The sequence below is a fragment of the Schlesneria sphaerica genome, assembly GCF_044336245.1.
Classification (GTDB): Bacteria; Planctomycetota; Planctomycetia; order Planctomycetales; family Planctomycetaceae; genus Schlesneria; species Schlesneria sphaerica.
This window is the reverse complement of the sequence record NZ_CP172346.1, coordinates 5,617,055-5,732,397: the sequence shown is the minus strand read 5'-3', so window position 1 is coordinate 5,732,397 and position 115,343 is coordinate 5,617,055. Positions and strand designations below refer to the sequence as shown.

Below are 115,343 nucleotides of genomic sequence, written 5' to 3'. Positions count from 1 at the left end.
TGCCTATTTGGGGTTTATCAGTCTTGGGCTTCCGGACACGGTGGCGGGAGTCGCCTGGCCGTCTGTCCGTAATTCATTCTCTCTGCCGCAAGATCACTTCGGGCTGGTGTTCATCGCTTTGGGATGCGGGTACTGCACTTCCAGCTTTCTCGGTGGAGGCTTGATGTCACGATGGGGAGTGGGAACACTTCTCACCGGAAGCAGCCTGCTCGTCTGCGTCGCCATGTTCGGTTTTGCTTCGGCTCCTGTCTGGTCTTTGTTCGTTGCATGTGCGGTGATCTGGGGGCTGGGTTCCGGAGGAATCGACAGTGCTCTGAACAGCTATGCCTCGACCTACTTCTCAACGCGCCACGTCAACTGGTTGCACGCGTGTTACAGCGTCGGGGCAACGGTCGGTCCGTTGCTGATGACGGCCATGATCGTCAATCGGGGATCGTGGCGAACGGGCTACGTGCTGGTGGCGGTGGTCCTGCTGCTGATGAGTTGTCTTTTTCTTGCGACGCGCCAGTGGTGGCAACAGCCCGCCACGACAGATAGCGACCCTACAGCGAAACCCGTGGGACTGCTGGGAACACTCCGCGACCCGCTCGTCCAACTGAGTATCGTGGTGTTCTTCCTGTATACCGGCCTGGAATTCACCGTCGGTCAGTGGTGCTACACGATCCTCACAGAATCAAGAAATGTGCCTGCGAAGACAGCGGGAATGTTCGCAGGGGCGTACTTCGGTGCGATTGGCGTGGGACGAGTCGTGCTGGGAATGGTCGCCGATCGAATCGGGTTGGACCGGATGGTGCGGTGCTCGCTCCTCACAGCGTTCTGCGGAACTTTGATGCTGACCGTCAGGTCTCCTGTCGGTGTCGGGCTGGCTGGTGTCCTGCTCACGGGACTGGGCCTTGCCTGCGTCTTTCCCTGCCTGATGGCAAGGACCCCTCAGCGTCTCGGCGCGACCAAGGCAGCACATGCCATCGGATTTCAGGTCAGTGCAGCCATGCTGGGGGTTGCTCTCTTTCCCGGAGCTGCGGGAATCGCGGCGAGGCAATCAGGGTTGGAAACGATTCCACTCATTGCCATTGCGCTGTCGTCGTTACTGTTCCTGATGCACGAATGGCTGATTCGGCGTGGTCTTCGTTCCACTCGGCCCGCAGCAACGGTGAGTTAAGAAGTCGCTGCACCTCATTCCCTTTTGTCTCTACATCGGGAGGTCACTCCGATCAGCAGATCGGGATTGAGTTAACCGAACGTAAAACGAGGCGCGGTGGGAACAGTCCCGCCGCGCCTCGTTTTTGTTGTCATTAGTGAGCCGGAAGTAAACTCAGACGCCTGGCAAAGCTTTCTCCGTTGGACAGTCGCGGAGGACCTTGTTCAACGCCTTCAGATAAGCCAGAGCACTGGCTTCAATGACGTCTGTACTGACTGCCTTGCCGTGATAACGGCGACCGTGATAAACGATCGCGACGGAAGCTTCCCCCTGGGCGTCTTCGCCCCCGGAGACTGCTCGCACCTGATAGTCTTTCAATTCCGCGTTGATGCCGACGATTCGTTCCATGGCTTTGCAGACGGCGTCCACAGGCCCGTCACCGATCGAGGCATCCTTGTGGGTCTTGGGTGTCGTAGTCGATTCGTCGCCTCCATCGAGACCCGCTGGTTTGGTCGACGCCAGATCTCGTAATTCGACGGTCGCCGTGGGAATCGTTCCCGTCCCGGCGGCGATGTGAAAGCGAACGAGTTCCCAGCGATCCGTCGTGACGGTCAACCTGTTATCGATCAGTGCCACGATATCCGCGTCATAGATGTCCTTTTTCTTGTCAGCCAGGGCGATGAAGTCTTTGTAGACGGTCTCGATCTGAGCTTCGTCGAGCTGGTAGCCCAGTTCAATCACGCGTGAGCGGATCGCGGCCCGGCCACTGTGCTTGCCGAGAACAAGGTTCGCGCCGACATAGCCGACATCCTCTGCCCGCATGATCTCGTACGTGCTGCGTTCTTTCAGGATGCCGTCCTGATGGATCCCGGCTTCATGTGCAAAGGCGTTCTGGCCCACGATCGCCTTGTTTCGTTGAACGAGCATCCCGGTGATGCTCGAAACCAGGCGGCTGGCACCACACAGCTTTGGTGTGTTAATACGCGTTTCGACTCCGTAATAGTCTTTGCGCGTTTTCAAGGCCATGACGATTTCCTCAAGCGCGGCATTCCCTGCCCGCTCGCCCAAGCCGTTGATCGTGCATTCCACCTGCCGGGCCCCTGCTTCGACTGCGGCGAGGCTATTGGCGACAGCCAGTCCCAGATCGTTATGGCAGTGAGTGCTGATCACTGCTTTGTCGATGTTGGAGACATGCTGCTTCAGATGCGAAATGACTTTGAAGTAGTGTGTTGGCGTCGCGTATCCAACGGTGTCGGGAATGTTCACCGTGGTCGCTCCCGCCTCGATCGCCTTTTCGACGACTTCGGCCAGGAAATCGAGTTCTGTCCGAGCGGCATCCTCGGGCGAGAATTCGATGTCCTCGAAGAACGACTTTGCCAGCTTCACGTGTTCGACCGCGGTCTTGACGATCTCACGCTCGGCCATCTTCAACTTGAATTCGCGATGGATGGGACTTGTCGCGAGAAAGACGTGAATGCGCGGCTTCGCGATTCCCTTCAATGCTTCTGCAGCCCGCTCGATATCCAGGCGTCGACAGCGAGCCAACCCGCAGATCGTGGCACGGTCGCCGAACTTCTGTCCGATAGCACGAACGGATTCGAAGTCGCCCGGGGAAGTGATGGGGAACCCTGCCTCGATGACATCGACACCCAGTTCCACGAGTGCTTCTGCCACCTTGAGTTTCTCAGGGGGCGTCATGCTGCAACCGGGGGATTGCTCGCCATCGCGAAGGGTCGTGTCAAAGATGATTACATGATCAGGCATGATGTGTTTCACAATGAAAAGTGAAAGGTGACAACATCAATCGGATGATTGATGCTCGATCGTTGTTCCGTGTCGGTTCGAGGTTATTCAGGACCCGGGCATTCGTCGGGATAAATGTCAGTTGATCACTCCACCCTGTGACGATCCAGCGTGAAGCGGGGTTGTAAAAACAAAAAACCCTGAGACCAGGAGGTCTCAGGGTGAACATGTGCATATCGTGCGACCAGACGTTCCCTGAACCTCGCATCTCAGCGAGCTAGCAGGCCCAGTAGCAGGAACGAAAATGGTGTCATGGTACAGTGCAGACAATGAAGACGGAAAATGGTTCGCCGTTATTATCAGTGACCTTTGAAATCGTATCAGTTCTGGTCCCCTCGGTCAACGACGTACGACCTCCGCCGGCGAGTCATGGGCATGGTGCAGATTGGTATTTGCACATTTCGGGAAGTGGAACGGTTCGGGCACTCGCGATACCATTCCACGCAAATATCTGTGCAAGGTTCCCCCCAGATAAAGATACTTCAACTCATGCCCACGACGATCACGCGACTGACGGCATCTGACATCCGCTTTCCGACATCTCGAATGCTCGATGGATCGGACGCGATGAATCCCGATCCAGACTACTCGGCCGCTTATGTCGTGCTGGAGACGGATCGGGCCGACCATGCCGCAGGGCATGGTATGACCTTTACGATTGGTCGGGGGAATGAACTTTGTGTCGCTGCGATTGAGGCGCTGGCGCCGCTCGTTGTGGGCCGGACTCTGGAATCGTTTACGTCAGACATGGCGGGCTTCTGGCGTCATATCACCGGAGACAGCCAGTTGAGGTGGGTCGGTCCGGACAAGGGGGTCATCCATCTGGCGACAGCGGCCGTGGTCAACGCCGTCTGGGATCTCTGGGCCAAGACGGAAGGCAAACCGTTGTGGCAACTGGTCGCCGATCTGACGCCTGAGCAGTTCGTCGCGTGCATCGATTTCCGATATCTCACCGACGTGCTCAGTCCCGCCGAGGCCCTTCAGATTCTCTCGCGGATCGCACCCACCAAGTCGGCGCGAATTGCGCAACTGCAGCGGGAAGGGTATCCCGCCTATACTACCTCGGCAGGATGGCTGGGGTATGACGATGACAAGCTGCGCCGTTTGTGCCGCGACTGCCTCGCTCAAGGGTGGAACGTCTTTAAAATCAAGGTGGGACGCGACCTGAACGACGACATCCGCCGATGCCGGATTATTCGCGAAGAGATTGGTTGGGAACGCCGACTGATGGTTGATGCGAATCAGGTCTGGGAGGTGCCCCAAGCGATTGAATGGATGAAGTCGCTGGCCGAGTTCAAACCATGGTTCATCGAAGAGCCGACCAGTCCTGATGACGTTCTGGGCCATCTAACGATCGCCAAAGCGGTGGCTCCGATTCAGGTCGCGACCGGCGAACACTGTGCGAACCGGATTCTCTTCAAGCAGTTCCTCCAGTCCGGCGCCATCGGAGTTTGCCAGATCGATAGTTGCCGGCTTGGTGGAGTCAACGAGGTGCTCGCCGTTCTGCTGCTCGCGGCCAAGTTTAACGTTCCTGTCTGTCCCCATGCTGGCGGTGTAGGGCTCTGTGAATACGTTCAGCACCTGGCGATGATCGACTACATCTGCGTCAGTGGTTCGCTCGAGAACCGTCTCTGTGAATTTGCTGGACACTTGCACGAGCATTTCGTGGATCCTGTCGAGATGCGGAACGGCCACTATGTCCCTCCCAAAGCAGCCGGTTACAGCATCACGATGAAACCAGAGTCGATTGCAGAGTTTTCCTTTCCGGATGGTGCCGCCTGGACCACCCCCTGAAATCAAAGTGGGCCGAGCCTCAAATGAGGCTCGGCCCACTCCGTATCGTTGTGACATCCGCATGCAGCCGATTCCGCTCACCTCACCGTGGTGAATGGTTGAATCCCCTGCCCCTGAGTTGGACTGGGTACCGTGTGAGTCCTACGTCTGACTGGTGACGCAGATACGATGGAGGCGGTCCCAGGTAAAAAGCCCTGAGCCATGCTGGTCGCTCCAGACGACTTTCAGTGCATAGTTGCCTGAAAAACCCAGTTCGATGGGGTGAATATCATCGGGGATCGATTCCGGACGCAAAAGTCTGACGCCGGTGATTTCGTCGACACATTGAGCACAGGGGCATTCGAAACGGACTAGCTTGAATGGTGGGCGATAGACCCGACCGTCCGCCCAGGTAATTTCAAATACGCCTGCATCCTTCAACGCACGAAGTGATTGCGGCGGACCAATGTCAGTCACGGTTGTTCTTTCAGGGTGAGATCAGTTCGTCCGCCAGGTGTTGGTTTCGATGGCGAACCCCGCTCTTAGGTCTCTGTGCGAGAAGTTCATGAGCGGGCGAGTGTGACTACGTGGAACGGTGTGATGCTGGTTCTGGAAAGTCTAGTCTTTGAAGGGGTGTTTGACCTGGTCCCAGTACTCGTCAAACCGCTCAGGGGTAAACTTGGGGCTGTTGTCGGGGTCATGACATTCGATACACATCGTTTTTCTGGCCTCAGCGAGCGTACGACGAACAAATTGACGGCCAGCGGCCAACTCGTCCATCGACGCGGATCCTTCTTCCAGTCGAACATGCTCACTCCCCGGACCGTGGCAGTTTTCGCATTGTTGTCCCAGCAGGTGTGATGACAACTTCTCTGAGACATAGCCGCTTTCGTAACGCAGCATCTCTTGCGGGTGCCAACCGGTCACGTGGCAGGAGAGACATTCCGGATCGAACTGCCGTTTGATCCAGCCAATTTTCTCTGCGGCGCGATCTTCGTGCCAGGGGCCTTCAACGATTGTCTGAAAGGCAAGCGCGTGGCCGGTCTCCTTCCAGTGTTCGAACGCCTTGGTATGACAGTCGCCGCATTTTTCAGCGCCCACATAGCTGAACCCGGATGGGTGTCGTAGCAGAAGCTCTTCCGATGTCGAGATCCCTTCGTCTTCCAGTTGCTGCTGATAATGCTGCATCATGGTGCGCATCTCTGGGTCATTCTTGAAGCGATCCTTATCCAGTTGAATCAGCTCAAAGCGGAACGGCTGTGCTTTGTTGTCGGGATAGAAGCCGAGCACGCCGACGCGTTTTCCCTTGCTTCCGACATGGAGCACCCATGAGTCCCCGACGGGAATCGGCTTGCCATCGGGTTCCTCAAATCCACCCGCTGCCAGAACGATGCGAAACTGGGGATAAGCTTTGGCGAGCTGCATCGATTCGGCTTCATTGCCGTGGCACAGCAGAACCATGAGATCAGGTTTTGCCTCTTCCAGTGCCTGAATGACAGGTGGCAGTGCGGTTTCAGGTTCCACAATGGTGATATTGGTACTCACTCCCGCCGGGGCGACGCGGTCCCGCAAACTGGGACCAAAGACCGAGGTGACTCCGATCTTCACGCCGTTCTTTTCCACGAGTCGGTAGGGAATTGGCCAACCCAGCTCCGGCTGGTCGAACAAGACCACATTGGCCGAGACGAGTGCTGTCGCCTTCGCCAGTTCGTCCGGATCCCCCGGCATCCGGGTTAGGATAAAATCCGCCCCCAGTCGCAGTTCTTCGAGGCCGACACCGACGGCGGCATAGTGCAGTTTCTGAAACGACTCGAAGAGCTTCTCGAACTTAATCTGATCCTGACGTCGAGAGCGTTTGAGGAGTCCTCCTACGTCCAGACCGACGAGGTCCCAGCCTTTTTCTTCGGTGAGGATCCGAACCAGGTCGGCGCGGCGGGCCATGCCCCCCGACTGAGTTTCCGAGCAGCCACACGGCTCCAGATACCCATGTTGCTCTCCTGTCAGCAGGAAAGCGACAGCAGGTTTATCCCAGCCGTTCAGATAAGGCTCGACGGCAAGGTCTTTCGTCGAATTGGCTGCGATTGTGTCGGAGTTCGAGGTCCCAGACTTGGGGGGCTTTACCGCCGGTTCGTGCTTTGGAGAAGCGGTGACGGCCTCGCTCTGCTCTTTCGTCGGGGTGTCCGCTTTCGGTGCTTCCGATGTCGGTGTGGGACTCGACTGCTCTGGTCCCGAGTTCGGGGGCTGGCATCCTGCAAACAGGACGCTCAACGACATCATCATTGTCCATACGCAAGAACGACAATGTCGTCTGGCCATTGTTTGCATCACATTCCCTCCTGGAACCCGTGGTCAATCACGTGGCGTGATAATCGATAGTAAGATTGAAGTCAGGTGCTTCGGGGTGATTGAACTTCAGTTTGAAGGATTTGGCATCGTTGTCACGATGCTTCCCTGGAGGACCCGGCAAAATTTCCACGTCCGCCTGATAGCTCTTGGATTTCCCGAAGACCTTTCCTTTTTCCGGAAACGTAAACTTGATTCTGGAATCGGAGGGCTCAACGGCCTGCAGCACCAGTTCTTCATCAAAGTTCTTCACGAAGAAGGTTACTTTAGCTTTCTTTCCACTGGAAGCCGGGAATTCCCCGAAGTGCAGGCGGTTGTAGTCAACATTGAAATTGGCACCGTTCACCCCACGAATTTCGATGGGGCCCCCTCGCCGCCCGATCACGCCAAAATTGACGAACAGATCGTCGTTTGCCTGGCTGCTGTCAGTTGGAATAATTTGCAGGCGAATCGTTTCCCGGAAGCGTCCAATGGGAACATCAGGACCTGCTTCCACCTTGATCTTGTATCCACTTTTCGCCTGATGAGGAGCGAGTGTCTCTTCGTCTGCCGGTTCCCACGTAATTTTTGCCCGAGCGTTATCGCGGGGCATTTCCTGGATTGTGAAGCCGGTCAGGCTCTTGGAACCGATATATCCTTCGGCCGTTGAGGGCTCGGTCAACGACATATCGCCAAAGTCCCATTGCCCTTCCGGGAAAATGCGGACCGCCTGGTCAACCATGCCGGTGATTGCCAGTTCGATTTTTCGCTGGTCCGGGTCATCCGTCATGACGGGGACCGTCTGGCGGAATTTCTCCATCTGGTTCTTCATGACCCACTTGACCAGGATGCTGATTGACTCACCCGGAGCAAGCTCGCCCTTCTTCTCAACTGCTTCACCGTTCTTGGTGATCTCGCCCAAAGTACATTGGCAGGTCGGTTTGCCCATTTCGAAGCGAAGCACCCCTTCTCCCACGTTCTTGATGGAAAAGACATGCTCATCAGTGTCGCCGACATTCTTCACACCAAAGTTGAATTCTGACTCAGTCACCTCGGCTTTGCCGAAAGGGCCCGATTTGGGCAAAGGAATTTCTTCTGCCGGTTTCGCCTCGCTGGGGTTCGTTTCCGGCGATGTCGAAGTTGAAACGGGAAGTGCACCACCAAAACGTCCGACCCAGACGATCAGGGCGAGTGCACCCAATCCCAGAACAAGGGACAATACAATCGAAAACGGTTTCACAGATGGGACCTCTTTGATTTTTCGCAGGGCGACTATCTGTCGTGTGCCGCGCGCCTTCAGCGTCGCAATGCGAAGTATAAACGAAAAAGCTCGCGCTGCAATTCGGCGAGTCTCAGGGTGATGCCTTATAGGACTTTACGATGCGGTCTCCCCGATCAGGGATTCGAGCTCACGTTTTCTGGATTCTTCCAGGTACCTGTCCACATGCCCCCACTCGCGGTTGATGGCCTCCTGCCGCAGAGCCTTTTCGGCGACCTCTCTTGCTTGAGCCAGCTTCCCCGCCCGTTGACAGGCAATTGCCAGCTCGGACATCAAAATCGCATTGGTAGGGTAACGATCCCATGCTCGTTCCAAAGCGGCCACCGCCTGAGCGGCATCTTTACTGTTTTGCGACGCCCTCCATCGTTCCATCCACCATTCCGCTAGTCGAACGTCATCTCGAAAATACGTCGGATTTCGCCGTTTGGCGTCATTCAACAGTTGTACGGCGTTCAGAAATGATTCGTTGGACCGGAAATGGTCTGCCGCCGCTTGGCGATATGAGAGTTCCGCACGCCGCCGCGTCGATTCGCTCGACCAGCCATCAGCCTGCTCCCCCTTCCGGTATTCCAGCTCGGCGGCACTCAACTGGCCTTTGGTGACCAGACGATCTCCGCTCATCAGTGCTGCCTGCGTGATACTTATCGGGCGAATTCCCGTCGTTATCAGCCCACACAGGAGAAGCAGGCTGAAAGCGCTCAACGGCAGCCAGCGGATGTCGACTTTCCCCCGCATCGAATTCTGTAAACCGGGACGGTGAACCGTGCCACAATCAATTAACGTCAGCAGCAGCAGGCTGATGGCTGGCATTCCAATCCCCCCCGCCCCGCAGAGATGGCACATCAGCGTAAACGCCGCTGCGTGCCAGCCGGCTCGCAGCAGTGAGGTTTCCGCCTGAATTCCGTCGAGTACACGGCACAGGCCCCAAAACAGACCCATTGCGACAGGCAATACGACCAGCAAACGGTCGTCCGCACCGCTGAGCAATAGCAGCAACCAGGCCACGGCGGCTATTGAGGCGAGGAGGATTCCCCACTGCGGATTAGCGCCGGAGACAGGAGCTTCCGTTTCTGGTTCCGTTCCCAAATCCTTAAACAGGACGACGCCAATCAGCACCAGACCGAGGAACGACGCAATTCCGCCGCTGGCGAAAACGTCCAGAAACAGATTGTGGGGATCGGCGATCTCTTCGCTTGCTTCCGGCAACTTATAGCGGAGGTAGTGACTGCGAAACTGTCCGGGGCCAACACCAAAAAGCAGCTGATCGGCGATCATCCGGGTGGTCGCCTGCCAATACTGCAAACGGTACTGCAGTGACTTGGGAGCTTCGGTGAGCACCTGTCGGTCAAGCCCTCCGAACATCGTCAGTCCCCATCCGAAAAACAGCAGAAACGCTCCGACACCAACGCAATACTGCAGGCCCCGAACGGTCAGGAGGGTGCGGCCGGAAAGCAGCATCAGCAACACCAGGCCAGCCCCCGTGCCCAACCACGCCGTGCGGCTTTTCGTCAGCAGCAGCGCCCAGCCGAGCACAAGGAAGACCACGATCCAGAGAGTAAGTTGCTTTCCGCTCCAGCGATTGCCGGCTCGAATTCGGGACGCGACGACACTCACCGCCAGGATCAGGCTAACGGCGAGGAATCCGCCGAATGAGTTTGCCAGAGCGAAGAAACCGAGTGGTTCTCGGCTGTCCCTCAGCCGTTTCTCGAACAGGATCAGTGCGGGGCCGTCGGTCGGAATATTCTCCGAAGCCAATTCCTTACGAATACTTGCCGCTTTATTTGGATCTGCCTGCTTGAGTCTGTCAAATAAGGGGGCGTACTTTGCTGCCATCTGCGGAAAGTCGACATAGTGCTGGTACAGGCCCAGCCCCGCCGAGGTAACTCCTGTGGCGAGCAGGGCTGCCAGCAGTTCGCGACGGAATTGAAAACTTCCGCAGTGCTGGTGCAGGATGAACCAGGCAATCACGACCCCCAGAGCTTCCCAAGCGAGATTAATGGCCGTTCGCTGATCGCCGGACCCCAGGACGATCTGGAGGGTGGAAATGGCCTCGCCACCGAATAACAGAGCGACACCAACTCCCAGCCAGCCGAGTTGGAACTGTGTGGAGGGCCAGATCCACGATAGCAGGGACCACCCCAGTGCGGCGGTTATCCAGCCCGCAACGATCCACAGGGTGTCTCCCTGATCGGCGGATTCAGCGACGTAGAAAAAGCGACTTAGAAAGAGAACCAGCACCCACCCCGCGAATAGCCAGCGGATTGTCTTTTCCAGGCGAGTCGTTCCCGGGTGTCGTGCTGCCCCCCCCGTTGCGGATCCCGCCGTTCGAACTGCTCGACTGTCTGCCATTCCCATTCCCATGTCCGTTAGGGCTGATCACGTGGTGCCGCTTCCAGAATGGCAATTAATAGCAGGATGCAACCGACACAGGCCACCACAATCACAGCTGCATTCCACGTCGAAACAGCATAGAGAGTCAGCCCCAGCAGTGACGTGATGATCGTCGTCAGATGTACTGTCAAGACGGCTTGCTCTTTGGTAAGTCCCAATGCAACAAGACGATGTGAAAAGTGCTTTTTGTCGGGCTGAAACGGGCTGCGGCCCTCTTTCAAACGAATGAGGACTACCGAAGAGATATCGTACAAAGGAACGGCGAGAACGCAGAGTGGCGCCAGAATCACGTGTTGACTCTCGTCTGCGGGAGTGTAGAAGGTCCCCAGCAGGGTCATGCAGGCGATGCTGAAGCCGATAAAGTAACTGCCGGCGTCTCCCATAAAAATGCGGGCCGGCGACCAGTTATGGCAGAGAAATCCCATCAGTGATCCCGCCACGATCAGAAAAAATCCGCCGACGAACCAGTGAGGGTCCCCCGGTTTCGTCAGCATCATGACCGCCAGAGTTGTGCTGGTGATCAGCCCGATCCCACCCGAAAGACCATCCATGTTGTCAAGGAAATTGAATGAGTTCACCAGGACGACCATCCACATGATCGACAACAAGATCCCCATCCAGGGATAGATCAGGAAAATCGATGCGCGTACGCCTGACATGACGACGGCGGCCGACACTCCGAACTGCAGTGCGATTCGCAGCTTCCACGAGAGAGGGCGAAAGTCGTCGATGAGCCCTGTGATGGAAAGAATTGTTGCTGCTGCAACGACTCCCCATAGCTCGGTAGCGCGATAGGCTGCTCCGCTGAGGTGCTCAGCTAATTCCAGGGGGAGCCATTTAGGTGGTTCATGCAGCCAAAGCTGAATCAAGACTTGTGCCGCAACGAGTGGGATGACAACTCCACACCAGATTCCGACGCCTCCCCCGAGAGGCGTCGGAATGACATGGACTTTCCGACTTGCTGGCTTATCAATCAGGCCGATCCGTGGAGCAACCCAACGCATCAAGCCCGTTATGAGGAAAGAGACCGCAAAGGCGGATATCAGGCAACCAGCAATCAACGGCCACATGTGTCAGGTCGTTCCGTAGGCAATAAAAACGGTCGAAGCTCGTTCATTTACGCTGCGTTAAAGTAAATGTTTGAAAGAATTTATTCGCCTTTCAATTTCTGCACGAGGACCAATCACTTGCGCGAGACCGAGAGGTGACGAAGTTGGCCGAAAGCGAGTTCTCGGGCAATTCGTCCGATGGGATCACGCGCTCTTTTTCTTTGTCGAAAATTCAGCGTATTTGAAGGGACTGATCCTTGCGGCACCGCCGTTCGGTGGTCGTCTGAGCAACGCACGGTTAGCATCAATCGGCGTTTGAATATGCTGTTCACGCGTCGGCAGGGAATTGACCGTTCGGATGGTTACAGACTATGGAAACGATACTACCACCCGAAGTGAAACTGGGGCCTCGCATCGCGGTTCTGGTTGTGCTGCTGTTGCCCATCGTATTTGTTCCCCACATGGTCTGGTGGCTTCGACTCGTGGCTTGCATCCTGCCGATGGCGCTCACCGGGACCTACCGGGTGTCGTCGATCAACGGCGACCGATTTCAGACGCAGCTCTATTTTGCCTACTTCCCTTTGAAACCGCAGAAATGCAATCTGCCGGGCGTGGTCTATGTCGAAACGAAATACAGTTCAATCGGTTCCGGGATCTGGACGTTCCTGCTGCTCGGTCCGCTTCAGTACGTTTTTGGTTTCATCTTTGACATGTTGATTCCGGCACTCGGCGGTGCCTACGAGATCTGGCTGATCACGGCAAAAGGTCGCGAGATTCCCGCGTGGCAAGGTTTCAACCAGGAACAATTCGAAGCCAACTTTGCCCTCCTGCAAGCCAGGACAGGTGCCGAGATTCGTGGCCGGTCCCGGTGATTGGCCACCGTTGTTCGAGAATTCGATGAGGGGACTGCCCCGTCGGCAGGCATCGAAAGCCGGAAAAGGCGTGTTGCATGTCGACTTTGTGATGGGACACACGGTGCTTGGCTCAGGAGACCTGCCGTTTCGTGCAAGCCGAGATCGCCAAACGTGCTGTCTTGTGGCTCTCGCAGTTCGTTGGCGTCGGCGAAAACCGTGACGGGGACTCGCCCGTCACGGCCTATCTGGTTCCAGCCTTGTTCTCGAACAGTTTCTGAGCCGACAACTTCCTGGCACTTAACCCACGATGCGACGGGGGAAAAATTTAGCGTCGGCCGAAGACCATAATGGTGATGTCGTCGTTCTGGGGGCGGCTGTTGGCGAACTTGCGAACGTCTCCCAGGATGACTTTGCCCAGAGCGTCGGCGTGGCCCCCTGTACTGGCTTTCATCAATTCCCGCAGTCGGTCTACTCCGTAAAGTTCGTTCTCAGGGTTCATCGCTTCGCTGACCCCGTCGGTATAAATGACGCAGGTTTCGCCCGGTTCGATCGTGCGAGTCAGCACGTCGTAGGGGAAATCTTCCATTACGCCAAGCGGCACTCCGATGGCTTCTTCCCCAAATTCAATGATTGTTCCGTCGGTCTTGCGGATCATGATGGGCATGTGTCCGGCGATGGCAATCGTCATTTCGCCCGAGGTCAGGTCGATGACGCACAATACAAACGTGACAAAGCGTCCCTCTACGGCGCGCGTGCACATCTGATGGTTGATTCGGTGGATCGCCTCGCGAACGTCCCCGACGAAGGTCATGACGTTAGTGACCACAGTCGCGATGCGAGACATCACCAGCGAGGCGGGGACCCCCTTCCCTGCGACATCGCCAAAGGCGAGGCAGACTTTCTTGCCGTCTTCCACAAAAAAGGCGTCGTAGTAGTCGCCGCCGACAGCCTGAGCCGTGTCATACGAGGCGAAAAACTCCCAGCCATCTGCTGCTGGCAACGCCGTGGGGAGCAGCGATCGCTGCACCCCCATGGCGATATCCATTTCCTTGTCCTGTTTCTGCTTCTCGATCGCCGTTACCAGTAGTTTTGCCTGTTCGTAGGACATCGCGGCCTGACCGGCGACCGCCATCAGCAGGTCAAGGTCCTCTTCACGAAACTGGTTGAATGGGTTCTGGGTGTCGATGTTGATCACACCCATCGGTTCGCCCGAGAGACTCAACATCGGAACGCACATCATCGACCGGATCGTCAGGTTGGCAATGGACTCGCTTGCTTCGAAACGCGAGTCATTCGTTGCATCGGACGAAAGGATCCCGGATTTCTCTTCCAGAACTTTGCTGAGAATGGTCCGGCTGAGTTTCACTGTTTCGTCATCACCCGCCCGACGATGCTTCATCGCGCGGGGAATCATCTTTGATTGAGTGTCATCGCGGAGCAGAATGCAGCCCCGATCCGCGTGCGGAAAAATGTTAAACAGTGTGTCCAGAATCTTCGGCAGCAGCGAATCGAGGTCCGAGGTTCCTGCTAAGGCACGGCTGATCTCCAGAACACCTTTCAGCTTGGCTTCCGGCTTCACATCCAGCTTGCCGAAGCCGCTGGCCTTACCCGTCATCAGCGATGATTCATCGTCGTCGTTGAGTTCGACAGTAAATGTTGTTGCCGTGCCGCTCGGATTGCCTGCTCCTGCGCTCGGCATGCGGCTGTTCGCCGGACGCGCAGGCCCGGTTAGAGGTGAAACCGACGCGCCGGAGGGATTTTCGAACCGCAGCAGGACCGGCCCAAGTTTAATGCGGTCTCCATGCTTAATGGCTTTTGGACCGACAAGCTTATTCCCGTTGACGTAGGTGCCGTTCCCGCTGCCCATATCCTCAACGATGTACTCTCCGTCTTGTTTCAGGACACGCGCATGTCGCCGCGAAACCATCCCCGACTTGATTTCCAGTGTGCACTTGGGATCTCGGCCGAGCATCGTTTCGTCAGAGGTGAGTTCCAGCGTTGTCGCTTCACCGTCGAGGAGGAGGATTAATTGTGCCATGTTCCGGCCTTGAAACGTTTTGAGACGGTAGCCTGTTAACGGAATCTCGAGCGGTGAGGATTCTACGTTCGATGCATCGGTAGCGAAAGCAGCGCTCGTTGATTAGGTCCCTTAGACGTTGAAAATTGATTCGACGTTACCGCGAAGAAGCTGTTTTCCGAGCAAAATTGCTTCGTTCTCGCTCCATTTTCGTGCAATTACGAAATCCTGAGCGAGAACTCGTGAGAGGCATTGCCGGTACATCGAGAATTTCGGCCACGCGAATTCCAGCTTGTACATGTCGCTGTAGTAACCAACCTGCTTGTTGCGCGGGACGGCCTGCAGTCGAGCTCGGGTGTCGAGTTCGATGTATGCCGGAATGTTGGAATACCACCAGTGAGCGTTGGTGACCACGTTTGGAAAGATCCAGCTATAGCTGACAAGTTCCTGGTTGCTGGCCTGAGCCAGGACTGAGACAGGGAATGTGACTTGCGGGAAGGCGTTGAAGAGCTCTCTATACTGAATTAACGAGACTCGCTGGTCGAACAGATCCTGCCCCTGATACACCCCCGACGGGTAGACGCGCCTGTTGACCCCGATCATGAGATCAAAAGGAAGTCGATACTCCGCACAGAACTCGGCAATCGTCCAAAAGACGAAGTTTTGACCGACGTCTTTGGTCGTCGAGTCGGGATCCAGGAACGAGGTTAGGAAGTTGGTTTCAGACAAGTCGCCGCGCGAAGGCTGGCGAGGGGCAAAGCTGGGTGGGAGGCTGATTGCGCACGCTTTTGCCCCATGCCGAACGAAGTGTTCGAACAGCTTACCGATGGCCTGTCGGATTCGTTCGGGGTTCGTCGTTTCGATCCCCGTTGCTTTCGTCAGACGTTCTCTCACAGCCGGGTTGGTGAAGTGGAACACAAGATCGTCGGTCCGCAGGCATGGGATGTAGCGAGCTGTGTCAAAGCCGGTCAGAGGATCGTCGAACTCGTTCGTCAGAAAGACCCGCTCGATTCCCGACTGTTTCAGGCACTGGTCCTCCCAGTCAGGCTGTGCCATCACGGTCGCGGCTTTGTCGTAAAGCGATTCCCAGTTTGCGGGAGTAATACGGTTGTCCTGGAAACCGAAAAACTTGCGACAAAGCTCGACCAACCAACTGACTTGGACTGTATTGTCCAGATGATGCAATGATTCCACCAGGCGGCCCACCTTGGTCTTGGGGTCCAGGCCGGGTTCTTCGATCAGAGCTTTGGGCATTCCCGAGGAATGAGCCAGTTCGGTGTAGTAATGATAGCCCATGATGTCCGCGAGCGTCGTGGACGCAGGGGCATGTGGGTTGATGTGCGTGTGAGGGTCGACCAGCACGATCTTTGTCAATTCGGCACAGATCCGACCAACCAGTTCCTCTGACATTTTCACGTTCCAATCACGGCACAAATTTTCAGGCTCCGATGTGCGAACCAGTGTGGCGAGTGCAATCTCAGGATGCAATCACCGCCAGAGACAGACTTTGCCAAGAGCGCAATCCCCGGCAATGTCCAGGTGTCCAGATTGAGTCGCGACCGCATATCAATTCTTGGGGTAAGCGGTTAACTCTAATTGTCCCCTTCCGGCAGGCCGTCTGTGAGTGGCTGTGGAGCAGGATTCTTCGTTCGCGCTCCGTCCTCCGCGTGCCTGGGTCTGTGCCGCGAGTGCGAACGCGGATTGTGGGAACCTGCTCGCGGTCCCAATGGTCAAGGGCTCGAAGAATGGACGTGCCAATTACCCGGCTGATGTTGTCCGTTAAACGTTTTGAACGATTCTCTTCGCTGCCGGTGCGAGTCATGGAGCCTGCTTCTGCGGGTCAGAAGAAGCCGGGATGATGTGTCGATTCCAGGGGCTGGTCTGAATTACTGCGTCCCCTGCACTGTTCCCGATTCTCGAGGCGTTCGCGGGGCCAGGATGTAGCCCAGCGCCACAGATCTGTCGCTTCGTCGCGCGGTTGTGTTTCTGCAGTTTTAGTCTCTGTAAGATGTTTTTTTGTAAAAGTTTATGTGTTTTGGCAAGGCGTTCTCCGCAATTCAGCTTCGACTGAGTTCCGCAGCATAACGGGCATTCCCCGATCGCCATCGGGAATGGTGTTCGGAAGGCCGTAGGGCTGGAGATTGGATGGTAATGCCAAAAACGTTAGATTCGACCTGTTATGATCGCCAAATGTCTAATTCGCACAACCTGAACAGCTTGACAAACAAATCACGGTCGATATGTTGGGTTGTTGACACTCCGCTTGACCGGCCCGCCTTTAATTCCACGACGACGACGCCTTCCTTGCAGTCTGGATCGACACGAAAAACTTGATCGAAACAGGCTGAAAACCGCATCCCTTCCGGGAAAGACCTCATGAGAATGCCATCCACTGTTTGTTGCCGCTGGCTTGCAGGTTCTCTGGCTCTTTGTGCCTTGCTGCTTGCGCCGGGACTCTCTAATGCCGCTCCTCCCAAAGGTCTGGGAGATCCCGGGCAGTTAATCAAACTGCAGCTTGAACCCAACGTGGACTCGAAAGGGATCTTGCTGCGAGGTCGCGACGGGCGGCAGCAGTTGATCACCACCGGAATCTACTCCAGTGGCCAGATGCGCGACTACACCCGTAAAGTGGATTACAAGATCGAACCTGAAGGAATCGTTCAAGTCGATTCGGTCGGGCATATGACTCCACTCAAGGACGGCAAGGCGATCGTCAAGGCGATCGGCTCGGGTCTCACGGCAGAATTGGCTGTCGAAGTAACCGGGCTTGCTAACGATATCCCTGTCAACTTCCCCAACCAGATCACCCCGATCTTCACGAAATTGAACTGCAACAGCGGGGGGTGTCACGGTAAAGCCAGTGGACAGAATGGTTTTAAGCTCTCTCTCCTCGGGTTCTACCCCGAAGACGACCATGAATTCCTGGTCAAGGAAGGCCGCGGCCGCCGAATCTTCCCCTCCTCACCCGGACAAAGCCTGCTGCTCACCAAGCCCGTTGGGAAATCTCCGCACGGCGGCGGCAAGCGGATGGAAGTCGACGGATACGAGTACCGACTGATCTCCCGCTGGATCGAGCAAGGGATGCCGTACGGCAATCCTACCGACCCATTTGTGGTTGGCATTAAGTGTATTCCCGAAAGCCGCGTGATGGATCGCAGCTCCGAGCAGCAGATCACCGTCATGGCTGTCTACAGCGACGGGTCGACCGAAGACGTCACTCGTATGGCGCTGTATGAACCAAATGATCCCGAAATGGCAGAAGTCAACGTCACGGGGTTGGTCAAGACTCTGGATCTGGCGGGTGAAGTCGCCATTATGGCGCGCTACCAGGGACAGGTTGCTGTCTTCCGCTCGACGATTCCTCTCGGTGCCGAAATCGCCGAGAAGCCGCCCGTGAAAAACTTCATCGACGCCGCTGTTGTGGCCAAATTGGACGTGCTCGGCATCCCTGCATCCCCCGTCAGCGACGATGGGACCTTCCTGCGTCGCGTCTACATCGACATCACGGGTACGCTGCCCACGGAATCGGAAGTCTCGGCCTTCCTGGCGAGTACCGATCTTGACAAGCGTGCGAATATCATTGATCAGCTGCTCGATTCGCCAGCCTACGCAGACTACTTCACAAACAAATGGAACCTCGTTCTGCGAAACAAACGACGGGCTAATGACGATCTGGCTCCAACATACGGATTCCACAAGTGGATCTGGTCCAGTCTCTATGAGAATAAGCCGTATGATCAATTCGTACGAGAAATTCTGACCGCTTCCGGCAGTGCGGATGATAGTCCCCCGGTTGCCTGGTATCGCGAAGTCGATCAACCGAATGAACAAGTGGAAGACGTTTCTCAGCTGTTCCTGGGTCTCAGAATTCAATGCGCTCGCTGCCACCATCATCCCTTTGAGAAATGGAGCCAGGACGACTACTACGGTATGGCCGCTTTCTTCAGCCGTATCGGACGGAAAAACATCATCGGTGGCAACAATACGTTGCGCGACAAGCGAATCTTCACCATCGATAACCAGGGACCTGCCCAGGCTCGTAACGAACGAACGGGCAAAATGCTCCCTCCAACCGGTCTTGGTAGCAAGCCGTACAACGTCAGTCCCGAAGACGACCCACGAGCCCTGCTGGCTGACTGGATGGCCGATCCACAGAATCCGTTCTTCGCCAAATCCCTGGTGAATCGCTATTGGAAGCACTTCTTCAGCCGCGGCATCGTCGAGCCTGAAGATGATATGCGTGAAACCAATCCCCCGGCGAACCCGGAACTGCTCAATAACCTTGCTCAGAGCTTCATCGCCAGTAAGTTTGATATTAAGCAACTGGTACGAACGATCTGCAACTCATCCACATACCAGCTGAGCTCTTTACCAAACGAGTACAACCTGAAGGATAAGCAGAACTTCTCTCGGTACTATCCAAAGCGATTGACCGCGGAAGTTCTTTACGATGCCTTCCATCAGGTCACTTCAACGAACCAGGCCTATAACGGACTTCCTTCCGGAACCCGGGCTATCCAACTGCCGGACGCGAGCATTGGACCCTACTTCCTGAAGGTATTCGGACAGCCACAAGCAGACACGGCATGTGAGTGCGAACGGTCGCAAGAAGCGAACCTGGCTCAAAGCCTGCACCTGCTGAACAGCAGCGAAGTTCAGAACAAGATCGCCGACGGGAATGGCCGGGCATCGAAGTTTGCGAACGATAAAGATCTTCCAGCAGAAGCGAAGATCAAAGAACTGTATCGCTGGGTCTACAGCCGCGAGCCTGATCAGGAAGAGATGCAGATCGCACTGGCTCACCTGGAAAAACACAAGGAAAACCCCAAGGTGGCGTTCGAAGACATCGTTTGGGCTTTGATTAACTCGAAGGAATTCCTGTTCAATCACTGATCCCTGATGTCGGCAATGACGGACGGCCGAAGTTGGCGGCCGTCCCGAATCGAACTGCCTCTGTTTATACGAAAGGCGAGATGTGAAAGTCGTCGCCCGGTTTCCTATGCAACGAGTCATCCTCACGTTGATTTGCTTCGTGATTCCCACGACGATCGTCAACGCTCAGCTTCCCTCTACCCGGCTTTCAGCACTGTTCCCTCCCGGAGGTCAGGCTGGCACGGTAACCGATGTCACGCTGACCAGCGGCGTTGATCTGGAAGAAATTACGACTCTCGTCTTCAATCACCCCGGCATCACCGTGGCCCCGAAGACGCACGATGTCGGAGGTAAGCAAGTACCGATCCCGAACCTGTTCCAGGTTTCTGTCGCTGCCGATGTTCCCCCGGGGAAGTATGAAGTCCGGACCGTCGGATTCTTCGGGATCAGCAATCCGAGGACATTCATCGTCGGTGCCTTGAAGGAACTCATCGAGACCGAGCCCAACAACGCACGCGAGCAAGCAATTGCGATTGAAGTGAACCAGACAGTGAATGCTCGTATCACAGGGGCGACCGACATTGACTGGTATAAGTTTCCTGCAAAAGCGGGACAGCGATTGCTGATGGACTGCGTCTCCCGCAGGCTGGATTCCCGTTTGGATGCCGCCCTGGAAATCTATAGCGCTAGCGGAAAGCGACTTGGGTTCGCCCGGAAAAATCTCGTCAGTCAGGACGCACTGATTGATCTAACCGTCCCCGTAGACGGAGAGTATTTTCTGAAAGTCTACGACTTCACTTATGCAGGTGGCGAAGACTTTCCCTATCGATTGACGATCTCAACCGGTCCCTATATCGACTTCGTGATTCCTGCCGCAGGCGTTCCTGGAACGACGAGTCCGTTTACGCTGTACGGGCGAAACTTGCCCGGAGGACAACCCGCCGGTCTTGATCCACAGGGCCGAGCACTGGAAAAGGTGGTCGTCAATATTGCGGTCCCCTCCACTCCTGATGTTCTTGATCCCAAGACCATTCTGGAACCCTTTTCCGCAGGAATTGATGCTTTCCCTTATTCGATCTCCTCTGCAACGGGGCCATCGAATGTGGTCATGATTCAGTTCAGCAACACGGTTCCCACGATAGAAGTCGAGCCGAATGATAATGGATCGATCGCTCAGAAGATTGTCGTCCCCGGTGAAATCTCGGGTCAGTATCAGAAGCGAGGCGACGTCGACTGTTACCAGTTTGATGCGAAGGCCAAAGACGCATTCTGGATCGAAGTGATTGCTCACCGGGCCGGTGCGGCAGTTGATCCTGTGCTGGTCATCGATCAGGTCAAGGTTAACGAAAAAGGTGAAGAGTCGCTCACGCGCATCAGCGCTCTGGACGACGATCCGAACAATCCCCTTGCCAATCTTTTCGACACGCTGAATGATGACAACGTGGTGAAGTTCCTGGCACCTGCCGACGGACAGTACCGCATTACATTGCGAGAGAGATACGGGAATTCCAAGCAAGACATGGGCGTCTATCGGTTGATCCTTCGCAAGGACGCTCCTGATTTCCGTGTTGCGGCAGTTGCAACGACGTTGATTCCTCCAGGTCCTCGTCAGGCTGCTCCGTCAGGGATCAATCTGCGACGCGGAGACAACTTCCCGATTCACGTGATTGCGCTTCGTCGCGATGGTTTTGCTGGTCCGATTACTGTGTCCGCAGAGGGCTTGCCTCCCGGCGTGACATGTCCCGACATCAGTATCGGAGTCGCACCTGCCAGTGGAATTCTGGTCTTCAAATCGGCAGAAGACACACCCGCATGGGCGGGTACCATTCGTCTGGTCGCAAAGGCGACACTCGAAGACTCGGCTGCGGTCGAAGCATTCACCGTTGCTCAGAACGCTGCCAAGCTGGCCGTGGATGAACTTGGTGCGGCGGGCAAGGCATTCGCTAAGCCAGCAGAAGACTTGGCAAAAGCCAATCAGGCGCTCACGGCCGCCAAAGCTGAACTGGCCCAGCAGCCTGACGACGAAGGGCTGAAGAAGAAGGTCGCAGACGCAGAAGGTGTCGTGGCAACGGCAGCCGCGGCAGTTAAGCCATTGGCTGACGCTCAAGCCGCCGCAGAGGCGAAGGTCGCGGTAACAAATGCAGCGTTGGCGAAAGCCGAAGCTGCGAAAGTCGCCGCAGCTCGGGAAATTAGTCATCCGGTCCGATATGGTACCGTCGTCTGGGGAGCACCTCAGCCGAATATCCCCGGGGACGCTCGCCTCGCCCAGTCAATCGAACTGTCGGTGATGGAAGAGCTTGCTCCTTTCCAGCTGACAACGAATGTTCATCGGATCGATGTAAATCACAGTCGGCAGATTCTTGTTCCTGTGGTGGTCACCCGTCGTAATGGCTTCGACCAGCCTGTGAACCTGACCGTTCAGGGGCAGCCGCCGAACGTCCAGATTGAAAATAAGCCCATCCCGAAAGAGAAGTCTGAGGAGGTGTTCCGTTTCTTCGTTCCACCCAATACGCCTGTCGGAACATACGTGACCCACTTGACGGGGCAGGCCGCAGTATCGTACCGGAAAAACCCGCAAAAAGCGGATCGGGCAAAAGAAGAACTCACCGCATTGGAGCAAGCTGCCAACGAAGTCGCAGAGGCGATTAAAGCGGCCACTGCTGCTCGAGATACCGCGGTCCAGAAAGCCACGGATGATGCTGCGAATCTCAAGAAGCTGACCGATGCCCGAGACCAGTCGCTCAAGGCGGTTCAGGACGCAGAGGCCAACGAAAAAGCCGCGGCAGAAACACTGAAAAATGCTGGCGATGACGCCAGTGTAAAAGCGGAAGCTGAGAAAAAGCTGGCAGAAGTTCGGCTAGTGACCAAGGCTGCCCTGGAGGCAAAGACTGCGGCTGAAAAGCAGCGAATCGAAGCGGAAGCCGCAGCAAAAAGTGCAGAAGAGGCCAGAGCCAAAGCAGAAGCCGAGCTGAAGGCTCTGGATGAAAAGAGTAAATCAATTGCGGCGGCGAAAGGAGCAGCGGATCAGAAATTCAAAGCGGCAGATGCGTACGCAAAAGCGGCGAATCTGAACTTCCATCCGACGACGACGCCAATCGTGATTACTGTCAAACCTGCCCCGTACACTCTGTCTGCGGCACCTGCCGACGGCGGAAATGTCAAAGTGGGGGCTAGAAATGAAGTTAAATGCGAGATCAAACGTCAAAACGGATTCGCTGGTCCGGTCACCCTGACTCTGCCACTCCCTCCAAATGTGGGGGGGGTGAAGGCAGAACCAGTGACAATTCCCGCGGATCAGTCTGCCGGGACTCTGGTGATCGAAGCTGCCGCGGATGCTGCTGAGGCTGCATTAGCCAATATGGTTGTTCGGGCGACGTCGCAGTTTGATGGGGAAGCGGCTGTGGATCAGCCAATTACCCTGAAGATTGTCAAGTAGTCTGGCTTGGGTACCCCCCCAGCGGTCATTGAACAAGAGATGAGATAGCGCCTGACTCGTCCCTCCGAATCATCGATCTCACAGGGGATCGGTCCAACGTAAGGCTACGAGAAGCTCTGCAGCAGTGTGAATAGAACAGGTTCTCCTGCGTTGCATCCACGAATCGTAGTACTGACTTCATGAATCGAACTTTATCTGCACAAGGCGTTTTTATGCGCTCTCTACTCACTGCCGCGTCACTTTCTGTCTGTCTCGTGCTGGGATACTCATTGCCGAGTCATGCTGAAGAAGCGGCCAAACCAGGTCAGATTGTCGCTGAAGAAGCCAATCTCGGACGTCCTGTCGACTTCGAAAAAGATGTCCAGCCGATTTTGGATGAGAAGTGCGTCGCCTGTCACAATGTGGCTATTCCTGAAAGCAAACTGGTCCTGGAAGATGTCCCTTCCATTCTGAAGGGGGGAAAACGAGGACCCGCCGTTGTTCCAAAAGATGTTGCGAAGAGCCTGATCTACCAGGTTGCTGCCCGTGCAGCCGAACCTGCAATGCCTCCCCTTCCGAACAAAGTTTCGGCCTCGTCTTTAACCCCGCAAGAGCTGGGAATTCTGAAGAAGTGGATTGAAGAAGGAGCGAGTGCTGGAGATAGCGCTGGGAACGTGACAGTTCCCTGGCAGTCTGTTCCTGCCAATATGAACTCGATCTACAGCGTCGCATTGTCGACTTGGGGGCGCTGGGCGGCATGCGGTCGAGCCAATCAGATCGATCTCTACGATCTCGCTACGGGCGAATATGTCACCCGCTTGCAGGATCCACAATTGCTGACAATCAAGCAGGGAGATAAGCAGTTCTACCCGCATGGGGCCGCTCATCGTGACTTTGTACACGCACTCGCATTTAATCCTCAGGAGAATCTGCTGGCTTCCGCCGGATACCGGGAAGTAAAGCTCTGGCAGCGGCTCCCGAATCAGCAGCGAGGCGCATTCCCTCAGGACCAGGCCGTCGTCTCGATGTCGGTCTCACCCGATGGAAATTGGGTGGCTCTGGGGCGAGCCGACAATTCTCTGATCCTGCAGAGCCTGAAAGATCCGAACACACGTCGAGTTCTGGCGGGTCATACTGGACCAGTTACGGCGACTCAGTTTTCCCCAGACTCAACGAAGCTCTTCAGTGGTTCATCTGACAAGAGCGTTCGCTTGTGGAGCGTTGCGGATGGACAGCAGGCAGGTCTGCTGAATACCCCGCACGAGGTGACTTCGCTCGCCATCAGCCCCGATGGCGCGAAGGTCTATTCGGGACACGCGGGTGATCATTTCATTCGCGGGTGGGCAGTTCCATTCGCCACGGCGAAGCCTGCAGAAGGTGACAAGCCTGCCGAACCGGTCGTCCCTGTTGTTGAACTGAAAGGCCATGGCGGCCCAGTGACGTCGCTTGCCGTTGTCCTTCCCGCAGGTACACAGCTTGTTTCCGCCAGTGCGGATGCAACGTGGCGAGTGTGGGACGCAACAACCGGGGCCCAGGTCACTGCTCCGAACCACGGTGCACCGATTGTTTCGATGTCCGTAAGAAACGACGGTCAGTTTGTTGTCACTGCGGGGGCGAACAACGTCGCACGCATTTGGAAAATTGATGGCAGTCCAGTCGCTGAAATGAAGGGCAATATCGCGGCCCAGCGACACATTCTGAAGCTGACTGATGCTGACACGGTCGCCAAGTCGCGCGTTCAACTCGCGGATGCAAGCTTTAAGGCGGCTGAAAAGAACTTTAAAGAACGTGAAGAAGCCACGAAGAAGGCCATCGAGCAGAAGGATGCGATGGAAAAGGCTCTCGGAGAAGCCAAGGCAAAAGAAACCACCGCTGTAGCAGCAGTCGAAGCTGCGAAAACAGAACTTGCCGGCAAACCGGAAGACGAAGCTCTGAAGAAGAAGGTGGCGGATGCAGAGGCTGCCGCGGCGAAGGAAACTGAGGCAGTCAAGAAGGCTCAAGACGCATTTGATGCTGCGGTTAAGACGGTGGCACAGTCTGAAAAAGGGCAACAGTCTGCTGATGAGCAGCAGAAGCAAGTTAAGGCGGTCTTCGATGCAGAGACGGCTGCTGCCAAGGAAGTCGAAACCGTCTTCAATCAGGCCAAGGCCGACCTCCCTGCCCTCGAAGCCAAACAGATGAAGTCTGTGGCCTATGTCGATGACGGACGCTTGATCGCGATCGCAGGTGAAGATGGCGTCATCCGCCTTTGGAGCGGCACCACGGGTAAACCATTGGAAGAGATTACTGGACATGCCGCAGGCGTCGGTCTGGTCGCATCGGGGCCCGGGAAATTGCTTGTGGCGGCAGGAGATGACAAACAAGTCCTGGCATGGGATGCAAACCCTGACTGGAAGCTGCTGGCTACGCTGGGCCCTGCAGACAATTCACTCGGTCTCGAACGGTCACAGATGATTGATCGAGTTTTGTCGGTGGCATTCAGTCCCGATGGGAAACTGCTCGCAACCGGGGGCGGGGATCCTTCAAGAAGCGGGGAACTGATCCTCTGGAACGTCGAGACCCGAACGATTGCACGACAGTTCCCCGAGGCTCACAGTGATACGGTCTGTGCTCTCGATTTTTCGAGTGACGGGAAGTACCTCGTTTCCGGTGCTGCTGACAAATTCGTCAAGCAATTCGATGTCGCGACGGGCAAGTTGGTTCGCTCGTTTGAAGGGCATACCCACCATGTTCTCGGTGTGAGCTGGAAGGCCGATAGCAGTCGGATTGCCAGTGCAGGTGCTGACAACGCAATCAAGGTCTGGAACGTGGAAACTGGCGAGCAACATCGCACGATCCAGAATTACAGCAAACAAGTCACGACGATTCAGTACATTGGTGCCAGCGACAATCTGATCAGTGGAAGCGGTGATAAGACCGTTAAGATGCACCGGTCGAACGACGGAGGAAACTACCGGAACTTCGCTGGATCGACTGATTACGTCTATTCGGTCGCTGTCACTCGAGACGAAGCCATCGCCATTGCAGGTGGTGAAGATGGTGTCTTGCGGGTCTGGAATGGGACGAACGCGCAGGAACTCTACAAATTCGAGCCCCCGAAGCAACCTGCTGACAACGCACAGGCAATTGTCCGTTAGGTTCGCATCGATTCATGCGAGTCTATTCAAGAGACGAACTTCTGCTGCTAACAAACTTCGTCCCAAGAAGCAGATGATTGAGTTTCACCAGTTCGCTGGTGGGCTCAGAAGTCTAAAGCCGGTCCTTGGGACCGGCTTTCTTCATTGGGGAAAGTTGCGTCCTCTTTTGGGAGGTCAATTCACTTTCCGCCCTGCCGTGGCCTGATTGTCGATGTCTCAAGTGATCGTTGGAGGCTTCGACTCGTCAACCGGCACGGACGGATGTCGTATTGTGTCAGTCCCAGATGACGAACCTGGGGACTGTCCGAACCGGACTGAGCAGGATGACGACTCGTTTGCCGTCCGTATAGTACGGATCTCCCGTCAGGTTATGGCGAGGCGACTGAGGCGTACTGGGTGGTGCGGCGGAAACGTATCCTGCCGCTTCGACCCGTTCGGCATCCAGCATGTCTTCGAGCAGGTAATCTCGTGATTCATCGACATCCGCGTCGATCCTGTGGGTTGTCAGGTTCCATGCCGCAGTAGTGAAACGGACCCCGATATCGCGACTGACCTGACCGATCCAGACCGGTTGACCGTGCAGTGTGAGCGGTGCCAGCCAGAGCCGCAGATGGAGTCGCTGGCTGATCGATTCGCGAATCTGCTGCAGGGCAATGTCCTGGCTGCGACCAAACAGATAGAGCGGACTGACGGGTGAGTACCGATATTCAGAACCCAGCAGGAACGCGCGAGCGGTCTTCCAGCATGTGGCCAGACTGATGACTTCGGTCTCGTCCCAGCGTCCCGCAAACGAGTTCAGCAGCGTTTCAAAGCTGCCAATCAACACCAGATTGATGGGGTCCCCCGAGCCACGATTGTGGCGATTGCAAGTTGCCGTCGAGACACTTTTGAGCCGTTCGACCAGTGTGGAAACGTCGCAATCATGGGCGGCATTTTGGGGAACATGCTCATCGAGTTTGCGGTGCAGGTAATCGGAATTGATACTGGGGACAGCAATCACAAACGTGAGATCGACACCGCGGCCTGCTTCAAATTGGAGGTTCGCCAACTCTTCTGGATCAGCCGAAAGGACTGCAGATTCGACCTTCGCCACGTGCTGTCCGTCGAGCGACTTGCCGATGGAAAGCAGCCGCACGCGAACCATCTTCGTCCCGGCATCGAACGCGGTGAACACAAAGCCTTCGGCTGTTTCTCCGGGCCCGATGGGTCGGCGATGAAAAGCCAATGACTGGAATAACTCGTCGATCTTCTGATTGGCCCAGCCAATCGAGAGTAGCTTCAAGGGGGCCAGAAACAGCAATGGAAGGAAGAACCAGGCAAGAATGCCAAATGAATAGAGCCGCTTCAAGAGCGAAAAATGACAGCGGGCGGCTGCCTCTAAGGGAGGGTAATAATGTGGATCCAGGCTTCGGAAATGGAGCTTTTGTGATTCCGCAGAGCGATTGACCACTCGAACATAGACCGGTTGCAACCCCTTCACCGACAGCGGGACTCCGAAGAGACGGTCGCTTTCTTTGGGGCTGGGAGCCCCGACGGTCACCTCGACGTCAGAACTGATTTGAGTTTGGGCACGAGCCAGAAACCCCATTTCTGAGGAATCTGGCTCGTAAACGACGAGAAAGATCCGCCTGAGCCAATTTTGAGCGGGCATGAAGCGAACTTTCTTAAGGCACCTTACAGCGTTTCTTCCGGTTCATGACTCAGCTTCAGGGTGTTCGCGGGAACCATCTTCTGATTCGCCTTGTCCCATCCCATCATCTGGCTGGAACGCCAGCTTTCGTTGGCCATATTGACGGCGACGACACCTGCCATACCCAGTTCAATCGGGCAGTTCAGTGGTTCGCCGTTACGGATATGGTTATGCAGGTTGGTGTGATGCAGAGACTGATCTTCGCCCCCGGTCTTGGTATGTTCGGCCAGGACCTTGCCATCTTTATCCTTGGCCACCCATCCAGTCGGGGTGAAGAAGAGCGTGCCGCGGTATCCGCGAATGAGGTGATCGATCCCCACTCGGTTGCTCATGGTTCCGAGCACATAGACGGTCATTCCGCGAGGGTACTCACAAATCATTTCGATGTTGTCTGGCAGGTCACGACCATCTGGCCACTGCCAGATTCCCCCCATCCCGACGACACGGCGAGGATACAAGAGGTCACACGCTCGCATGATTCGGGTAATACGGTGAATGAACAGGTCGGTACAGATCCCACCGGAATAGGCTGAATAGCAGCGCCATTCGAAGTAGTGATGCGGATCCCAATCTCGCTTGGGAGCTGAGCCGAGCCAGGCCTGCCAGTCGAGATCCGCTGGCTTGGTGGGATGAGCGGCGATTTCCGCCGGGGTTCGCCATGGCCCTGCCTTGGCGTCGTAACGGCGGACGTATTCAATCTGGGCCTGGATCACCTTGCCGATCACCCCTTTGCGGATCGCGTCGCGTGCAGAAATGTAGCTGTCGTCTGACAACGCCTGCACTCCGATCTGCAGCGGCTGACCCGTCTCCTTCTGCTTCTTCATCACGGCCTGAGCTTCAGGGATCGTGTGCGTCATCGGCTTTTCGCAATAGACCGCTTTGCCGGCGTCCATGGCATCCATCGTCATCGTCGAATGCCAGTGTTCGGGTGTGGCGACGACGACGTAGTCGACTTCCTTCATGTCGAGCAGCTTGCGGTATTCGGTGAGTGCGTGATCGGCACCCACGAGTTCCTTGCCCTGGGCCGCGCGAGTCTTCCAGCAGTCGACCACTGCAATCGGGGCAAGATTGTTCTTTTCTTTGAGCCCATTCAGGACGTTCAGGTGAGCCGTACCGATCACCCCTGCACCAATGATTCCGACCCCGATCCGGTCATTGGCCCCCTTGACGCGAGCATAGCTTTGAGCTGTGAAGGAAGCCGTCGTCGCCAGGGTTGCAGCAAACGTCGTGGCCCCGGCTGTCGACAAGAACGAACGGCGGGTCAGAGGTTCGGTCATTAATGAATTTCCCACATTGAAGTCATTAAAACAGGGATGAATTCCTGCTATCAAAACAGGCCGTCATCGTAATCTCCGCTCGTTATCGGTTCAATCAGCACTGGCGGATGAGGCCATTGTCGCTCACGACCGTAACCGCGGATTCAACAGCAAAACATCGCGAATCACCGGGTTGACTTGAGCCTATTTTGCTCCACCTGGTTTCGGTGACTGATCGACCAGTTCCAGTGAACGCTCAATCAGAATTTCACCCGTCATTTCTCCCAGCGAAGTCCGACTGATGTAATCGTAGCGCGGAAAACTGTGGAAATCGACCTTGGTCAGGATGTAGCCGAAAGCGTCATTCGTCAATCCGAAGAGCAGGTTATGCTCACCCCGCATCTTCCGTTTCAGGTAGAAGCCGATATTGGGAAGTGCCTCGCCGGGAATCGTCAAAACTTGAGCGTTTCCGATATTGATGAGGTTGATCTGTGTGGTGATGCTGTGATCCGGATTGTGCGGATACTTGAGAGGTGACGTGATGATGATGGCCCACATCAGATCCGAATCAACCGGGAAGGTGACGTCGATCGCACGGCAAGTGAGGTCCGGGGCGGCCTGAACAGGAGCTTCTGCGACGATCCGGAGTGCTTCATCGGCCATCGTGTGCCCGATTCGGACACACTCATTCCAGGTTCGGTCATCATGCCAGTATCCACGTTGAGGATCCTTCGGACGGCTCAGATCTCGATTGTCGGCCGTAATCATCCCTCCCTGAGCTCCATTCATGAAGATCCCCGTCCCTCCCGTCTGCTCTTCAATGCGATCGCACAGAGGGCCGATCAGATCAGGGCTGAGCACCCCGATGCCAGAGCCCAGTACCTCGGGGTGGATGGCATAATTGACCAGCGTGACAATCGGCTTCCCGTTTTCGTCCACGGCCTGAATTACGCTCATGCGACGGTCGTATAAGTCAGGAGCATAGTAGTTATAGGCGATCTTCCCCTGGGCTTCGTCCGTGGCAATTTTCAGCCGCGCAGGCTTCAAATCATCAAGCGCTTCATTAATCGCTTCCGCCGCTTTGACGCAGACCAGGTCCATGTACTTCAAGTCGCCTGTGAATCCTCCACGTCCGTCGGCAAAACCGTAGCAGTCGGGTGCACTATGGGTATGCGTCGAACCAATCAGAATGTTCTTCGGGTCGATCCGCGGAACCTTCGCCCGGACACGATGACCGAGAACAGACGGAAACCCCAACAGGTCCAGACTGACTACGGCAACCGCTGTTTCGCCATTCTGAAAGACCACGGCTCGTGCCTTCAGGTCCCCCTGCTTCTCCCGAGCCGGTTTCGTCGGTCCGACTCCGCCCGAGACAGGTAGCAGCGGATCGGGAGTGATCACACGAGTTCCCGTGCCAACTTTGAATTCACCCGCCGTCGCTGCGGTCTGGCAGATCGACAAGACCAGAATCAGAATCAGCCGGAACGATCCGGCCGTCGTGCGGGTTCTCGAAATTTCCTGGCAGCCCGTCGCCCGATCAGCGGTCTTCAAAACGTTCAGCATGGTGTATTCCGCGAAGGATGATGCAGAAGGTGAGAAATGACGCAAAAGTCTACTCTGTTGCGTTCGCCGTCGCACCCGGACGTGCGCGGAGATTTGCTTGAGTCGCTTTTCCCCGCCCGTAACCGCACCGACGTGCAGGGACGTCGACCCGCGAAGGCGCCACGAACGATCCATTCGCTCCGAAGCTTCTGTTGTCGAGGGACTTGGAAGAAATTCATTGTCTCTGGAACGCGTGTGTCTCACCCACTTGTCAGGCGTTTTCCGGTTACGGCGGATTTCCTGCAAGGATTCCCCCGTTCCCTCTCCCGCGGTTCCAGATTTCGCTAAGATTCCGCTCGACCGAATCGCCGACGTTTTGTTGTATCGAAGGATCTGTTCTCGATGGCCGTGTTGTTGCAGATTAAGAAAGCTACGAAGAGTTATGGCAATCAAGTATTGCTTGATGAGGCAGAAGCAACGCTTTCTGAAGATGTGAAGTATGGATTTATTGGCCGAAACGGCGCCGGGAAGAGTACTCTGCTCAGAATCCTGCTTGGTGAGGAGGAACTGGATACCGGCGAAGTGACCCGCCATCCCAAGCTGAGAATCGGCTACCTCCGTCAGCACGATCCCTTTCTGCCCGGTGAGACGGCTCAAGAGTTTCTGATGCGGGACAGTGGCCAGCCCGACTGGAAATGCGGCGAGGTTGCCGGCCAGTTCGAACTCAAAGGGGCCTACCTTGAGGGGCCGATCTCGAAACTGTCGGGGGGATGGCAGACGCGAGTGAAACTCGCCGCCCTGCTCTTGCACGAACCGAATCTGCTGCTGCTGGACGAACCAACCAACTTCCTCGACCTGCGAACCCAGATTCTGCTGGAACACTTTCTGCGCGGATATCGCGAGGGATGTCTGATCGTCTCGCACGATCGTGCATTCCTGGGGGCGACATGCACCCACACCCTCGACCTGAGCCGCGGCAAATTGACCATGTTCCCCGGCAAGGTCGATGCCTTTCTGGAATACCAGCGTGATCAGAGGGAAATTCTGGAACGATCCAACGCGGCCGTGTTGTCCAAGCGAAAACACCTGGAAGAGTTCATCGCCAAGAACAAGGCGCGAGCCAGTACTGCTAACCAGGCCCGTTCCAAGACTAAGCAGCTCGAACGACTCGAACTGGCAGACATCGCCACGGATGATCCGACCGCACGAATTCGTGCCCCACAGGTGGAACCGCGACAGGGACCTGCCCTCCGCGCCCTGAATCTGTCGATCGGTTATCCCGAGAGAACCATCTCCAGTGGAATTGAAGTCGAAATTGACCACGGTTCCCGCGCTGCGATTGTGGGGGACAACGGTCAGGGAAAAACGACGTTCCTGAGAACAATCGTCGATTCGCTGAAGCCGATTGAAGGGGAAGTTCGTTGGGGGTATGGCTGCCAGATCGGTGTCTATGCTCAGCATGTCTACACGAGTCTTTCTGAAAAACAGACGGTGCTCGAGTACCTGGAATCCAACGCCGCCAAAGGGACCAAGTCGCAGGAAATCCTCGGCGTTGCAGGAGCCCTCCTCTTCCGTGACGATCATGTCCAGAAGAAAATCGGCGTTCTGTCCGGGGGCGAACGGGCTCGTCTGTGTCTCGCCGGACTGCTCCTTAGCCAATACAACATCCTCGTCCTCGACGAACCGGGTAACCACCTGGACGTTGATACGGTCGAAGCACTGGCCGATGCACTCGTGGCGTATAAGGGAACGGTGATCTTCACCAGCCACGATCGCCACTTTATGAAACGGGTGGCGACGAACATCATCGAAGTGCGCGACGGTCGTGTGACAAACTATGCGGGGAACTATGATGCGTACCTGTATTATGTGAATAAGGAAATTGACGACGGCGAACGTGAAGAAGCGGCTCGTCGTACAAAGCTCCCTCCCGGCGTTGCCAAACCGAACGACGTAGCGAAACCAGCCGCGAAAGAGGCTCGGAGAAACGAACGGGAAGTTCGCAAAGAACTTTCCACAATCGAAAAAACCATCGCCCGTCTGGACGATCAGAAAAAGGCTTCCAGTGCCAAACTGATGGAGACGACCGACGCAAAGGAGTCTTTGAGGCTGCATAACGAAGTCGAAGCGCTGGCGAAAGAACTGGCCGAAGCGGAAGATCGCTGGTGCCAGTTGCAGGAAGAACTCGGTGAAGATGCGTGGTAAACCGACGCACTCCACACGGCTTTTGTGGGGGAATCTCTCGATTTGAGACTCCCCCCTGTGGCCGCTGTGAAGTACGCCGTTGCACGACAGAATTACGATCGTCGGATAGATCAGAGATTCCCTCCCCTGAAGAGTTGAGCAGCCTGGTAACCAGAGAGCGTCATTACCCCACTGTGTCGGAGACTTTCGATGGTCTTTCGTTGGCTTGTGGTGTGTCTGCTGATCATTCTGCCCTTGGTCAGTTCCGCAGATGATTCCGATCATCCAATCTGGGATGCACGGATCGCTCCGCAACCCTTCGAAAAATCCCCCTTTCACCAGGTCAGGATCCCGGACTGGATCCAGAAAACAGTCGGCTGTGGCTACACGCTGTCGGTCATGGATGCTGCCGCGCGGACGGAAGCCGTCAGGCATGGTGTCACGATCAGCGAGATGGGGTTCGTCGATCCTTTCTACGTCTATTACGACAGCAAACTGCTGAAGCGTCGCAGCCCCCATGTCCCGACCGAGCGGTTGAATCAGGAAATCGCGGAATACAAGCGTCTGGGTGTTCGGATCCTGGGCGTCTACCCCCCTTGCCTGCAGGCGGAGGTCTACGAAGAGCATCCCGACTGGCGCCGTATCGCCACCAACACCACAGCCATTCCTCAAATCGACATGGAAAAATTCTCCCATGGCGGGATGCTCTGTCTGCTGGGCCCCTACGGCGACTTCATGATCGAGATCCTCGCAGAAATCGTCACCCGATTCCCGGATGTTGATGCCTTTAGTTTTGATGGTCTGCACTATGGGGGTGTCTGCTACTGCGAACATTGCCGGACGAACTTTCGAAATGAGACTCAATCAGAAATCCCTGATGCAGACCTCAACAACCCGGCCTTTCGCCGTTATCAGCATTGGGCTGATCGCCGGATGGAAAACCTCGTGCAACGGATGCAGGTTCGACTGAAGGGACTCAAGCCCGATCTCGGTCTGGTGACCTGGACCACCAACGCGGGACGCTGGGGACACTTCCTTTCGATCCCCCGCAATATGCCCGCACGGATGAACCTGCTGCTGGATGCCCCGGATCAGGAGTTCTGGCTCGACGAAACCAATCGAGGAACCACGATCGTTCCCGCCTTTGCAAACGCCTATATCTGGGCGACGACCAATCATCGAGTTGCCTTTAGCGAACCTTATCTCCTCAGTCACGGCAATCCCTATGGAAAAGACTCGTTCCCACCCCACGAGATTGAGCGGCGGATGATGCTGGCGCTGACCTATGGAGCTTCACCCAGCATCGGCGTGATTCAACCAAAGCATCTGCAACAGGAACTTTATGCGGTGATGGATGAGGTCCAGCGACGTAAACCCTGGCTCACCCAAAAGCAGCCCGAGCCCTGGGGGGCGATGGTCATGTCCGACAATACGCGCAATTTCTATGGCCGATCGGCAGGCAAGGTCGAAGAACGCTACATGGCCAATGTGCTTGGTCAGTTCCGTGCCGCACAGGAGGAACATCTGCCTGTGACCGTCATCAACGATTGGAACCTGAATCCAACGGATTTGTCCCGTTATCGTGTGCTGATCCTCCCTAACTGTGCCAGTCTTGACGAGACGCAGACAGCCGCGATCGACGAGTTTGTCCGAGAGGGAGGAGGTCTCGTTGCGAGTCTCGATACGTCTCTGTTCGATGAATACGGCGATCCCCGCAGCCGGTTCTCGCTGGCGGAGGTTCTGGGGGTGGAGTACCTCGGGTTGCCCGAAGCAGGGCCTGCTCCCGCCACCGCCGAGCTGGATGTGAATTTTTCCATTTCCATCGGTCCTGATTACTGGGAAAAACGAAAAAGTGTGTTTGATTTCCGGCAGGAGACGGATTCCTTTCTGAATCAGGGAAAGATGAAGACCTACGTCGGTCCCGATCCGGTGACCTTCAAAGGGCCCGCGGTCAAAGTCAAAGTGCACGATCCTGCGGCCAGTGTGATCGCAGCCATTACTGACAAATCGGCAGCCGGTTCACCTGCACTTCCCGCCGTCGTCACGCGGACTCACGGAAAAGGCCGGGTTGTCTACTTCGCGGCGGGACTTGATGCCGGCTATTACCTGTATGCTTATCCTTATCAACGTCTCGCCTTAGCCCATGCAATCCAGTGGGCCGCCTCCGCTCCTCAACCTGTGACGATTAAAGCACCGATGTGCATCCATTCCACGGTCATGCGGCAACAGGATGAAAATCGGAATCGACTGATCGTGCATCTTTACAATGATCTCAACACCACAGCGGCACATGCCTTTCCTAATGACGATGTGCCGCTGCGGGAAGAAGTGGTTCCCATTCATGACATCACAGTGACGTTATCACCTCAGTACCAGGTCCGCCGAATCCACCTGGAACCGGAGGGGCTTGATCTCAAACCCGAACAAACGCCTGAAGGAGTAACCGTCACGGTTCCCCGCCTCGACGTTCACTCAATGGTCGTGGTTGAACTGCCTTGAAACGCCAGTGATGGATTAGTTTATGAGATCTTAAGATCCTCAATGAAATGAGAATCAAGATAAATCGAGTCGGGATCAATCTGTGTTGTTTCGTGAATGATTCCCTTCATTTCGTCAAAGATTTCCTGGTCGGTTTTCGAGTTGAGATTTTTGTATGTTGCAACTGTTCCTGTCAGCTTCCGCGTGACCTCGCCATAGGTCATCCAGCCAACGGGCGGAATCGATCTGGCAAATGAAGTCAGGTACAAAGCCGCCATGATGAACAACGAGTTCAACAAGACGCCCAGCGGCAATAATAAGGGTTCCGTTCTTGCGACATAGGCCAAGGTTCCAAAGCTACTGGAAAAGAACAGCAGAGCGAGAAATCGGCGCATGAGTCGAGGCCTTCGCAAGGCCGGTGGCGTCGCGCCAAATACGTCCGAAAGCTTCCGCCAAAGCTCGCGACGTTCCTCTTTCGACAGCGACACCAGCAATAACTCTTTGGGACGAGCACGGAGTTGGGGCCGACCTGTTATCACGCGCACCAACCGTCGCAGTCGATGGAACTGAACCAGCGTCGGACAGGGGAAGGCACTCGCAGCAGTAATGCGGGAGCGGATCGCTCTGACAAAATCCCCTACAGTGTTAACGGATTGGAGCTCATCGAACTGCCAGGTGATTCCGAAGTGGTCTTCTACTTCCATTACAATTTCCACGTAATCAAGCCCCATTTCACATCATTCCTCAGCGATTCGTCTTCACGACATCTTTCTTTGGATTCCATCGTTCGTTCAAAAGAGTGGTCAGTTGCTCAACCCGCTCCGGAAACCTGGCGGCCTCATCCCGCTTTTCATGAGGATCTTCCGTCACGTGGTAGAGTTCCGGGGCCGCATCCGGGTGAGTGGGAACAATCAGCTTCCATTCAGCCTGTCGAATCCAGCGGTGTGTCACACTCAGTCCCGGTTTGCCTAACTCGACACAGTCGTGCAGGTAAATCTCGCCATAAACGTCGCTCCGATTAATGGGCTGACCTTCACGAATCAGCGGCAGCAGGTTCAGTCCGGGCAGTGACTCGGCAGGCAACACGTGGCAGGCGGCCAGAATCGTCGGGGCGAGATCAATGGTCGAGACTAGTTCCGTTCGGCGACCGGGGGTAATCCAGCCGGGCCGCCGGAAGATGATGGGAGTCCGCACGCCATCTTCATAGGGCGTATTCTTACTGCGTGTCAGAAACTGGTCCCCCTGTCTGACGGGACCGTTCGTCTGCAGCCAGCCATTATCGACCACATAGATGATGAGTGTATTCTCCTTGTATCCATGCACATCCAGCCAGTTCACCAGTTGGCCGCAGGTCTCATCAAACCACTCGCACATCGCCCAGTACTTCGCCTTTCTCAGATCCCGATCAGGCGACAGGTACTTTTCCAGGATGCGCTGCGGTGGATTGTGCGGCTCATGAGGCAGCATCGGTGCGTACCAGACGAAAAAGGGCTTCTCACCACACGCCGTGATGAAGTCATAAATCGGCTGCATGGTCTGTCTGCCGATCACCAGACCGTCGTCGCCGTGTCGCCCTTTGGTCGTCATTCCCTGAGTGAACCCGCCGTTCGAGAAATGCCCCTCCCAGAACTTCCCCGTTTGCAGGCTCTCATACCCCCGCTCTTTCAATCGCCGCGGAATTGTCGCGGCCTTGCCGAGGAACGGCAGCATCTCGCTGCGGTCAATCCCCTGCGGTGGATCGTTACAGCAGATCTTGTGCTGGCTGGCGTACAGGCCCGTCAGCAACGTCGCCAGACTGGCGCGACACAGGGATGTCGGCACGTATCCGTTAGGAAATAACGCTCCTTCTTCTGCAAGCCGATCGATATGCGGGGTCTTGACGACCTCATGTCCCATAAACCCATAGTCGGTCCAGCCCATGTCGTCACCGATCAGCATGACCACATTTGGCGGACGTTCCGCCGCATGGGCGATGTTTGTCGCAACAAACCAGACACAAGCGACAGCACCCGTGACAATCCAGGATGCGAATCGGTTTCGGACTAAACTCATGGGCAGCACCTCTGACAGAGCGTATCGGACAGAAATCTCTCGCGGGCGACTCGACCTGATCATCTTTCAGTTTACAATCCAGTATGCAAAATCACTCGACGGAATCTACGACGCCCGTTGTCTCAGATCGGACCACCGCTTCCACGAACGAAGCGAATTCGCTGGGAGGAAGCCGATCCCGCTTTGAGCTTTACCGGCGACAGGTCAAAGACAAACAATTGCCCAGCGGAGGAATTCATTCCTCCGGTCATGAGCGAAGTGCAAAAGACCGCGTCCGCTCAGCTCCGCAACTCGTCTGGGAGTTTTTCAAACTCCTCAAACCGTTCCGGTGGCAACTCATCTGGATCCTGGTTTCCGTGACGATTGCGACACTCATCGGCTTGCTCCCCCCTGCCGGGACAAAATTTATCATCGACTACGGCCTCACCGGCAGACGGCTGCCCGACTGGGTGCTGCAGCGGGTTCCCTCACTGGAAAATCCTCGCCGGTTGCTGTTACTGACCGTCGTGGCCGTTGCCGCTGTCTCGTTGATGAAGATCGCTGTGCATGTCTGGGGGCGCTGGTACGCCACCAAAATCTCGAAGCAGATCCAGCTCAACCTGCGACGACAGGTCTTCGAGCATGCGATTCGTCTCCCCCTGCATCGCATTCAGGAAATTCGGTCAGGTGGAGTCGCCTCGATCCTGCGGGAAGATGGAGGCAGTGTCGGGGAACTCGTTTTCGGAATGTTGTTTAATCCCTGGCGAGCCATCATCCAACTGGCCGGCAGTCTGTTCATTCTCGCATGGGTGGACTGGACTTTACTGCTGGGGGCCTTTGTTCTACTTCCCACGGTCTATTTCACCCACCGGGCCTGGATCAACAGTATCCGACCCCAGTTCCGCGTGATTCGCAAACAGCGTGAGCAGATCGATGCTGGCGCCACCGAAGCGTTCGCCGGAATGAGGATCGTTCGCGCCTTCAGCCGGCAGAAGCGGGAAGCCGCCCGCTTCACCACGGAAAACAATCTGATGGCCCGGCAGGAACTGTATGCGTGGTGGTGGATGCGGTTCATTGAAATGGTCTGGGAAACACTGATCCCGATCTCCAGCGCGGGTCTGCTGTTCTACGGTGGCTGGCGAGTTCTCGATGGACACATGACCGTCGGTGACCTGATGATGTTTCTGGTCTACCTGCTGATGCTGCTCGAGCCACTCGCCACACTCGCCCAAAGCGCTACACAATTTCAGAATAGCCTCAGCGGACTCGATCGCGTTCTCGACCTGCTGCAGGAGCCGCGCGAGATGCCCGCGTCGTCCCATTCTGTAAAAGCGGACCGCCAGCAGATTGCGGGTGAGGTCGAGTTCAAGAATGTCTCATTCACATACCCCGGTACGGAAGCTCCTGCACTGAGTGATGTCAATCTGCGGGTTCGTGCGGGACAGACCGTGGCTCTGGTCGGCCCGAGCGGTGCGGGCAAAACAACTCTCAGTAATCTGGTCGCCCGCTTCTATGATCCGACTTCGGGACAGGTCACACTCGATGGACGGGACCTGCGTGACTACGACGTCGAATCGTTTCGGTCGCTGCTCGGGGTCGTTGAACAGGACGTCTTCCTGTTCGACGGAACCATCAGCCAGAACATTTCGTACGCGCGACGCGATGCGACCCCTCAGGAAATTCGTGCCGCGGCCGAAGCCGCAAACGCCGCAGAATTTATTGACCGACAGCATGACGGTATGCAGACCGTGATTGGCGAACGAGGCGTTCGCCTCAGTGGCGGACAACGCCAGCGGCTGGCGATCGCTCGAGCAATTCTCGCGGACCCTAAACTGCTGATTCTGGACGAAGCGACCAGCAATCTCGACACCGAGAGCGAACGCCTGATTCAGGAAAGTCTGGCCAAACTGATGCAAGGCCGCACCAGCTTCGTCATCGCTCACCGCCTCAGCACCATTTCCAGTGCGGATCTGATCGTCGTTATGGAAAACGGCCGGATCAGTCAGACTGGCAGCCACGCGGAGCTGATGAGTCAGGGGGGAAAATATCGTGCGATGGTCGAGCAGCAGATCCACATGACGCTCGGCACAATCTCGTCAGACTCACCCCGAGCGGTGTCGGCAGTCTCTCATCATGAAATTGCCAAAGAACATTCCGCGCACCGACGGCCGTGAGGGAGCCGAAACCTCCCAGTCCCCCTCCACAGCCGCATTTGACCACGCAAAGCAGAAATGAAATGCGCGCTGCGCGCGAGTGAGCATCTTGAGCACCTAATCACGAAACCCCTGTTTTTCAGGGGCTTGGATTAGATGCTCAAGGTTGAGCAACTTGAGCACCTTGAGCATCTAATCGGGAGTCCAAAAGTAGTCCCGCATTCTCCCCGGACGAAGGTCTGCGTACCGTGATTCCACGCACGTTTTCTCATTTCTGGTCCCCCCTTCCCGTCACACAACAAAGATCAGTCCCATTCGGCGAAACCAGCGCGTCTCGCTCGTCACCGGATTTTCATGCCCGTCATTCGGGTGAAACCGGATCAGGCGTTGCAGGCAGCACGAATCTCGCCCTCCCTGCCAAGGACTCGATCTGTTTATGTTACAGTATCTATAAAAGACGTCACGAGAAATTGTCGCATGTTCGGTTGTAATGCGAGCAACAATAGCAGTCTTCCCGATGGGGGCGTGCGCTGATTAAAGGGTAAGAAACTGATTGCATGCGGTGTGGCGGGGTGACGATGACCGGGTGGCCCAGACGTCGCTTTGGACGTCTGGGTTGTCATGCAACAAGAGGGATCGAAGCTGGTCGCCTGCTACAAGTCGCATCTCGCCTCCCATGAACCTGCCGGGCGGCAGGAAAGCGTTGTTCGGAGCGAGGTTGCGGACATCATCTGATGATGCCGTAGGTGCTCGCGCCTCTTGTCGCACGAGAACGTCACGAAGTGGATCTGCTTCTCAGCGGCGTAAACGCATCTTTCAACCATGGTGGGCAGAGGAAATTTGCGTGCGGTGATCCTAAAAAGGGAACGCTCATGGCGTCACATCATGTCGCTCCGCGACCCAACCGCTCTGAACAGGCGGTCGGGACACCCTGCGTTTAAAGCTATCTCTATCGGGGTTTAAACCTAATTCACAAATTCTCTGTACCGAGTTGCTCACGCATTTTTCTGAAAGCAGCGATCTCCTCATCTGATCTGCGGTAATAGTGCGCAATAGTTCCGTCCAGCAACTCCCTCGTGTCTATAAAAGCGATCTCTATCGGCAATTTCCAATAGGCCATACACTCGCGAATGCGTTGCAAGATTCTCTCTCGACGCCTCTTTCCGATCTCGGGATGCTTAAATTCGAACTTGCCGAAGTCGATATCAACTGGCCTACTCATCAAATCCGCTAGTATTTCTACACGGAATCCGTTGTCTTCTTTGTATGATAGCGCATGTACACATATCATGGTTATGCTAAATCCTTGAATCGGTTCTTATAGACTGGTTCTATTGAGCGATTCCTCCTTTGCATTCCCTCAGTTTTCTATTGTAACCACGTTCGCTGGGTGGCCCGACCGCCTGTTGAGGACGGTCGGGTGCCGGAGGCACAAGGTGCAATATCGTCGGCTGCCCACTACAGATCCGTGGTGAATTCATCATCCGCTTCCAAACCAGGCGGCCACCGAATCGGTGAACCAACAGATTTCTGTTCAAAGTACCAGCGAGCCGAACTCCACGGCCTGTCCCTGGCTTGTTCCAACAACCCGGCCCGAACGGGATTCATGTGAATTGAGTCCAGCTTTTCTTCCACCTTGGCCCGCGACCCATTGTTGAATCCGCAGTCGCATGCCTGCCAGCTTGGTTCGGTGGAGTCAATCTGGGACCAGTCGCTCTGGAAACGCTGGGGCAAGACGGTTTTTAATGATTTCGAAGTCAGTTCCTTCCACTTGCTCGTGAATGGACTCAATCGCTACGTTTCCGGGAACCAGATGAGAACATGAACGTGATCCGGCATGATCACGAATCCCCAGGCAAAGCCCCTGATGCTGTGCCCGTCGACTGCTCATGTTGCCAATGATGATTTTCTTCGCTTGATCATGCTGCAAGTGCTTGCGCCTCTTGTCGCACGAGAACCTCACGAAGTGGATCTGCTGCTCAGTGTCGTAAACGCGTCTTTCAACCATGGTGGACAGAGGAAAACTTCGTGCGGTGATCCCAAAAAGGGAACGCTCATGGCGTCACATCATGTCGCTCCGCGACCCAACCGCCCTGAACAGGCGGTCGGGCCACCCCGCGTGGCGAAATCACGGATCCCGCGTGAGGTTCGGTGCTCACTCAAGCCGATCTTCATCGATGCACTGTCCCCGTGACCGGATCACCATTGCTGCATTAGCTTACTCAGCAGCTTTTGCTTGTTTGATTAACGTGATAATATCAGCACATCAAACATAGCTTCCAGCCGACCACTCTCATCAATAAAGTTCCCCGTGTCAATTCGCGCAGGCATGCGCTTTTCATAGTTCACGCGTAGCGCTTCCATATCCTTGAGTACCGAGTCTTCAATTACCTTGTGTCGCAAATGCTGGAGCTTCTTGGCATTTTCCGCATCTCCCATCTCCGCCGCCAGTATGGACAGACGATCGATCTGCCCCGGATTTCTCCATTCTGACAATCGACATGCGGCCTCCACCTTCTCAAACGTGCGAGCCCATTCATCACGACCAGGCTCACGCACATCAACTTCGGCAGAAATTCTGTCGATCAGTTCACAACGTCCCTCCAACAGACGGGTGAATTGTTCTTTGGCTGCCCTGATCGCTTTCTTCTGAAGCCGTTCAGCTTCATCAAACTCTTGCAATTCCGCTTTAGCCGCCGCGAGGATATCGTTAGGAATAAATTTGACACCCCCCGGCAGGTTTATCGCCAGTTTCGCGTGCTTATACGCAAGACTTCCGTCTCTTTTCTCGTCACAAGTCGTTGTAGACAGGAACTGTGAGAGCGCCATATGTGCACGGGCTTCTTGCGGCCTTTCTTCAGCCCACGCCGTCAAATCCTGAAGCTGCTTCTCATACTCTCCTAGAGAAGCCCACAGCTTGGCCCTTTCTCCCAAGACCATGGAGTCCGTCAACCCCTGAGAGATGGCCTCGTCCAACTGATCCAGTGCCTCCTTGATTCGCCCGAGGTAGAACAGTCCCCGTGATCGTTGTGTATATGCAAAATCCAACTTAGCCTTCCTTTGTATCAGGTGCTCCGTATCGGTGAGCAATTCTTCGTAGCTTTCGTTCTTCAGATGCATACGGCAACGAGACATGCGACACTCTGGACTATCTTCCAGTGAAATTGCGCGAGACAACTCTGCGATACCCCTGTCGCTTCGCCCTAATATTCCATGGCTCAGCCCAAGAAACCTCCATGCCTCGGACGAGCTTGGATTGAGCTCAACCGCCTTAATTAGAAACTCCGTTGCTTCATTATACCTGTCTTTTCCAGCCAGCATCGCTCCGCAATTCATGTAGGCATCAAAGTAACCTGGACGCAGATCGACGGCATTACGATATTTCTTCAGCGCCTCGTCAGGCTTATTAAAAAACCACAGGATATCGCCATGATTCTTTATATATGTTGCATTTGTTGGATCCAACTTCTGCGCTTCAACGATATCATCGAGCGCACGTTCGTATTTCTGATTGTGCCAGAAAGCGAATGCGCGACACCGAAACGCCTCGGCACTTCGTGAATCGGACTCGATGGCTGAGGTGTAATACTCGAGTGCTTCCTCGATTAATACAACATCGTCAGTATTAACCGTGCCTCGGTTTGTTGTGAGCGTGCGTCCGTCCACAGCGAGCACCGTAAACGGCAGGGAAAAACTCTCTGCCCCGATCACTTTTCCTTCAGACGACACCTTACAGCCAATACGTGGCATCACTGGTTTACCAACCAGCGTTTCTTCGCCGACGGTTGATCTCGCCATAAGTACGACGACGATAATGTGCACCATGCCACGGTGAACTGAGCGATACATCTTCAATCCTTTGAAAGAAGTGTTGAGTCGCGACCCAACCGCCCTGAACAGGCGGTCGTGTCACCCTGCGTTGAGACCGGCGATGTTCTACCGTTTCTCCATGTCCTCGATCAACAATCGCGCGCGTTGCTTTTCTGCACGAATCGATGTACCAGTTCGAAGATTTGGTCACCTTCTCTTCCCCCTTCGCATCCGTAAACGTCACTCAATTGGCTGATGAGGACGTGCTGTTTCTTCGTGAGTGAGTCGAGTTGTTGAACTCGCGTTCCCCAGTCTTTGGAGATGTGCCGATTGGGAAAAAGCGAGTGCAGAGCGCGGACGACGCAGGCAGAAACGATCGCTTCGACGCGTTCCAGGGAAATGAGTGTTTCGTAGGCATAGTCTCCGGTTGGGTTCCTGAGCCATTGATCAAGCCCGCCATTGATTACTTCTCCATCAAACTGATTTATCAACCAGATGGCTTGTTCCGCTTTTGAGAGTTCTGGCAGGAAGTCTTCCTGGGTGATCTGGGGGATTCGGTGATCGCAAATTCGAATATATTCTTCAAGAACAAAATCGTCGTACGGTATGTATGACATGTTGGTATCAATCCCAAATTGCCAGTTTGGTCACACTCTGCGCTGGGTGGCCCGATCGCCTCTTGAGGGCGGTCGGGTGCCGGAGGCACAAGATGCAATATCGTCGGCTGGCCATTACAAATCCGTGGTGAATACCTCATCCGCTTCCAAACCAGGCTGCCACCGAATCGGTAAACCAACAGACTTCTGTTCAAGGTGCCAGTGATCCGAACTCCACGGCCAGTCCTTGGCTGGTTCCACCAACCCCGGCCCGAACGGGATTCATGTGCCTGTCGTCCCGTTTTTCTTCCACCTTGGCCCGCGACCAAATATTGAAACCGTAGTCGCGTGCCTGCCAGATGGTTCGGTAAATCAATCGACAACTGGCTGATTGCAGATCAAAGCTTGCAACTGTCCCCAAGCGAATCCTCATAAGCGGCGCAGCTGAAAACATGCTCCTTTCAGCATTTATCAATGCCTGTGGGAATTGGTGGTTGACGAGCGTCTTTCAAAAGGCGGCATTGTTCCGAATGCCGAACTTCGTCAAGAACTTCCTTCACGTTCCCCCTCTGAAGAGCCTCTTGAATTGCGTTTACGGCCCGAAATCGTTCTTCGAAATAATCGGGCAAGTCCTTTCCGTTGTGCGTAAGTCGTCTGAATATATCCAGAAACTTTTGTGCCGAAGCTAATCTGCCTAAGTAGGCATTTAGTGCAACAAGTGTGTGCGCATCCGGAATTGTGTCAATAGCAGACTTTTCACAAAAATGACAAACTTCGATCGCGTTCAGTGGAGAAGCAATTGAAGGGACAAACTGTTCCCGCATCGCTTTACAAACTCTCTCAGATTTCGAATCGTGATCACGGGGAAACACTTCTCTCAATGGATAGTCAAGAAAGCTGAACAGCATACCTGAATGTTTCGCGACCAAAACAGATACCGCCGTGGCAGGTCTGTAAGCTCCACCTGACAGCCTCTCGAACCAAACTTGTTGTGCAACCGGCCCCGAGATTCTTAAGAAGCCTTCCCCTCCCACTTCGGTCCATCCTTCGAAGAGTGGTCTATACGCTTGAAGATATGGACGCAGCTCTTTTTTGGTCATTGTTTTTAAATTGAGCGCCATTATGGTCTCACCTCTATAACGCGAAGTGTAGATGCATTTTTAAGACCTGATTGTTGCAAGAACTACTCTGGCAGGAAATTTGCGCACCGATAAGGGAGAAAAGAATCCTTTACATGCGAGTTATCCTGTCCATGTGGCCCCAGCGATGGCCGCCGAATACGAAAGGGTCCAGGATGTTGCCCAGCCATTTCTCGATGATGCCCAGTGGATCAGAGTTTATTCCAAACCTGTCTTATCGAGTAAGTTGTTCTACATACACAATGTCGTCGCCGTCATCACCCAAGCATGCTTGAAATTCGCTGTCGATTTCGAGGGTTTTGACGCCATCAGGCTTAAGGAACTCCTTGAGAATTTCCTTGTCTCCTATTCGTCGCGTAATCATACGTGTCTGAAGATCAATGACCTCGTACATCGCTACTCGACCACGATCAGAGATCCACCTGTTCGGTACATCATCAAGATCGTCGTAACCGATTCCCAGGTAGCGGCCATCTGCAGACGATTCGATCCGGCACAACACTCCGCTCAAATTCTGTCTTTGCACTTCTCCGATCAGCCGATGAGGTGGTTTGCTTGTAATCTGGTAGGTTCTAAATTGATCGGCGGCAATGAAGCCGAGAGTTCCCGAGCGACTATCGACAGTAAAGTTGAAAACTCCCAGGGTTGACCACGGCTCCGTTGAGCGCGCAAGGGCGCCGGTGGGAAGCAGAAAATTACCGTGGATGGACTCATCACCTGTTTCTAAATCGATCCGTCGAAGCGACTGGTCTTTGAAGAGGACCCACATTTGATCGGCAGCATCTAAGAAATAGAAGTGTACCGGCGGGTTGTCGTTGTTTGAGCGACAACAATGGAACTGAGACTTTGCCGTTAGACGAAGCACATGGATTCCATGTGCTTCGTCTAACGCAATGAAGTATCTTGAGTTGGGAGAAAATCCAATTCGGCATCCTCGATACATGACCGGGTGCTGACCAGTTGCCCACCACGGGAACGTCAGCTTGGCGTAAGAATTCCACGGTCGCTCGAACTTTGCATTCGCACCATCTTCCGTGGACGTTCCGTAGAACTGCATCTCCCATAGCGGAATTGCTTCACTTGCGTCCCAGATCGAGTACCTCAAGGTTCCACGGCTGACGTCGTATAGCCCTTGGGTGGCTTCGTCAGGATCGAGCCGTGCCCCGTTGCGGTGAGTGTCGATAGGAATTGACGCAGCGCGAGCCCTCGAAGGAGTCCACCCGTTCTCGCTTGCCATTGCCGCGTATTTCCCGTCAGGCGAAGTGATAATGTGTTCTGGACGCGGTGTGTGGTAGCAAGTTCGCTCAACGTTTCCAGTGCTGGGTTTAAGGAAGATAACGCAGTCTCCGGGATCCTTTCCAGGTCGATGCATTATACTTGACTTCCCCATGACCCCTGCTCCCACCGAACAAATTATGCGAGCACCTTCAGTTGAGGTCCTCGCTATAGCGACACCTCCGATGGTTTGATCCGTGGCAATATGGGGGAGATCAAACTGACGGCCACGGTAGTGTACTGTAATACCGCCAGAGAAGTCGCCAGGAGGCAGTGCGTCTTGTGCTGTCGAGTCGAGCCCCCCAGCAGCATAAGCCACGATACAAAATAAGATCCGGGATATGACGGGCGCAATGGCACCTCGTTTATGCGGACGAAAATACCTACTGTCCTCACTACGGCAGCATTTTGTGGACACTTCTGGACAGGATGGGTAGGCAATGGTGAATCTGTTCAATCTGAGCCGAGCAACTGTCAACATGCTGTGTCCCTGTTAGTTCTTTATGAAACCGCCTCGAGACCTATCACCGTGTCCCTCGAAGTCTCTCAATAGCGTTAACTTGAGTTTTCTCATTAGCCATATCTAGTTCTATCGCTTCGATTGCAGGCAAGGCAGACTTTGCCGCGGGTCCATATTTACTCAATCGGTCCAGAGCATGACAGACTAAAGACTCGTTATCACTGTAAAGGTTGTCGATGAGCAATTTGATCGAGACCTGTTCGTATTCTTTGCTCCCGTGTTGCAGAATTCGACTGGAGAGAACGCCGAAGACGAAGCACAGAAGACAAACCAAAGGAAAGGTATGCTTACGTGACATTTCTGCGCCATCCATTAACGCGGTGGAGAATCGGGTAAGGCGGGACAATGGTTTTCAAAGCAAAGTCCACAGATGCATCTTGATCCGTTCAAGAGGAACTTTGGTTCAATGCCATCGAAGTGATTCACAGTAAGGAAGAGCGCGGGGACACTGCACATCAGGGTAAATGACAGGCGTGGGTAAGTCGAGGGGCCGAAGAGCGCATTGCGATTGCCAGCCATTCTAGAATCAACGGACTCGCGTCGGGCAGCTGGGTGGCCCGATCGCCTGTTGAGGGCGGTCGGGTGCCGGAGGCACAAGATGCAATATCGTCGGTTGGCCATTACAAATCCTTGGTGAATTCATCATCCGCTTCCAAACCAGGCGGCCACCGAATCGGTATTCCAACAGATTTCTGTTCAAGGTACCAGCGAGCGGAACTCCACGGCCGGTCCCTGGCTCGTTCCACCAACCCCTGCCCGAACGGGATTGATGTGCCTGTCGTCCCGTTTTTCTTCCACCTTGGCCCGCGACCCAATATTGAATCCGTAGTCGCGTGCCTGCCAGATGGGTTCGGTGGAGTCAATCTGGGACCAGTCGCTCTGGAAACCCCGGTGCAACACGGTTTTCAATGATTTCGAAGTCAGTTCCTTCCACTTGTTCATGAACGGGCTCAACTGCCACGTTTCCGGGAACCAGATGAGAGCATGGACGAGATCCGGCATGATCACAAATCCCAGGCAAGGCCCCTGATGCTGTGCCAATCGACTCCCCATGGTGCCAATGACGATTCTCTTCGCTTGATCATGCGGTAGGTGCTTGCGTCTCTGGTAGCACGAGAACGTCCCAAAGTGAATCTGCTTCTCAGTGTCGTAAATGCATCTTTCAACCATGGTAGACAGAAGGAAACTGCGTGCGGTGATCCCAAAAAAGGAACACCCATGGTATCACATCATGTCGCTCCGCGAGCCAACCGCCCTGAACAGGCGGTCGGGCCACCCTGCGATCTGTGTTCGTACACCGCCGTGTTCTCCTCCCCCCTCATTGAAGTTCAAAAACCGGTGCATCAAGAAGAAAGGTCACTAAATCAAAGTCACGGGCAATCTTCTCGTAACCGTTCACAGTCCGTTCAGGTTGCTGGCAGGAGTTTGGGTGCTGGTTTGTTGCTGAAGGCAGCTGCGACGGCGGTGGCAACGTAGTCGAGGGGGCGTTTTCCGAGCCGACGGCAGGTTTCGGCAACAGACAGTATCACGGCCAGGTTGGGGCTGCCGGTTTTCTCTTCCGTGCCGAAGCTCAGTTTACGGAAGATCACCGACTTCCGCAGAGCCTGTTCGGCCGCGTTGTTTGTGGGAGAGACGCCCGGGTGATGCACGAATACGAACAGGCTGTAACACTCGTTGCTGAGGCGCCGACACGTTTCCGCGGTCTTCGCCTCGTCGGATTGCGTGCCGTCCAGCAGTGCATCAAGGATTGCACTGCGAAGGCGCCGGTAGTGACCATCGAACGTGGTCCGCTGAATCTGCCGCGACCGCAATCGATTCCAGTGGTGAATCAGTTCCTGCCCCGCATCCTTCAGCCGGGTTCCCGCATCGGCCGCGGTGCCGCCGCGGTCAATCATGGCCTGAAAGTCCCGAAGCAGGTGCGCCCAGCAGAACTGACGGCGGTGGTCTTCCAGATGGTTGTACGCCGAATAGCGGTCACACACCACGATGCCGTTGAAATCCGCGCCGAGCAGCGCGTGCAGTTCATCACGCGACCGCGACGGGCGCACGGAGAACAGCGTGCCGAGCCGTCCGACCAGTGTCCACAGCCATGCCTTCTTTCCGTCCTGTCGCCAGCCGGTCTCATCAATGTTCAGGACGGCCGAGTTCCGGACATCCGCCTCAATGTCGTCATGTCCCGCCTGCAGAGCCTTTCGTCCGGCGCTCTGCAGACGGCTGATCTGTCCGGTCGCGACTTCCAGACTGAACAGATCCCGCAGCAGCGAAGCAATCATTCTCTGACTGAGCCGGCCCAGACTGCTCAGCAGCGTCACAGTCGCCACAACTCGGGGACCGAAGCAGCCGCGAGGCACTGTCGCTGGCAGTTGTCCGCGACAATGATGCCCGCAGTCAGGGCACTGGAGCGTATGAATCTGATGTTCGGTGATGGTGGGCTTCACAACCGGCAGTTCCGTGACCTGATGCCGGGACGGGCTTGGATCATGACCACGCAGTCGTGTTCCGCAGTTCCTGCAGGCCGTCGGTCGATGATGTTCGACTCGATCACATCGTTCCGTGGGAATCAACGGACGGGTCCGCTTCGGATGACCAAACTGACCTCCCCGTTTTCGGTTCGACTTCGGCTTCGGGGTAGCGACCGGCTGCTGCCCCGGCCCGTTGCTCGAAGGAGGCAGTGAGGAATTCCCCGAATTCATTCCCAGCCGGCGTTCGAGTTCCTCAACTCGGCTTCGCAGCGCAGCATTCTCAGCAAGGAGAGCCTCGACAAACGCCCGTACGGCAGGCGTCATCTCGTCCAGAAGTTCCCGCGGAATTTGCGAAATCCGTGTCATGCACGTGGTATCGCAAATCTCCTCAGTTTCTCAAAGACCAATTCCCGACTGTGAACGGTTACATCTTCTCCTCGATCGCTTTATCTTTTGCTTGCACGAAATGAAAGTCCCCGTCAAAAAGACCAAAGCAGATTCTATCGTCCCCGCAGATTAGTAGAAACAACAGCTCGGTTTTGTCTGCTAGTAGGGTTAACAATGTGCCAATCGTTGTATGTGGAATTTTGGAATTCTCGAGCTCATTCTCGAACTCTAATTCGAGAGCATATATTTTTTCAGAATATCCGCCAATTCGATTAACCTGGATCTGGTCGTCACGCTTAAGATGGGAATGCCGTAAGACACTTAGTGATAGTAATTCAGTTAATTGGGTGCCGACAGCAGAATAACGCGGAAAGGAAATCATGATAGTGCTTTCATGGATTCTGAAGTGGTTGAGCACCGTCGCGCGATAGGCCTTTGCACGCCACCCTGTCTTTCTTTTGCCCGTCAACTTCGTGTGTGCCGCGCCCCAAGAAATACGTCTGGGCCACCCCGGCTAATGCAAACCATTCGCTGTCGTGGAGGCAATCTGCGCGACCGATGCCATACGCCTTACGAATACGTTCGCGGAAGTCGGTGGTTCGCCTGAATGCGTTGTGGAACATCGCTTCGTTCTGCTGGGACGAACTTCATGGTCTCAGGCGGGTGGGACAGGTTGTCGGAAAAACTCGATTCCCTGTGGTGCCGTGATCATCGGGCCGTTTGAGGGCTCTGGTGCGGCACTGTTTCATGTTTGGCGGCGGCGATTTTAGTTCCGGGGTTGGTCCTTCGACTGTTTGTTCCGCAGCAGGGATTCGTGGAGGCGGCCGACTTGCCACATGTAGTGGGGGCCGTAGCCGGAGGTGGGGCTCCAGGTATTGCGGGTGGCGAGTGACAGGTGTTTTCGCGCTTGTTCATCCTCGCCTTCCACGGCATGGTTCAGACCGATGTAGAGGTGAGCATAGAAGAGACGTTTTTCGCGTTCTGTTTTGGAAATTTTCGCCGTGTTGATCTGCTCGAGAATTTCATCCGGGGTCATCGTGCCGGCAAATAATTTGTATACGGCCGGGAACGGTTCGCGATCATCTTTCTGGTACTTCAGCAGCCCTTCTCTGGCTTTCGCCTGCCCGTGAGCGCGGTGTTGGGAGAGGTACCGCCAGATTCCATTTTCCCTGTCGATCTGATCAAACGAGTGATAGCTTTCGAACTGGGCGGCGGCGTCTTCGAATTGTTCGGCGTAAAACAACGCGATCCCTCGCCGCCAGTGCGACGCCTTTTCTTTGGGTTCCAGTTCGATCATCTGATCGTAATCGGCGACTGCTTCCTTGAAACGTCCGAGGAAGAATAGCGCGTCGCCATGTTCGGAGTACCCTCGGAGAGACTGGGGGTTCCGGGCAATGGCGGCTGCCGATTCGTCCAGCAGGCTCTGAAAGTCTTTTTCCAGTTCGGCCAGGCGTTCCTCGGAAAGAGGATTCGTTCCGTCCCCTGCACCCGGTTCCTGTGCAAGGCTGAGGCTGGTCAGCAGAGTGATCGCAATGCAGGTCAAAATTCTGAGCATAGCAGCTTTCACCGTCTGTTTAGAGGGGACGAATTCGGGCTGGGAAGCAGTTGTGCCGGGTGTCGATGATGACTCGGGAAATGAGTGCGGCGACTCCGGGAGGAACTGTCTTTGTTGAGAATTGTCATCGTCGGCAATGTTTGCAAGTGGTGACGCGGATCTGCGAAAAAATCGAGACGTTTCTGATGGATTTTTGGTTTTGACAGGATTTTCGGTTCGCATTACAAACCGCTCCCGCTGCAAGACAGCCATCAGTTGGTTGTCGTTGCAGCAAGATGAAGCATGACTGCCAGCCAGGGAAGGACGGCGGAGTGAATTCAGCACCTCATGTGTTGGTGGTAGATGGGATTACGGACACAGAAGCCGTTTTAAAAGCGGTTCTGGAGCCCCGTGGGACCCATGTCGAACGGACTCGCGGTTCGTTATTGAATCAGCGCGATGACGAGAAGTCGCCACATGTCGTGGTGATTGATCTCGACGAGGTCACGGCGGCGGAGACAGCCTCGTGCTTCGAGGAATCGCACCGGATTCTGATTGGTTCTGTCAAAACTCAGGTGGATGGACGAGACCGCTTCCTCTCGAAACCGTTCCAGTATCCGGAACTCCTGAAGACGATCGAAGATCTGCTGGCCCTGCCCCCTGCCGCTTAAAATTCTTGCTCGGTCTGAGTCCAGGAGCTGCCACGGGTGTTGACCGCCTGTTGAAAGTGCGAGACAGGCATCGCGGGCACCATGCGTTCCTCGTTGACTTCGGGACGATTTCACCCAGAGTCCCCTGCCCTCCCCCGCAGCCAGCTCGCCCCACTGCGGCCAGCACCTCGCTGGCAATCCCCGTGCTGATCGTCGATGGGCTGTCAGGCAAGGCAGCGGCCTCTTGTCGCGTATGAATCGTGCGCGGGAGTTCTGGGCCGGTAGACACCGTGATCGAGACGGCGTTGGACCACAGTGGTCACCGCGAGGACGTAGCAACCCAGGGTGTCGCAACCCGGACGGTCCTGATCGTCACATGCGTGGCTTGGCTGCCTGTTGAAAATGTGGGACAGGCACCTTGAGCCATGGGTATTCCTCATTGATTTCGAGCGGACTGCGGAGCCAGTTTCCCATTTTCAACAGCCTGTTCGGGTCCCGGATTGCAAATGGGGGGCGTGGTGGCGCTGCAGGGGCTGAGTTAGACGTACTCCCCGTTCGTGGATTGGTGGAGTGCCAGTTTTTTCGGATTCGTCTCACGAACTTGATCCCTGTTTGCGGCCCTGTTCGATATGATGGGGCATGCCACTGCGAAGTGCATTGGATTCGAGGACGGTATCGAAAAAATTGTCGATCGGGGTGCTGACGTCGTGAAGAATGCCTCGTTGCTCGTGGTTCAGGGCGTCGAACAAGGCGCTCGCTTCGAGTTGGGAGACCGCCCGCTGGCGATGGGGCGCGATGCGCGCAATGACATTCGCATTCTCGACAACGAAGTTTCCCGGAATCACTGTACGATCCAGCGCGTCAAAGACGAGTTCGTTCTGACGGATCGCAACAGTTCCAACGGAACGCTCGTCAACGGTGTAGCGATCCGTTCGCACATGCTCGTCGATGGCGACCAGATACAGCTTGGCAACACGCTGCTGCTGTTCAGCAACGCTTCCCGCGACAGTTGGAAAGACAATGCGGCAGAGCGGGTGAACCTGCTGCGTCGCCACGATCCGGCGGACCGGTCCAGCATTGTTACTCACATGGGCCAGGAGATTGTCGAGACGAGTTCACCGACTCGCGATGAGGCGGCCGATTCCCCCAACAGTCTGTCGGTCCTGTACCGGATTGCGGAGGAGGTGGCTCGCCCCTCTTCGTCGCTGGAGCAATCGCTGCAACGGACACTGGATCTGACGGTCTCGGCGGTGTTCGCGGATCGGGGATGCGTGCTGTTGTCGGATCCTCAGTCCGGAGAAATCCAGCCACAGGTTACGAGTCAGCGAGTGGCTGGCGTTCCAGGGGCACGCATGCCGATCTCGAGAACGATCGTCGATTACGTGCTGAAGACGTGCCAGGGGGTCCGGACAACCGACGCTCAGCACGATACCCGGTTTGACCCGACGGACAGTATTTTCCGGGCGGGGATCCGTGAGGCGATGTGTGTCCCCATGCAGGGGCGACATCAGTTGATGGGTGTGATCTACGTGGATATCACGACTCCGGCCGACTCGTTCCTGATGCCGCGGGAAAAGTCGGGTGGCTTTCGGGAAGATCAACTGAGGCTGCTCATCGCGATTGGTCGGCATACGGCACTGGCTGTGGAGAACAATCGTTATCAGCATGCCTTCGTCAAAGCCGAACGGATGGCGGCGATGGGGCAGACGATTGCGACCCTCAGCCACCACATCAAGAACATTCTGCAAGGTGTGCGGGGTGGAAGTTACCTGATCGATATGGGGCTGAATGGTCACAACGAAGAGCTGGTCCGCAAGGGCTGGCACGTTGTCGAGAAGAACCAGAATCGCATCTACAACCTTGTGATGGACATGCTGACGTTCAGTAAAGAACGAAAGCCGGCGTACCAGCAGTCACAGCTCAACGACACGGTCCATGACGTGTTCGAACTGATGCAGGCGCGGGCGAATGAGTTTGCCGTGGAGCTGCGGTTTGAGCCAGCGACGAACCTCCCTCTGTGCACCTTTGATCCCGAGGGGATTCATCGGGCCGTCCTCAACATTGTGACCAACGCGATCGACGCGGTGGAGGGGTCTGACCGGGCACTGGTGAAGATTGAAACGGGGCTGGATCCCGTGACCGACATGTTCTGGGTCTGCGTCACCGACAATGGACCGGGGATCGTGGAAGACCAGCTCCAGCGAATCTTCAATGTCTTTGAGTCGACCAAGGGGGCGCGGGGAACCGGTCTGGGGCTGGCCGTCAGCCAGAAGATCATTCGTGAGCACGGAGGGGAGATCACCGTGAAAAGCCGGCTGGGCGAGGGGTCTCGCTTCATGCTGGCCTGGCCGCGACTGGAAGACTCGGGATCCGCAGGATCGCGAACGACGATCTGATTCGTTTCGTAGCCGCGTCCCGGAGATGCATCTGACTTCACGAGCGTGCCGGGTGGTTCTCCCTTACTCTTGTACGTTCTCCCGCCGAACGGAGATCTGCGTGTGCCGGAAGCGCGGAAACTCGCCGGTAGTCAGAAGTGGACAGGATCGGTTGCTGGATTTTGGCAAACCTCTTGCGGCTGGCGCCGACCCGGTAGCCGCGAGGACGCGTCAACCGGGTCTACCCGTGTGTGTGGACGTACATCTCTGCGCACTACGAAGGGTCGCTTACGGACGGTCATCGGCGATGATGCGGGCGACATCTCGGCAGGATCGATGCTTGAGTTCTCAAAAAAGGGACTGACAAATCGATGTGATTTGTCAGTCCCTCTTTCATTCACTGTGCTGTCGATCCGAACTCTGTTCAAACACGTCGTTGGTTCGATTCACGGCGGGTTTGGGAGTCAGGACGAGACTTGATTACGCAACACCTGTCTTACCGAGCTTGACGCCAGCTCGCTGGGGGACGGACTTTGCAGCGGCTTCGCGGTTGACCAGCCACAGTAGGACGGGGTTTGCGATGTAGACCGTACTGTAGCAACCGGTGACGACCCCGATGAGCATTGAGAAGGCGAAGCCGTGGATCCCTTCACCCCCTGCGATGTACAGCACAACCACCACCAGGAAGGTGGTGAACGCCGTCAGCAATGTTCGTGACAAGGTCTGATTCACGGCCAGGTTGATCATGTTGTAGGTGATGTTGGGGTTCTTGCCTTTGATTTCTCGAATACGGTCGAAGATCACGATTGTGTCGTTCAGCGAGTAACCGACGATGGTCAGCAAGCAGGCGATCTGATTCATGTTGATCTTGAAGTCTTCGAGCATCAACAGCGGTCCGATGGGGGTCTTGCTGAGGTAAGCACCCAACGCGATCGCCCCGAGGGTGACGAGAACGTCGTGCGCCAGAGCGGATACAGCTGCGATCCCGAAGTAGACCTTCTCGAACCGGAACCACATGTAGACGATGATCATGATCAAACTGGCGGTAACGGCGTAGAACGCACTCCACTTCGTCTCGTTGGCGACGGAGGTGTCGAACGAGTTCACTTCATCGAGGAGTGGCTCGGTGCTGAGTCGTTCCTGAACCAGCTTCAGGCTGCTCTCCAGATCCTGACTGGTCACTTCTGGCGTGGCCTGAACGATCAGTTCCGAATACTTCGTGGGGATCCGGATTTTGGGATCGACAGGGGCATCGGAGGCCTTAGGAACTTCTGTCACTCCTTTGACCTGCAGCAGGGACGAACCTGATGAGTACTTGGTGCTGGACGCAGGGTTGTTCTCAAGAGAATCTGAAACGTACGCCAGGAACGTTTCCGCCGAGATCCCGCCGTTCAGCTTGACTTTGGCTTCAGAGCCACCTGAGAAACGAGCGGAATCGTCATTCAGTTCGCCGAGTTGCGACATCACGATGTCGTCGATTCCGACCCGGACAACAGCGTGTTCACTGTCAGCGAAGGCGGTGTTGATGGCGGCGATCACTTTCTGGCGGTCAATTTCGGAGGTGCGGATACGATAACGGGTTCCGGCCTTCTGATCTTCGCCACCGACTGTCAGTCGTTCGATGCTGACACCGTTCGGGAACGCCTGTTCGAGTCGACTGCGGATATCATCGATTGTCTGCTTATTGACAAACTCGAGCGTGGCCATAGTTCCACCGCTCATATCGATATCCATGTTTCCGTTACCCCGTGCGAACAGCGCGGCGAAACCCGCCAGAATCACAGCACCCGACAGAGCAAATGCCCAGCCCTGGCTCTTGAGGAAGTCGATTTTCGTTTCACCAATGAACTGCATCATGGTGAGCTTCTTGACCCAGCGTTTACGTTCGAGGATGTCGAAGGCGAGGTGCCCGAAGTACAGCACCGAGAAGAGACTCATGGAAAGACCGATGAACAGTGACACAGCGAAGCCGCGAATCAGGTCGGTACCAATCAGGTACAGGATGACGGCGGTGATCAGCGAGGTGACGTTACTGTCGATAATTGCGGCAAACGCCTTGTCGAAGCCGTTCTGAATGGCCATGCGGAAACTGGCACCGCGAGCGAATTCTTCTCGCATACGCTCATAGATAAGCACGTTCGAGTCGACGGCCATACCGATTGTCAGCACCAGACCCGCAAGACCGGGCAAGGTGAAGGTGGCAGAGATGAAGGCCATCGCGCCGACGACGAGCAGCAGGTTCAGTACCAGGCTGAGTGCCGCAATCACACCAGCAACCCGGTAGTAAATGATGACAAAGGCAAACACGATAATCGAGGATGCGAGAATCGCGATGATCCCTTTTTCCTGAACGTCGACACCCAGCAGCGGACTGATGGTGAATTCCGAGATCGGGGTCTGCTTGAGGGGGACTTCCAACGCACCTGCGTTCAGCACGCCGACAAGCTCTTCGACTTCCTCCATTCGGAAGTTCCCCTCGATCGTTCCGCTGTCGGAGATACGAGAGTTAATTCGAGGAGCGGAGTAGACCTTGCCATCCAGGAGAATCGCCAGGTGGCGATGGAACTGTTCGGTGGTGTCAGGCAGATTGTTCTGAGTGAGGGTCCCAAACAATGCGGCCCCACGTGCGTTAAACCGGAAGTTAACGGCGGGACCGCCGCTCTGATCGGTCCCGGGGGCAGCGTGAGTCAGGTATTTACCAGTGACGGTGTATTCAGGCAGGTTGTGGATGATCAGGTACTGATACACGTCGACGGTTTCACCGGTGACAGGGTCAGTTCGCTGGACCTGACGAACGGCCTGTCGATCGCTCTGGTCGACGGAATCTTTCGCGTTGTCACGCCACGAGGCGATCACGCGATCACCACTGCGGAGTTCGTTGACGGTTGGAGAAAGACGCATGGCTTTCTCGATGGTGCTCTGGTGATCTTTGTCGTTGGCGACGATACCAAATTCGAGGCTACCGAGCTTGGTAATCAGACGCTTCTTCTGTTCGACCAGATCAGGGTCTGCACCGGGGATAATGATTTCGATACGGTCGTTGCCGACTCGGCGGACGGTGACTTCTTCCGCACCCGAGGGGTTAATTCGCTTGGCGATCGCAGCCACCATCTTGTCGATGACTGCGACAGGAATGGACTGGCCTGGTTCCTTCTTCTGCTGCTGCTCGGCAGCAAGGCTGTCGATGGCATAGACGAGGTTAGTACCCCCTGCCAGATCGATCCCCAATGGGATGGCCGACTTCCAGGAATGTCCTTGAGACATCACGAAGATGAAGGGGGCCAGCGACGCGAAAATCGAGAACAGGACGACCGAAATCCGTGTCGACAGATCGTCCAGTCGGAGTGCCCGGGCAATCAAAGCCCCGAGTACGAACGGGAGGACGAAAACGCTCGCCATGATGAGGATCAATGCCCACTCACGGCTCAATATTCCAGACTGCATTAACAGCACTGATTGCCCGATTCCATCCATTCGTGAATTCCAGTCCCGATAAATGTGTCAATGTCTGAATCTGAGGTTGTTCTGGGCGAGTTGGGGACCAACCCCAGTGACTCGTTAAGTCTCGTGTGATGCAGTCAACTGAGGGTTTTCGGTGTCAGGACACTGCATCCCAATTCGCGTCATCATGATTTCGTGCCATCATGACGTCTTCGTTTACGCTTTGGTCGTTTCGGTTGTGGTTTCGGCTGACAGGACATCCACGATTGCACTGCGGATAAAACGGATGCGGGTGCCGTCGTCGACCTTGAGAGTGACTTCCTTGCCATCCTGACTGATATTGGCCACGCTGCCGATGATGCCACCGGTGGTTAACACCCGGTCTTCCTTCTTGAGGTTCTTCATCATCGCTTCACGCCGAGCCCTGGCCTTCCGCTGTGGGGAGTCCATCACCATGTACATCAGCATGATGAGAGCGAGTGGCGGCAGAATGACCCAGAAAAAGCTATCGTTTTTGGGGGCTTCGCCCTCGGCCAGCGTCAGAAATTGGTTGAAACTGTTCAACATTGGTCCCGTCAATTCGTAGTCTGTGCCGATCCTGTACGGACTGCCCGGTCTGATCGTGAAGCCTCCGGGCAGTGTTTTTTCATGTGAATTTGTCCGAAGTGCTCGCTTGCACGATTGATACTGCAAGAAATACCCGACCAGACGCGGAGGGGCATCTTAAACGGATCGATTCCATCGGGCAAGTTGATCTGTACGGAACTCCGCAGAACGCCCTGCTCTGATCGCTTGCCGCAAGTCTCGAAGCAGCTTCTGGTAGTAGGCGATGTTATGCCATGAAAGCAGAATCGGACCGAGCATCTCACCCGCCACGAACAGATGGCGAATGTAGGCACGACTGAACTGTCGGCAGACAGGGCACTCACATTCCGGGTCGACGGGGGTCGGGTCGGTGCGGTGCTTCAGGTTCTTGAGTTTCAGCAGACCCTGGCTGGTAAAGGCTGTTGCATTTCGCCCGTTGCGTGTGGGCATGACACAGTCGAACAGGTCGATGCCACGCAGGACTCCTTCCAGCAGATCCACCGGTCGACCGACCCCCATCAGATACCGGGGGCGATCCGTCGGAAGCAGTGGAACGGTGAAGTCGAGGGTCTGGTACATCTGTTCGGGCTCTTCCCCGACGCTGAGGCCACCGACGGCATAACCGGGGAAATTGAGTGGAAGCAAGCCTTCCGCCGAGCGCTCGCGCAGGCTCTGGTGCGTCCCTCCCTGCACGATACCGAACAATGCCTGATCCTGGCGGACCTGAGCGTCACGGCAGCGAGTCGCCCAGATGGTTGTCCGGTCGACGGCGGCCTGAATTTTTTCCACCGGCGCGTCGTGCGGCGGGCATTCATCCAGACACATGATGCAGTCAGCGCCCAGCTTTTCCTGGATTCCGATGCACTGGGCCGGGGAGAGTTCGAGCAGGCTGCCGTCAATATGCGATCGGAAGACCACCTTGTCTTCGTACAGTTTTCGCATGGGAGCCAGGCTGAAGACCTGAAATCCTCCGCTGTCGGTCAGGATGGGCCCATCCCACTGCATGAACTGGTGGAGTCCCCCCATTTCGGCGACGACATCTGCGCCGGGTCTGAGTGCAAGATGGTAGGTGTTCGCCAGAACCATCTGCGCTTTCGCCTGACGCAGTTGGTCGGGGGTCAGCCCTTTCACGGTTGCCAGCGTTCCCACAGGCATGAACGCCGGGGTTTCCACGGACCCATGCGGGGTGTCCCAGCGACCGACGCGGGCTCCCGTCACGGGATCCGTTGCCTCTAAATGATATCGAAACAGACTCACGAACGCCGCAGCTCCTGCAAAAGTGATAAACCTGAGCGGAGCATAGTGGTTCAAACGTGGCTTCAACAGTCTGCCGCGCGCTCCCGCCGAAGGAGGGTTCACGGAACTGACCTTCACGGCACGCGACCACCGGTCCGTAAGTCTGGATCAGGGAACATTTAACGACTGAGTTCGGCGGGGGGCTCGATCCCGGCATGCGCGGCCGCCTGAACAAGCTTGTCGCGAACATCTTGTGGAAGCTTGATTCCTTCCTGCTGAGCTTTCCTATAGAGCCCCCATTCTCGTTCGCCGGGAAGCAGAACACGTTCAATGCCCGCTGCGGTGGGGGCCGCGTGGATCTCGTCGATCAGGTGCTGAAGTCGCTGGTCGAATTGTTCGCGCGGGACCATCGCACCGATATCGATGGCGATGAATGAGGCATTGTGTTCCGAAGGGAGTGAAGGATCGTCGAAGATCCAGCTTCCGACCTGCCAGGTCATTTTGCCCCCGGGCAGCACTGCGGACAGGATTTCGCACCACAGCCCGAATCCATAACCTTTATGGCCCGCCATCGGCGCCAGGGAAGCGCGATCCGGGTACAGACTGCCGTCGACCGTCGGCTGGCCTTCCTGATCGATCAGCCAAGTCGAAGGAATGGTCTCGCCCCGTTGAATGGCGGCGTAAATCTTGCCCCCCGCAACGGCGGCAGTGGCCATATCCAGCACAATTGGTTCCCCGTTTCCGTGGGGAACACCGTACGCGATCGGGTTACTACCGAGAACAGCTCGTTTGGAACCGGGGGCGGCGACACTGGGGATATCATTGCCGGTGACCATCGCGATGAAGCCTTGACGAGCGGCACTCGCGGCATAATAGCCGGCGGCACCGATGTGGCCTGTGTTTCTCAGTCCGACATAAGCGACCCCGACTTTCCGTGCTTTCTCGATCGCGGTTCGCATGGCAAAGTCGCTACCGACCTGCCCCAGCGCCGATTCACCATCGATGAGAGCCCAGCCGAGTCCTTCCCGCTCGATACGCGGCGTGGCCCCGGCCCGGTATCCCCCTCCTTTCAGCTTATTGAGATAACCGGCCAGCAGTTTGGTTCCGTGCGTAAAGACACCCATGGCATCCGTCGTCACGAGTGCCGAGGCGGTTGTTTTCGCATCCGTCTGTGAGACGCCCACCCTTGTCAGGGCCGCCAGACAGAACTGGGTCAGTGCATCAATGGAAATGGATGGCGAATTGGTTGTCGGGCTCATCAGGCAATCTGCTTTCGGTAAAAGTCCGCAGTCCGGCGAACGCCCTCTTCGATGGAGGTCGGCTGCCAGTCCGGGAAGAGCGAGGAAATGTAGTTCGGTTTCGGCGGGATGTTTGCGGGAATGGCAGCGCCACTCACACTGATTTGATTTCCCGAACCGGGGATGACGCGATCGATGATGGCGGCGAACTCTTCGGTTGTCGCCATGGGGCCCGGCAGGTCCACGATCGTCGAACCGGGTGATGTTTCCAGGGCGCTTCGCACAAAGGCGAGTGCCACATCTTCGACGTAGTCGTATCCCACGCGTCCCCGGTAATTGATCGACCAGGGCTCTCCGCGAACGGCCGCTCGAACGGCCTGTGAAGGAGCCGCAGTCAGTCCCACCGTCCGTTCGGGGCCGAAGACGACATGCGGGCGAATCCCGACGGACGCGATCTGGAAATGCCGCCAATACTGGTCTGCGATCAGATCGACGGCCATCTTAAAGGCACCGTAGAACGACGGGGGACGGTTGTCAGCGGCTTTCATCCCCTGAATGGCATCATCAGCTTCCGGACCGTAGACCGCGTAGGAACTGGCGTACGAGATTCCGCGGACCTGTCCCGGGTTCAGGCGTGCGAGTTCAAACAGGGCTACACTGCCGAGGATGTTGACTTCGCAACCTTCATACGGATTCTGCTGACATTGAGGGGTCAGCAGGGCCGCTAGGTGAATGATGTGCGTCACCTTGTGTTCTTTGACCAGACCCGAGAGTAGCTCGCGATCGCAAAGGGTCCCCGCGACGAACGGGATCCGTTGAGCATCGCTCCCGAGGATCCTCTGCCAGCGGTCGTCGTCCCTTCGCAGGTCAAAAGCGATCGGGGACAGCCCCTGAGACAGGAGTTCCCGCAGGACCCAGGTTCCGATGAATCCGCAGCCGCCCGTAACCAGGATTTTCGCCGTCATGATCAAATAATCCTTCATCAAAACAGGCACTCTCCGCAGCCGCTCAGCCGGAGATGTCCGCTGACCTGATGGAGTGCCGCCGGTGCCGCCGTGGAATCGATGTGCAGCAAGTCTCTCGCCCCGACCGAAGTCACCGCCCGTACGTGACGGTGACTCGATCGATGTGACAGGGGATTTGAATAGAAAAGGACCCCGCCGTTATTTGACTCCGTTCACGACACTGGGAAGCGGATCGCCTTTAATGGCCATGGCGGCGAGGTTCGCGGCGGTTTCGCGGAGCTTTCTGACAGCGGGAACGCTGCACGAGGCGATGTGCGAGGCGACGATGACCTGATCCATTTTCAGAATCGGATGGTCTGCCGGGATGGGTTCCGGAGCAAATACGTCGAGTGCTGCAGCGCCCACTTGTCCGCTTTCCAGAGCGGCGACCAGTGCGTCAGAGTCGACCAGATCCCCTCGTGAGAGGTTGATCAGGATGACGCCTCGTTTGGTTTTCGCGAGCGATTCACGATTGATCATGCCGCGGGTTTGCGCGAGCGACGGACAGTGCAGCGTGATCACATCGGACGTGGAAAGCAGTTCCTCGAGTGACGCGGGAACGCAGCCTGCCGCCGTGATTTCCGACGGTGCGACAACGGGATCGTGAACGAGGACCCGGCATTTGAAGGCCAGCAGCCGTCGGACCACTTCCCGGCCGATGCGGCCGAAGCCGACGACTCCGACGGTCTGATCGCGGAGCGTCTTCATTCCTTCCAGTCCGGTGGCCAGTCCCCATTTCCCTTCTTTGACGCGTGTGCAATTGATGACAACCTGCCGTGTCGAGGCGAGGATGAACGAGAGTGTGTGGTCGGCGACTTCGTCGATGCAGTAGTCGGGGACGTTGCAGACGGGAATCCCCTTGGCTTTGGCGGCCTGGAGGTCGACGTTGTCGACACCGATCCCGTACCGGACGATCGCCTTGGCGCGCTGCATGTTCGAGATCACTTCGGCCGTGACAGGGGCGAACTGGGTGATCACTGCATCCGCGTCTGCCACGAGCGATGCGAGTTCGCTGGCCGGTCTCTTTTCCTTGCACGCGACCAGTTCATGTCCCTGTGCCCGGAGAATCTGTTCTTCAACATCCACATTGGGAAATGAGTAGTCCGTAATAACGATTTTCATGGCGCTCCAGCACTTGTGAAAGAGGGTCTCGGGTGTCGTACCAGATTGTGGGGAGGAGAAAATTCGTCGCGTATTATGCGCGGTGAGTGACGGGTAATCACTCGACACAGCAAAATACTTTGATGAATTCGCCGACCTGCTCTGAAATCGCGACAGGATCGGCCTTCTTCTTGAATAGAGGCGGCGAACTTCCGTTTTGACTGGGTGAGCGGTTCGCCATTTATGGCCAGGAACTGCATAATCCCCGCTGGAAAATTCGTCTGTAATTGAAGGACTGACATGCTGCCTTATCTGCAACTGCTCCGGCTTCCCACCGTCTTTACCGCAATGGCGGACATCATCCTGGGATTCGTACTGACTCAGGGTTTTCTCTACGGCCCCTTGACTGCGGGCGCGGTTCCAGGGCCCGCTCTGGAGCTGAGCTGGAATCATCCGCTGGAGTTCGTGGGGCTGCTCGTCGCGTCGGCGTGCCTGTATCTGTCGGGGATGGTGTTCAACGATGTCTTTGACGTGCAGCAAGATACGGCCGAGCGTCCGGGGCGTCCGATTCCTTCAGGCCGCGTGACCCTGAGATCGGCCGCAATGCTGGGATGCGTGCTGATGATGGTCGGGGTCGGTGCTGCAGCGGCGGTCAGTCTCGTCAGCATGGTGGTAGCCATGCTGCTGGTCATTGCCATTCTTGGCTACGACAGCTATCTGAAGCGGACTCCCCTGGGGCCGCTGGCGATGGGGACTTGCCGGTTTCTGAATGTTCTGCTGGGGGGGAGCCTGCAGACCCAGTTGGCGGATCTGCTGAACTCTCCGCTGCTTCCCGCAGCGATCGGGTTAGGGACTTACATCGTGGGAGTGACGGTTTTCGCGAGGACGGAAGCCCGAACCAGCAGCCGCTGGCAATTGGCCCTGGCGCAACTGATCATGAATGTCGGGTTTGGTGTTCTGATCTGGTTAATGGTGAGTTCACCGGGCCGATCGGCCGTCGGTGTATCGCTGGCCATGCTGCTCGTCGTCGCGTTCACGATTAACCGACGCGGGCTGGAGGCACTCCGGTCCCCTTCTCCGGCAACCGTTCAGGGAAGCATCAAAGTGATGCTGTTGTCGCTGGTCATCCTGGATGCCACGCTGATCCACTGGCATCTGAATCAGGCGGACGGGTTGGGGATCGGCGTCATGCATGCCATTGCAACATCGCTGCTGGTGGTTCCGGCAATGTTGTTGAGTCGCTTTATCCCGATGACATAGCGCAACGGGACCGCGGAGGTGTCGCTACGAAAGGAAAAACCGACGGACAACGTGTTGCCCGTCGGTTCCAGGTATCGCATCAGGCTGCACGCTGGCGAGATTGCATTGGCGCTTGTTCGAGCTTCCACCAGTGCAGGCCGGCGGATTCCCAGGGGACGGTGGCCACCGGAGGACGCGGCCACGCAGCGACTTCCCGGGTGTCGAACGAGGTCGATAAGTAGGGGGATGTGGCACGGCTGGCAATTTCGTGGGCCAGAACCGGGGCAAGGACAAGCTTGGTTGGCCAGCCGGTGGTGACGTTTCCGGCACAGAGGACCTGGATGGTTTCGGGACGCGAGCCGCCGTTGACGGCCCCTTCGGCTCGATCAACGCGGTAAGTCGACCATTCGACGCTGGTCAGGTCGATACTCGGGAGCACCGCGTGCAATTCCTGGATCGCGTGTTCGGTCAAGGCGAGTGGGCTGAGCTGAACGCCGTCCTCGGCAATCTGGCCACCCACTTGCCAGACCATGCGACCCTGAGAGTCGACATCGGACGTGATCGTGACACGCGTCTTGGCACCGTCCAGGCAGTGGCCGTTGAGTTCTGGCAGGTTGCCTCGCAGCATGACCATGTGCAGCGGGCGTCGCTGCATCACATCGCTGCTTAGTCCAACGCGCTTTCGCAGATGAGCGTTTCCAGTTCCCGCTGTGAAAATGACTTGTCTCGGCTGCAGACAAATTCGCGCACCATCCGTCGGCGAGGTCAGGCGAACAGCGGCGACTTCACCGGGACTGTTCAGATCGAAATCGAGTCCTGATTCACTGTCGATCAGCAGGATCCGGTCCCGGTACTGCGTGGCCAGGTCCTGAATGAAGCTTTGAGGAGAAATGACCTGTTCCGGCAGCCGTGCGACGGTGCCATAAACGCCGTCCAGCACTTCCGGACGGGCATCAGGTTCGATCGTTTCGGGTTTGACCCTTAGACCCAGGCGTGCCCCGATCATGCCGGCGCGAGAGGCCAGGGAATCGGTCTGCCACAGATAGCAGCAATCCGAACGAACGCGTGTGTTGACGAGGTGGGGTGTGGATCGACCCAGCAGGGAATCACGCCAGACATTCGGCATCTCGCGAATGTTGCGGGCCGACTGAGTTAACAGGCCGCTGAGCGTGTACTTCAGGCCGCCGTGAATGATTCCCTGAGAGGCGACGGTCTGGCCGTGCCCCAGTGCGTGCGCTTCCAGCAGAAGAACATGATGTCCATCGCGCGAGAGTCGATCCAGCAGCCAGAGTCCAGCCGCACCGCCTCCGAAAATCAACGCGTCCAGTCGCATCCCAGAATCCCGTCATCCATGAGGGGGGTAACGATCTCGAGATTGGCTCGAGTGATCGGTGTTTCCCGACTATTGAACAACGGCGATCCCTGCCTGTGTTCATCTGTCTGGTGTTCGTTTGAACCCCAGGCGGACGTCGGTACATCCACACACAGTATTGAAAAACGCAATTTTGCGGAAGATGGATTCCCGTTGCCGCCAGCGGTAAGGGATTTTCCATGCAAGATTCTGTCGGGATTCAGCGGAATCAGCATTAATTGCCGATTCGGTTGCTTCCTTCGAGTGCCAGCGAGAGATCCTGACGCTGGATGTTCACGTCGGACGGGGCGGAAATCCCCAGACGGATCTTGGAGCCCTGAATCGCCACAATTTCGATCTCGGCGTTCAGACCGGGGATCACAATCTTTTCTCCCACCTTACGACTGATAACCAGCATCTTGACTCCTCCTTAAGTGCCTGCTGACTCGATCAGGGGTGCTGATTGAGTGAACTCGAATTCCTTTTCCACTCCGATTAAACGCGTGTCGCTTGCATTGACTGACCCGACCAGTGGGAACCGAATCGGGTCAGCGTGTTGTTGTCAGATCCTCGTGAGAAGATCTTGTCATTCCAGAGACAGTTCTCTGGCGGCGTAGGCCTCAGCCGCGGCGGTGACCCGCCGGCGCGTTCGCTCAATCACGCGAACGCGGGCGACCCAGAAAAAGATCACGGCTATCGCAATAAAAATGAGAGGCAATGGATTTGCCTGAATCCCTTCCAATTTACTCCACAAAAGTTCGTTCAATTCCCAGTTACTCGTCGTCATCGTACGTTTCCAGTGATCGGGGCTGTCTCACTTTCAGCCCCCAGATAAACATGTGAGAATAAGTGTGTGCTTACTCACTCAAATCGAGCAGAATCTCGGGATGAGGTTCGCTCTACTTACTCGGCAAACAACGCCAAACCTTTGGAGTTGTAGTACCGCTTAATGACTTCTTCTTTGAGGCCCATTCCACGAAGGGCAAACCAGACAATCTGTTCGACCAGTACTTCTCGCGATACGCCGTAGTTGACGACGGGTACGTCGGGGCGCAGGTGGAGCATTGTCATGAGTGCCAGGTGATGCGTGAACCATCCCGCCAGATCAAACCGGACCGGACCTTCCCAGGCGTCGCCCGATTCCATTGCGGTTGTCAGGCACTGTTTTACTTTTTCAATAAACCCTGCCATCTTGTGTTCGGTAATATGTCGTGCGAAGTCTCCGTTCTCTGCCAAACTCCGTAAAACCAGATGCTGCTGATTTGTCTGGTCGTCATCCAGGGTCTGGCAGGGTGAGATCAATCGATTCACGAGGAAATGGACCATCAGCACCAGTGTCGAGGCCGATGGTTCTAGTTCCATCATCCGCTGCACTCGCTCTTGATCCTTTTGATCGAAGCAGGAAAGCTGCATGGCGGAATAAAGAGCTTCTTTATTCGGAAAATGCTTGAACAACAGAGCCTCGGAGACTCCGGCGGCTTCTGCCAGGGCTCGCGTCGTCGTTCCCTTGAAACCGTGCTCGGCGAAGACCCTGCGAACCGCGTGGATGATGGCGGCACGACGATCCTCACTCGACATTTTCTGTGTCGATTTTCCAAGGCTCGACGGTGACGGTAGATCTGTCTTCATTATCTCGTTCCAGCGAATTCGTGAGTGAGTGTATACTCACTTACAATTTAAGTCAAGATGGCTGTGCTGGCATTGAACTGTCTTGGTCGTTGCGTAGTGGCGTACACGCAACTGAAAGTCAGCTGGCTGGACGGTTTAGAGTGCACGGCAAGTTGCGTCCGTCGCGAGGCTGCAGTAGTCGCAATCCGTTGAGAATGACCAGCAGCGAAGCCCCCATGTCTGCTGCGATCGCGGCCCACATTGAGGCGAATCCGAAGAGTGTCAGTGCGACGAAGATGAATTTCACGACCAGCGCGAAGGTAATGTTGGCTTGAATGATGGCCAGAGTTCGCCGCGAATGACGGATCAGCCAGGGAAGCCGGGACAAATCGTCGGACATCAAGGCAATATCCGCCGTTTCCAGCGCGGTGTCGCTTCCGGCGGCTCCCATGGCGATCCCCAGAGATGCCCGCGCCATCGCCGGGGCATCATTAACCCCGTCGCCGACCATCGCCACTGCGACGTGCTGTGAGACGAGGCTTTCGATCTGGGCGACCTTGTCGGCGGGCAGCAGTTCCGCTTTGACTTCGTCAACGCCGGTCGCATGTGCGATGGCGTTGGCGGTGGCACTGCTGTCTCCGGTCAGCATGACCACGGGGGCAATTCCTAACTGGTGCAGTTCCTTGATGGCTTCGGCGGCGCGAGGGCGAACTGTGTCGGCCAGCCCCAGATATCCACACAGATGATGCTCATTCCCGACAGCGACGATGGTGACACCACGGAGGGACAGGGTGTCGAGTTGGGAGCGGATCTCGTCCGTCCCCTGCCCCTGCTCTTCCAGAAAACGGCGTGATCCAATCCAGAAGGAGCGTCCTTCGAATTTCGCAGTCGCTCCCTTCCCCGGCACGACCTGATAATCCTGCACTGGCCGAACTTCGATACCTTGCTGGTGTGCATGAGCAGCAATCGCTTTGCCGAGCGGGTGCTCACTGTGCGCTTCCAGACCGGCGGCACGTTCCAACAGTTCGTTCGCGGAATGGCCGTTGAGCGGAACGACTTCGACCACCTGCAACTGCCCCTTGGTCAGTGTTCCCGTCTTGTCGAAGGCCATCGCCCGGAGCCTTCCGGGGAGTTCCAGGTAGGCCCCACCCTTGATCAGAACACCTTGCCGTGCCGCTGCGGCAATGCCGGCGACAATGCTGACCGGTGTTGAGATCACCAGAGCGCAGGGGCAGGCAATCACCAGCAGCACGAGTGCACGATAGAACCAGTCCGCCCAGTCTCCACCGAGAAACATAGGTGGGACCATGAATAGCGCCAGAGCTAGCATGAGGACTAGCGGAGTATAAATCTGTGCGAACCGCTCGACCCATTGTTCGGAATGCGAACGACGTGACTGAGCTTCGCTGACCATTCGGATTAGATGGGCCAGCGTGGTGGTTCCTGCCGTTTTCGTTGATCGCATCTCCAGTGCACCATCACCGTTGATGGTCCCTGCAAACACGGGGTCGCCTGGTTCTTTCGCGACAGGAACACTTTCGCCTGTCATGGGGGCTTGATTTACGAAACTGCTCCCCTGCACCACCACTCCGTCCAGTGCAAAGCGTTCTCCCGGTTTGACCAGAAGCGTCGAACCGACCGGGACCTGATCGGGGGGAACTTCCTGCTGTTGTCCATCGGGGTGCAACAGACGGGCAAGCGGAGGCGTCAGGTCCAGCAGCGTTTCGACCGCCCGCCGGGCGTGGCCGACGCTCCACTTTTCCAGTAGCAAAGAGATCGAAAACAGGCAGGCGACGGTGGCCGCTTCGAGCCAGTCCCCGATCCAGGCAGCTCCCAGCACCGAAATGACCATCAGCAGGTTCATATCAGGCTGAAGCCGCCGTAATGCCAGAAACGCGCGGGGCAGAACGAACCAGGCACCTGCCAGAATCCCCATCCCGTAGAGAACGCGGACGATCAGTGGAGTCGGCGAGGCGAGTCCCATCCCTTCCGACCCCAGAGCCTGCCGGAAACTCCCCGCGTGAATGGCGTGAGTCACAAAGCCTGCAGCAGTCATCATCGCACTGAGGCCGGCCAGCCAGGTCCGTCCCCAGCGTTGGATCACCCCTTCCGGCGCTTCCGGACGCGTCCCTTCTTTCCAGACGAGGGCCTGCATGCCTGTCCGCGCCACGGCCTGCTGAATGGCTTCCTGAGTCACCTCGGTCCCGCCCTGTGCGACGGAAAGAATCTCGTTCATCACATCGAACGATAGCCGTGAATCATCCCCCAGCAGCGGAATCAGTTCTTTCTTCAGCATGCTGACTTCTTCAGCGCAGTCCATGCCGGCAATCTTGAACTGCATTTTTTCCGATGGCATGAATGATGGGCCTTGTTGCGGAAAGCGTCCGAGCGATCGAACGAACGCTCGAATCGTTCGAGAAAGTTCAGGAAGCGTCGGTGGGTCTCAAGTTGCGTCCCCCAAAGTGGGGTCGGCCGTCGTTCTTGATGGTAGGGTGCTCAGTTGAGCGGCGGCAAGTGGCTCCACCGAACGGCAATGCCGAGAATAAGAACGCGATTCGCCTGAACTCGCAGCAGCGCTGCAGAAAAGTCGCTGAAACAGCCTCGGGACGAACCTCCTGTGAGTCAGGGGATAGACTTCCGTCTGGTTGAACTCGCGTGATGAGATCAGAAGCCTGTTCCACCGTGACCCGACCGTGGGCTCGCGGCTCAAGACGATCTCGGTGAGTGTGATGTTGTGTCCGTGACCGCTGATGCCGCAACTGTAAGTTCGGGCATGAGGAGCTGAAAGGATCCCCTGTCCAGTGTCGGCAGACAAATAATGGGACTGGTGCGTTAAATCGTCGCCGCCGAGCATCAGCGGCATTCGTCAAATGTCGACTTCAACGTCGCCCTGAACCTTGGCCTGGCAGGCCAGAATGTAACCTTCGGCTTTGTCTTGATCAGTCAGCCCATCCTGGATGTCCATTGTGACCTGGCCAGAGACGAGCTTAACGCGGCACGATGCGCATGTGCCGGAACGGCAGGCATTATCGATGGAGACACCAGCCGTGTCGGCCGCATCGAGGATCGTCGCATCGACTGGAACTGGCGCGGTCACGCCGGAAGCGAGGAAGGTGGCCTTGCCCGCGATCTCGGTTGATCTGACCTGCTTCACAGTCGGATCGCGTTTGACCGTCCCGAATGCCTCCTTCTTGATTTGGTCTTGGGGAACTCCCAGCGAGGCGAGTGCCCCCGTGACCGTTTCCATCATTGGCGCTGGGCCGCAGACATGCACCCGCTGGGTCGTGAGATCAGGCACGGTCGACGCGAGCAGATCCGCATCGATTCGGCCTACTCTTCCCGACCACGGCTGGTCGCCGGGGTCGCTCATGGTGACGGTGACGCAGAGATTTGCGTGAAGTGCCTGAAGCTCGGCCAACTCTTCTCGAAAAATAAAGTCGCGTGGAGACCGGAAGCTGAGGATCAAGTAGATCTTGCCGGTCCAGTTCGTCGCTGTGAGGTATCGCAGCACGCTCATCAGGGGCGTGATCCCTACTCCACCGCCAATCAATACCACACTTTCTGCTTCCTTGCCGCTGAAGGTGAAGGTGCCACTCGGCGCTTCGATCTCGACCTCGTCCCCGATTCCGAGTTCGTCGTGGAGCCATTGCGAGACCAGTCCCCGGTCTTCGCGTTTGACTGTGATCTCGATTCGGTCACGCGATGTCGGTGACGACGCGATGGTGTAAGAGCGTCTGGTCGGGACACCCTGAGGCGCGACGTGAACCGTCACGAACTGGCCGGGGAGATACTCAAAAGGGATTGGTTCTCCATTCGCCAGGTTGAAGCGGAAAGTCTTCACCTCATGAGCCTCTTCGACGCTTTCCGAGAGCCGGAGTTTGCCGCGCCATCGGGTTTCCTTGGTGGTGGGGTCGATTTTCAAGAAGGGCGCTGCCGCGCCCCTGATCTTGGAAGCGGACGGTAAGATGTTGACCATCTGTTGCCGAGTGACTATTCCCGGAAAGCAGTTTCCAAAGGCTATCAACAATTTGAGTGGGCCTTTGAGTTGAATCTTTCTCCGCAGCATTGACCACACGACGTTTTTTTCATTCCTCAGAAAGCCGACCCATGTCTGCGAGTCTGCGGTGACGTGGAGATCTGGTTTGCCAGCATGCCCCTCCTGCACATGGATTTTCTGGTCCTTGATCACGACCGTTGCCTGCCGTTGTTCAAGGCCGGCGAAGGTGAAGTGGTAGGTGGCGTTCAGTCCCGCTGATTTCCCAGGCTGGAAGACGTTCGGCATTCCGTTCAGAAAAACCTCAATGCTGTTCGGCCGCAGGCTGTTGCCCACATGCTTGATCTTTTTGTGGGGAAACCGTCTGGCGACATGGTCTTCAGCGTCAGAGTTTCTGGTGACATAGATAATCTCTTCTTTCTCCTGAAGAGGTCGCACAATCTCCGTAAGATGCGTCTTCCGGTCGGAGAGGAACGGCCCGATGACATCCTCTCCGGCCGGGCAGACCGCCAGGCAGTACGCGGCTTTATAGTTCGCCCCGTAGGATAGGCTTTGCCACATTGAAGCCGACTCGGCATCACTGACACGGCTGCGATAGTCACCCGCGTTCTTGCTGTCCGCGACCTGCTCGACCCAATCGGTGAAGCCCCCCATGAACTCCCGGTAGTTATGGGTGTAACAGGACGAGAAGTTGAAATCACCGTCCGGTGAGATGGCCCCCACGGGGCATGCGGCCACACACAGTTTGCATTCCAGACACGGGTTATAGGTGATCGGCTGGCTGCACTCTGAAACCTCGGCATCCAGCAGAATGGTCCCCAAAAGGATGAAGTTGCCAAACTTCTCATGAATGACATTGCGGTGAATGCCCATCATGCCCAGATGGTCTGCCATGGTTGAAATGTACCACCAGTAATGAGAGTCTTTTTGCCGAATTAAGGCAAGGAGATTGGAGATGCCGAAAGGTGTTGGGAAACGTCACAGCGCGGCTCAGATCGTGGAGAAGCTGCGTGATTGTGATGCGATGTTGAAGTCAGGTAAGTCGGTATCGGAAGTGGTTCAGCACCTCGGGATCAGCGAGCAGACTTACTACCGTTGGCGGAGCAAGTACGGCGGGATGAGTTCAGACGAAGCGAAGCGTCTGAAGGAGCTGGAAACAGAGAACGCGCGGTTGAAGAAGCTTCTGGCTGAAGCGGAGCTGGACAAAGCGATGCTGAAAGAGATCGCCTCGGGAAACTGGTGAGCCCTTCCCGCAAGCGTGAAGCTGTGGACCATCTGGAGAGCTCGTTTTCGGTCAGTGAACGTCGCGCGTGCCGTGTGTTGAGCCAGCCGCGCAGTAGTCACCGTTATGAACGGCAACCCTCTTGTGACGAAGGGCGGCTGTTATCCCGGATTCACGAGTTGGTTCTTCAGCACCCGCGTTTCGGGTATCGCCGGATCACGGTTCTGTTGCAGCGGGTAGGGTTTGAAGCCGGGTTTGATCGTGTGTATCGGCTGTGGCGTCGCGAAGGTCTCAAGGTGCAGAAAAAAGCGACGAAAGAAGCGACGTCTCGGTGCCAGTGTCAATCGCTGCAATCGCGTTCGTGTGGAGCGGAAGAACCATGTCTGGGCGTGGGATTTCATCTTCGATCGAACGTCGAACGGGACCAGCCTGAAGTGGTTGAGCGTGGTCGATGAATTCACTCGCGAATGTTTGTGTTTGAAGGTGGCTCGCCGGATGACAAGCGAGGACATCATCGAGGTGTTGCGCGGCCTGTTTGTGGCTCACGGTGTACCGGCACATATCCGGAGTGACAACGGACCGGAGTTTATTGCCAAAGCGTTGCGGAATTGGCTGGAGCGGTCATCGGTGGGGCCGCTGTGCATCGAGCCTGGTTCACCGTGGGAGAATGGCTACGCGGAAAGTTTTCATTCGAAGGTGCGGGATGAGTTTCTGGCCTGCGAAGTGTTTGAATCACTGCGTTCAGCGACGAGCCTGGGCCTGTCGTGGCGACGTCAGTACAACGAAGTGCGACCTCACAGTTCGCTTGGGTATCAGACCCCGGCGGAGTTCGCGCGAACGTGCGGTCCTTCCGCTACGGCTCCGGCGAAGACGCCTGCGCCTCCGCTCCAGGCCCACACGTTCAGCCCCCTACAGACCTGACTCTTATCACAACTGGTACGGAAATCACCGGCAGGCCACAGACCTGCTGCCACCGCGACCGGTTTGTGTGACACAATCCATATCTTGCCGGGGAATTTGTCCATCTCCATCGGAAAGCCCATTGAGGGATTCATCGCCCGGATTCCCCTGTCTTCCAGTGCCTGAACGACGTTCCGGGCAATGTCATTGACCTCCTCACCACTGTGGTGGAATTCGAGGTTGGAGACCGAGCGAGCCGTGTCCGAATGGCCTCTCGATTCATACGAACCACGAAACTGATCAAGGTCTTGGCGTGTGGGAACGCCCTGGTAATGTCTTCTCGCTGATCGTCCAGAGCGGGTCTACCGATTTCAACAAACCCCACGTCATCGGCACCCGCATCGAGGACCAGTTGCCTCAGCCACTCGGCGTCCAGAGGGGCCTTCGTGGCTGGAACGGAATCTGCCGACTTAAGACGAATCCGCTGCACGGTTGGGTGATCTTCGAGTTTCATGGGTGCTCCCTTGCCCTTGAGTGAGCTTCCTGAATCAGAATGCTCACAAGTCTCAGTCCAGTGATATTTGTTTGCAAGAACTCTTGTCGAATATTCCGGAGGGAACGAAGTGAGCATGAGGCTCAAGACGGTTCCATTAACAACTAACAACCAGCTAGCGCAGCCGTGGCGACCTCGCGGTCAATCCTTTCCAAACTGCTTCCACCACCGATCGAGGTCTCCGCGTCCGATGTTTTGCTGCGTCGCGGCGGTCATACGGACCTGATCAACGCCGCGAAGGGATCTGGCCGACTGGGGGCTGAACACCGTGCCGCAGACACGTGCGCCTCGTTCCGCCAGGAACTGCGTGATTTCGCGGCCGATGCCGGGGAAGAATCGGGTGGCGATTGTGGTCTTGTCTGACGTTGGTGTTTGCAGGGCACTCCGATCTTCTGCTGGCTTCATGGCTGCTCGTTACTGGTACTGGTGGATACAAAGTCGTGGAGAAAGGACTTCACGTTGTTAATTCTGTCTTGAGGTGTGTGAGTTGACCGTTCGTCTCCGACAGCGCAGCCGTGGGTATCAGACTCTCGACTGGCTGCCTCACTCCGAATAGCAGGACGTATAGCGCAGGCAGGTTGATCAGAGTCAGGAACGTCGCCACGCTCAGCCCGCCCATGATGGCAACGGCCATCGGCCCCCAGAAGATGCTACGAGTGAGCGGGATCATCGCGAGGATGGCCGTCGCCGCAGTGAGGATCACTGGCCGGGCCCGACGAACCGCGGATTCGATGACAGCCTCCCAGGCAGTCATCCCGCTCGCCATATCGTGTTCGATCTGGTCGATCAGGATGACTGAGTTCCGCATGTCCATCCCCGCCAGTGCGATCACGCCGAGCAAGGCGTTGAACCCGAACGGGGCTTGGAAGAGAAGCAGTGCTGCCACCGCACCGATGAGGCCCAAGGGTGAGATGATGAACACCAGGAACAGCTTCCTGAAGTCCTGCACCTGCGCCATCAAGAGCGTCAGCATGACCAGGATCATCGCCGGGAAGACGGCAAAAAGGGCGTCGTTTGCCTTTTTGCTCTCCTCGATGGCCCCGCCGGTCTCGATCCGGTAGCCAAACGGCAGTGACGCCTTCACCGCATTGAGCCGGGGTAGAATGGCCGCCGTTACGTCAGGTGCCTGGACCCCATCGACGACATCCGACCGGACGGTCAACACCGTGTCCCGGTTCCTGCGCCAGAGGATGGGCTCCTCCTGCTCATATGATAAAGTCGCCACCTGCGACACTGGTATGGCCTGCCCGCCTGACGTGATGAGAGTGAGATCAGGCAGGACGTCGAGCTGCAATCGTTCTTCCGGGACCGCCCGGGCCACGACATCGATGAGCTCTCTCCCCTCTCGGTACTGCGACACTGGCGTGCCCGTGAGTAGAGTCTGGAGCGTGACCGCCGTCTCCTGCGGGGTCAGGCCAAGCAACCGGGCGCGGTCCTGGTCGAGCTTGAGCCGGACCATCTTCGAAGACTCATCCCATTCAAGCTGGACGTCCCGCGTCTTAGGTTCGTCCCGGAGCACGTCTCTTACCCGATAGGCGATCTTCCGCACCTGCATCCGGTCTGGTCCGATCACCCGGAACTGGACCGGGAATCCGACCGGCGGTCCGAAATCCAGCCGGACGACTCGACCACGCGACAGGGCGAATCGCTCGTCCGAATCGAACATCGCTATCAGGCGGTCCCGCAATCGTTCACGGGCCTCGGATCCCTTTGTCTGGATGACCAGCTTGGCGAAGCTGGCATTCGGCAGGTCGGGATTCAGGGACATATAGAACCGGGGTGAGCCAGCCCCGGTGTAGGCTGCGAAGTGCTCGATATCCTGGTCACCGATGAGCACCTGCTCAACTTTTGCAACTTCGGCTTCCGTGGCAGCGAAGGAGGAACCCTCTGGAAGCCGGAGCTCGACCAAGAGTTCCGGTCGCGAAGACTGGGGAAAAAACTGTTGCGGGATCCAGCCGAATCCGACGAGTGCGACGACGAACGCCACGACCGTGATGGAGATGACTACCTTTGGGCGGCGGACGCATGCCGTGATCGTCGACCGGAGGACGCGGTAGAACAATGTCTGGTAGGGATCGTGATGCGACCGGCCGGAATAGTCGGGAAGCAGCTTCAGACCTAGATACGGTGTGAACACAACGGCCACGATCCAGGACGCGACCAGCGCGATTCCGACGACCCAGAAGATCCCACCAGCGTATTCCCCAGCGACGGAGCGCGCAAACCCGACCGGCAGGAATCCCACCGCAGTCACAAGCGTACCCGACAGCATCGGGAAAGCGGTCGAGGTCCAGGCAAACGTGGCCGCCCGCACCCGGTCCCAGCCCTCTTCCATCTTCACGACCATCATTTCAACCGAGATGATGGCGTCATCCACCAGTAGGCCGAGCGCCAGGATCAGAGCGCCCAGGCTGATGCGGTCGAGATTCATCCCGGTCGTGTTCATCACGACAAGTACGATAGAAAGTACCAGGGGGACGCTGAGCGCGACCACGACGCCGGTTCGCCACCCGAGACTTAGGAAGCTCACCACGAGGACGATCAGCAAGGCCTCAACAAACGACCGCAGGAACTCACCGACAGACTCCTCGACCACATGCGGCTGGAAGGCCACCATGTGGACCTCGACACCCGCTGGAAGGGCAGATTTGATATGACTGAGTTCCGCCTTAATCGCCTCACCAAGCTCCAGAACGTTGCCCCCCTTGATCATCGCTACGCTGAGTCCGACAGCTGGCATCCCTTGGTACCGCATGGTGAACGTCGGTGGATCCTCGTACCCCCGCCGGACATCGGCAATGTCACCGATTCGAAACACCCGCCCGCTTGCCTCGACCGGCACCGCTCTCACTTTCTCGGACGCCTCGAACGGGCCGTCCACACGAACGTAGACCCGGTCAGTCGGAGTCTCCACGCTGCCGGCCGGCGTGACGGAATTTTGCCGTCCGAGGCTCTGGAAGACCTGCTGCGGTGTGACCCCTAGAGTGGCCAGTTTCTGATGTGAGAACTCGACGAACACCTTCTCCGGCCGGTCACCGATCAGCACAACCTTGTCCACGTCCTTGACCCGCAAGAGCCGCTGCCGAGCAACTTCCGCGATCCGCTTGAGCTCGGCCGGGGTGTAGTCGGCCCCGGTGAACGCGTACACGGCCGAGTACACATCTCCATACTCGTCGTCCATCAACGGGCCGCGCACCCCTTCGGGGAGGGTGTGCCTCATATCGCCAATCTTTTTCCGCACCTGGTACCAGATATCCGGCACCATCTTCGGAGGAGTGTAGTCTTTCAGGTAAACCTGGATTAGAACACGGCCGGGTAGGCAATAAGCTTTGAGGTAGTCGAGATAGGGCGTTTCCTGGAGCTTCTCTTCGATTGGGTCAGCAACTTGTCGCTGGATCTCGTCGCTCGTCGCACCGGGCCAGTCGGCACTCACAACCATCGTCTTGATGGTGAAGGACGGATCCTCCGCCCGCCCTAACTCGAAGTAGGCATGTACCCCGGCGGCGCCGGAGGCCAGGATCAGAAACAGCACGAGAGCCGGATGATTGACCGCCCATTCGGACAGGTTGAGGCCTTTCATCGGATATCCTCCCAGGGCTTGACGACCATACCGGGATCGATCTTCTGCACGCCCGCCGTCACCACGAGGTCACCCGGTTTCACCCCGGCGGCAATCACGACCGACTCCTGGCGATATTCCCGAACCTCGACCGGCGTGAGTGTTGGCTGTCCGGCCTCGCGCCCGACAACCCAGACGGCAGGCTGATCCGACTGACGGAGGAGCGAGGAGAGCGGCAGCACGAACCCGGGGGCGAAGTCGGCCGGGGTGAGGTGGACGGTCGCGGTCATGCCGATCGCGACACCGGGGGTGGTATCGGGGAGCACGAACCGCGCCTGATAGGTTCGGGTGAGCGGGTCAGCGGAAGGCGACACCTCGCGGAGCACAGCGGGGAAGGCGACGCCGGGAGTCGACCAGAGTGTGACTTTGGCCGTTGCCGATCGGGCAGCTTCAACCCGGTTCTCTGGTAAGCTCACTACGGCCTCCAGCCCCCCATCCCGCGTGAGCCTGGCGACCGGCTGCCCTTCAAGCACAACCAGCCCCGCCTCCCCAGGCAGTTCTGTCACGACTCCATCGGCGTCGGCTGCCAAGCTGCAGTAGGAGAGCCGGTTCCGGGCCAAAGCAAGCGTCTTAATCGCTCGGTCTCTTCGGGCCACGGCCACACTCCGTGCGGCGCGAGCCTTCTCGGCTTCTGCGGCGGCCGTCGCATTTCGGGCATGCAGTAGTTGCTGTCGTACATCCTCGGCGGTCGTATACTCCACCTCGGCTTCGGCTGCGGCGAGGTCGGCCTCGGCTGCCTTCAAGGCGAGTTCGTAGTCCTCCGGATCGAGCCGGAACAGGGGTTGCCCCACCGTCACACGCTCCCCCAGTTCGACGTGCCGCGACACCACCTTCCCGCCGACACGGAATGCCAGGTCCGACTCGTACCGGGCGCGGACCACTCCTGTATATGACGATTCCGAAGCCGCCCCGTCGCCACGAACCTTCTGGACACGGACGTTCCGGGGCGGGGCCTCTGGCAGTTGCTCTGCTGACGGGGCAGCGGAGCCCTTCAGATGAACGACGCCAGCGACCACGAGGACGCTCGCGGTCACGCTCAGGCTTACCACGAACAAAGATCGATATCGCCGCCCCATCAGCAGCCCGTTCTTCGATGGAATGGGGGGTGTAGTCTTGAGGTGCATTCGCTGGTCGGTCAGGTGATCCTCGAGCTTCATGGCTGCTCCTTGTTGTATATACAACTATATGGGCAAAAAAAGTCAGCTTGTCGCGGCTTCTGAAGCGACTCGATTCATCGCCTGGTTCAGCAGCACAACGAATCCACTCCCAAGAGACTTCTCAACCTGTTGCTGCACTTCGCTCCAGGCTGTAATCGCCTTTTCCATGAGCTTGCGTCCCTGCAGCGTCAAGCGAAAAGGCTGCGAGCGGCCGTCTTCGTCGGGCACCACTTCCAGCCAGCCACGAGCCTTCATCCGTTCGACGTTGCGACTGAGGGTCGAGACGTCGAGATGCAGATGATTGCAGACTTCAATTGGACGGGCCGTGCCCATCTTGGCGGCGGCGACCAGTATGTTCATCTGGCTCACCTTCAGGTCGAGCGGGCGCAAAGCGTCGTCGTAAATGTTGGTGATGACGCGATTCAACCTGCGCAGCCTGACAGCAATGCACTCGCTGGCAACCTTATCAATCGCCGATTGCAGATATTCAGTTCCCATGTCATGTTTCCTTTTTTTGTTGTATATGCAAGTAAATGGTCCGTCAAGATCGAGCTGTGTTTTTATCCTGAGCGATTTCGAAATCCGGGCCAGGTGAGCGTACCGGCGGCTGTCCTGTGGGGGCGCGACAGGGCTACTTGTTGGGGAGTTGCTCAAACATCTGCTGGGCGAACCCAGGGCCAGCGCGTACTAACTCTTGATTCCCATTAGTGTTTTGAGCATCACGTTATCATCCCAGCCACATCTTCTGCGGTTCATGGCGACGCTTTTCTTGTTTTGCTGTTGCTTGAGCAGCGAAAGAGTATGTCGGTTGAGCCACGCCATGTTCTCCCGAAGTTGCTTTTCTCGGATGCGGGACTCGTCTTCTCGATACGTGACATCCAAGGTCCAGTGGCAACTGTTTTCAATCGACCAATGACTGCGAACGGCCTTGGCAAAGCACTTCACTCCCAAGGGGAGGCTACTGATAAAATACCGGATGTCGACGGTTTCCTTGCCTCCACGATCGACCATCGAGATGACCGCCCCTAACGTCTTCAGTGACGCCCAGCGATCAGCACCCGCAAGAACATCTGGAATGGGGAGTTGCACATAGGTACGTGTCTCGGTGCGACCATGTCCGGTCTCCGTCGACCATGTCCGGTCTCCGTCGTTGTGTGCCGACGAGCGTCCACATCGGCGAAATCCGTTTGCATCTGTTCTTCGAGATAATCCGTCGCTGCCTGGTACAAGGATCCTTGATTCCCTTTCAGAGCGAGAACATAGTCGGCCTTCGCCGCAATGATCTGTTTGGCGATCGCTGTCTGGGTTCCCATGGCGTCGATCGTAATGATCGCGCCTCGGAGATCGACGAGTTTCAATATCTCGGGAATCGCCGTGATTTCATTGGATTTCTCGTCAGTCGCGACTTGCCCAAGGCTCAAGCCCATTTCGCTGGCCCAGATGCTGACAGAATGCAGAGCCCCCAACCCCTTCTTCCGGTCATGGCTGCGGCGTAATGTTTTCCCGTCAATCGCCAGCAGCAATTGATCATGATCCAGAACCTCCGCCGCTGCGGCCCGTAAGGCCTCCAGCCATTGCGTGAAGCACGCCTGAAAGGCGCCGGGGTTCAACGACATCAGCACTCGACGAAAGACATCCTTGCGAGGAATACCCTGCGGCAAGTCGAGCAACCCCAGCAGAAAGTCTTTCTTCAGTTCTGCCCATTCCGCGATTCCCGTAGGGCCACTGCAACCACCCAGCACGGCCATGATGGAGATCACAATGACACTCACGAGGGGATGCTTCTGATTGATGGAAGAACGAGGATCCTCGAGTTCCGCGAAATACGGAATGATTTCCTCCAAGCTCAGACGAACGCTACCAGAGTCTTTCTTCGCCATGATCCACCTTAATGCCGCAGCTCGCTTCTTGTCGCAAACAATCGCATCAAGGTATGATGATTAGGCCCCTGGCGCAAGTTACCCCATCTTACCTATTTACCGCCGAGTGCGCGCTGGCCCTGCAAGAATAGGGTTTTGAAACTGCCTCTACGCTGAACATTATTACGACTCTGCATCTCGTCGGCTGGCCATTACAATTCCGAGGTGTAGTCATCATCAGTTCCAAAGCCCGGCGGCCACCGAATCGGTAAACCAACAGACTTCTGTTCAAGGTACCAGCGAGCCGAACACCACGGCCAGTTGCTGGCTCGTGCCACAAACCCGGCCCGAACGGGATTCATGTGCAATATAGTCCAGTTTTTCTTCCACCTTGGCCAGGTTGTCGTCTACGATCATTTGGGCTGTGCCCCCGTAGTGTGCGAGTACGCAAAATTGTGTTCACGCGTCTTTATGAAGGAAGACAACCTATTACACTTACCGTTCTCCTGAACGACTTGCTGGCCCCACGGCGACGTAAATTCCATACACAGCCACAGCGCCGATAAATGACGGAATCATATGATACAATGCAAACAAAGGAAACAGAACGATAAATGGTCCTATAATCCCCCTGAGCAGCATAAACGCGAGCACTCCAATCTGAATCCCGATTGGTGCGAGCCAAAAATACCGCGGGCATACTGCTGCGGACAGTACTCCGCCAGTTAGTAACGCAATCGAATAATACGGGCCGCGCGAATCCCAAGGTTCAGTTTTACCGGTGACGATCGGAGATAGCGCCCAGATGCCTGCACCCATAGCCACAGCCACAAGAAAAGACAGAAAATCGCGTTTGGGCATCATTGTTAGATTCTCCATCAACAGAATATGCTGTGCCCCCGTGTCCCCGTGCTCCCGTCATTGCAAACATAGGGCTTTCAATCCGCCTCTAACACTACTCGTCCTTCTCAACGATCGTGTCTACGTCCACATTAACTTCTTCCTCTATCCACCCCTCTTCCGTAGGTCCCCCTCCTACAATTGTGTGTTGATTAACAAAATAACATTTCCAAGGGGTCACATTCTTGCGCAGCTCTTCTATCATTGGATACGTAACTACAACAAATATCACTTCTGAAGCGTCAACCGTTAGTGGTGAAAACTGAGCTTCTCTTAGATTTTTGTCAAGAAGTGGCGGAAATGTAACCTTCAATGGTGGCACATGCCTACTGTTGCGCCAGTCCTCAATAACACACGAAGGAGTCAGGTCTTCCGAGATATAATAATTGACGAACTCTGGCAATGTCGAAAACATTGCACCTTCCTCCGCCCAATCTTCATTATACCGAAGCCCAATAGCATATCGTTGATAATCAAACGTCTTGTTATAGACCAATAGCGCCATACCGTTTAACTCACGGCGCAATTCTCCCCTCTCATTCGTTGTAATTTCAAAAATCGGAGCCTGCTGCTTTCTCAGCATTTTATAAAGACACGCCAGTAATTTTCTTCGCTTAAGCCCAATCCGCTTAATCTCAAGGACGGCGCACCCGGCTTCTAACGCCACTCTAGCATGAGTATGATAGCGGAGACTGAGAGTATCACCATCTTCATCAACCGTCATCATGTCAGCAAGCTCTTGAGTCAATGCAGATTCAAAAAATGCATCACCTGGTAAAAAACGCCATTCTTCTGCGATTGCCGGCTGGCACGCATAATTGAATACAAATCCGCAATAAAGAAGCAGTGCGCGTATGTAGTGTTTCGGCTGCATATCGTGGCCTTAATATTACTTCTCAATGTTGATAGCCTCAGAATAATTGCAGAGATCGCGATCACGGTCAGCACTTGCGTAATTGTGGAGAATGCCATCTCTGTCGGGAAACACCCCCTCTTCTAAATAGGCGCGATAGCCTGCATCACATTCTACTCTAATCGTGAGCGACGTACAATTTGTATCGCAACTGCCACGGTGCCTCAGTTGTTGAGCCAAAGCTCTTGCCGCTTCGATCGTACTTCTGAGCCGTGTTGTAAGCACTTGCGGTGTAACAACCCCGCCAAAATCTCTCGGGGCTTTGGGAATGAGATTCTGTGGATAGTTTCGATGAAGCCAATCGATAATCGATGCTGTGCGATGGGGAACTGCCCGGTTACCCGCTGGGTGGCCCGACCGCCTGTTGAGGGCGGTCGGGTGCCGGAGGCATAAGATGCAATATCGTCGGCTGGCCATTACACATTCGTGGTGAATTCATTATCCGCTTCCACGCGAGGCCACCACCGAATCGGTAAACCAACAGACTTCTGTTCAAGGTACCAGCGAGCCGAACTCCACGGCCAGTCCCTGGCTCGTTCCACCATCCCGGCCGGAACGGGATTCATGTGCCCGCCGTCCAGTTTATCTTCCACCTTGGCCCGCGACCAAATATTGAATCCGTAGTCGCGTGTCTGTCCGATGCGTTCGGTGGAGTCAATCTGGGACCAGTCGCTCCGGAAACTCTGGGGCAACACGGTTTTCAATGATTTCGAGGTCAGTTCCTTCCACTTGTTCATGAATGGGCTCAACTGCCACGTTTCAGGGAACCAGATGAGAGCATGGACGTGTTCAGGCATGATCACAAATCCCAGGCAAAGCCCCTGATGCTGTGCCAGTCGGCTCCCCATAGTGCCAATGACGATTCTCTTCGCTTGATCGTGCTGTAGGTGCTTGCGCCTCTTGTAGCACGAGAACGTCACGAAGTGGATCTGCTTCCCAGTGTCGTAAACGCGTCTTTCAACCATGGTAGACAGAACAAAACTGCGTGCGGTGATCTAAAAAAAGGGAGCACTCATGGTATCACATCATGTCGCTCCGCGACCCAACCGCCCTGAACAGGCGGTCGGGCCACCCTGCGGCAAGACATTTACTACAGAAGGTGCCCCAAAAAGTAGTGTCCCTATGGGCGTTTCTAGCCGAATTCGCTCCTATCGTGTGAAGACTCTGTGGAAGACTTCCTCTCATTCTCAAAATGCCCAAAGAAACTCCTAACCGAGAAGCCGCTGCTCGGATTAGTTCATTATCTGTTTAGCTTAAGCGCCGCGATTTGGACAATGCGGCCCATCATAAGTTTGTTAAGCAAAGGAGAGTGCTGAGGAAGCTCAGCCAGCTCGTGATAGCATATTACGGCGTCGAGAACGGAAATCCAATTCTGAATAACTGCTGTGTGGATGACGGAGAGAATTTCAAATCTGGCTACATCTGTTGTCCCTTTGTCTGAGTACAAGGATTTCAGGCTCTCTTTCCTACGTGCCAGGTCATGCCAGCGAACGCTTTCGAGTGAGTGAATTAGCGCGAGCTGCTTCTTTGGAGTTAGTGTTCCGATCTGCTTGCAGATGCGTGCCTCTAACTCGGCGCCTTTGACAGGAAACTCAAACGCATGCGCCAAGCAGTGGGAACATCGCTTCCAGACCGCAAGTTCGGTGTCTTCATTGAGAATTCCCTCCAGTCGATCTAGGTGCTCGACAATTTTACTTGCACGCTCGGCCGGGTCGGCGATGCCCGCGACTAAGAGAGTTGTGAGATCCACGAAATGTGCATCTGAAATACTCTTCGATGATCTAAGCTTCGAAATCTCGTCTATCTCGTGAGAACTCAAGGTCTGTTTTTTCAACAGCAATTGTGCCACATACTCAATAGCGCCTTGCTCAGAGAATTTATCCGCGAGCAAATCAGCCTTACTCTCCTCCTCGGCTATTACGGCAGTTGAAAGTGAAGCCATAAGGATAGCCAGCATAGCGCTGCCGAATTGACGCAGTAAATATTGAGCCAACGAATTGACTCTTCTGATACCGTATTTTAGTTTGAAGAGTTGGTAGCGAATTGCTGACGCATCTGCATCTTTAAGCAGAAACCGATCGGCCAACGCTGCAGCTTGGGGTTTTAGAGCCGCTTTAATTCTCATTTTCTCTACCCTAGGGTTTCTTAGGTTCAGGTTTCTCATTCTCCGGACATGGTGCGTTTCTGGGTCCCTTGTTTGGGGGGCGACGTTTCAGATAGTCGTGGAGGATTCCAGCTTTTGAGCAAACATACCAAGATTGGACATCATCTGACACGTGCTTTAAAGGATTAAGAAGATTACCTCTGTCGGGCGTTCCTGCTGGGTGGCCCGACCGCCTGTTGAGGGCGGTTGGGTGCCGGAGGCACAAGCTGCAATCTCGTCGGCTGGCCATCACACATCCGTGGTGAATTCATCATCCGCTTCCAAATCAGGCGGCCACCGAATCGATAAACCAACAGATTTCTATTCAGGGTACCAGCGAGCTGCACTCCACCGCCAGTCCCTGGCTTGTTCAACTAACCCGGCCCGCACGGAATTCATGTGCCTGTAGTCCCGTTTTTCTTTCCCCTTGGCCCGCGCCCCAATGTGGAATCCGTAGTGGCATGCTTGCCAGCTTGGTTCGGTGGAGTCAATCTGGGACCAGTCGCCCTGGAAACGCTGGGGTAACACGGTTTTCAATGATTTCGAAGTCAGTTCCTTCCACTTGTTCATGAACGGGCTCAATTGCCACGTTTCCGGGAACCTGATGAGAGCATCGACGTGATCTGGCATGATCACAAATCCCCGGGAAAGCCCCTGATGCTGTGCCAGTCGACTCCCCATCGTGCCAATGACGATTCTCCTCGCTTGCTCATGCCGCAGGTGCTTGCGCCTGTTGTCGCACGAGCGTGTCCCAAAGTGGATCTGCTTCGAGGTGTCTAAATTCGTCTTTCAACCATGGTGAACAGAGGAAAACTGCTTACGGTGATCCAAAAAAGGGAACACTCATGGTACCACATCATGTCGCTTCGCGACCCAACCGCCCTGAACAGGCGGTCGAGCCACCCTGCGAGTACGCAATACTGTCTTCATGCTTCCTTATGAAGGAAGAAAACATCTTACACTTACCGTTCTCCTGAACGACTTTCTGATCTTGCAGCGCCGTAAATGCCATACACCGCCACAGCACCAATAAACGACGGAATCATATGATACAATGCAAATAACGGAAACAAAATGATAAATGGTCCTATAATTCCTTTGAGCAGCATAAAAGCGAGCACACCAATCTGAATCCCGATTGGTGCGAGCCAAAAATACTGCGGGCATACTGCTGCGGACAGTGCTCCGCCAGCCAGTAACGCAATCGAATAATAGGGGCCGCGCGAATCCCAAGGTTCAGTCTCACCGGTGACGATCGGAGATAGCGCCCAGATGCCCGCACCAATAGCCACAGCAAAAAGAAAAGACAGAAAATCGCGTTTGGGCATCATTGTTAGACTCTCCATCGACAGAATACACTGCGCCGCCGTATCCCCGTTCCCTGGCTTATTATGCTCCACCGCATTTCCAAAACCAAGGGTTAATACCCAGAGCCGAAACATCAGCTTCAGGGGTAGTCTGAATTGTTATGGACTTGCCCATGAAATGTGGGCGCGAGGAAAAGCGAGTATGCTTTCCCAAGAGGAGTCCAGAGTATGTCGAGAGAACGTCGGAAGCACACGCCGGAGTTTAAGCGTGAGGCATTGAGTCTGATCAGCAGTCAACAGTTGTCCGTAGCAGAGGTGTCGCGCCGCCTGGGTGTCAGTCAAACGCTGCTCTACAAGTGGAAAGCGCAGTTCGCGGCGCAGGGCGTGCAGGCCTTTCCCGGCCAAGGCCAGCAGACGGCCCAGGAAGCCGAGCTGTCGCGATTGCGTCGCGAAGTCGAGCTCTTACGGATGGAACGTGACATTTTAAAAAAAGCGACACAGTTCTTCGCGAAGGAGTCCAAATGAAATATCAGTTCATTGAAGACCATCGCACTGTGTGGCCTGCCACAGTTCAATGTCGGGTATTGGACGTTTCTCGCAGCGGATACTACGCCTGGCGAAAACGCCCCGCCAGTGAATCTTCACGGCGACGCGAGGAACTGACGCGTCGCATTCAGACCATTCATGCGATGAAGTATCATGATGTTTATGGAGCGCCACGACTTCAGGCAGAACTGAAAGCTCAAGGCCATCCCTGTAATCGGAAGACCGTTGCTCGCTGCATGAAAGAGGCAGGCATCAAGGCCTCGACGGTGAAGAAGTTCCGCGTGAGCACGACGGATTCCAACCATTCTCATCCGGTGGCTGCCAATGTTGTGGATCGTGAGTTTGCTCCGTCTCAAAAGAATCAGACATGGACAGCAGACATCACCTACATTCCGACGGAGGAAGGCTGGCTGTATCTGGCGGCCGTCGAAGATTTGTACTCACGCAAGATCGTGGGCTGGTCGATGTCAGATCGGATTGACAGTCGACTGGTCGTTGATGCGCTGGAGATGGCGGTCCAGCGAGAACTTCCTGCAGCAGGCCTGGTGGCGCACTCGGATCGCGGGGTGCAATATGCCAGCGAACACTACCAGACTCTTCTGAGACGAAATCAGATCACCTGCTCGATGAGCCGCCGAGGCAACTGCTGGGATAACGCACCGATGGAGAGCTTCTTCGCCACCTTGAAGAAGGAACTCGTCCACCGCGAACGGTATCAGACCCATTCGCAAGCGCGCCAAAGCCTCTTCGAATACATTGAAGCGTTTTACAACCGCGTACGAAGGCACTCGACGATCGGGTATCTCCCACCCGTCAAGTTCGAACAGGCCATTTAATCCTAACCTCGCGCCCACATTTCATGGGCAAGTCCAAAACCGCAATCTTCTTCTACTGCGGAGGACTCAATCTCAACCCACAATAATCCCGGATGGACCATTTTTCGGCGAGGAATTCGGGTTTTCAATAACAGATGATGAAGCCAGAAAAACCTTTCAGTGTGCTGTGCTGAGTGGATGAACTTGCGATAACAAGTAATTTTGAGTGCCAAGAGAGGATTTCACCGTTTTGGGCTTCCATAACAGCAAACATGCCGAAATTAGGGTCATTGGAATGACAATGAACCAGTAGGAGAGGGTCAATGCAGCGAAACGAATTTCGCTACGGGCTGCTCCAGTGCCAGTGGCGACTTCGAATCCGCCAAAACGATGTTGGTAATCAAGACGATATCCATACCATTGATCCCATTTCATCACTGCTTTCGCCTGCTTCAGTTCAGCGGAATGAAAGCGAAACAACTGAAAGAACGGCGTCGGCCCAGACCTCATAAGCAGGACGCCACCTTCCCTCGATTGAATGAAAAAAGTGGCATTCAACACTTGAAGGTTCACGGCATCAAATCTGGCTTGACTCCTCACCCAGCCAACTGCAAACACGCACGCCACAGCTAGCATCATAACGCCGATTTTTCGTCGCCACGACTTAAAGAATTCGCCCATTGGTTCGCCTTCCCTGAACTTCTACGCTCATTTGTCTTTATGAGTCGGAAATCAAACGGTTGTCGGAAATCTCTTCTGGTCGGTCCATTCAACTCCGACGCACGAACCGTATCCCAATTTCCCCTTAGTGTCTATTCCTTTCGAATGTCCGTGGGTTGCTCCAGAGTGTAAATGGTCATTATTTGGAAAAAAATGACAAGAAAGATGTTCAACCAACCTTAATGGTCGCCCGATCGCATTTGCGCGATCGAAACTCTGCCGCCTGTCATTCAGAGCATGAAACATCGAGCTTCATATTCGACTCTTGGCGGCGGCAAGCCGCTCTGCGTAGTCAGGCAGAAAGATGTCTGGAAGTTGACTCTCAAGCTGTCCCTGAATTCTCCAGATGACCCTAAGCTCCGCTTCGTCGCCTTCCAAATTGTTTTTATCGTCCTGCACCGATAACCACTCAAAGAAAATCAATGCTTCGTCGTGTGTTAAGTTCACTGAAAATTCCCTCAATTTACGCTCCAAGATGAGTTGTTAAAATAATCGCCCAGTAGCCAGAACGCTGTGGGGTTGTTCACCCCCCTAGCTTCGAAGCTCCAATGACACCGCCTGCTTCGTTCAGAATTACGTTGACACGTGTTGACGGATCTATCATATGAACGACGGCTTTTGTCCGATACTTTCCCACAATTCTCTGAACATTTTTACTATTAACATGGCTAGTAATCGCCGGTTGGAAACCCATGAAATACTCGGGTCCCTCCGCGCCTCGGTCTCACCGATTTGAATGACTTTGAGTGAGTTTGGTCCGCAGATTTCGCGGATTTTCGGAGATGAAATCTCTGTTCCTGGAACCTGCACCATCTGCGGATGTTGTCATTGACTTGAGGAGTGGCGACGGATGCGCGCCACTCAACCCGAAATGCAGAAACTGCAGCGTCCCTGTCGGCAGGCTTCCCGCTTCCCTGCGATGAGCAGCATTTGCCTGTGAAGAGTCCCCGCTTCCGCTTGCTCGCAGAATAAAGTTCTCTCGCGTTGGCGGACGCAATGGCGACGCAGGGGCGACCCTGGACGTTCCTCTTTTGGACCCGTCTCGGACCAAGGAACCCCGCCGTCGCCACTCCGGCGTAGCATCCACTTGGACTGTCCGACATGATATTCCGACCAGAACAACGCGCTTACGACCACCATCATCTCGTGGACCAAGCCATGCCCCCTCGTCCCTCCATTGAAGAACGCCTGGCGTGCCTCAGAGAAATTCGCAGCGGTGGTGACCTCACTCAGTTACGCGAAGCTGCAGCTCGACATCTGCCCGACCGCTGCAACCTGATCGTCGCGGAAGCAGCAAAAATTGTCCGCGAATTCGAGCTATCGGGGATGGAACCCGATCTGTTACGTGCCTGGACCCGCTTGATCGATGGGCCTGATCCGATGAAGGCTGACAAAGGCTGCTGGGCCAAAACAGCGCTGATCGAAGCCCTCGCCGCACTGAATTACGATGACCCGGAACTCTACCAGGCGGCACTCACCTACCAGCAGATCGAACCCGCCTGGCCTGACGCCATCGACACGGCGGAAAATGTCCGGGCCAGCGCTGCATTCGCCCTGGCAAGGTCTGTTCGTATGAGGACCGCGGACAAACTGATTGCGTTCGTTGATTACCTGCAGGGGTCAACCTTCGACCAGGTCAACGCCGTTCGAGCCATGTCCGACACCGGTAGTGAATCCGCCCTGCCCTTGCTGAGAATGAAGCTGCGATCCCACGGGATCCATTCCGACGTCGCAGGCGCGTGCATGACAGGACTGCTCGAAATGGCTCCGACAACGTCCATCCCCCTGGTCGCAGGTTTCTTGAAATCGGAGCGTGAGGAACTCGTCACAGAAGCAGCGGCGGCGTTGGGAAGTTGTGGAAAACCCGAGGCCATCAAATCGTTGATCCTCGCCTGGAATCGTACCAGGGACGACGGTCTGCGGAGATCGCTCGTACTGAGTATCGGCCTCTCCCGCGACCCGTCCGCCGTTGATTTCCTGATTCAGCAGCTCGAATTGCACCACGATCCGGACCTGATTCTCAACGCCCTGAAACCCAATCTCGTCTACGAAGAAATTCGTCTCCGGGTGGATGAAGCCAAGCAACGTCGAAAGCGCCCAAACCGATGAATGACTCGTCAAGCACTCTTGCTAGAATGATTTCTCCGTGATCTTGAGTGTGCTCGACAGCGACAGACTTTCAGGAGGCTCTCGCTGAGTGGTATCGGCGGCTGAAACAGCATGGATAAAAGGCTGAAAAGCTCAGCAGCGGCTGAACAGTCCTTCTCGGGAACAGGGGCCGCAGTTTGGCCTGTCCCTGTTGAGAGTCGCTCTCTCGCGGAGATATAGCGAAGGTCGACATCAGGGCTTGAGAGCCGAGTTTCGAAGAATACGACTGAGAACTAAGACGACTGAAAAGTGAGGGAACCTGCTTGAACACGGTACGCAAACCGATGCTGCTCGTCCTTTTGTGCTGCAGCGCTGCGGGGTGTGGGAACGAGCGAAGTGGCCCTCGCCCCGAAACTCCGACACTGTCCCACGACGAAGTCCCCTCGGAGAAAGAGGAGGCTGTTAAAGCGGTAGAAGCGCCGGACGCCGTCACTCATGACCAGAACCAGTTGGCGGGGATCCATCGTCTCTTCAAAATTTCCGATCGGATTTACTCCGGCAGTCAACCCGAGGGTGAGGCCGCTTTCGCCAGCCTGAAGAAACTGGGAATCCAAACCGTTGTCAGCGTCGATGGAGCGCTTCCAGAGACCGAACTGGCTCACGCGCATGGGTTGCGGTACGTCCACATTCCCATCGGCTACGACGGCGTCCCCCGATCCGCCTGTGACTCGCTGACCCGCGTCATGCGGGAACTACAGGGGCCCGTCTACATTCACTGCCACCACGGCCGACACCGCGGTCCTGCGGCTGCGGCGGTCGCCTGGGTCGCTTCCGGTGACGCGACAAATCAGGAGGCCGTTGCGATTCTCGAGCAGGCAGGAACGAGCCGGAACTATTCAGGTCTGTGGCGTGACGTCGAAAATTTTCGACCCGCCCCTGCCGAGGCCACTCTGCCGGAACTCGTGGAGACGGCCGAAGTCTCTTCACTGGTCAGATCCATGGTCGAAATCGATCTGCGGTTTGATCGCATCAAGGCCAGCAGGCAACGAGACTGGAAGAGCCTGCCCAGTCAATCCGCAGGGGAAATCCGGGAGGAAGCCGTGCTGATTCAGGAAGCGTTTACCGAAACAAAGCGGCAGCTCAGCCACGAATTCGATGCGTCCTTCGCGGCGTTGCTTGATAAATCCGCCACTGCAGCGGGCGATCTGGTCGCTGCGCTGCAATCAGAAGAATTGGACAAGGCGGACGAGGCCTTTCAGCGGATCGAAAAAGCCTGCACGCAGTGTCACCGCCAGTATCGCGACCACTGAAATTTCAGCTCAGGGCGACAACGAGTGATGACCGATCACGCAAACATGGACCGCTGCGGACAGAGAGCCCCTGAGGGGAAACCGGAAGGGATCCCCTCAGGCTGCTGTTATTGTTCACATTTACGATCTCAGGAAGGTCGATTCCTTTGGGGGCTGGTAGCGGATTTGAAGGTGGGGTGTCTCCAGCCGTTTCTGCCCCGATCCCAGTGATCGCACCCCTGCTTCGACGAGTCCCGTGGTGAGCAGAGTCCGCTCGATCGGAGTCGGCGACTTCCCTGTCATGAATGTCTCTTCCGCTTTCGCCATCAGCGATGCGGAATAAACAACGTTTGGCGTTGGCGGCAGATAGAACAAAGTCGAAAACGGCTGGGGCTCATTCTTCAGACGGGCCGCAAAGGTGAAGTCTCCCACCAGTCCATTCATCAGCAACATGGTCGCCTTCACACCGTCAGCGTATTCGAACCGATAGGCAACGGGATCTTTAACCCACGCGCGGATCTGCTCGGCTGTGGGATACCGATGGCTGAACGTTTCCGGCTGCGCCAGAGTTTGAGTCCTCGTCAGGCAGGCATCGAACAGTTTGGGATCCCAGCCCCCATTCCCCCAACTCCCGGACTCCATCCCCTTCCAGAACGCATCACCCCGCAGGGCCTGCATCGCCACGACGCCCGTCTCGCCCCCACGCCGTCGTTCAGCCATACACTGAATCACTTCCAGAGCGTGAAAGTCGTAGCTGTCGATCCCCCCCATGGCGAGACACATCAGCTCTTCGACGTCTGAATCAAGCGGAAGATCGACGTCCGGCATCCGCCAGGTGACCGGTAACGACGAGCCGGCGCAAAAGGGAACTTTCAGCTCCCGAGCGATCTCGACCATCTCCCTGGCCCATTCCCAGTTCCACGAAAGATGTTTGTCGTTGAAAACGGGACGGACTTCCCCTTCGGCACGAAACACGTCTGTCGTCTGCTTGAAAAATTCGTAGCGGGGATATTTCGTCTGTTCGTACTCGGATTTCGGATACTTTCCGTGTTCTCCGATGATCAACACTGCGTCGACGGCCAGTTTGTCGCCGCCGCACCGCAATGTCTCCGCAATCGTCGGGTAAATTTTGAAACCGAATTCGTCCGCCCGACTCCGGCTGAGATCATTGTCAGGCTTCTGATCGACGTAGGCCGAGACGACATCCAGCGCTGGACGGTGCCACTTCCCATTGATCGGATATCCGTGCAGAAATCGTTCGGCCATGTGCCACGCATGCGAATGAAATCGCCACTCCGTCGTGATCACGGCCAATCGCTTTCTTGGTCCGGAAGCGGGCTCTGCGGTGAAACCGAGGGGGCTTCCTCCCATAACTCCCAGGCCGAGAGCTCCGAGAAATGAGCGTCGTGAAAGCATCAAATCTGTCCTTGAATAGAGAACCGGGCCACCGTGCCGGGAATGCAGTCAATTCTTCGAACCGTGGAAGTCGTCAACGGTCTGTTCTTTAGAAAAGAACGTCACCTACATCCGAAGGGGAACCTCCCTGAAGTTCCGTCAGACGCGATGAGCATTCGATTCTCGCTCCGTGTCGCAGTCTGACGAGCGGGCATCACAGATATAACAATACGTTGATGGTTGCAACATCCCCGGCCACCCAAACTCGCCTCCTTCGGCTTTTCACTTCAGCACCAGAATCCCCCGTCGCCCGGGCATAGTGCTTGCTTACAGAGATTTCTGTCGCCAAAACCACTTTCCGGAGAAATCGTGCACACTTTCCGTGCTATTTTGCGTACAATCTACGCAACAAATGCAGCAAGGAGAAAGCCTGGAATGAAGGCAACTGCGCGACTGAAATTTAAAGAGAGAAAAAGTTAGGTCATGGCTCACTATCCCAGCAGAATGTTCGGCAGATGGGCATCACATTCCTTGAGGGTTGGTAAAGCATGAGCATTGGTGGCAGTGGTAAAAACGGATCGGTAAGCTTGGACGGTATGATCGGCACCGGTCCTGCCATGACTGACGTCTATCGACTGACACGGCAGGTCGCGAGTACTTCGGCAACGGTTCTTCTCATGGGCCAGACAGGGACCGGAAAGGAATTGATTGCCCGGGCGCTGCATGAGCTAAGTCCCCGAGCTTCGGGACCTTTCATTCGGGTCAACTGCGGGGCACTCAGTGAAAGTCTGCTTGAAAGTGAGCTTTTCGGACACGTGAAAGGGGCGTTCACCAGCGCCCACGAGAATCGGACCGGCCGGTTTGAAGCGGCTCACGGGGGGACGATTTTTCTCGATGAAATCAACTCCATGAGCTACACGCTGCAAGTCAAACTGCTCCGTGTCCTGCAGGAGCAGGAGTTTGAACGGGTCGGCGACACGAAGACCATCCGGGTGGATTGCCGCATCGTCGCCGCCACCAACCGGGATCTGCTCGACGAAATCGACGCAGATCGTTTTCGGGAAGACCTTTACTACCGATTAAACGTCGTCCCGATCTACCTTCCCCCCCTGCGCGACCGCCCGGAGGACATCGAGCCACTGACAACATTCTTCGCGAAGAAGTATGCCATCGCCAATGGACGGCCGATTCCCAAAGTCCCGTCGGATGTGATCTCGATGCTTCAGTCCTATTCGTGGCCGGGAAATGTCCGCGAACTTCAGAATTACATCGAACGGGCAATTGTGCTGTGCACGACCGAAACGCTGACCATGGACCTGTTTCCACCCCACGTGCGCGGGCTCGCGCCCGTCCGCATCAGTCGTTCCAAGTCAGGCGGCATCCAGAAGATGTGTAGCGAACTCGTGACTCTGGGCCTGATGGAAGCGGGAGAAGAGGCCCAGGATATCCATGACCGGATCGTCTCCCTGGTCGAGAAAGAAGTCCTGCTGCAGGTTCTCCGCACGTGCCAGGGAACTCAGACGAAAGCGGCCGTCAAACTGGGGATTAACCGTAATACGCTCCACAAGAAGATCGAAGACTACAACCTGCAGGGAGAGGCCCGGTAGCCGAGGAGCCTCGTTCCTCTACATGATTCTGTGGCCTGAAGCTCGCCGGTGTCGGACATTTCCCAAGACGATGCATCGTCCCGATGAAATCTTCGGGTCGAATGCCGATCTGTCGAAACTCTCTGCGACGCAGTGACTTGTCATCCCTGGTGCCTTATCTTGGGTGCGGAACAGCGTGCTGCCGGACCGAGGAGTGTCACGCGGTGGCGTGCGAACGCTTATTGCTGACGTAATCTCAAGGAGGTCTTAGCCGACTTCTCCAGTCCCACCACGCCGCAACTCCTTCACCCACGCTGTTTTATACGCTCAGCCCTTACTGCACCCCCGGCACCTCCCCCACCTGTATCGGTTTCTTAAAACCCCTCCACCGTCCATCTATCCATGCTGATGTATCTGCCCTGTCAGCCCGGAATCGTCTACACTGGGACGGAGACGGATCAACGGGGTTTGTTACAATTCCTCTCCCTGAGACGCTGGAGCTGGTCGCTGCGAGATCTGGGTGGGGAATCCTTTACGGAGTTGCTGATGAGACTGTTCGTCAGAATGTTCCTGATGTGGGTGACGTGTCTTGTCTCCCCTTGTATCACGAGCGGGATGGCCAATGAGACACCCTCATTCTCGGAAGAGTCATTGGACTTCTTCGAGAAGGAAGTGCGCCCTCTGCTGGTCAAGCGGTGCTACGAATGTCATTCCTCGGACCAGACCTCTCCCCGAGGAGGCCTGACGCTGGACTCTCGAACCGGAGTGTTGACGGGAGGAGACACCGGTCCCGCCGTCGTCCTCGAGAAGCCGGCGGAAAGCCTGTTTCTTTCCTCCATCAATTACGGGGATCTCTACCAGATGCCCCCGAAATCAAAACTCCCCGCCGAAGAAATCGAGATTCTCACAAAATGGGTGGAACTGGGACTCCCCTGGCCCCCGGAATCGGCTTCCGGAACGGGCGTCGCAAAACCCTTCGACGTTGCCGAGCGAAAGGCAGCTCACTGGTGCTGGCAACCTGTCACGGCTCCACCATTGCCCGACACCGGCGCATCAAACTGGCCCCTGACGGATACCGACAGGTTCATCCTTGCCAAGCTTCAGTCGCGCGGGTTGAGCCCTGCTCCCTCTGCCGAAAAACGAGCGTTGCTGCGCCGGATCTACTTCGACCTGATCGGACTTCCCCCCTCGCCAGAAGAGGTCGAACAGTTTGTTCAGGACAGTCGTCCAAACGCACTCGAACTTGTCGTTGATCGCCTGCTGGATTCCGCCCACTTTGGCGAGCGCTGGGGACGGCACTGGCTCGATCTTGCCCGGTTTGCGGAAACGCGCGGCCATGAGTTTGAGCCGATCATCCCGAATGCCTGGCAGTACCGCGACTACGTCATTCGAGCATTCAATGCCGACGTCCCCTATGATCGCTTTCTCACGGAACAAATCGCTGGGGACTTAATCTCTCCCCGCTGGCGGGCGACCAGTCCCTCTCCCTCCGGAAGCGAACTCCCGATCAACGAATCTGTCCTGGGGACCGGGTTCTGGTTTCTGGGGGAAGAGGTCCATTCGCCCGTCGATATCCGTAAGGATGAGACGGATCGGATCGATAACCGACTGGACGTCCTCACGAAGACGTTCCTGGGCCTGACCGTTGCGTGTGCCCGCTGCCACGATCACAAATTCGATGCAATTTCTCAAAAGGACTATTACGCACTCGCCGGCTTCGCCCTGAGCGGAAGCTATCGACAAATGCGAGTCGATACTGAGGAACAGCATCAACGGATCGCTCAAACTCTGGATGAACGCCGATCCCGCTCGCGTCAGCAGGTCGCACAGGATCTGGTGACACTGACTCGACCGGCCCTCGATCAACTCGACCGCTCTCTGCTGGCTGCAGTTCGCACAATTGACGCCGGTTTCTCCAGCAAACTGGCCCCGGGAGCAGACCCCGGCAGCTTACCCGACTTTGATCTGGTCAAGCGAACGGCCTCTGAGACGCAACTTGACCCCCGGATGTTGGCAGGCTGGTGCGCCGAACTGATCGTGGCGCGGGATGACGTGCGCCATCCCTTGCATGGACTCACCACTGCCAACCCGTTGGCAGCCACCAGCGGCGGCGGCGATGCGCCCGTCTCGTCAACCCCTGCCGGTACGACCGCCAGTCCTCTCCCGAATCATGAGCTGATCGTCGACTTCGGCGACCCTGCAATCAAAACCGCCCCTCAGGACGGTGTCTCGTTCGGGCTGAAACCACAACCGCGTGGTCGGTTGGTGCTCTCCCCCACAACTCAATCTCATCCTTTCCACATCGATACAGTGGGAGGGTGGAATCGGGATTTGTTCTGGAAAGAGATCCGCCTCTCAAACGGAACCGAAGTCGATAATGGGACTTTGGGAGCATGGCAGCAGTATGGACGCATGGTGCGAACGCCCGAATTTTCGCTGCAGAAGCGAAATCTCTGGTACCTCGTCCGGGGTTCCGTTCGGGCCTACGCAGCCGTCAACTCGCATCTGATTGTCGTCGGCCCGCTCCACGGTGGCCTCTTGCGGGAATATAAACACGCCGACAACGAGTGGCACTGGGTTTCCCATGATCTGTCGCTCTACCCCGGCCATCGCATGCATATTGAGTTCTCACCCGCCGATGACGGCCCGCTCACAATCGCGATGGTGGTGGCAAGCGATGACGCTCCCAAGTTGCCGGAACCTCCCTTTTTTCATCGCGGGGTCCTGACAACAGCCGGTCAGCCTGTGGCTGAACGAGTTGCCGCCTACGCGGAAGAGTTTCGAGTGGCGGCAAGACTGCTCGCCAAAGAAGCCAGTGGGCCTGAATCCGATTCGGCTTCGATCGACAAAGACGTTGACGCTAGCCGTTACGCCCCGCTCGCGAACTGGCTGGTCACACACCTCAGCCTCTTCGCCCCTCAAGATTCGTTGTCGCTGGTTCACGTAAGTGATGACTCTACCGCCGAAGCAGAGCTGGCGAAGAACGTTCGCTGGGAATCCGGCCTGGCGCCCGCAATGCTGGAAGGAAACGGGGTGGACGAATACCTGCTGGTTCGGGGAAATTCCAGCAACCCGAAAGATCTGGTCCCGCGCCGTTTTCTTGAAGCGTTACAACCAGACGATCTGCCTGCGTCTCAGTCGACATCCCTCTCGGGAAGCGGTCGACTGGAACTGGCTCGAGAGATTCTCGACAGCCCGCTCGCCGCGCGGGTCGCTGTGAATCGTATCTGGCACCACCTGTTCGGCAGAGGACTTGTTCCTTCGGTCGATAATTTCGGAGTGCTGGGACTTCCCCCGACGCACCCTGAACTGCTTGACTATCTCGCCGATCAATTCGTCCGAAACGGCTGGTCGACTAAGGGAATGATCCGTTCCCTGATCCTCAGTCGGACGTATCAGATGTCAAGCCGCCCGACGGATGCGGATGCGCTCGACCCCAATAATGAATTGTGGCACCGGATGGCCATTCGCCGCCTTCAGGGGGAGGTCATTCGGGACTCGCTACTGGCCGTGTCCGGTCGGCTCGACCCGACTTTGTACGGACCCAGTGTGCCGATTCATCTGACCGAATTCATGCAGGGTCGGGGTCGTCCCGGAATGAGTGGCCCGCTGGACGGTAACGGCCGCCGCAGCATTTATATCTCGGTTCGCCGGAATTTCCTGTCGCCGATGATGCTCGCATTCGATACGCCATCCCCCTTCTCGACCGTTGGTCGACGAACAGTCTCGAACGTACCTGCACAAGCCTTGATCCTCATGAACGATCCGTTCGTGATTGAACAGGCTCACCTCTGGGCCGGACGACTGCTCGCCGAGGAAAGTGCCACGACGCGGCAACGGCTGGATCGACTTTATCAAATGGCGTTTGCTCGCCTCCCCTCCGAGTCCGAAGCGGCCGAGGCGGCCGCGTTTCTGGAGTCACAGGGTGCGGCTCAACCAGAAAACCAACGGCAGGCGTGGAGCCATCTGTGCCATGTGATGTTCAACGTCAAAGAATTTGTCTACATCGATTGAGAGGCACCATGTTTCCCTGCCAGCGTTATCTCGCACAACCCGTTTCCCGGCGCGAGCTGCTATCGCAATCGGCCCACGGCTTCGGCGCAGTCGCTCTGTCGAGCATGCTTGCCCGAAACCAGACGGCTCACGCAGCGACGGCCACCAGCAACGGACTGGCCGCTCAGTTGACTCACTATCCGGCCAAAGCGCGGAACGTGATCTTTCTGTATATGGACGGCGGTCCGTCACAGGTCGATACGTTCGATCCGAAACCGATGCTCGACAAGTACGATGGACGATCCCCTCATGAGGTGATTGGCAAGGTCGAACCAACCCAGTTCGCCAACGTCGGCAAGATCCTGAAGTCGGCGTGGAAATTCCGGCAGTACGGCCAGTCGGGAATCCCGATCAGCGACTTGTTTCCGCATATTGCGACGTGCGCCGATGATCTGGCGGTCGTTCGATCGATGGTCGCCCCCTTTTCAGAACACACGTTCGCAAACTACTTCCTGCACACGGGACATGGTCAGCAGGGCCGCCCCAGCCACGGCGCATGGATCAGCTACGGACTCGGTTCCGAGTGCGACGATCTTCCTGCCTTCGTAATCCTCAATGGAGGGCTGATTCCCCCTGGGGGGATGGATTGCTTCGGAAGCGGATTCCTTCCCGCAGCCTACCAGGGCTCCGTCTTCACATCAGGTGAGGCACCCGTCGCGAATATCAGACCGAGCGAGAAAACGCGCGGGCTGCAAGCGGACAAACTCGCCCTGATGAAACGACTGGACGAAGGGCGACTTCAGCAGCTCGGCCGTGTTGACGCCTTGGAATCGGCAATCGCCAATTACGAACTTGCCGCCCGCATGCAGACGGCGGTGCCCGAACTGATGGACCTGCACGAAGAATCTGCTTCGACACACGAAGCCTACGGTCTGAATGACGAGTTTCCCAACACGCGAACCTACGGTCGACTCTGTCTGGTCGCGCGACGCCTCGTCGAACGGGGCGTCCGCTTCATCGAGTTAACCTGCCCCGCAGGCAACGGTGACCGATGGGACCAGCATTCCAGCTTGATCGATGGACACACGAAGAACGCACGTTCGGTCGATAAGCCGATCGCGGCGCTAATTCAGGATCTGAAACAACGGGGTCTGCTCGACGAGACACTCATTGTCTGGTGCGGTGAGTTCGGACGCACCCCCTTCGCACAGGGAAGCGACGGACGTGACCATAACCCCTACGGCTTCTCGATCTGGCTGGCGGGAGGAGGAATCCAGGGAGGAGTCATCCATGGCGCGACCGATGATTTCGGCTATCGCGCGGTCGAAAACAAGGTCGAGATCCACGACCTGCACGCCACGATGCTGCACCTGCTGGGTGTCGATCACACGCGGCAAACATTCCGTTTCGGTGGACGAGACATGAGGCTTACCGACGTTCACGGCCACATCGTGAAAGAGATCCTGAGCTGAGATACCCCACCCCGGACCGTCTGTGATGACGAATCGGGGCGAGGAAAAGGAGCTTTTGCCCTCTCCGTGATCAGGCAGCTCTCCGGCAGGGACCGTCCCCGCCGAATCGGCCCGCCGCCCCCGTGATCAACCCGTCTCGACCGGTAGCTTGGGCAGGGAGGCCGCTGCCACACCGAGGGGATCCTCCTCGGTCATCCCGTTGCGGACATCTTCCAGAACGGCTTGAATGTCGCCGCAATATTTCTGAAGTGGCAGATCATTCATGTCGAGGCCGAAGGGATCTTCGATCTCCACACCGATTTCTTCGATTCCAAACAGGATGTAGGAAATCAGCATTGTTGCCGGAACCGTCGCCCAGCCGAAATCCTTGATCAAGGCCAGGGGAAGTGTAAAGCAATAGACGATCAGTACTCGCCGCAGGTGAACGGTGTAGGCGAAGGGAAGCGGAGTGGAACGAATGCGTTCGCAGGCGCCGCAGTAGTCAATCAGCAAGCCGATGTTGTAGTCCATGGATTTCATCTGAAACCCATCGATCACTCCCCGGCGTCGAGCTGACATCAGGCGTCTGGTGATCAGGCGAGTAATCGCCAGCGGCAGATGTTTCGAGGATTCCACCTGTTTCACATCTGTCGAATCAACTCCCTCCAGCTCAATCCCCAGTCCCGGCTCAGCCCGCAGCCGCTGCATGATGGAATACGGAAGTGCGAACGTCCAGGTGATGACTTCACGAGCAAGCCGGGGATCGGCAGTTAGCCACTCGCTCGACTGACGTGCGAGATTTCGGCTCTCATTGACGATGCCACCCCAGTTTTTTCTCCCTTCCCAGAACCGGTCGTATGACGAATTCGTGCGGAAGACCAGCACCAGCCCCAGCGCGGTTCCCGTCAAGGTGTGCGCGGTGATGGGGATGACAAACGGGAGAAACGTATCGGGCATCAGTTCATAAAGAACGGTGATGGTCGTGGCCCAGACAACGCTGGCCAGCACGCGAGAAATAATCTCCAGGACCATGGACCCTTCAATGTCACACAGGTGACTGGTCCAGTTGTCGGGATCGTAGGGTTTCTGTGCAGTACGAAAATACGAGAAGAGTCGCTTCATTTAGCGTCGGCCACCTTTTCAATGCGATAGAGATGCGTTTTGGATCTCAGGATCAGGGACGATTTGACGACGGCTGGTGAGGCCAGAAAGCCATCGTCCAAGTGGTTGTTTGCGACCAGTTCAAACTCTCGGGCCGCCTTGAAAACAGGAATTGTCCCTTCTTGGGAGAAGCAGTAGATCAGGCCCTCTGCGTAAAGAGGGGACGACCAGTACTCGCCCCCCATTCGCTTAGTCCAGATTTCCCGGCCCGTTTTCGCATCAAGACAGGAAGCAACACCCGTGTCATTCATCATGAAGATCAGGTCATCCACCACGATCTGTGATGGGCGTTTCGGGATCGATTTACTCGATCTCCAGAGGATGTTTTCCGTGATGTCCCCGGTTCCTTTCGGGGAAAGAGCGATCAACGGATTGGGTCCATCTGCCGAATTGATGTAAAGAACCCCTTTCGTAAAGATGGGCCGTCCGGCCGCGTTGACCCCACCGTGCATCACCGTCCAGACCGGTTCCCCCGTCAGGGGGTCGTAAGCGATCGTCGCCGCAGCGAACGAGCTGACGAGCAACTGACGCCCATCGACCTCGATCAGTACGGGGGTGGAAAAAGCCTTCTTCCCGTCACCGTCGGTCGTACCGAAATTGACATCGCGGTCGCGCCGCCACACGGTTTCGCCCGTGAATTTGTTCAAAGCCGTGATGTACTGAAAGTCATAACCGTCGAGGCTCAGATACAGCAGATCGCCATAAACGATGGCCGAAGATCCGGGGCCACGAAAATGATTGCACTCCAGGTCATTCCGCTTCCAGAGGATCTTTCCGGAACGGGTATCCACGCAGGCTGTCCCGAACGATCCGAAATGCACGTAAACTCGCCCCTCCTCGACGTAGGGAGTCGGCGAGCCGTAAGTGTTGGTGGGATGCACGTATTGAGGTTTGTCGACTTCGAACAGTTTGACGTCGTGAGTGATCTTTCCCGTCTCGTAATCGACGCAGACAGCCGAAAGTACCAGCGGCGCGTCCAGTTTCGGCATTTCAGGAGTCAGATTCTGGACTTCGGGCGAGTTAGACACCCAGATCTGGTTCCCCCAGGCGACCGGAGAAGACCAGGCGCGACCGTCGATCGGCGTCTTCCAGAGAATCGACGGTGATCCCTCTTCAAAGGTGACAGGCAACCCTTTGGCACGGGACGTTCCGTCCGCGTCAGGACCACGGAACTGGTTCCAGTTCCGATCCTCGGCGTCCCCGACGACACAAGCCAGCAGGGCGAAAGTCAAAACGATCACGCGCATAGAGGAATCTCTCGTTATCGACGGACTTACAGCAGGTTTAACGCCGGCCTGAACCTTGCATAACTTATCGCCGATCAGGGGCTCAGAGAAGCCCACGAGTCCGGTACCGTAAGGGGCTTCCATCCCCTGAGCTCAAAGCGCCCGTCCACAGGCACGGGCGATCACGGGCGGTATCGCCCCCAATCACCGCGCCCGGGAAAGCTCAAGAGGAAAGAAATCACCTGATGATTTGTAGCGAGGAAAGCGCAGATCACAGCTTTGGCTGCTCATGAATTTTTTGTGCGGTACTGAAACTCGAAATCCGATGCGGTAAACTGAAGTTCTGGGTTTCGCGATCTGTTTCGGCATGTGTCGAGCGGATGATTGGCGATCCTGTTGCTGTACCTGACAAACTGGCTCGCCCATCGGTTTGATATGCGCCCCAACGAAAACACCTCCCATGCGCCGCGCGGCACGACAGTCACCCCTTCGGCGGTGATCGATGTCGGTACGACCTCCATCCGCATGGCCATCGCGGAAATAGACGATGAGGGGGGCGTGCGCCATCTCTCCGCCCTGTCGCAGGCGGTCAGCCTCGGGAAAGACACCTTCACCCGGGGATTCCTTGAAAAAGGGACGATCGAAGAATGCGTCCGGGTCTTGAAAAGCTATCGCCGCGTCCTGGCCGAATACGGGATCGTGGCCACAGACAAGGTTCGAGTTGTCGCAACGAGCGCCGTTCGCGAGGCCAGCAATAAACTGGCGTTTCTCGACCGCGTCTACACGGCGACCGGCTTTCAGGTCGTTCCGATCGATGAGGCCGAAGTCAACCGGATCACCTATCTGGGGATTCAGCCCCTGCTCAGGCTCGACCCCGAGCTCGCCAACGCCAAGACGGTCGTTACGGAAGTGGGGGGTGGCAGTACCGAGTTGCTCCAGGTGAAAAACGCGGACGTCCTCTTCGCGCACACGTATCGACTGGGATCGCTGCGGATCCGTCAGACACTGGAAGCCTATCACGCGTCTCAGGGGACCACCCGTCGCTTGATGGCAACGCAGATCCAGAGAATTCTCGACCAGATTCTGCAGCAGGTCTCTGCCGAATCGACACAAGAGATGGTTGCGCTCGGGGGCGACATGCGGTTCGCAGCCCGTCAACTGGTACCGGACTGGGTCCCTGACAAGTTGACTCGAATCCCGGTGGACGCCCTGGCGGAGCTCACCAATTCGGTCCTGCTGCTGAATGAAGATAAGCTCGTTCACAAGTATCACATCACCTTTCCCGAAGCGGGAACCCTGGGCCCTGCCCTGCTGGCCTACACCATGATGGCCCAGGCCTTTGGACTGAAGCAGGTGATCGTTGCCAGTATCAATCTTCGCGATGGACTGCTGAACGAAATGGCAACTCGCGGGGGCTGGAATGAAGATTTCAGCAACCAGGTGATCCGCTCAGCTCTGGACCTTGGACGCAAGTTCGAATTCGACGAGCTGCACGCACGACAGGTGGCCAAGCTGTGCGGCATTCTGTTTCAGGGTCTACGTGATGAGCACCAGCTTGATCCCCGCTACGAACTGCTGCTGCGGGTCGCGGCGCTGCTGCATGAAGTCGGGCTGTATGTGAATACGGGATCGTACCACAAGCATTCGATGTACCTGATCCAGCACAGCGAGCTCTTCGGACTGAGTCGATCCGATGTCCAGCTTGTCGCCCTGACAGCACGCTATCATCGCCGGGCTTCGCCCAAACCAACCCACACTGTCTTCACAACATTGAATCGTGATCAGCGGATCGCCGTCGTCAAGATGGCTGCCATGCTGCGAATTGCCGACGCATTGGAAGCGTCCCACAACCAGCGGCTGCATGAATTGAAATTTTCCCGAGAAGGGGGACGGCTGATTATCGCCATTCCTCAAATCGAAGACCTCAGCCTCGAACAACTGGCATTAAAACAATCAGGATCGCTTTTCGAATCGACCTTCGGGATGCCTGTCCAATTGCGAAAAATGCGTCCTTAGAATTCAGAGAGATCGTAGCGGCATGACTGCTGAGCCACGTTTTTTTAACCGCGAATTGAGCTGGCTGGAATTCAATCAGCGAGTGCTCGACGAAGCCAGCGACAAGAGTATTCCCCTGCTCGAGCGGCTTAAGTTCCTCGCGATCACAGCCTCGAATCTCGACGAATTCACGATGGTTCGAGTCGGCAGCCTCCAGATCCTGCAGGCCGAAGGGGAAATGCGTCCCGACCCGGTCGGCCTCACCACATCGCAGCAGCTAAAGGCGATTGGCGAGCGGATGCAGGCTTTTCTGACGGAGCAGTATCGGTGTTTTCTCGAAGACATCGAACCGGCCCTCGCCGCCGCCGGAATGAATCGTCTTCGCGCGGCTCAACTGAACGATCGCCAGTTACAGCACCTGCAGACCTATTTCGATCAGGAAGTCTTCCCGATCCTGACACCGCTGGCAATCGTCGCCTCTTCTGAATTGTCGGAAGCAGCACGAATCGAGCTGCACATCGCCAAACGGAAGGGGAAGAAGAAGAAAGCTGGCGAGGCGAAATCGACCGATGCCGCCGCAGAGACCACGGGATCCGGTACCGAACCCCCGTCGCTCGAATTCCCCCCCTTGATCAACCAGACGATCAGCCTGTGCGTTCGACTGGCTCCGGTAGCAGGTTCGACGGAACCCCGCTTTGCCATCCTGCCGTTCGGGCGCAACCGACAACGGTTCGTGACGGTCCCCTCGGAAAGCGGCTTCAATTACATCCTGCTGGAAGACGTCATCAGTCTCTTCCTGCCCAAATTCTTCCCGGGCGAGACGATTGAGGAAAGCGTTGCATTTCGGATTACGCGAAACGCAGATCTCGAACTGCAGGAAGATCAGGCATTCGACCTGCTTTCCAAAATGCAGGAAATCGTCAATGCACGCCGACAAAGTGCCTGCGTTCGACTGGAACTGGCGGATCACGCCAGCCCACTCGTTCGTGGTTTCCTGCAAACGGCCGTTGATGTCCCCGATCGATGGGTCTTTGCGGCACCCGGCCCTCTGGATCTGGCCGCCTTCTTCCGCCTGACCGATTCACAAGGCTTTGACAACTTGCGGTATGAGCCCTGGCCGTCCCAGCCGTCGCTCAAGATTTCGCCTTCAGAAAGCCTGTTCACGGCCATCTCGCGCCAGGACATCCTGCTTTATCACCCGTACGAAAGTTTTGATTCGGTCGTCCGACTGGTCGAGGAAGCCGCCGATGATCCGGACGTTCTGGCCATTAAACAGACGCTCTACCGGACAAGCGCCAAAAGTCCGATCGTCGCCGCACTGAAGCGGGCCGCTCAGAAAGGGAAGTACGTCACCGCCGTCGTCGAACTGAAAGCACGGTTCGACGAACAGCGTAATATCGAGTGGGCGCGGGATCTCGAACGAGCCGACGTGCAGGTTGTCTATGGCGTCAAAGGCCTGAAAACGCACGCCAAGATCTGCCTGATTGTCCGACGCGAACCGCAGGGAATCCAGCGCTACGTCCACTTTGGTACGGGCAACTACAACGAAATCACCTCAAGAATCTATAGCGATGTCAGCCTGATGAGCTGTCACGAAGATCTGGGGGCCGATGCAACCGCCTTCTTCAACGCCATCACCGGTTATTCGCAGCCGCAGCGTTTCCGACAGATCGAAATGGCTCCGATCGGTCTGCGAGAACGACTGCTCGAAATGATCGAAGCGGAAATCGACCGCAAGCGGCACAAGCAAAAAGCTCTCATCATCGCCAAGATGAATGCGCTCGTCGACGAGACGATGATCGAAGCACTGTATGCCGCGTCGCAGGCGGGTGTCCGGATTCGACTGAATATCCGTGGCGTCTGTTGTCTGCGTCCAGGGGTTCCCGGGCTGTCAGAAAACATCACGGTCACGGGTGTCATTGATCGCTTCCTGGAACACGCGCGAATCCTCTACTTCTATCACGGCGGCGACGAACGGTTATTCATTTCCAGCGCCGACTGGATGCCTCGAAATCTCGATCGTCGCGTCGAGTTGCTGGTTCCCGTAGAGGATAACGCCTGTCGCCGCAACCTGATCACGATCTTGAAAACGACGCTGGCCGACAACGTCAAGGCGCGTCGATTATTACCTAGTGGTCGCTACGAACCGGTCCGGGCAACCGATTCGAGTGAACCGATTCGAAGTCAGGAAGTGTTGTATCGACGGACGGGTGAAGCGATCGAAGATGCTTCACGGGCAGCACTGGCCACGTTCGAACCACTGCGGGGGGCGGGTCACAACGACTAGGCCGGTTTGCTTGCCTGCAGATCATTGATCAGAACTCGTCGAATTCGGAATCGCTTTTCCATGCGGGTCGACAGAAGGCTGGTCGAGTTCTGTGGCGAGATCTGTCTGTAGCTGGGGACACAGAAAGTGCTCGACCTGTTCGGCCGTGGCATGAAAATGGTCGCCAGGCAGCTCGAAATGACGCGCCATGTACGCTTCCCACAGCCGGTGCGAGCGGACAAGGCTTTGGGCCAGATCCCGCCCCTTATCCGTCAAATGATTGACAGAGGCATCTGCGGTAATGAAGCCCTTTCGCTGCAGATTTCTGCGGGCAAACCATTCGATCCAGGTTCCATGCGCCACCGTGACAAGTGGGATGGGATCCTGTGTCACCGCGTGACCGCCGTTCATCTCCCGTGGTGGAATTCCGGCAATTGCGACGGTCGGGTCAGAAATGGGGGACGGAGAGATTTCACCGTGCGTTCGTTCATCACGCCGAAACAGCGTTCCCAGAATATCTTCACTGGCAATCCGCAGTTGAAGCCGCACTCGGTCGACAAAACGACGGATGACGCCGTGGCGTGGGCTCGCCAGAATTGCCAGGACGAACAGACCTCCCGCTGCAACAGCCATCATTCCCGAGGTGCTGGCGTCATACACATCAGGGTACCCTAACCGGGAAAAGACAATTGAAGGCAACGTTAATGCCCCAACATGTCCCAGGACCGCTGAAAGCGCTGCAATGACCAGACTGAGCACGAGCATCGTGCTCAGTCGATCGGTCAACAGGCGCGCCGTGGCTGAGGGAACAATCAGCATGGCGATCACCAGGATCGCTCCGACACTTTCGAAAGCCGCCACAAGGGTCGCGGCCGTCATCGACATCAGGACCAGCTGAATCCAGTCGGCTCGAAGTCCCATCGACACGGCAAGTCCGGGATCAAAGGTGCTCAGCCGAAGTTCTTTGAAGAACAGGATCACCAGGCCCCCATTGATGGCGAGCATGATTCCATTCATGACCACCGCCCGGGGGATGGGAATGGTACGCGAGATCGGAATCAGAGCGGACGTTTCCAGACTTCCATACAGGACGCAACCCGGATCGACGTGAGCCGAGTCCGCGAACATGCGGATGAGTAACAGTCCTACAGCGAACATCGTTGTGAAGACGACACCCATTGCCGCGCTGCGATCCAGCCGTCCCCACCGCTGAATCACCTCGGTCGTGATGGCGGAGACGACCCCGGATACCGCTGCCCCGAGAAACAGCACCAGATGTCGAACACTGGAGGTCGCAGACAACCATCCCTGCTCTTCAAACCAGTGCATGGCCAGATAGGCGAGGACGATCCCCGGCAAAATGGAGTGACTGAGAGCATCCCCCAACAGGCTTTGCCGACGCAGCAGCAGCCACGCCCCCGGCAATGCACACGACATCGCAGCCAGAGCCGCAGTGACGACAATCCACGTATCGAGTGAGTACCAGTCCGAAAGCAGGTTGAAAAATTCGTTGATCATGATCCAAATCAAGGATGCTACGACAGAGAAACCGCGGTCCCCTGCCTCGTGACTCTGAGCTCAGGTCCCCTGACCCGCCACCCAATCCGGCCGAAGCGTCCCCGGGAAAGCCTTATTCTTTTACTTTCTTCTGTTTTCCCGCCGACTTGAAGTCGGGAATCAATTCAATTGTCACTTTGGTCCCCACGGGTGGAATTCTCTCCGTATAGGCTTCAAACATCAGATCATCGTTCGTCGCACTACTGTTCACCGACAGATCCAGCGTCGCCGTGGCAAAGTTGGCGACGCAGATCAGATCCCCTGCTTCCGCCTGATAGAACTTCTCACCCGTTTTTTCGTCGGTCACGAAATAGCTTCCGGCGAAGACCCATTTTGCATCCATCTGTCTTACCTGGGTCAGTTTGAAGAACGAACGAATCGCCTTCTGAAACGCCGGGTCTTTCGAAATCTTCAACGCCGCGTCACGTTGTTCTTCAGACATGGTGCCATACCACAGAAGCTCGCCATTTCGCGGATCCCACTTCAGTTCGCTGTCGGCGGGAAGCTTGAAATCTTTGGGGGGTGAATCGAGCTTTTCGACAAAGTAACGTCGCGTGGCGTGGCGAACCCAGGACTGGGCCGGCTCACGATGGACTTTTCCGTCTTCATCATTCCAGGTCAGAAAGACGTCAATCACCGGCCCCGAGGCGGGTTGGTATTCCGGCTCCCAGCGGACAGGCGATCCCGCCTGTGCGCCCAGTGCCAATAGCCCGGCATGAACGTACTGAGCCTGCGTCTCTACGGCGAGGATGGATTCATGCTCTTTACTTCGTTTGAGACAACACAGTAACTCGAGCAACCCCTCGCGAAGTACCACTTCAGACTTGAGCAGCAGTCGTTTCCCTTTTGCATCGAGCAGCACCGTTCCCTGCTTGTTCAACGGCCTAAAGTCAGCCGTTGCCTGATCAACGGCATTGGCTGGGGGATCGGCTGCCAGCAAACTGGCAGGCAGCAGACTGACGGCCAGCAATGCAATCAAAAAGGGATGTGATTGAGACATCTGGGATTCTCCGTGAAGTGACGCAACCTCTCGATGAGGTTCTGAAAGTCACATTAACACAAAGCCCTTCTCGGTGGCATGGCGAACAGGGTGACTTTCATTCGAATCATGCTCTGAGTCAAACGGCAATTCCTCGCTCGGATTTCCTTGGTGGCGGCCGATTCCATCAGACGGTTAGAATCTTCGTTCCTCAAATGTCTGTCGGAATCTCTGTCGGAATCACGGTCATCTCCTGAAGGAATTGATTGATGACGCGACCGGTGCAGCTTGCGAAACGTTTCCATCTCTTCGCATTTTTCTGCCTGCTCGTCATCAGCGTTCCATCGTGGGCAGAGAGTGACCAGCCCGCCGACGGCATCGAATTCAACCGAGAGATACGGCCTCTTCTCTCTGACCGCTGCTTTGCCTGTCACGGCCCGGACGAGGCGAAGCGCGCCGCAGACCTTCGTTTAGACGACCGAACGGCGGCGATCGCGAAACGGGATCACTCACCCGCCATCGTTCCCCTTCAGGCCCGCATGAGTGAGTTGATCCGCCGAGTCGAGTCGAACGACGAATCGACAAGAATGCCGCCCCCGTCCTTCGGCCCGAAACTCTCCCCTGACGAAGTGGCACTGCTGAAGCGATGGATCGATGAAGGAGCGGACTATCAACCGCACTGGTCGTTCGTCTTGCCCCGGCGTTCACTTCCGCGCAAGGATCTCCACTCCGAGACTGTGCGAAGTCCGATCGACGCGTTTGTTCAGGAAAAGCTTGGTCGGGAAGGACTGAATCCCACCCCCGAAGCGGACCGAGCGACCCTGATTCGGCGACTCAGTTTCGACTTAGTCGGACTCCCCCCGACCCCCGGCGAAGTCGCCTCATTCCTGGCCGACTCCTCTCCCGATGCCTGCGAGAGACTGGTGGACCGCTTGCTGGCGTCCCCTCGCTACGGCGAACGGATGGCCACGAACTGGCTCGACGCTGCACGCTATGCCGACACCAATGGCTACCAGACGGACGGTCCGAGATTCATGTGGCGCTGGCGTGACTGGGTCATCAACGCTTTTAATCAAAACCTGCCGTTTGATCAGTTTACGCTCGATCAACTTGCTGGCGATCTGCGGGAAGCCCGAGTCTCGTCAAGCCCTTCCCCCGAAATCAGAGCGGGCGGTCACACTGAAGACGACCTCGAACGTCAGCCCTCTCTCATTGCCAATGACCGCCTGATCGCGACGGGATTCAATCGGAATCACCGTGGAAATGCCGAAGGGGGAATCATCCCGGAAGAGTTTCGGATCGAATATGTCGTCGACCGTGTCGAGACAACTTCGACAGTCTGGCTGGGACTCACAATCGGCTGCGCCCGCTGCCACGATCACAAATACGATCCGATCTCACAGCGTGAGTTCTATCAGCTCTTCGCGTATTTCAATCAGGTGCCGGAGCCCGGAAAATACATCCGCAACGGCAATTCCATGCCTTACCTCCCCGCCCCGACCGCTGACCAGCTACGTCATCTGTCGCTGCTTGAGCAGGAGCGTACCGCAGCCGATGCCGCATGGCAGGGACTGGCCCCGTCGGTACTCATCGGAATGCGGTCCATGGTGGACTCAATCCGGGGTGACTCCGTCCCGGTCGAATGGTCGTACACTCAAGGACTCGACTCCCACCTTTCCTTTGATGGCGGGACAGGGATCCAGGGAGCGGTCAACCAGGTCAGTTCCCAGAGCCGTCTGGCGAGAGACCTGCAGATCCCCCCGGCCGAACTCGATTCGCCCCAGGAACGGGTTGGACAGTGGCACGACGGCGAACCGACTTACGAATCGGGACCTCTGGGTCAGGCTGCGACCTTCGATGGACGCCGCTGGATCGACGCCGGGATCGCAGGGTATCTGGGCGAGGATGAATCGTTTGTCATTTCCTGCTGGGTCAAGCCGCAAGCGGACCATGCCATGACAATTCTTGCCCGCATGGATCACGAGAACTCGTCACATGGCTATGAGCTGCGGCGCGAAGCGAATGGTCGGTTACGGGTCCTGCTGTCGGGTCGAATCCTCGATGACCTCATCCGCGTCGAAACCGAAGAGACGTTGCCCAAAGACGAATGGACCCACCTGCTGGTCACCTACGACGGATCCAGCGCGGCGCGCGGGGTGGCGGTTCGGATGAATGGCGAACCGAGACCGCTGAAAGTCCTGGTCGATCTGCTGAGCAACCCCATTCGTGCCAAAGTTCCGCTGCGCGTGGGGGGCGGTGGGAGCGCGGCCCCCTTTGTTGGATCAATTGACGAGCTGCGGTTCTATCGAGGCCGCATCACGTCGCAGATTGCCCGATCTCTGGCTTCTGGCGAATCCATCTCTGCGATCGCCACGCGGACACTGGAGACACTCGGTCCGAACGAACTGGAAAAATTGCGGGAATACTATCTGGCGAAATACGCTCCCGAAGTCGAACGACAAGCGCGCCAGCATCTGCTCGACGCACGGACCCGATATGCCGAATTCCTGGCAACTGTCCCCACCACCATGGTGATGGAGGACGCCCCAAACCGCCGCGAGACTCGACTGCTGAAGCGAGGTGAATACGACAAGCCGGGTGAAGTTGTCGAATCGGCGCTCCCTGCCATCCTTTCGAACCTCACGGCACAGGACAGCAGCCCAGTCTCAACACCTTCCAATCGTCTTGACCTCGCCACCTGGCTGGTTTCACCAGAAAATCCGCTGACGGCACGTGTGACGGTAAACCGCCTGTGGCAGTCTCTGTTCGGCATCGGTCTGGTGAAAACATCGGAAGACTTCGGGATTCAGGGGGAAGCACCCAGCCACCCTGCGTTACTCGACTGGTTGGCGATCGAGTTCTCGGGCCCCATCGCCAGCGATGCGGGCAGCAGGTTCGCGTCGCCAAGCCCAGATGACGCCTCGCACCCTGGTTCGAAACATGCTCCGTTCGCGTGGGACTTGAAGAAGTCCTTGCGAACGATCGTTACTTCGGCCACCTATCGACAAGCTGCCACCGTGTCGCCGGATCTTTTGCAGCGAGATCCGGAAAATCGATTGCTGGCACGAGGCCCGCGCGTGCGACTTCCCGCAGAGATGGTGCGCGACGCCGCGCTGTCCGCCAGTGGGCTGCTTGCCGAACGGCTGGGCGGTCCCAGTGTCAAACCCTATCAGCCTGCAGGTCTGTGGGAAGAACTGAGTGCGGAAGCGGTTCCGGGACCGTTTTCGGTATATGTTCAGGACCATGGTGCGGATCTGTACCGCCGCAGCATCTATACCTATCGCAAGCGCACGGCGCCCCCTCCGGCAATGACCGTCTTTGACTCATCCACGCGCGAAGCCTGCCGTGTGAGCCTTCCTCGCACGAATACCCCCATTCAGGCACTCAACCTGATGAACGATGTCACTTATGTGGAAGCGGCACGCGTTCTCGCGGAGCAGGCCATCGCCGGTGGAGGAACTTCCGCCCAATCCCGAATCGACTGGGCGTTTCGCCGGATCTTGTCCCGCTCTCCCGGCGACCGCGAGCTGAACATTCTGACCGAGGGATTCGAGCGGAGAAGAACGACTTTCCAAGCATTCCCGGAAGAGGTCGAGAAGCTCATTTCCCTCGGGGAGACTCCCCCACAGACCTCGATTCCGCCAGTGGAACTGGCTGCCTATACCGCAACGATCAGTGTTATTTTCAACCTGGACGAGTTCGTCGTAAAACCGTGATTTTCACGACGGGCAGGCGTTCCCGCGAGATATGCGATGTCCCACTCACCTGGCAGTTCCCCTTTGGCCCCTGATCATCCTTGTGCGGTCGGCGATTGCCTGTCTCGACGGAGCTTGCTCACGGGAGTGGGGTCTTCGCTGGGATTCGCCGCACTCAGTTCCCTGTCGGCTGAGGACCATTCTGAGAAAACCGCCCGTGACCGTACGACCACGGTACCTCATACCAAACGGCCACACGCGGTTCCGCGTGCAAAGCGAGTCATCTTTCTGTTCCAGTCAGGTGGCCCGTCGCAACTCGAGTTGTTTGACCCGAAACCAGAACTGAAAGCCCGGCAAGGAGAGGACCTGCCCGAGTCCATCCGCAGAGGACAGCGTCTGACCAATATGACGGCGGGACAGAGCCGGTTTCCGGTCGTTCCTTCGAGATTTCAGTTCTCGCGGCACGGCGAATCGGGGGCAACTCTCAGCGAACTTCTGCCGCATCTGGGACATGTGGCGGACGACATCTGCTTCATTAAGTCGATGTCGACCGAAGCGATCAACCATGATCCGGCGGTCACGTTTCTGACCACCGGAGCCCAGCTTGCGGGACGCCCCAGCCTCGGGTCGTGGCTGTCGTATGGCCTGGGTTCTGAAAACCAGGACCTGCCCGCGTTTGTGGTCATGCTGTCTCGCGGAACCGGCAGGCCCAATGACCAGCCACTCTATGATCGGTTGTGGGGTTCCGGCTTCCTCCCCTCACAACACCAGGGAGTCAAACTGCGAAGCGGGAACGAACCAGTCCTTTACCTCGCTAACCCTGCAGGAATTGATCCCCCAGTGCGGCGAGGAATGCTCGACGATCAGGCGGCCCTCAATCGAATCCAGCTGGATCGGCTGGGTGACCCCGAGATTGAAGCCAGAATTGCCCAATATGAGCTGGCGTTTCGCATGCAGACATCGGTCCCCGATCTGGCGAATGTCTCGGACGAGTCCGATCATACCTTTGAGTTGTATGGACCGAATTCCCGTAAGCCGGGAACCTTCGCGGCGAACTGCCTGCTCGCGCGAAGGTTAGCGGAACGAGGGGTCCGATTCATCCAGTTGTTTCATATGGGCTGGGATCAGCACACCAACCTGCCCTCTCAGATCCCCCAGCAGGCACACGATATCGATCAACCGTGTGCCGCCCTGATTCGCGATCTGAAACAGCGCGGATTACTCGACGACACGTTGATTGTCTGGAGCGGTGAATTCGGACGGACCGTTTACTGTCAGGGAAACCTGACCGCCGAAACTTATGGCCGCGACCACCACCCTCGCTGTTTCACAATGTGGATGACAGGCGGAGGGGTGCGCGGCGGACTGACGTACGGCGAGACGGACGAATACAGCTACAACGTCTCGAAAGACCCAGTTCACGTCCACGACCTGAACGCCACGATTCTCCACTGCCTGGGCATCGACCATCATCAGTTGACGTTCAAATTCCAGGGGCGCCATTTCCGCCTGACGGACGTCCATGGAGAATTGATTCGGCCGGTGCTGGCCTGAAGTTTGCGAGTCGATCATCCGGATCGCCCCTTCTCATCACGCTGAAAACACCGTTCACGCTGAAAACACCAGCCACCCTCGCCAAAGGGGGGCGTCGGGGACCCGTTCCTCGCGGACGAGAACATTTGTTCACGATCGTTAGATCGGCTTCCTCCAGGTCCACAGCGCCGATGCCTTCTGGGAATCCGTCAAATTCGAAATCCGAACCGATGGGATTTCCGTTCCGACGTTGAGCTGAATTGTTGTGATCGGTTGGGTACTGTGGAAGAATTGGATACTGTATTAGAATTCCACTGTGTATTGCGAAATTGAATGATCTGCTTCGATGATGGGCAAACCTGCCTGGGCGAGCGGGCCGTTTCGAGGTTTGACCGCAATGTTCGCCCGGGGGTGTCAGTTCGCGTACCCCAGTCCGTTTTTTCAAATTTTGTATTTTTACTTCGGGGAATAAAGAGTATGCCCGCTTGGCCAGGCGGCCCATGTCCGCAATGTGGCGAAGATATGCCACCGAATGTCATTCACTGTCGAACGTGTCGTCAGCTCCTCAATCTGGAACTGGAGAAAGAGAGCGTTGAGATTCCCACGTTCTTCCCACTTCAGGAGGTCGAAAGCGTGGTTGAGATCACCCCCGTCGGGCTGTTCATCGAGTGCACGAGTTGTCACCAGGAATTGAAGATCAATCGAAAGTACCTGGGACAACGAGTGCAGTGCAAGTTCTGTTCGGCCGACTTTTCCCTGGATCCAGCCAGTAAGGCGGTGATCGAAGCCGATTCCTACGCTCAGTGTCCCCACTGTCAGGAGTCACTCCGCTTCGCTCATAAGTACGTCGGGTCCAAAGTCGCCTGCCGCTTCTGTCACGGTAAAGTTCATATCCTTGGTCCTGAATAGAACTTGAGGACGTGAACAAGCTTGAGTCTGACGACGGCCGCATCCCCGTTCGCGAACGCGTCTCGTTCGCGCAGAGGTATCGGGCAGGCTCGCGAGAATCAGTTCACAGCTGCAACGATCAAAAACACTCTCTTCCCCGGCCGGGGACGGGATCGCGGGTCACTTTCGTCCGCAGACGATGCCCCCCTGGCTCAGTCCGAACTCCGCCATCATTCTCCCCCTCTGAGACCCCAAGGCCCGGTCATCACCGGGCGTTTCTCCTACCCTCTGCCGCAGGCAAATCTGTGCAGTGGGTAACAATCGTCACCCTCTGGACTGCACGATCGTGCAAGTTTCTTGCATTTGCTTTTTTAAAAAGCAATAATCATCCAGCATCTCTGCATCACATCCAATTTTCCGGCGACGAAGGTTCTCGACTGATCAGTTCGAGAATCGCTCGTGAACAGACGCACTGGGACTTTTCAGACGTGGCGACTTCTCGCCAATGGGTTTGCCCTTATTGACTTTGCGGATCGTCTTAAACAAGTATTGCGACGTTTTGTCTTCATTTATTGGCTTCGTCATTTTCCAACTTGTTTCGAGGAGTGCGTTCTATGGTCATTCAAACTTCAAACCAGCGTAAACGTGGTTTTACACT

General features: G+C 56.3%; 79 protein-coding genes and 3 pseudogenes (2 of these 82 running past the window's edge). 27 read left to right on the top strand and 55 right to left on the bottom strand.

The window, feature by feature from the left end; all coding sequences use genetic code 11:
• Positions 1-1,159 carry the 3' portion of an MFS transporter gene (locus tag ACGY09_RS20750; RefSeq protein ID WP_397569268.1) on the top strand. The gene continues 74 nt to the left of window position 1, outside the view, so only the last 1,159 of its 1,233 coding nucleotides appear in the window; its start codon lies off the left edge, out of view; the stop codon is at positions 1,157-1,159.
• A 153-nt stretch (positions 1,160-1,312) separates the two neighbouring features.
• Here ACGY09_RS20750 and ACGY09_RS20745 read toward each other — a convergent pair whose 3' ends face one another.
• A complete protein-coding gene (locus tag ACGY09_RS20745; RefSeq protein ID WP_397569267.1) occupies positions 1,313-2,902 on the bottom strand; it encodes a 2-isopropylmalate synthase in 1,590 nt (529 codons plus the stop codon).
• Between the two features lie 528 nt (positions 2,903-3,430).
• Here ACGY09_RS20745 and ACGY09_RS20740 point away from each other — a divergent pair.
• Positions 3,431-4,735 (top strand): L-fuconate dehydratase, encoded by a 1,305-nt coding sequence (locus ACGY09_RS20740; protein WP_397569266.1) that lies wholly within the window; start codon positions 3,431-3,433, stop codon positions 4,733-4,735.
• 141 nt (positions 4,736-4,876) lie between these two features.
• Here the strand turns inward: ACGY09_RS20740 and ACGY09_RS20735 are convergent, their stop codons facing one another.
• The 5 genes from ACGY09_RS20735 to ACGY09_RS20715 all read right to left on the bottom strand — a co-directional run bounded on the left by ACGY09_RS20735 (position 4,877) and on the right by ACGY09_RS20715 (position 11,710).
• Positions 4,877-5,191 (bottom strand): DUF971 domain-containing protein, encoded by a 315-nt coding sequence (locus ACGY09_RS20735; RefSeq protein WP_373653037.1) that lies wholly within the window; start codon positions 5,189-5,191, stop codon positions 4,877-4,879.
• 141 nt (positions 5,192-5,332) lie between these two features.
• Positions 5,333-6,994, bottom strand: a complete 1,662-nt coding sequence (locus tag ACGY09_RS20730) for a multiheme c-type cytochrome (protein ID WP_397569265.1) — start codon at positions 6,992-6,994, stop codon at positions 5,333-5,335.
• 73 nt (positions 6,995-7,067) lie between these two features.
• Positions 7,068-8,276 (bottom strand): DUF1573 domain-containing protein, encoded by a 1,209-nt coding sequence (locus tag ACGY09_RS20725; protein WP_397569264.1) that lies wholly within the window; start codon positions 8,274-8,276, stop codon positions 7,068-7,070.
• 135 nt (positions 8,277-8,411) lie between these two features.
• Positions 8,412-10,664 carry an O-antigen ligase family protein gene (locus ACGY09_RS20720; RefSeq protein ID WP_397569263.1) on the bottom strand — a complete coding sequence of 751 codons (2,253 nt, stop codon included), beginning with the start codon at positions 10,662-10,664 and terminating at the stop codon, positions 8,412-8,414.
• A 17-nt stretch (positions 10,665-10,681) separates the two neighbouring features.
• A complete protein-coding gene (locus tag ACGY09_RS20715; protein ID WP_397569262.1) occupies positions 10,682-11,710 on the bottom strand; it encodes an MraY family glycosyltransferase in 1,029 nt (342 codons plus the stop codon).
• Between the two features lie 416 nt (positions 11,711-12,126).
• Here ACGY09_RS20715 and ACGY09_RS20710 point away from each other — a divergent pair, with 416 nt between their 5' ends.
• Positions 12,127-12,627, top strand: coding sequence for a hypothetical protein (locus tag ACGY09_RS20710; RefSeq protein ID WP_373653032.1), 501 nt, complete (start codon positions 12,127-12,129; stop codon positions 12,625-12,627).
• 307 nt (positions 12,628-12,934) lie between these two features.
• Here ACGY09_RS20710 and ACGY09_RS20705 read toward each other — a convergent pair whose 3' ends face one another.
• Positions 12,935-14,647: a SpoIIE family protein phosphatase gene (locus ACGY09_RS20705; protein ID WP_397569261.1), complete on the bottom strand. Its 1,713-nt coding sequence runs from the start codon at positions 14,645-14,647 to the stop codon at positions 12,935-12,937.
• 111 nt (positions 14,648-14,758) lie between these two features.
• Positions 14,759-16,036 (bottom strand): amidohydrolase, encoded by a 1,278-nt coding sequence (locus ACGY09_RS20700; protein WP_397569260.1) that lies wholly within the window; start codon positions 16,034-16,036, stop codon positions 14,759-14,761.
• A gap of 966 nt (positions 16,037-17,002) precedes the next feature.
• Between ACGY09_RS20700 and ACGY09_RS20695 the strand changes: the two genes are divergently transcribed.
• The 3 genes from ACGY09_RS20695 (at position 17,003) to ACGY09_RS20685 (ending at position 26,050) form a co-directional block, all read left to right on the top strand.
• The gene (locus tag ACGY09_RS20695; protein WP_397569259.1) at positions 17,003-19,519 is read left to right on the top strand and encodes a DUF1549 and DUF1553 domain-containing protein; all 2,517 of its coding nucleotides are present in this window, start codon (positions 17,003-17,005) and stop codon (positions 19,517-19,519) included.
• A gap of 106 nt (positions 19,520-19,625) precedes the next feature.
• Positions 19,626-22,934, top strand: a complete 3,309-nt coding sequence (locus tag ACGY09_RS20690) for a hypothetical protein (RefSeq protein WP_397569258.1) — start codon at positions 19,626-19,628, stop codon at positions 22,932-22,934.
• A gap of 212 nt (positions 22,935-23,146) precedes the next feature.
• On the top strand, positions 23,147-26,050 hold the full coding sequence (locus ACGY09_RS20685) for a c-type cytochrome domain-containing protein (protein ID WP_397569257.1): 2,904 nt from the start codon (positions 23,147-23,149) through the stop codon (positions 26,048-26,050).
• A gap of 274 nt (positions 26,051-26,324) precedes the next feature.
• Here the strand turns inward: ACGY09_RS20685 and ACGY09_RS20680 are convergent, their stop codons facing one another.
• From ACGY09_RS20680 to ACGY09_RS20670, 3 genes are all read right to left on the bottom strand, one after another.
• Positions 26,325-27,701 carry an LssY C-terminal domain-containing protein gene (locus ACGY09_RS20680; protein WP_373653026.1) on the bottom strand — a complete coding sequence of 459 codons (1,377 nt, stop codon included), beginning with the start codon at positions 27,699-27,701 and terminating at the stop codon, positions 26,325-26,327.
• Between the two features lie 23 nt (positions 27,702-27,724).
• A complete protein-coding gene (locus ACGY09_RS20675) occupies positions 27,725-29,017 on the bottom strand; it encodes a Gfo/Idh/MocA family protein (protein ID WP_373653025.1) in 1,293 nt (430 codons plus the stop codon).
• Positions 29,018-29,200: 183 nt separating this feature from the next.
• A complete protein-coding gene (locus tag ACGY09_RS20670; protein ID WP_373653024.1) occupies positions 29,201-30,559 on the bottom strand; it encodes a hypothetical protein in 1,359 nt (452 codons plus the stop codon).
• A gap of 381 nt (positions 30,560-30,940) precedes the next feature.
• On the opposite strand from ACGY09_RS20670, the gene ACGY09_RS20665 reads away from it, so the two are divergent.
• Positions 30,941-32,743: an ABC-F family ATP-binding cassette domain-containing protein gene (locus ACGY09_RS20665; protein ID WP_397569256.1), complete on the top strand. Its 1,803-nt coding sequence runs from the start codon at positions 30,941-30,943 to the stop codon at positions 32,741-32,743.
• A 189-nt stretch (positions 32,744-32,932) separates the two neighbouring features.
• Positions 32,933-35,221 (top strand): beta-galactosidase trimerization domain-containing protein, encoded by a 2,289-nt coding sequence (locus tag ACGY09_RS20660; RefSeq protein ID WP_397569255.1) that lies wholly within the window; start codon positions 32,933-32,935, stop codon positions 35,219-35,221.
• A gap of 20 nt (positions 35,222-35,241) precedes the next feature.
• Here ACGY09_RS20660 and ACGY09_RS20655 read toward each other — a convergent pair whose 3' ends face one another.
• Complete coding sequence (locus ACGY09_RS20655) at positions 35,242-35,904, bottom strand: hypothetical protein (RefSeq protein WP_397569254.1); 663 nt, start codon at positions 35,902-35,904, stop codon at positions 35,242-35,244.
• 40 nt (positions 35,905-35,944) lie between these two features.
• Positions 35,945-37,252: a sulfatase gene (locus ACGY09_RS20650; RefSeq protein WP_397569253.1), complete on the bottom strand. Its 1,308-nt coding sequence runs from the start codon at positions 37,250-37,252 to the stop codon at positions 35,945-35,947.
• 83 nt (positions 37,253-37,335) lie between these two features.
• Here ACGY09_RS20650 and ACGY09_RS20645 point away from each other — a divergent pair, with 83 nt between their 5' ends.
• Complete coding sequence (locus ACGY09_RS20645; RefSeq protein WP_397569252.1) at positions 37,336-39,405, top strand: ABC transporter ATP-binding protein; 2,070 nt, start codon at positions 37,336-37,338, stop codon at positions 39,403-39,405.
• 1,437 nt (positions 39,406-40,842) lie between these two features.
• On the opposite strand, the gene ACGY09_RS20640 is transcribed toward ACGY09_RS20645, so the two are convergent.
• Positions 40,843-41,175, bottom strand: coding sequence for a hypothetical protein (locus ACGY09_RS20640; RefSeq protein ID WP_397569251.1), 333 nt, complete (start codon positions 41,173-41,175; stop codon positions 40,843-40,845).
• A 46-nt stretch (positions 41,176-41,221) separates the two neighbouring features.
• On the opposite strand from ACGY09_RS20640, the gene ACGY09_RS20635 reads away from it, so the two are divergent.
• Entirely contained in the window at positions 41,222-41,578 is a 357-nt protein-coding gene (locus tag ACGY09_RS20635; protein ID WP_397569250.1) for a hypothetical protein, read from the top strand.
• Positions 41,579-41,628: 50 nt separating this feature from the next.
• Here the strand turns inward: ACGY09_RS20635 and ACGY09_RS20630 are convergent, their stop codons facing one another.
• The 8 genes from ACGY09_RS20630 to ACGY09_RS20595 form a co-directional block, all read right to left on the bottom strand.
• Positions 41,629-43,233: a tetratricopeptide repeat protein gene (locus ACGY09_RS20630; RefSeq protein WP_397569249.1), complete on the bottom strand. Its 1,605-nt coding sequence runs from the start codon at positions 43,231-43,233 to the stop codon at positions 41,629-41,631.
• A gap of 110 nt (positions 43,234-43,343) precedes the next feature.
• Positions 43,344-43,811 (bottom strand): DUF4375 domain-containing protein, encoded by a 468-nt coding sequence (locus tag ACGY09_RS20625; protein ID WP_397569248.1) that lies wholly within the window; start codon positions 43,809-43,811, stop codon positions 43,344-43,346.
• Between the two features lie 190 nt (positions 43,812-44,001).
• Positions 44,002-44,211, bottom strand: coding sequence for a hypothetical protein (locus ACGY09_RS20620; protein WP_397569247.1), 210 nt, complete (start codon positions 44,209-44,211; stop codon positions 44,002-44,004).
• 40 nt (positions 44,212-44,251) lie between these two features.
• Entirely contained in the window at positions 44,252-44,911 is a 660-nt protein-coding gene (locus ACGY09_RS20615; protein WP_397569246.1) for a hypothetical protein, read from the bottom strand.
• A 232-nt stretch (positions 44,912-45,143) separates the two neighbouring features.
• Positions 45,144-45,986 (bottom strand): hypothetical protein, encoded by an 843-nt coding sequence (locus ACGY09_RS20610; protein ID WP_397569245.1) that lies wholly within the window; start codon positions 45,984-45,986, stop codon positions 45,144-45,146.
• Between the two features lie 1,434 nt (positions 45,987-47,420).
• Complete coding sequence (locus ACGY09_RS20605) at positions 47,421-47,777, bottom strand: hypothetical protein (RefSeq protein WP_397569244.1); 357 nt, start codon at positions 47,775-47,777, stop codon at positions 47,421-47,423.
• Between the two features lie 353 nt (positions 47,778-48,130).
• On the bottom strand, positions 48,131-49,552 hold the full coding sequence (gene tnpC, locus ACGY09_RS20600) for an IS66 family transposase (RefSeq protein WP_397569243.1): 1,422 nt from the start codon (positions 49,550-49,552) through the stop codon (positions 48,131-48,133).
• Between the two features lie 787 nt (positions 49,553-50,339).
• Positions 50,340-51,128 carry a tetratricopeptide repeat protein gene (locus tag ACGY09_RS20595; RefSeq protein WP_397569242.1) on the bottom strand — a complete coding sequence of 263 codons (789 nt, stop codon included), beginning with the start codon at positions 51,126-51,128 and terminating at the stop codon, positions 50,340-50,342.
• A gap of 311 nt (positions 51,129-51,439) precedes the next feature.
• Here ACGY09_RS20595 and ACGY09_RS20590 point away from each other — a divergent pair, with 311 nt between their 5' ends.
• Complete coding sequence (locus ACGY09_RS20590) at positions 51,440-51,778, top strand: hypothetical protein (RefSeq protein WP_397569241.1); 339 nt, start codon at positions 51,440-51,442, stop codon at positions 51,776-51,778.
• A 608-nt stretch (positions 51,779-52,386) separates the two neighbouring features.
• A complete protein-coding gene (locus tag ACGY09_RS20585; protein ID WP_397569240.1) occupies positions 52,387-54,153 on the top strand; it encodes an ATP-binding protein in 1,767 nt (588 codons plus the stop codon).
• 459 nt (positions 54,154-54,612) lie between these two features.
• Here the strand turns inward: ACGY09_RS20585 and secD are convergent, their stop codons facing one another.
• The 6 genes from secD to ACGY09_RS20555 all read right to left on the bottom strand — a co-directional run bounded on the left by secD (position 54,613) and on the right by ACGY09_RS20555 (position 62,758).
• Positions 54,613-57,531, bottom strand: coding sequence for a protein translocase subunit SecD (gene secD, locus ACGY09_RS20580; protein ID WP_397569239.1), 2,919 nt, complete (start codon positions 57,529-57,531; stop codon positions 54,613-54,615).
• A gap of 258 nt (positions 57,532-57,789) precedes the next feature.
• A complete protein-coding gene (yajC, locus tag ACGY09_RS20575; protein ID WP_397569238.1) occupies positions 57,790-58,140 on the bottom strand; it encodes a preprotein translocase subunit YajC in 351 nt (116 codons plus the stop codon).
• A 156-nt stretch (positions 58,141-58,296) separates the two neighbouring features.
• Positions 58,297-59,415, bottom strand: a complete 1,119-nt coding sequence (gene tgt / locus ACGY09_RS20570; RefSeq protein ID WP_397569237.1) for a tRNA guanosine(34) transglycosylase Tgt — start codon at positions 59,413-59,415, stop codon at positions 58,297-58,299.
• A 158-nt stretch (positions 59,416-59,573) separates the two neighbouring features.
• Positions 59,574-60,653: an Ldh family oxidoreductase gene (locus tag ACGY09_RS20565; RefSeq protein WP_397569236.1), complete on the bottom strand. Its 1,080-nt coding sequence runs from the start codon at positions 60,651-60,653 to the stop codon at positions 59,574-59,576.
• Positions 60,653-61,597 (bottom strand): NAD-dependent epimerase/dehydratase family protein, encoded by a 945-nt coding sequence (locus tag ACGY09_RS20560; protein WP_373653004.1) that lies wholly within the window; start codon positions 61,595-61,597, stop codon positions 60,653-60,655. Before ACGY09_RS20560 ends, ACGY09_RS20565 begins: the two co-directional genes overlap by 1 nt.
• 198 nt (positions 61,598-61,795) lie before the next feature.
• A complete protein-coding gene (locus ACGY09_RS20555; RefSeq protein WP_373653003.1) occupies positions 61,796-62,758 on the bottom strand; it encodes a C-terminal binding protein in 963 nt (320 codons plus the stop codon).
• A gap of 279 nt (positions 62,759-63,037) precedes the next feature.
• Here ACGY09_RS20555 and ACGY09_RS20550 point away from each other — a divergent pair, with 279 nt between their 5' ends.
• Positions 63,038-63,997 carry a UbiA family prenyltransferase gene (locus tag ACGY09_RS20550; protein WP_373653002.1) on the top strand — a complete coding sequence of 320 codons (960 nt, stop codon included), beginning with the start codon at positions 63,038-63,040 and terminating at the stop codon, positions 63,995-63,997.
• Positions 63,998-64,076: 79 nt separating this feature from the next.
• On the opposite strand, the gene ACGY09_RS20545 is transcribed toward ACGY09_RS20550, so the two are convergent.
• From ACGY09_RS20545 to ACGY09_RS20515, 7 genes and pseudogenes are all read right to left on the bottom strand, one after another.
• Positions 64,077-65,309, bottom strand: a complete 1,233-nt coding sequence (locus tag ACGY09_RS20545; protein WP_397569235.1) for an FAD-dependent oxidoreductase — start codon at positions 65,307-65,309, stop codon at positions 64,077-64,079.
• A gap of 253 nt (positions 65,310-65,562) precedes the next feature.
• On the bottom strand, positions 65,563-65,745 hold the full coding sequence (locus ACGY09_RS20540; protein WP_373653000.1) for a carbon storage regulator: 183 nt from the start codon (positions 65,743-65,745) through the stop codon (positions 65,563-65,565).
• A 168-nt stretch (positions 65,746-65,913) separates the two neighbouring features.
• Positions 65,914-66,114, bottom strand: coding sequence for a hypothetical protein (locus ACGY09_RS20535; protein ID WP_373652999.1), 201 nt, complete (start codon positions 66,112-66,114; stop codon positions 65,914-65,916).
• A gap of 116 nt (positions 66,115-66,230) precedes the next feature.
• The gene (locus ACGY09_RS20530; protein ID WP_397569234.1) at positions 66,231-66,956 is read right to left on the bottom strand and encodes a TetR/AcrR family transcriptional regulator; all 726 of its coding nucleotides are present in this window, start codon (positions 66,954-66,956) and stop codon (positions 66,231-66,233) included.
• 118 nt (positions 66,957-67,074) lie between these two features.
• Positions 67,075-69,255, bottom strand: coding sequence for a heavy metal translocating P-type ATPase (locus ACGY09_RS20525; protein WP_397569233.1), 2,181 nt, complete (start codon positions 69,253-69,255; stop codon positions 67,075-67,077).
• A gap of 546 nt (positions 69,256-69,801) precedes the next feature.
• Positions 69,802-70,911, bottom strand: coding sequence for a 2Fe-2S iron-sulfur cluster-binding protein (locus ACGY09_RS20520; RefSeq protein ID WP_397571895.1), 1,110 nt, complete (start codon positions 70,909-70,911; stop codon positions 69,802-69,804).
• 21 nt (positions 70,912-70,932) lie between these two features.
• Positions 70,933-71,838, bottom strand: a pseudogene (locus tag ACGY09_RS20515) (SCP2 sterol-binding domain-containing protein); the annotation flags it as partial.
• 46 nt (positions 71,839-71,884) lie between these two features.
• Between ACGY09_RS20515 and ACGY09_RS20510 the strand changes: the two are divergent.
• Positions 71,885-73,072 (top strand): annotated as a pseudogene (locus ACGY09_RS20510) (IS3 family transposase).
• A 130-nt stretch (positions 73,073-73,202) separates the two neighbouring features.
• On the opposite strand, the gene ACGY09_RS20505 reads toward ACGY09_RS20510, so the two are convergent.
• The 13 genes and pseudogenes from ACGY09_RS20505 to ACGY09_RS20445 all read right to left on the bottom strand — a co-directional run bounded on the left by ACGY09_RS20505 (position 73,203) and on the right by ACGY09_RS20445 (position 85,526).
• Positions 73,203-73,565 carry a hypothetical protein gene (locus tag ACGY09_RS20505; RefSeq protein ID WP_397569232.1) on the bottom strand — a complete coding sequence of 121 codons (363 nt, stop codon included), beginning with the start codon at positions 73,563-73,565 and terminating at the stop codon, positions 73,203-73,205.
• A gap of 180 nt (positions 73,566-73,745) precedes the next feature.
• Positions 73,746-74,009, bottom strand: a complete 264-nt coding sequence (locus ACGY09_RS20500) for a hypothetical protein (protein ID WP_397569231.1) — start codon at positions 74,007-74,009, stop codon at positions 73,746-73,748.
• Between the two features lie 49 nt (positions 74,010-74,058).
• Positions 74,059-77,184, bottom strand: a complete 3,126-nt coding sequence (locus tag ACGY09_RS20495; RefSeq protein ID WP_397569230.1) for an efflux RND transporter permease subunit — start codon at positions 77,182-77,184, stop codon at positions 74,059-74,061.
• Entirely contained in the window at positions 77,181-78,380 is a 1,200-nt protein-coding gene (locus ACGY09_RS20490; RefSeq protein ID WP_397569229.1) for an efflux RND transporter periplasmic adaptor subunit, read from the bottom strand. Before ACGY09_RS20490 ends, ACGY09_RS20495 begins: the two co-directional genes overlap by 4 nt.
• A gap of 42 nt (positions 78,381-78,422) precedes the next feature.
• Entirely contained in the window at positions 78,423-78,878 is a 456-nt protein-coding gene (locus tag ACGY09_RS20485; protein WP_397569228.1) for a MarR family winged helix-turn-helix transcriptional regulator, read from the bottom strand.
• 189 nt (positions 78,879-79,067) lie between these two features.
• Positions 79,068-80,260, bottom strand: a pseudogene (locus tag ACGY09_RS20480) (ISAs1 family transposase).
• Between the two features lie 267 nt (positions 80,261-80,527).
• Positions 80,528-80,656 (bottom strand): hypothetical protein, encoded by a 129-nt coding sequence (locus ACGY09_RS20475; RefSeq protein ID WP_397569227.1) that lies wholly within the window; start codon positions 80,654-80,656, stop codon positions 80,528-80,530.
• A 78-nt stretch (positions 80,657-80,734) separates the two neighbouring features.
• Positions 80,735-81,103 carry a hypothetical protein gene (locus ACGY09_RS20470; RefSeq protein ID WP_397569226.1) on the bottom strand — a complete coding sequence of 123 codons (369 nt, stop codon included), beginning with the start codon at positions 81,101-81,103 and terminating at the stop codon, positions 80,735-80,737.
• 91 nt (positions 81,104-81,194) lie between these two features.
• Positions 81,195-82,013, bottom strand: a complete 819-nt coding sequence (locus tag ACGY09_RS20465; protein WP_397569225.1) for a hypothetical protein — start codon at positions 82,011-82,013, stop codon at positions 81,195-81,197.
• A 455-nt stretch (positions 82,014-82,468) separates the two neighbouring features.
• Complete coding sequence (locus ACGY09_RS20460; protein WP_397569224.1) at positions 82,469-83,017, bottom strand: REP-associated tyrosine transposase; 549 nt, start codon at positions 83,015-83,017, stop codon at positions 82,469-82,471.
• 275 nt (positions 83,018-83,292) lie between these two features.
• Positions 83,293-84,177, bottom strand: a complete 885-nt coding sequence (locus ACGY09_RS20455) for a hypothetical protein (RefSeq protein ID WP_397569223.1) — start codon at positions 84,175-84,177, stop codon at positions 83,293-83,295.
• A 339-nt stretch (positions 84,178-84,516) separates the two neighbouring features.
• Complete coding sequence (locus tag ACGY09_RS20450; RefSeq protein WP_397571894.1) at positions 84,517-84,957, bottom strand: transposase; 441 nt, start codon at positions 84,955-84,957, stop codon at positions 84,517-84,519.
• Positions 84,958-85,157: 200 nt separating this feature from the next.
• Positions 85,158-85,526 (bottom strand): hypothetical protein, encoded by a 369-nt coding sequence (locus ACGY09_RS20445; protein WP_397569222.1) that lies wholly within the window; start codon positions 85,524-85,526, stop codon positions 85,158-85,160.
• 204 nt (positions 85,527-85,730) lie between these two features.
• On the opposite strand from ACGY09_RS20445, the gene ACGY09_RS20440 reads away from it, so the two are divergent.
• Positions 85,731-86,027 (top strand): transposase, encoded by a 297-nt coding sequence (locus tag ACGY09_RS20440; RefSeq protein WP_397569221.1) that lies wholly within the window; start codon positions 85,731-85,733, stop codon positions 86,025-86,027.
• On the top strand, positions 86,024-86,884 hold the full coding sequence (locus ACGY09_RS20435; protein WP_373650866.1) for an IS3 family transposase: 861 nt from the start codon (positions 86,024-86,026) through the stop codon (positions 86,882-86,884). Before ACGY09_RS20440 ends, ACGY09_RS20435 begins: the two co-directional genes overlap by 4 nt.
• A gap of 156 nt (positions 86,885-87,040) precedes the next feature.
• Here the strand turns inward: ACGY09_RS20435 and ACGY09_RS20430 are convergent, their stop codons facing one another.
• Both ACGY09_RS20430 and ACGY09_RS20425 read right to left on the bottom strand, forming a co-directional pair.
• Positions 87,041-87,544 (bottom strand): hypothetical protein, encoded by a 504-nt coding sequence (locus tag ACGY09_RS20430; protein ID WP_397569220.1) that lies wholly within the window; start codon positions 87,542-87,544, stop codon positions 87,041-87,043.
• A 291-nt stretch (positions 87,545-87,835) separates the two neighbouring features.
• Positions 87,836-88,030, bottom strand: a complete 195-nt coding sequence (locus tag ACGY09_RS20425) for a hypothetical protein (RefSeq protein ID WP_373653127.1) — start codon at positions 88,028-88,030, stop codon at positions 87,836-87,838.
• Between the two features lie 654 nt (positions 88,031-88,684).
• Here ACGY09_RS20425 and ACGY09_RS20420 point away from each other — a divergent pair.
• Together ACGY09_RS20420 and ACGY09_RS20415 are read left to right on the top strand one after the other, a co-directional pair.
• Positions 88,685-89,692, top strand: coding sequence for a HEAT repeat domain-containing protein (locus ACGY09_RS20420; RefSeq protein WP_397569219.1), 1,008 nt, complete (start codon positions 88,685-88,687; stop codon positions 89,690-89,692).
• A gap of 302 nt (positions 89,693-89,994) precedes the next feature.
• Complete coding sequence (locus tag ACGY09_RS20415; RefSeq protein ID WP_397569218.1) at positions 89,995-90,981, top strand: cytochrome c; 987 nt, start codon at positions 89,995-89,997, stop codon at positions 90,979-90,981.
• Between the two features lie 120 nt (positions 90,982-91,101).
• Here ACGY09_RS20415 and ACGY09_RS20410 read toward each other — a convergent pair whose 3' ends face one another.
• On the bottom strand, positions 91,102-92,376 hold the full coding sequence (locus ACGY09_RS20410) for a hypothetical protein (protein WP_397569217.1): 1,275 nt from the start codon (positions 92,374-92,376) through the stop codon (positions 91,102-91,104).
• Positions 92,377-92,903: 527 nt separating this feature from the next.
• On the opposite strand from ACGY09_RS20410, the gene ACGY09_RS20405 reads away from it, so the two are divergent.
• The 3 genes from ACGY09_RS20405 to ACGY09_RS20395 all read left to right on the top strand — a co-directional run bounded on the left by ACGY09_RS20405 (position 92,904) and on the right by ACGY09_RS20395 (position 99,406).
• Positions 92,904-93,962 (top strand): sigma-54 interaction domain-containing protein, encoded by a 1,059-nt coding sequence (locus tag ACGY09_RS20405; protein ID WP_373653131.1) that lies wholly within the window; start codon positions 92,904-92,906, stop codon positions 93,960-93,962.
• Between the two features lie 525 nt (positions 93,963-94,487).
• Positions 94,488-97,955, top strand: coding sequence for a PSD1 and planctomycete cytochrome C domain-containing protein (locus ACGY09_RS20400; RefSeq protein WP_397569216.1), 3,468 nt, complete (start codon positions 94,488-94,490; stop codon positions 97,953-97,955).
• An 8-nt stretch (positions 97,956-97,963) separates the two neighbouring features.
• A complete protein-coding gene (locus ACGY09_RS20395) occupies positions 97,964-99,406 on the top strand; it encodes a DUF1501 domain-containing protein (RefSeq protein ID WP_397569215.1) in 1,443 nt (480 codons plus the stop codon).
• Positions 99,407-99,532: 126 nt separating this feature from the next.
• On the opposite strand, the gene ACGY09_RS20390 is transcribed toward ACGY09_RS20395, so the two are convergent.
• Together ACGY09_RS20390 and ACGY09_RS20385 are read right to left on the bottom strand one after the other, a co-directional pair.
• Complete coding sequence (locus ACGY09_RS20390; RefSeq protein WP_397569214.1) at positions 99,533-100,507, bottom strand: bestrophin family protein; 975 nt, start codon at positions 100,505-100,507, stop codon at positions 99,533-99,535.
• Complete coding sequence (locus ACGY09_RS20385; RefSeq protein ID WP_397569213.1) at positions 100,504-101,793, bottom strand: PQQ-binding-like beta-propeller repeat protein; 1,290 nt, start codon at positions 101,791-101,793, stop codon at positions 100,504-100,506. The genes ACGY09_RS20390 and ACGY09_RS20385 overlap by 4 nt, the downstream gene beginning before the upstream one ends.
• 363 nt (positions 101,794-102,156) lie before the next feature.
• On the opposite strand from ACGY09_RS20385, the gene ACGY09_RS20380 reads away from it, so the two are divergent.
• Together ACGY09_RS20380 and ppk1 are read left to right on the top strand one after the other, a co-directional pair.
• Entirely contained in the window at positions 102,157-103,788 is a 1,632-nt protein-coding gene (locus ACGY09_RS20380; RefSeq protein ID WP_373653136.1) for an exopolyphosphatase, read from the top strand.
• A gap of 22 nt (positions 103,789-103,810) precedes the next feature.
• Entirely contained in the window at positions 103,811-106,054 is a 2,244-nt protein-coding gene (ppk1, locus tag ACGY09_RS20375) for a polyphosphate kinase 1 (protein ID WP_397569212.1), read from the top strand.
• Between the two features lie 21 nt (positions 106,055-106,075).
• Here ppk1 and ACGY09_RS20370 read toward each other — a convergent pair whose 3' ends face one another.
• Both ACGY09_RS20370 and ACGY09_RS20365 read right to left on the bottom strand, forming a co-directional pair.
• Positions 106,076-107,551 (bottom strand): metal ABC transporter permease, encoded by a 1,476-nt coding sequence (locus tag ACGY09_RS20370; protein ID WP_397569211.1) that lies wholly within the window; start codon positions 107,549-107,551, stop codon positions 106,076-106,078.
• Positions 107,552-107,663: 112 nt separating this feature from the next.
• A complete protein-coding gene (locus ACGY09_RS20365; protein WP_397569210.1) occupies positions 107,664-108,590 on the bottom strand; it encodes a YdjY domain-containing protein in 927 nt (308 codons plus the stop codon).
• 248 nt (positions 108,591-108,838) lie between these two features.
• Here ACGY09_RS20365 and ACGY09_RS20360 point away from each other — a divergent pair, with 248 nt between their 5' ends.
• The 4 genes from ACGY09_RS20360 to ACGY09_RS20345 form a co-directional block, all read left to right on the top strand.
• A complete protein-coding gene (locus ACGY09_RS20360; RefSeq protein WP_397569209.1) occupies positions 108,839-112,285 on the top strand; it encodes a DUF1553 domain-containing protein in 3,447 nt (1,148 codons plus the stop codon).
• Between the two features lie 36 nt (positions 112,286-112,321).
• Entirely contained in the window at positions 112,322-113,818 is a 1,497-nt protein-coding gene (locus tag ACGY09_RS20355) for a DUF1501 domain-containing protein (protein ID WP_397569208.1), read from the top strand.
• 456 nt (positions 113,819-114,274) lie between these two features.
• On the top strand, positions 114,275-114,706 hold the full coding sequence (locus ACGY09_RS20350; RefSeq protein WP_373653142.1) for a hypothetical protein: 432 nt from the start codon (positions 114,275-114,277) through the stop codon (positions 114,704-114,706).
• 593 nt (positions 114,707-115,299) lie between these two features.
• On the top strand, positions 115,300-115,343 hold the start of the coding sequence (locus ACGY09_RS20345) for a DUF1559 domain-containing protein (RefSeq protein ID WP_397569207.1). It continues 1,018 nt past the right edge of the window; the window shows 44 of its 1,062 coding nt (coding positions 1-44); the start codon lies at positions 115,300-115,302; its stop codon lies beyond the right edge, outside the window.

Coding starts and splice junctions, on each gene's coding strand:
- ACGY09_RS20745 (WP_397569267.1), bottom strand. CDS start 2,902: ATGCCTGATCATGTAATCATCTTTGACACGACCCTTCGCGATGGCGAG.
- ACGY09_RS20740 (WP_397569266.1), top strand. CDS start 3,431: ATGCCCACGACGATCACGCGACTGACGGCATCTGACATCCGCTTTCCG.
- ACGY09_RS20730 (WP_397569265.1), bottom strand. CDS start 6,994: ATGATGATGTCGTTGAGCGTCCTGTTTGCAGGATGCCAGCCCCCGAAC.
- ACGY09_RS20720 (WP_397569263.1), bottom strand. CDS start 10,664: ATGGCAGACAGTCGAGCAGTTCGAACGGCGGGATCCGCAACGGGGGGG.
- ACGY09_RS20715 (WP_397569262.1), bottom strand. CDS start 11,710: ATGCGTTGGGTTGCTCCACGGATCGGCCTGATTGATAAGCCAGCAAGT.
- ACGY09_RS20710 (WP_373653032.1), top strand. CDS start 12,127: ATGGAAACGATACTACCACCCGAAGTGAAACTGGGGCCTCGCATCGCG.
- ACGY09_RS20705 (WP_397569261.1), bottom strand. CDS start 14,647: ATGGCACAATTAATCCTCCTCCTCGACGGTGAAGCGACAACGCTGGAA.
- ACGY09_RS20700 (WP_397569260.1), bottom strand. CDS start 16,036: ATGTCAGAGGAACTGGTTGGTCGGATCTGTGCCGAATTGACAAAGATC.
- ACGY09_RS20695 (WP_397569259.1), top strand. CDS start 17,003: ATGAGAATGCCATCCACTGTTTGTTGCCGCTGGCTTGCAGGTTCTCTG.
- ACGY09_RS20690 (WP_397569258.1), top strand. CDS start 19,626: ATGCAACGAGTCATCCTCACGTTGATTTGCTTCGTGATTCCCACGACG.
- ACGY09_RS20685 (WP_397569257.1), top strand. CDS start 23,147: ATGCGCTCTCTACTCACTGCCGCGTCACTTTCTGTCTGTCTCGTGCTG.
- ACGY09_RS20680 (WP_373653026.1), bottom strand. CDS start 27,701: ATGCCCGCTCAAAATTGGCTCAGGCGGATCTTTCTCGTCGTTTACGAG.
- ACGY09_RS20675 (WP_373653025.1), bottom strand. CDS start 29,017: ATGACCGAACCTCTGACCCGCCGTTCGTTCTTGTCGACAGCCGGGGCC.
- ACGY09_RS20670 (WP_373653024.1), bottom strand. CDS start 30,559: ATGCTGAACGTTTTGAAGACCGCTGATCGGGCGACGGGCTGCCAGGAA.
- ACGY09_RS20665 (WP_397569256.1), top strand. CDS start 30,941: ATGGCCGTGTTGTTGCAGATTAAGAAAGCTACGAAGAGTTATGGCAAT.
- ACGY09_RS20660 (WP_397569255.1), top strand. CDS start 32,933: ATGGTCTTTCGTTGGCTTGTGGTGTGTCTGCTGATCATTCTGCCCTTG.
- ACGY09_RS20655 (WP_397569254.1), bottom strand. CDS start 35,904: ATGGAAGTAGAAGACCACTTCGGAATCACCTGGCAGTTCGATGAGCTC.
- ACGY09_RS20650 (WP_397569253.1), bottom strand. CDS start 37,252: ATGAGTTTAGTCCGAAACCGATTCGCATCCTGGATTGTCACGGGTGCT.
- ACGY09_RS20645 (WP_397569252.1), top strand. CDS start 37,336: ATGCAAAATCACTCGACGGAATCTACGACGCCCGTTGTCTCAGATCGG.
- ACGY09_RS20635 (WP_397569250.1), top strand. CDS start 41,222: ATGATCACGAATCCCCAGGCAAAGCCCCTGATGCTGTGCCCGTCGACT.
- ACGY09_RS20630 (WP_397569249.1), bottom strand. CDS start 43,233: ATGTATCGCTCAGTTCACCGTGGCATGGTGCACATTATCGTCGTCGTA.
- ACGY09_RS20625 (WP_397569248.1), bottom strand. CDS start 43,811: ATGTCATACATACCGTACGACGATTTTGTTCTTGAAGAATATATTCGA.
- ACGY09_RS20615 (WP_397569246.1), bottom strand. CDS start 44,911: ATGGCGCTCAATTTAAAAACAATGACCAAAAAAGAGCTGCGTCCATAT.
- ACGY09_RS20610 (WP_397569245.1), bottom strand. CDS start 45,986: ATGCAGTTCTACGGAACGTCCACGGAAGATGGTGCGAATGCAAAGTTC.
- ACGY09_RS20605 (WP_397569244.1), bottom strand. CDS start 47,777: ATGGGGAGTCGATTGGCACAGCATCAGGGGCCTTGCCTGGGATTTGTG.
- tnpC (WP_397569243.1), bottom strand. CDS start 49,552: ATGACACGGATTTCGCAAATTCCGCGGGAACTTCTGGACGAGATGACG.
- ACGY09_RS20595 (WP_397569242.1), bottom strand. CDS start 51,128: ATGCTCAGAATTTTGACCTGCATTGCGATCACTCTGCTGACCAGCCTC.
- ACGY09_RS20585 (WP_397569240.1), top strand. CDS start 52,387: ATGATGGGGCATGCCACTGCGAAGTGCATTGGATTCGAGGACGGTATC.
- secD (WP_397569239.1), bottom strand. CDS start 57,531: ATGGCGAGCGTTTTCGTCCTCCCGTTCGTACTCGGGGCTTTGATTGCC.
- yajC (WP_397569238.1), bottom strand. CDS start 58,140: ATGTTGAACAGTTTCAACCAATTTCTGACGCTGGCCGAGGGCGAAGCC.
- ACGY09_RS20565 (WP_397569236.1), bottom strand. CDS start 60,653: ATGAGCCCGACAACCAATTCGCCATCCATTTCCATTGATGCACTGACC.
- ACGY09_RS20560 (WP_373653004.1), bottom strand. CDS start 61,597: ATGACGGCGAAAATCCTGGTTACGGGCGGCTGCGGATTCATCGGAACC.
- ACGY09_RS20555 (WP_373653003.1), bottom strand. CDS start 62,758: ATGAAAATCGTTATTACGGACTACTCATTTCCCAATGTGGATGTTGAA.
- ACGY09_RS20550 (WP_373653002.1), top strand. CDS start 63,038: ATGCTGCCTTATCTGCAACTGCTCCGGCTTCCCACCGTCTTTACCGCA.
- ACGY09_RS20545 (WP_397569235.1), bottom strand. CDS start 65,309: ATGCGACTGGACGCGTTGATTTTCGGAGGCGGTGCGGCTGGACTCTGG.
- ACGY09_RS20540 (WP_373653000.1), bottom strand. CDS start 65,745: ATGCTGGTTATCAGTCGTAAGGTGGGAGAAAAGATTGTGATCCCCGGT.
- ACGY09_RS20535 (WP_373652999.1), bottom strand. CDS start 66,114: ATGACGACGAGTAACTGGGAATTGAACGAACTTTTGTGGAGTAAATTG.
- ACGY09_RS20530 (WP_397569234.1), bottom strand. CDS start 66,956: ATGAAGACAGATCTACCGTCACCGTCGAGCCTTGGAAAATCGACACAG.
- ACGY09_RS20525 (WP_397569233.1), bottom strand. CDS start 69,255: ATGGACTGCGCTGAAGAAGTCAGCATGCTGAAGAAAGAACTGATTCCG.
- ACGY09_RS20520 (WP_397571895.1), bottom strand. CDS start 70,911: ATGGTCAACATCTTACCGTCCGCTTCCAAGATCAGGGGCGCGGCAGCG.
- ACGY09_RS20505 (WP_397569232.1), bottom strand. CDS start 73,565: ATGAAACTCGAAGATCACCCAACCGTGCAGCGGATTCGTCTTAAGTCG.
- ACGY09_RS20500 (WP_397569231.1), bottom strand. CDS start 74,009: ATGAAGCCAGCAGAAGATCGGAGTGCCCTGCAAACACCAACGTCAGAC.
- ACGY09_RS20495 (WP_397569230.1), bottom strand. CDS start 77,184: ATGAAAGGCCTCAACCTGTCCGAATGGGCGGTCAATCATCCGGCTCTC.
- ACGY09_RS20490 (WP_397569229.1), bottom strand. CDS start 78,380: ATGAAGCTCGAGGATCACCTGACCGACCAGCGAATGCACCTCAAGACT.
- ACGY09_RS20485 (WP_397569228.1), bottom strand. CDS start 78,878: ATGGGAACTGAATATCTGCAATCGGCGATTGATAAGGTTGCCAGCGAG.
- ACGY09_RS20475 (WP_397569227.1), bottom strand. CDS start 80,656: ATGATCGTAGACGACAACCTGGCCAAGGTGGAAGAAAAACTGGACTAT.
- ACGY09_RS20470 (WP_397569226.1), bottom strand. CDS start 81,103: ATGATGCCCAAACGCGATTTTCTGTCTTTTCTTGTGGCTGTGGCTATG.
- ACGY09_RS20465 (WP_397569225.1), bottom strand. CDS start 82,013: ATGCAGCCGAAACACTACATACGCGCACTGCTTCTTTATTGCGGATTT.
- ACGY09_RS20460 (WP_397569224.1), bottom strand. CDS start 83,017: ATGGTTGAAAGACGCGTTTACGACACTGGGAAGCAGATCCACTTCGTG.
- ACGY09_RS20455 (WP_397569223.1), bottom strand. CDS start 84,177: ATGAGAATTAAAGCGGCTCTAAAACCCCAAGCTGCAGCGTTGGCCGAT.
- ACGY09_RS20445 (WP_397569222.1), bottom strand. CDS start 85,526: ATGATGCCCAAACGCGATTTTCTGTCTTTTCTTTTTGCTGTGGCTATT.
- ACGY09_RS20440 (WP_397569221.1), top strand. CDS start 85,731: ATGTCGAGAGAACGTCGGAAGCACACGCCGGAGTTTAAGCGTGAGGCA.
- ACGY09_RS20435 (WP_373650866.1), top strand. CDS start 86,024: ATGAAATATCAGTTCATTGAAGACCATCGCACTGTGTGGCCTGCCACA.
- ACGY09_RS20430 (WP_397569220.1), bottom strand. CDS start 87,544: ATGGGCGAATTCTTTAAGTCGTGGCGACGAAAAATCGGCGTTATGATG.
- ACGY09_RS20420 (WP_397569219.1), top strand. CDS start 88,685: ATGATATTCCGACCAGAACAACGCGCTTACGACCACCATCATCTCGTG.
- ACGY09_RS20410 (WP_397569217.1), bottom strand. CDS start 92,376: ATGCTTTCACGACGCTCATTTCTCGGAGCTCTCGGCCTGGGAGTTATG.
- ACGY09_RS20405 (WP_373653131.1), top strand. CDS start 92,904: ATGAGCATTGGTGGCAGTGGTAAAAACGGATCGGTAAGCTTGGACGGT.
- ACGY09_RS20400 (WP_397569216.1), top strand. CDS start 94,488: ATGAGACTGTTCGTCAGAATGTTCCTGATGTGGGTGACGTGTCTTGTC.
- ACGY09_RS20395 (WP_397569215.1), top strand. CDS start 97,964: ATGTTTCCCTGCCAGCGTTATCTCGCACAACCCGTTTCCCGGCGCGAG.
- ACGY09_RS20390 (WP_397569214.1), bottom strand. CDS start 100,507: ATGAAGCGACTCTTCTCGTATTTTCGTACTGCACAGAAACCCTACGAT.
- ACGY09_RS20385 (WP_397569213.1), bottom strand. CDS start 101,793: ATGCGCGTGATCGTTTTGACTTTCGCCCTGCTGGCTTGTGTCGTCGGG.
- ppk1 (WP_397569212.1), top strand. CDS start 103,811: ATGACTGCTGAGCCACGTTTTTTTAACCGCGAATTGAGCTGGCTGGAA.
- ACGY09_RS20370 (WP_397569211.1), bottom strand. CDS start 107,551: ATGATCAACGAATTTTTCAACCTGCTTTCGGACTGGTACTCACTCGAT.
- ACGY09_RS20365 (WP_397569210.1), bottom strand. CDS start 108,590: ATGTCTCAATCACATCCCTTTTTGATTGCATTGCTGGCCGTCAGTCTG.
- ACGY09_RS20360 (WP_397569209.1), top strand. CDS start 108,839: ATGACGCGACCGGTGCAGCTTGCGAAACGTTTCCATCTCTTCGCATTT.
- ACGY09_RS20355 (WP_397569208.1), top strand. CDS start 112,322: ATGTCCCACTCACCTGGCAGTTCCCCTTTGGCCCCTGATCATCCTTGT.
- ACGY09_RS20350 (WP_373653142.1), top strand. CDS start 114,275: ATGCCCGCTTGGCCAGGCGGCCCATGTCCGCAATGTGGCGAAGATATG.